The organism is Psychrobacillus sp. FSL H8-0483, assembly GCF_038637725.1.
In the GTDB taxonomy this organism is placed as follows: Bacteria; Bacillota; Bacilli; order Bacillales_A; family Planococcaceae; genus Psychrobacillus.
In genome coordinates this window covers 3355001-3470343 of the sequence record NZ_CP152052.1, presented here as the reverse complement: position 1 = coordinate 3470343, position 115343 = coordinate 3355001, and the positions used below count along the sequence as shown (strand labels likewise).

The window sequence follows — 115343 nt, the reverse complement described above, 5'->3', positions numbered from 1 at the left end:
GGGCGGGATAACGTATTTTTTCTTGAATAAGAATTAATAACTCAGCACCAGGCTCATTGCGAGGTAGTTGCTTGGTTGGAGTTCGAATAAATATGGAAGAGCGAATTCCCATTCAATCTGGAATTCGCTCTTCTTGTAAAAACATATCTTTTGTATAGGCACTGTTAAATTTTACTCTTATACATTTAGTACTTGCTGCAGTGCGCTAAGTTGTTCATCGTTTAAAGGAACCATAGGTAAGCGGACACCACCGACAGGGACGCCTTTTAAATTTAAAGCTGCTTTTACAGGCGTTGGATTTGGAGCAGCAAATAGTGCTTTCATTATTGGTAGTAGTCTACGATGTTCCTTAGCTGCCTCTTGGATATTACCAATTTTGAAATTTTTAATCATCGCTTGCATTTCATTCCCTATGACATGGGACGCTACTGAGATGACACCTGTTCCGCCTATTGATAACACTGGAATCGTTAAACCATCATCCCCGCTGTACAATGAAAAATCTTCCGGTGTATGATCAATAATTTCGGCCATTATATCTAAATTACCGCTTGCTTCTTTAATGGATACAATATTTGGTATTTTGGAAAGACGAATGACTGTTTCAACTGACATGTTGACAACACTGCGTCCGGGAATATTATATAGCATAATCGGTAAAGATGTGACCTCCGCAATTGTCCTAAAGTGTTGATATAATCCTTCTTGTGATGGTTTGCTATAGTATGGGGCAACGAGCATAATGCCATCGACACCTGCATCTTCCGCAAGTTTTGTTAATTTCATTGATTCTTTTGTGTTGTACGATCCAGTACCAGCAATTACCGGAATTCTTCCATTTACTACTTCCACTGTAAATTTGAATAACTCGACCTTTTCTTCTTCTGTTAGCGTTGGAGACTCTCCTGTTGTACCAGAAACCACTAAACCTTCTGTTCCATTAGCGATTAAATAATTGATTAAGTTTCTTGTAGCTTGGAAATCAATCTCCTCATGTTCATCAAAAGGAGTCACCATAGCAGTTAAAATTTGTCCGAAATTCATTACTTCTCCACATCCTATATTTTTTTATTAAAAACAGAGGGAGAAGGGCAGTTAGTAAATTAACGCAAAAAAGCAACAACGAGGGCTCGTTGTTGCATTAGAAACAATAAATTATTTCTTTGCGTAAGATAGCCCTCCATACAGTTTCCTATATGACAATTAAGTGTTTATTCAACAACAGAACCAGCTTCAAGAAAAATGAGATTCTTTCCGCTTCGGCAAATTCCCCTTTCGACAATTGTCCTAGGATCTCATTATCCTCCATTTGTGTACTGATGGTCTTTGCGCCTCTATCCTTACTTCAAAAGTTCTTGAAATAAGTGATTATTTAATTATAGAAATAGTACCTGTTTTCTTATGGAATTGCAATAGTTGACCTGTTAATATCTAAAATTAATTTATTTTAGGATTAAAATTTAGATTTTTAATCAATTGATTTGCTTGCTACTCTTAACTTTGTCCATTGATTAAGTATAAAGCAACAGTTACTATCAATAAGTTTGACATATAAAAGCCATACTACTTTTGAGGTGAAGATGATGTATAAATTATTGTCTCATAATGATTTAGATGGGGTAGGATGTGGCATTTTAGCAAAACTTGCTTTCGGTAAGCAAGTGAAGGTGCGATATAATTCGGTATCGTCTCTTAATCGAGAGATTGAATTCTTTTTGGAACATGATCCTCCAGATACGTTTTTATTTATTACTGATTTGTCTCCGAATGAAGAAAATGAAAAAAGGCTCAACGATTTTTATCATGCAAAAGGGAAAATCCAACTACTTGATCACCACAAAACTGCTTTACATTTGAATGATTATGAGTGGGGATATGTTTTAGTGGAAGATAATGAAGGTAAATTAACGTCTGCTACCTCATTATTATATGAATATTTGGTTACACATGAACTGTTGGAACCATTAGATGCTATAACAGAATTTGTAGAGTTAGTTAGGCAGTATGATACATGGGAATGGGAGAAGAACGAGAACCACCAAGCTCATTCACTTAACGCACTCTTCTTTTTAGTATCGATGGAAGAATTTGAAGAAAAGATGATGGAAAGACTTCGTTCAAGTGAACATTTTGATTTTGATGAATTCGAAAAGAAAATACTGAACATGGAAGAAGACAAGATTGAACGATATATTCGTCGGAAAAAAAGAGAGATTGTACAAGCAGAAGTAGGGGACCATATCGTTGGAATCGTGCATGCAGAATCGTATCATTCAGAGCTAGGAAATGAGCTAGGGAAAGAATATCCACATCTGGACTACATCGCAATATTAATAATGGGTGGAAAAAGAATCTCATTTCGTACCATTCATGATCATATCGATGTTTCTGAAATTGCAGGACATTTCGGTGGTGGGGGACATCAGAAAGCATCAGGTTGTTCTTTAACAAAAGACGCTTACCAGCAGTTTATAGTGGAAACATTCCATTTGGAGCCAATACAGGAAGATGCGAAAAGGAATCGATATAATTTAAAACATTCTTCATTCGGTTCTCTGTATAAAAATAAAAGTGAAAACGTTTTTCTTCTTTATCAAAAGAACAATCAGGACTGGATGATTGAAAAAAATAAAACCGAAATGGAACAAACCTTTCCAAGTTTTGATGAAGGCGAACGATTTATTAAAAGAACTTATGAAGCATGGTTGGTGAGGGATGATTTGTTTGTAGAGTATTTAATGAATGAGGTGAAAAAAGATAGTCAGCATGACTAGTGTTGATCTATGTTACTTACACACTCTGTGAAACAATAGCATGGTTGGAGTAAGGGGCTGTCCCTAAAGTCATATAGTGACTGAGAGATGGTCCCTTTACCAATGTATTATTTCTACACCTGCTTCAATTTATGGGTACTGGACTGCACTTTTTTTTGCTTTATTTAAACACAAATCCGCACCTAACTCCTGCACAATAGCTTATCCATTGTATAGGAGTAAAGGAGCAAGAGCATCCTCTGAAAGAAGGCAGTCATTGCTGAACTGCCCTACTTTTTCCAGTTTTAAATTAGCTAAATACTATCAGATATTTATCGATCACTACCAGTTTCGAGGTTTTAATTCTGGACCAAGAATGTGCGCAACGTCCTCTCCACTTGTTTCATCATGTCTGAAATGTGCTGCATACCAAACCACTATATCCTGTCCGTTAATATTCTCCTTATTAATGAATTTGTCTAAATTAGCTCTTGCTTTATTTAAATCTGTTGTGAAACCCTGTCCATCATCTAACTCAGTACTACGGTAGCGAAGAAGCCATACATCCCCAACTCCAAAACTATCTGCTGAACCATCGTTCTTACCTGGGATCAAAGTATATCCTTCACCCGTTGATTTGTTAGAAATTAGCCATTGTCTATTATGAAAAGAATCACGGGACCTTCTAATTTCGTAATTCATAGTTCGGAAAATCGAAGTTCCAGTACTTGGCCGTTCGTTAATCTCTTGTACAAAGTTGTTACCCGCAGTCCGAATATCAAAATCAAATCTCCAATATACGTGGTGAGTATGAGGGTTGCATGTACACGAATTGGCTATTGCACTAAATCCAAATCGTGGGCGAATCGTACCATTTTTGTGGAGACGCCATTCACTAATATATCGATACCAGCCGGCTTCCAATTCACTAACTAATACTATTTCTTCCCCATCCACATAGATAGCTACACCGAAAAAGTTACCAGTATCAGAGCCAGTATCAAGTATGGTTCGTGCAGGAGTGGAGCACATACGGAATCCGGGCGCAATATCTGTTCCAATAGCTTCAAACCTACCTTCCTTCCACTGCCAATCACGGTAAGGGCCGCAAACATCATTATCGTAGCGAACATTAAGGATTGGTACATGAGCACGGGATAATACTTTTTTTCCACGATACAGCACATCTCGAAGTTCGATACCTGAACCAACTATACCTGAAGAAGCAGCCGGTCTCACTGCAAGGAAACTCCATACCTCAGTATCACCTTGCAACACTCTTACTTGGTATTGGCCCAAAGTTCCTCTTCTTGCCGTAGGTTGATTGGCATCAGGCGGGGGCTCACAGATTTGATCACTTGCTGTTGAAAACGGCGGTGCACCAGTTTCATATATGATTACTTCACGTCTAATCATATTAACTCCGACAATTTGATGTGAAAGTTCTCCGTCATTCTGTGTTCTATCCTCTGAATCTTCCTCAACAGGGAGAAGTCCAACCGCAAGGGTCCTTTCAATACGGCCGTCTGGAAGCTCTGTATCGATTAGTGCTGGCATTGCACTGTAAGGAAGCACAAGATTTTCTCGAATTAAGCAGCCGAGCTCAGGGTGATCTCGAACAATATTTACAGCTAACTCAAACTCCTCAGTACTTGGCAACGGCTGCGAGTCTAACTGGGAGGCACTGATACATCCAGGATCATGAATGGGTCCAGTGGCTATTACTGTACGATTGTTGGTGTAGTCATAGTATGTGGCTAAAAAATTACTTGGAGGTGTAGGTTTAGAACTTTTCGGGGGAGTTATGGATTTGTTTCCTGGAATATCCTCAAGATCAAGCAATTCAAACGATAGCAACAGATGCCTGGTTCCACATAAAAATGGTTGGATAGAAGGATGATTGTCACAGATACTTCTTAATTGATTTATTGTTTCTTGGTCAGGTCCAAATGGAACTACTTCCACAATAAGTTTCGATCTTCCCGCCATTGAATCACTCTCCAATAATATTTATTGAGTAGATAACAACCACTCACCCTAACATCTTATGTTTAAGAATAGTCAAATGAAACCGATTGTTTACCTATTTTTTATAGATCCTATCAAATTTGTGTTAATCACTATGAAACGGAGGTTCTTTATCCAAAAAATAATCAGGACTGGAGGATTGAAAAAAATAAAAAGAAAATAGGCTTGGTTCTATTGAAACAGAATCAAGCCTAATTATTCAATATTCTTTGACTTTCTTTTTCCTTGCTTGTACTTCCAATTCACTATTTAGTCCTTTTAGTAAGGAGTAACACATGAAGATCATAATAATGGCAAATGGAAAGGCAGCTGCAATAGATGCTGTTTGCAATACGGTTAATCCACCAGATAAGAGTAAGACTGCTGCAACTGCAGATTGAATAATGCCCCATGTCATTTTGATTTTATTGGAAGGATTTAATGTTCCCCCTTCACTCAACATACCTAATACAAAGGTAGATGTATCTGCAACAGTTACGTAATAAATAGCTACGAGAGCAAATCCCATTAGACTTAATATAGAACTTAGTGGAAGATAATCAAAGAATGTAAAAATAGCCAATGAGACGTTATCTGCAATATATTTTGCCAATTCATGGTTTTCTGAGTTGATAACAAGATCAAGCGCGGAGCCACCGAAGATAGACATCCATAAACATGTTCCAAGTGTCGGAACTATCAACACGCCTATAATAAACTCTTTTACCGTTCTTCCCCTCGATATTCGGGCTATAAACATACCTACAAACGGTGCCCAAGCAATCCACCATGCCCAATAAAATAATGTCCATGATGCAATCCATTCTCCTTGACCAAATGGTCTCATCCTTAAACTCATATGGATAAAATCATTGATATAGAGCCCAGTCGTATTAAAAAAAATTTTAATAATCGTCAAAGTTGGTCCGACCATTAATATTAGCAACAAAATTGCAACCGATATGATCATTGCAGCGTTAGATAAGTATTGAATTCCTTTCTCCAAGCCAGTGTTAATCGAAATGAGGAAAATTACTGTAGCCACAACAATAACAATCAGTTGAACAATTAGCGTATTGGGAACACCGAATATAGAATGCATCCCGGCAGTAACTTGTAAGGCTCCAAGACCAAGAGATGTTGCAATGCCAAAGACAGTTGCAAATACAGACAGAATGTCAATCGTTTTACCAATAGGTCCATAAATTTTATCCTTCAGCAACGGATAGAAAACAGAACTTATGGCTGCAGGTAGTTTTTTGTTATATTGACAGAGGGCAAGAGCTAATCCGATAACGGTATAAATCGCCCATGGATGTAGGCCCCAATGAAAAAAGGTATATTGCATGGCGACATTAGCTGCATCAGTGGTATAGGCTTCTCCATATGGGGGTTTCGTGTAGTGAGTGACTGGTTCAGCAACACTCCAATAAACAATCCCAATTCCCATCCCTGCCCCAAACAACATTGCTAGCCAGGATGCGGTATTGAAATCAGGTCGGTCTGTAGTTTTACCTAACCGAATATGACCATACTTAGAAAACAGTAAGTAGATGGAGAAAATTACAAAGAAAAGGGTGGCACCAATATATACCCATCCAAGGTAATCAATTGATGTGGTATAAATGGCGTTCGTAACTTTTGTAAGAAGGTCTGTGAAAAAGACCCCCCATGCAATAAAGATAAGGGTCAGTATAAGTGAGATGATAAAGACACTGTTTTCTTTTAGCTTGTTAGCATTCATGGAAACCTCCAACAGGATATGTGTGAATAATTGAGAAGACTAATAATGTAAAAATTTCCAAATGTGAAGGCGAAATCAGAAATCATTTATCAAGAAGATTATAAAGAAACTCCCATTTTTCAGTGTTCATTAAATCTTCATCCGGTAACTCTAATCCGCCTCCTAGAAATATCATATTGTTTTTTATGCCGACTACCATTGCTTCCATTAAATCATCCTGGTCATTTTTTCTATACACGTCGCCTATTGTTGGTAGCATGTCATTATTAACATCTGATTGTTCTTTTAAGTTGCTTTCATCAATGTTTTGAATATCTCGATATTCAATGGGGTTACTGTGTTCATGGCGACCAGGAACCATCAATAAATACTCATGATGCCTAATTCCGTTAGATTTATTTGTGATAACCCCTTTGTTTTCAACTGTGGCAACTACTTCAATTTCATTTAATGAATAATGATCGAGGTAATCGGGATTTGGGTTTGTAATTAAAATGAAATCCCCTTCCTCAGCTTTTCTATCTTTGCTCAGGGTATACACATTTTTATTGAAAATAAAGCTATCTAGTTCCTTTGGGTGGTATTTTTCTACTTCCGCCGCACTACTTAAATGCTGTGTTAAATCCCTCAGCCTCATAAGATGAACAGATTGTCTATACATCGCTTTTACTGAATAAACCCTGTGTAATTCATTCTTATAATATACAAATTGCCCTTTTCTTACTTGAAACAGTTTCACAGAAAACTCACCCTCCAAATAATTGCACATGTAATCATTTCTAGTTTTTTATAAACCATATTAATTTTAAAGGTTACTAAATTTCTGTTTCGTAGTTTTAGTATGCTACCGATCAAATAAAATTAATCAATAACATTGCTTAAATAAAAAACCGCCAGCACCTCATCTAATACAGGTGACCTAAGGAACGGTTTTCCGTTCTCTCTTTTGTTAGTATAAAGTAATAGGTCGACTCATAGAGTTGTACAAAAACGACATAGTGCTTTCATTTGGTATATAGGAATTTAGGGAATGAAAGAAGAATAGATTGTTATCTAGTATAATTAATTGACAGAGGATATATAGGGAAAAATTTAGTAGATGAAAACAAACATAAAGTGAAGGTGAATTATCGTATGAACAAGGAGTTAATCATTAATCCCGATGCACGCTATCGGATAGCTGAGCAGAAGGCTACTAATTATTATAAATCACTTTATGAGCAGGTCATGCAAAAGACGTATGTCCCAACCCTAATTGAAGATATAAATATGTGGAAACATAACCATATTCGTCATCACTCGTTCTTATCCTTTTTTTCGCGCGGAAAGGGAAAACCTGGTTCCAGGGGATACCACAGTTATATCCAATGGCTAAATTACACTGGTAAACTAGATAATTACCTGGATCGAAGCATCTCCTATATTTTTATGCGAGATCTAGGTAAAGCCCTTAATTCACCTGATACACAGAACAGGATTCAGCGTGTAGTAGATAGTTTGAAAACGCACCTAACACATGCTAACGCAACAGATCGAGGAGACAATGATGGAATGTTTAGCATGGCCAGGTTGTTCCGGATTGCCCAGAAGGAAGGCGTTGAATCGGCCATGATCTGGGTGGTAAACAAACTAAAGACTGTATCCTCCAATTTTCCAAAGGGGATGGATGCTGAGCAAGCTCAGCGAAAACTTATTAAAATCATTGCTGGGGTAATCATGCAAGAGATTGAAGAAATGGACGATGACGTATCTTCGGAAGAACGTACTCTAAAACTTGATAAAGCTATTAGGCTTGGCTATTCCTATGGTCTGACTTATCCATTTATTGATGATCTTCTCGATGCGAAAATTTTATCCGATAAAGAGGAAAAACAATATTCTGATATGATACGTACTACGCTTATCACAGGATCTGTGCCGGCATTTGGCGAATGGACTGGTGAAAACTTAGAGCTAATGCGGTATGTTCATTCGGAGCTCCGAGAAGCGTTTGAGTATATTAAGGAACATCAGCGAAGAGAGACAAAACAAAATTTTTTCGAGCAATCTTATGTGTTTTTTAATTCGCAGGAAGTGGACCGTGTAAAGGATCTATCGAATGCAAATTACAGCAATGAAGAGCTTTATATACCGATCATTTTAAAATCCTCTTCTTCCCGATTGATTGTCCGTTCAGTAATAGGTGCTCCTGAGGATACGGATTATGACAACCGAACCTTTTTTTATGGCATATACAATCAGCTGGCTGATGATTTTGCAGATATGTTTGATGACATGAAGGATGGGGCGGTAACACCCTATACCTACTATATGAAATATCACGATACACGTAAGGATCTAATAAACCCCTTTGAATTGTACTGGACGGTTATTTCCAATTTGATACATAATGTGTATGACTCAGACAGTAAGACTCGTGAGGTGATTTTGGACCGGGCTATAAACGGATTGAAACGATTTAAAGAACGAATGGGTCCTGAAAAATACAATGAAGTTATGGGCCTATTTGCTTCAGGCAGCCCTAAATTCAATAGACTTCTCCAAGACATGGTTCGAAAAGCAGATGATGTGGATTTCTTTGATAAACTGCTTCGGGACCATATGATTACCACTTTGAAAAATGAACGGAAAGAGCAGGAAGACTTTATCAATACGAGCAAAACCTTACGCAATCAGATCAACCATATCTTAAATATCCCTAAAATGGAGAATATGTCTTTGATGGAAGATACAATAATGGATGCTGCAAACTACAGTTTAGAAGGTGATGGAAAGCGTCTGAGGCCGATAGTGACCTGGTTCATGGGCGTAAACGCATATGGATTGAAAAGTTCTGCAATCGAGCCACTTCTGAGATCATTGGAATATATGCATACTGCGTCTCTTATATTTGATGATCTGCCATCCCAGGATAATGCATCCACCCGTAGGGGGCGTCCAACTCTCCATGAGATGCATAACATTGCCGTATCAGAATTAACGGGTCTTTTTCTGACCCAGAAGGCTATTGAAGAACAAACATCACTAGATCAGTTTGATTCGAAGACTGTACTTAAACTAGTTCAATATTCAGCTCAAGTAACAGCGGATATGTGTAGAGGGCAAGCGATGGACTTGGATTCCAAAGGGAAGCAATTGACTCGGGAACAATTAAATATGATGTGCTTTTATAAAACTGGTTTAGGATTCGAAGCTTCTCTCATCATGCCTGCAATTCTTGCCCATGCAAAGGAATTAGAAATGGAAGCTTTGAAAAAATTTGCCCGCCATGCAGGAATTGCATTTCAGATTAAGGATGACTTGCTTGATGTTGAAGGAGATACAACCTTACTAGGAAAACCCATTGGCAAGGATGCGGAAAACAATAGTACAACTTTTGTTTCAATATTGGGTCAGGAAGGTGCCAAAAAAGAGATGTGGGAAAATTACTGTATTGCCATGGAGGTATTACAAGATGTGCCACGCAATACCACTTTCTTGAAGCATTTTTTAAATTACATTATAAATCGAGACCATTAAGAAGTGGTTGTTACACATCGTGAACCTGTGCTTAGTTAGATTTGATATAGAGTAACAATACACACTTTTGATGTAACGGGTTCGAATATTGGGGAGAAAACATTAAATAACAACCTAATCGGGGACGCAATTCACATATGAATTGGTGTCTCCCTTTTTGTGGTTATATCAATGCTTTAGTCGTTTTACAAACTAATTAGTACATCAGTAGGTGACAAAAAGATTGTCTAAATTAAAGCAATTGGCTCCAAAGAATATGAAGAAAATTGGGAATTTTATGTTAAAATAAATATAAAGATTATGAAAAATTATACTTAAACAACGCAGCAGGGTAGTTCAATAATATTTATAGGGAGGGATTTTATGATTAAGCCTTTAAAGGAGCAATTTATCTTATCTATATTTGTTGCTATTGGCTTTGTTTATGTTAATTTTTCTAGTATAGAGTTTATTGCTGACAAGAGGGATCCAACCGTTCGGGTAATATTTTTCTTCATCATGATTTTATCGGTGTTTAATGCGGGAGTATTGATGGAAAAATACATTCAAACAAGAAAGAAGAAATAACTCTTATTCAACTACCGAGTGCTTTACTTGAAGATCATTGAGCTGCTTAGATGGCTCTTTTTTCTTGCTCAACTAAAGGGGTAGGTTAGTGAAAGAATCTAGAAAGAAATTTTATAAATGCTAAAATACCTGCAACAAGTAGTATTCATCGAATTTATATCAGGAAAACCATATATAAAGCAGTAAACAAAACTTGAGGAGGTATTGTAGTGAACCAACACAAAATGATAATTACTCAGTATAACCCCAAATACGCTGAACAAACAGTGGATATGTGGCGAGATAGTAAGGAACAGGCTATTGGTCAGAAAGAAATTCACAGCTTTGAAAATCACGTTTATTTTTTAAATCATATATTACCTGAACAGTTTCAAATAGACTTAGCGTTAATTGATGAAAAAGTAGCTGGAATGATTGCCTATAATGAAAGGGAAATAGGCCAACAATATATTCATATAGATTATCAAGGAATCGGTATAGGTCATACATTACTAGATAAAGTAAAAGCACAATCAAGTGGGAGATTAACATTATACACATTTGAAGTAAATGAAAATGCACAACGATTTTATGAAAAACATGGATTTGAAATCATAGGTAGAGGACATGAAAATGAAGAAAATTTACCTGATATTCAATATGAATGGATATCCAAATAAATGTTGTAATCGGGTACTTTTGTGATAAAAAAGCTAGAGTTCTTCTTCAACTACCATGAAAATAAATTTCTTCAAGAATAGAAAAATGACAACACTTAAGAAGACCCTGCTCAATCGTTAAAAAAAAGAGGCGTGTTTAGATGAAGAAGTCTATGCGGTGTACAACTAGTATTGACTCCTCTTAACCATTTCCATTCTCTGTGGTGTGCAATATTTTGTGCTGCATGGATGGCTAACGGGGGTTTTAGTTAGAGAACGTGGGGTTGTTTAGGCAGCTCTTTCTTCTTATTGTAGAGGACTATTTAATTTACCTGTCGAAATATAGAAATATAGATGGAAAGTAAAAAACGAATATATGAAGTGCTAGTGTACGGAGAAAGGGGAGAAGATAAAAATGGTTTATTTAGTGTTAATACATATTATTTCGGCAATTATTTTTGTTGGTAATATTATCACGGCTGCTTTTTGGAAACTAAAGGCGGAATTTTCTGGAGATGAAGCACATATCAACAAAACAGCAAAGAATATTATGGTTGCTGATTATGTGTTTACTTTACCCAGTATTATCTCTTTACTAATTTCTGGATTTTTATTAGCAATAAAAAGTAATTATTCCCTTGATGAAATAAACTGGTTAACAATTTCTTTAGCTTTATTTACAATTACAGGAGTGATATGGATTACTCTTTTGTTACCCCTGCAAAGAAAAATGATTAAATATAGCGGGGAAGAATTCAATAAAATTAATTATAAAAAAGTCTCTAGAACTTGGGATGTTATTGGGACAATATCAACGATAATTCCTATTCTTATTCTTTATTTAATGGTTGCCAAACCTTTTTAAAAATTTCACTCGGGTGCTTTACTTCAAGAAGGGAGTAAAGCCTTTTTCCTTACTGAGCTAACGCAGCAGGTTAGTTAAAAAAAGGTATCTTTTGAAGGTGACAGATTATCAGTGGGAGGTATAAAAAAATGGAAGAAAAAAAGTATGATATTTTAATGTTATTCCAAATAATTTTTGTAATCCTTGTTATATCAATTGGTATTTACGGTAAGGTTACGGAAAACTACAACTTACTACCATTGATGTTAATACTTTTGAGTGTAGCGTTACTTATAATGGGATTACGAGAATATAAAAGAACTCAGAGTTTATTGTGGGGTATCTTCTATTTATGCATTTCGTTATTAATTTTATTCTCTGTGGTTGAAGGCATTATGTTTAATTAAATAGAAGTAATATTAAACTAACTTGGTGCTTTACTTCAAGAAGGAGGTTTTCTAAAATAATATTAGTAATTTTTATAATACTAGCACTTGCAATTGTTTGTTTATCATTATCCTTAACTACAAGGAATAAGAAAAATAGAATAATAACTGGATTTGTCATGATATTATCGGTTTTAACCTATCCGTTATCTTTACCTTTGTTACACGAAACTAAGGTGCTTCAAGGATTAGACGGAACAGCAACTTTAATGCTTTTTTATTTTATAATATTGTTAGGTGGAATTATCACGATCATTGCGTCTTTTCACAAAAATGAAATTAAGTGAAAGTGATAAATAAAACTCTTAATAAACTAACGGAGTGCTTTAGTTGAACAAGACCATCTTTTGATGGTCTATTTTTATGCCCAAAATGTTGTACTTCTTAAACCAGATATTATGTACTCTTAATTTGTATGAGCGTATATCATTTATTTTGTTATGGCCAGCCCTAGTTCTAAGGAATGAAAAGTTCAAATATAAATTAAAGGGAGGCGATGAAAGGTGACAACGACAGAAACGGTATTTTTTAATGTCCCAGCAAATTTGTTTAAAGGGATTGAGGCAGTTGGTGGTAAGTTAAAGATAACAGAGGTTGAGCTTATTTTTACTCCACATAAAGTGAATATACAAAGTGCACCCGTGACAATCAACATTGGCGAGGTTATCAAAGTCCAAAAACGAAATACTATACTTTTTGTTCCTAACGGTATGTCCGTCACTGTAAAGGGTGGAAAAGAATATAAGTTTGTCGTGAACAAGCGGGGTAAATTGATCGATCATTTAAATCAAACAATAGGTGAAAAAAGGATGCAGCACCTATTGTTTTAGGTCAGAACGGCCATTTATGGCCATCCTCCGAGGGCAGCCTCTCGGCTTGTGTGCTATCTCAATAGAGACAAAGGGTTGAGGAATTTAGAATGACTACATCATTTCTGGTTTCTTTCTCAGAAATGGTTTATGGTTAGCTATCGGATTTATTTATGCGCTCATTACAACAAAAGGATTTAAAAAATCTCCACCAAGTTTTAAAGAGATATAGTTTGAATAAAATGATAAAAGTAAAAAAGCTCCAGAATCAGTTATTGTACCCGTTCAGTATTCTTTTAAAAATCGAAATTAAACACATAAAAAGAGCCCAAATTCGCATATGAATTGGGCTCTTTTAAATACCTACAAATCAAGATTCTTCAATGATTAACATCTACTTTTGTCATTGTTTTAACAGATGGCTAACGGGAGCTCAGTTGAATATAACTACTCAAATAAATGAAAATGTTCAACTTCTGGATTGGGTGTTTTTGTGCATCCATGGTAGTTGAAGAAATTTGTTGTCTATCATTCTTGAGTTTCTTCATCACTTTTGTATTCTAAAATATCTCCTGGCTGACATTCTAAAGCCTTACAAATTGACTCTAAAGTTGATAATCGAATCGCTTTTGCCTTTCCATTTTTCAATATAGAAAGGTTAGCCATTGTTATTCCAACCCTCTCCGAAAGTTCTGTTACGCTCATTTTCCTTTTAGCCAGCATCACATCAATATTGATTATTATCGCCATGTTATTCACCTCAGACCGTTAAATCATTTTCTGATTTTATATCAATTGCCTCTTTTAAAAGCTTTTGGAGAACGGCAGCAAAGACTGCAATTACAAGTGAAGCAAAGATGAGAACCATTCCGATTACTATAATACCTGGGGCGTCGTCCATCTCCGCTATGAGATAGAAGAGTGGCATGCCTAATACATACAAGATACTGATTGTGATTGCACAATATTTAATCGTCTTTAAAGCCCTTACGGATAAATCCGAGAAAGCTTTACTCTTGTCTATATAGCTTAATAGTTTAAAAGCTTGATACAGAGCAAAGTAAAAAGGTATCGACGCCGCATAAAAATCGATGAAAACGAGATATTTAATATAAGTAATATCTGGATACAATTCTGCTGCAAAATTTGCAATCTCAGGCACCAAAAATATACACAAAGCAAGAACGGGAATACCAATAAGAATAACAGCTATCTTTAAAAAAAGTGTTGTTCCTCGTTTCAAAAAAAGCACCTCACTTATTTATTGTTAATTTGACTTTAACACATATTTTATCGTTTTAAAATAAAATGTTATTGTATTTTATTGTATTATTATTGTTATATTTTTATCCTTTTCATTTTTAAAAAAGATAAAGAGCATTCATCATTACAAAGAAATGCTCTTTAACTTTAAACTATTCAATTTATAACTTGTTCATCTAACCTGCGCGTTAGCCATCCATGAAGCCCTGCTTCAACACAGAATGTGGAAGAAAATTACGTTCTTCCTTGGGAGTTAAGAATTTAAACAAAAATAGAGAAAATCCTTGTTGGGTTAATGCCCTGGATAAATGAAGATCATCGCGCAATGCAAGGCTAACTTTAGCATCTTACATGCTTGCGTTTAAAACCAATCCTTCCTTTATCGACTTCTTTTTGAATACTTTCGTAAGCATTTAGGAAACTGCTTTTTTTCTGGTCCCGTTTGACTTCGACTATTCCTATTGTCTTTGCAGTCTCGATTGCCTTTTCATGGAGCGGCAAATAGGAAGTCCCCACCGTGTATACAAAATTATTCATAGCGGATTTCGCTCGTTCTGGAGAATCATGAATCGCATTTTTCACCATATCAAGCATATCGGAAATATTACTTTCTGAAAATTCAACGTCTTTTCGATTCCCTAAAAGCCAACAGTAGCAACTCCAGCCCGCTGACATTCTCAGCTCTTCACCGCTTGCAATCCATTTATCAGCAACTTCTTGTGCAATGTCTGACTCTGATAAAGTGACGGCCACTACATAATCGGAAAGCATATAAAAATACGCTGCATCCATCCAGCGATCATAATCCGACTCCGTCATAGCTTTTGGGTCTGCAATAATGCCTGCAAAGTACATCGCATCGTAGTTCCCTGTGGCATACAGCTCTTCAGCTAATGGCTGATTTATTTTTATTTTTTTTACGATTGGTTTCATAGCACCTGTTGCTACACCAAAAAGCGGCTCATGTGCCCCATTGGACATGTACATTTTTTTAGATCGTTCCTTGCCAAGCACTTCAAGCTCCTGCATAACTATTTCTAAATTCATCGTTTAGCACATCCTTTTTTTGGAGTTTTTCCCCTAATATTTTGTCCGTCAAATATATCACCATTATCCTATAACAAACACCATTTGTCAGCAAAACTATTGTCTAAGTGCATGGGTGTTATGCAGGAATCAACTTAATGCATGTTGGCACTTTGGAGTGAGACAGATAAGCCATCACAAACGATGCGTGAGCTGTGGTGATGGCTTACCGCTCACCCCGCAGAAAGCGTCCGCCTATAGCGGAAATCAACTATACTTATTCCGTGTAAAATAAATATATATACCTTTAGTATTGTTCGTGTTTTTTCATGTAAATTGGAAATATGAAATTGATTCATTTAATAGATTTAAAAATAATATTGAGAATATAAATACAGGCCATCGAATAGTATCTCTTATATAAGTAAATAGATTTCTAGAGAGAATATTATCTACAAGGTGGAATGTAAATGAAAATATTACTCATATACCTATTAAGTGCTGTTTATTTCTTTTTATCATTTTCCTTGCAAACTATGCGAGCTATTGGTATTTATCTAATCATTTCAGTAGGTTTATTCTTCTGGGCTAATATGGAGTGGAAGCGTTCATTTGATAAAAGAAACGATGAAATTAGAAGGATAAGTGAAGAATGGTTGGAAGAAATTCCACATACTCAATTTATCTTATCCCCCAATTGTTTAAACTCCTTACTAATCAACGAAGTAACAAATATTCTTTATTTGGCTAAGAGAGAATCCCTGGAAGTAGAATTTGATATAGAAGACATTCCGTTCCAAAAAATACTAGAAGTTGCCATTGTAGAAGAGGAAAGTATTTTATCTTTATATCCCAAGGGTGGATTACTAGGAGATTCGTTAAAAGATAGGGATCTTGAGTATGAAGGTGATTCAGAAGAAGAGTTTGGCGAGGGAGAGGATGAAGATGAAGAGGACGATGAGGAAGAGGATGAAACTATAACAAAACTCAGTTTGAAAATACTAGTCGATGATTTAACAAATCCCATTATAGAATATGTTTTTATAGAAAACGAAGATTCCCTCGCTATAGACTCTGATGAATATATGGAAGCAATTAAACTATGTAATGATTGGTATCAAAAGTTAAGTATAATTATTAAAAGGTATGAACATGACAAAGTGCTAGTTAGAAAATGGCAATAAGTTGTTTTTGGTTAGAATTTCATCAAAGAGTCTCCTTACAGTATTTAATAAAGAATGACACTGTTAAAGGTCTCGTTTGGCTCAGAGGTGTCTGCGAGGATTCTACCACAAATTATATGCTGAAAAGACAACAGAAAATATAACAGTCCAAAAGAAAAAGGTTGTGGCATAAAAATTTGAATCAAAAATTGAAGAAATAGGAAATTTGTGCGAAACTATATTTTAAATGATAGGAGGAAATAATATGCAAAGTAATTATAAAAACTGTCAAAGTTGTGGAATGCCATTAAAGAGGGATGAAAAAGGGGCAGGAACTGAAGCTAATGGAAAGAATAGCATTATGTATTGTAGCCATTGTTATGAAAATGGGGAATTTACTTTGCCAAATTTTACAGTAGATGAGATGAAAGAAAGAGTAATGGATAAAATGACAGAGATGAAATTTCCTAAGTTTTTAGCGAAAATGTTTACAAGAAATATGCATAAACTAGAGAGATGGAAAGACTCATGATTTATTAGATCCAGGTTCTTAAAAAATTCTGTATTCAATGAGAACCTGGAATCCAACACAATACTACATACATATAATTTTTATTAGCAAAATAATTAGAGAACGAGAAGGAAGCCCATGCTTAGAGCTCATGAGCTTCTCCGGTTAGGCGAAATTAATGGAAGGAGTCTTCCTCTTTCTTTTCAAATGTTTTACAATCTGTTTCTTCACTAGTTGAGGCCTCTTTATTCATACGACTTGTTACTACATAAATTGCTGTTGCATCACATTTGTTTCCAGAGGCCCAATAAGAACAGTTGTTAACCTCACAAAGAACATCAGTAGCCATAAAATATCACACCTCCTTTTTACTAATGTGGACAATTCAGAGAAGATTGATACTAACAGTTTAGGAATTAGTATCATTTCTACATTAAGACAATGACTTTTTGGTTAATTCCTCTTGAAATTATGGATATATAAAACCCTCAGTTCCAATTCGTATACTACGTACGAATGTCTCGATTAGATTTCAATTATGATAGGAAGGATCATTGGTTTTTTCTTCGTTTGTTTAAATAAATATTGTCCCACTTCTTTTTTAATTGCTCTTTTCATGGCAAGAATATTTACTTCTTTAAAATTGTTAACGGTTGTTTTAGCTACGCTATTCAAGTTTCTTATGAGTTCCTGAGAATCCTTTGCATAGACGAACCCACGTGAAATAGTATCAGGTTCCGAAAACATTGTTCCATCTGTCTTACTAATCGTTAAGACAATCACCAGCATTCCATCTTCAGAAAGCTGTTTCCGGTCGCGTAACACAATTTCTCCAACTTCGTCACTACCCAAACCATCCACGTAAGTATCACCAGCCGGTATCTTTCTAGTTTGACGAGCTACCGCATTTTGAATATCAAGGACATCACCATTTTTAAGAATGAATGTGTTTTCTTTTGTTACGCCGACAGATTCTGCTAACAAACGGTGCTGATGAAGCATTCTATACTCCCCGTGGATAGGGATAAAATATTTCGGTTTCATTAATGTAAGCATGAGTTTTAAATCCTCTTGATACCCATGACCCGATACATGCATACCTGTTATGCTGGAAGATCCATAGATCACATTTGCATCCAATTGAAACAAGTTGTCTACGATACGTGAAACATCCTTCTCATTACCAGGTATCGGTGATGCTGCTAAAATAACTGTGTCTTCAGGTAAAATCTTTACATCCCGATTGTTCCCGCTCGACAAGCGAGAAAGTGCGGCTAAGGGTTCCCCTTGACTCCCTGTACATAAAATAACCACTCTTTCAGGAGGATATTGATTGACATCACGTGCATCGATCAGCATCCAATGTGGAACGTTTAAATACCCACGTTCTACAGCAACAGATACGACATTCACCATACTACGTCCAAGCAATGCAACCTTCCGATTTGTGATTAATGCTGCATCGACTACTTGTTGAACACGATTGATGTTAGAAGCAAAAGTTGAGATAAAGATTTTGCGCTTAGCCTTCTTGAACGCATCTTCAATATGCCCACCTACAAGTTGTTCTGATGGGGTAGAACCAGGGCGTTCGGCATTCGTACTTTCTGATATTAGCGCCAACACCCCCTGTGTACCAATTTCGGCCATTTTATGGATATCAGAATATTGATCGTTCACAGGTGTTAAATCGAATTTAAAGTCCCCAGTATGAACGACATTTCCTTCTGGTGTCTGAAATACTATCCCTAGACAATCGGGTATACTATGGCTAGTTTTGAAAAAGCTTACACCGATTTCACCAAAGTCCAAATTTGAATCAGAGTTGATTTCTACCAACTCTGTTTCCCTAAGAAGTTTATGCTCTTTTAATTTCAATTCAATTAATCCGAGTGTAAAACGAGTCGCATAAATAGGGACGTTCAATTTTTTCAAGAGATAGGGAATCCCTCCAATATGGTCTTCGTGTCCATGTGTAACAACTAGTCCTTTGATTTTTTCCTTATTTTCCTGTAAATAAGTAATGTCAGGGATAATCAAATCAATTCCTAATAAATCTTTATCTGCAAATTTAGCGCCGCAATCGATGATTACGATTTCGTTTGAATATTGAATGATATACATGTTTTTGCCGATTTCATTTATTCCACCTAAAGCAGAAATGGACAAATTATTCTCTTTCATGCTCAAAATTAATTCCTCCTATTTTCAATTCCTCATTTTTCTATTGCTGCTGAAATTGTTGAATATACTTTTTCCTCATTTGTTTCAACACTCACTAGTATAGCTACAAGCTTTTCACCCTATACAGAAACGCATTGATAATAAAAATGGTATGCGTTTATGTATAATCTAAGTGAGATGTTTTATTATGTAGGTAGAAATGAAGGATATAAATGACCGAAATAACCGTCAAACCTTATGTGGATCGTTCAACAGATCCAAATAGAAAAAAGTATTCAACGACAAAAAAGTTTAATAAAGGAGAAATCATGACAGAAAACAAAATCACTTTTACATCTATTGATGAATATATATCAACCTTTCCTCCTGAGGTACAGGAAATACTAAAAACGCTAAGAGCGGTTATTAAAGAGTCAGCACCAGATGCAGAAGAAAAGATAAGTTATCAGATGCCCGCTTTTGCTTTACATGGAAATCTGGTTTGTTTTGCTGGCTATAAAAATCATATAGGATTTTATCCAGGTGCTAATGGAATTGCTGTATATAAAGATAAATTAACTGGATATAAAGGAGCAAAAGGTTCAGTGCAGTTTCCTATAGGAAAGCCAATGCCTTATGAATTAATAAGCGAGATCGTTAAATTTAGAGTGGCTGAGAATATAAAGAAAGCAGAAGACAAAAAGAAAAAGAAGAAATGATTCTACTATAACTGTATATAATGATGTTTTGAAAAATCCGAGGGAAGTGACTGATTCACTTTCCTCGGGATTCTCATTTAGCATTTCGGATTACTTTTTAACTATATGGAACAATAAAAATCCTCTTTATTACAAATACAGAGGATTTTAAAATATACTTAAAATAGGAACGAAGAATGCTTGAACTTAATAATACATTGGAGGCGAAAAAAATGACTGATACAACATTTGTTTATGTTACTTACATCGCAACGACACCGGAAAAGCTGTGGGATGCTTTGACAAACAGCGATTTTACTGAAAAATACTTTTTCGGAAGTACAATTCAATCTGATTGGCAAGAAGGCTCAAGCATTACCTACTCGAGAAATGGACAAGTTACCGACCACGGAATAATAATCAAGTATGAGCCGCATCATTTACTTTCTTTCACCTGGAATATGTTTGGAGATGAAACGTCGAGAGAGCAGTCGTCGCGGGTCACTTTCCAATTAAAACCAATAGATTCGGCTGTGAAATTAATACTTAATCATGAATATTTGTCCCCAACCGACCTAGTGGATAAGGACGATACTTTTGTGGGATTTAATAATGGATGGCCAGCCATTCTTAGTAACTTGAAAACCTTGCTCGAAACTGGCAACACTTTACCGTCAATTGCAATAAACCAATTACAGGGGAGTTGATTTAGTATGAACAATCTTACAAAATTCAAAATATTAACGCCAGCTAGTGAAGTCTTTGAAGCATTCATAGACCCTTCGAAAATCGGGAACTTTTGGTTTTCATCCAGTTCTGAAAGATGGGAACAAGGAAAGACGATTACATTGAAATACGACGAATACAATGCAGTGGTGGATATAAAAGTAACTGAAATCGAAGTAAATGAGAAAATTATGTTCATATGGGGGTCATCTGAGGAAGAACATGTTGTAACAATTTCGATGAAAGAACTAGATGATAAGAGTACCATTGTAGAAGTGAAAGAAGAAGGGTTTAAAGAAAACGATGATGAGTTATTAAATATATTGGTAGACAATAAAGAAGGCTGGGTTTATATGTTGACCTGTTTAAAAGGTTATTTGGAATTTGGTATAACTACTCTGAGAGCAGGGATAGTGAAGTAACTTCATATTAATATTGGTTCCAGATTCTAATATAATTCCGATTTCCATGAGAACCTGGAACCAAACACTTTGTACCTACCACTTTCTAAAAGAGTTACATGTGAAAGTTGTTTGTACCTTCATATAATTATAGAGTAGACGAGCGTGTCTTCCTTTTTGTGTATATCTATTTATTTTGGGACGTAGTTGGCGGAGAAATTCACGATCACATTCACATAGATTTCTGCCTCTACTATAGCACTCGTCATGTGCTTTGCAGGCTGCATCTACATCATTTATAGGAGCACCAGGTCCACTACAACCAGGCCCGCACCAGTTATATCCTGGGAATATACAAAAGCGATTCCTACCATTTCGTCTCTGTTGCAAATTAAAAACCTCCCTTCCATCTATTAAAAGTTTCTATTATAAGTTATTCAGTAGTCCGAGATAATGTATAAACAGTTACCTATGAGTTTCTAATAAAGATTTCAAAGCAACTAATATAGTTTAGAAAAAAAGTTGAAGCTTCACAAAACTTAAAAATAGAAAAAGTAGTTGAACCGACCAAGACATTGGTTCCTCCAACTACTTCTTTTTGCATTAAACAAAAACAGAGGGATTTTGTAAAACGAGCACGAATAATAATAGAAGATGTGAATGTTGGAAAAGGGAGGGTGAGAAGGTGGAACCGTTGTTCGAGATGTTTTCAATGACACATTTCAGTACAATATTGGTGCTAGTCTGTTTAATCTTTTTGCTATATATGACACGAAAGAAATGGTCGATACAAATGGAGAAAATGCTGCTCATTGAACGCCTTTTTGCCCTGTCCTTATTATTGATGGAAGTCCTTTATCACGTTTGGCTTTTTCAAACTGATAGGTGGAATTGGGGCAATTCTCTACCACTAGAATTATGCAGTATTAGTTTAGTAATGACGATTGTCCTTTTGTATACGGGGAATAAGCATGTATATGATTTTGTCTTTTATGCAGGCATTGGAGGAGCCCTTCAAGCAGTAGCAACGCCAGTTTTAGATCTCAGCTTTCCTCATTTCAGGTACTTCCATTTTTTTTATACGCATTTCGGAATAATAATGACGGCCCTTTATTTTACGTGGATGAAAGGGTACCGTCCCACCTTTAAAGGAATCATTAAAACAATGGTTGCATTGAATGTACTGCTTCCGATTATTTATGGAGTAAATATTTTTTTTCAAGGGAATTATATGTTTTTACGTTCAAAACCGATAAATGGCAGTCTTCTTGATTTTTTAGGTCCATATCCATGGTACGTCCTATCTCTAGAAATCGTCGCATTCTTCATTTTCGTTTGTTTGTGGCTTCTTTTTAGAAAAAGGTAACGTTAGTATCTGGAATAGTTCTGTGCACGTTTGGATTTATCTGATACATAAAATAAGTTATAACCATAAGAACTGATATATTTATAAGAAGATTTAAATAAAGGGGAAAGTATAAATGAGAATTGAAAAGTTGAAACAGGATAGAGTTAATGAATTTCTTTCGTACTGCAAGAAGCATAAAATGGAACTGGATGATTCATTCTTGTATGAGGAAGATTTACAAAATTTTGAGCCGAATGATGAAAATCCTACTCATATTCTTACTAATCAGCAAGGAATTATTGTAGGAGCAGTATCGCTCATGATAGATGATTATAGTAAACGAGGAAAAAAGGCGCGTTTTAGAATATTCCATTCAGAAATGGATAATATCGAGTGCTATACAAGGATGATGGAAGCAATTTTAAAACATACAGAAGGACTTGAAAAAGTTTACTTGTTTGTTCCGTTTACAAATATAAAATTAGTAGAATTCATGGAAGGGTTAAAGTTCGAGGTGGAGAGATACTCCTTCGTGCTTGTCAGAGAGGAATTGGAGGTTCCTGCGTTCCGTTTACCGCCGGGCTATGATATTAGGCCTTTCCATTCGGGAAGCGATGAAGAAACTTGGTGCGAAGTAAGAAACGCTGGCTTTGCAAAACTTCAAGGAAGTGAAACGCCAATCACACCCGAAATGGTGCAAAAGATGATGACAAGTGAGGATCACATAGAAGGTGGTTCAATGATCTTGTATCATCAAAATCGTGCTGTGGGAGTCATAAGAGGTAGCGACGATGAGTACGAGAATTCACCAATCATGAATATAGGTCCAATTGCAATATTACCTGAATACCAAGGTCAAGGATTAGGAAGAAGTTTACTTAGAGCTTCCTTACAGTTTGCTAAGGAAAAATCTTATTCAAAGACGATACTTTGTGTAAACGCTGATAATGAGCGTGCAAAAGCGTTATATATACAAGAAGGATTTGAACAGGTTGAGGCGGTCACCTGTTATAAATATGAATTAAGTGAAGAATAGATTGCTAGCATCTACCTTTCATAAAGGCTGAGGTTATCATTATTACTCCATAAATGACTTTTCACTTGAAAGCTAAGGGAATAAGTATGAATCAGAGACCTATCTCTGGTTCTTTTTTTGTGTAAACTAGTATAATAGGTTTATTAGTCTGAAAAGTTAATCTATATAATAAGGAGGTGTTTCAAATGGCAATCGAATTAGTACGAGATTATTTTGCAAAGTTTGATATGGAAGGTAAGATTCAAGAATTTGAAGAATCAAGTGCAACTGTGGAACTTGCTGCACAAGCACTAAACGTGGAGCCGGCTCGCATTGCGAAAACGTTGTCCTTTAAAAAAGAAGATAGTTGCATTTTAGTTGTAGCTGCAGGCGATACAAAAATTGATAATGCAAAGTTTAAAAGCATATTCGGAGTGAAAGCAAAAATGCTCTCTCCAGATGAGGTACTGAATCAAGTAGGACATGCAGTCGGTGGTGTGTGCCCTTTTGGCATCCCACAAGATGTATTAGTGTACCTAGATGAATCATTGAAACGATTTGATACTATTTTTCCAGCATGTGGGAGCAGTAATAGTGCTATTGAACTCACTTGCGAAGAACTGTATACATATGCAAATGGCCAGCAATGGGTGGATGTTTGTAAAGGGAAGGATTGAGAATAATATGGATATCACATTTAAAACACCAGAAGGAAGATTTAACTATCGTGTAGCGGGATTACTTATTCATGAAGACAAGCTACTTATTATGCAAGACGAAAACCAACCATACTATTATGTTCCGGGAGGTCGAGTCATGCTGCATGAAAAAAGCGAAGATGCGATAAAACGCGAAATCAGAGAAGAGCTTTCAATAGATGTAAATGTTAAACGCATGCTGTGGGCGAATGAAAACTTTTTTGTGGAAGATACCTTGAAAGAAAAATTCCATGAAATATGCTTCTTCTATTTATTAGAATTAAAAGACGAAGAAATCGTCGTAGATCATGGCGAAGAATTTGTTGTAAATGAAAATGGAAAAATACACACCTATTACTGGAAACGCTTAGAAGAATTAAAGGATATTAATGTATATCCTCCATTTTTGAAAGAAAAAATAAAAGAGTTACCTTTGCATGTGGAGCATATTATAGAAACATAAAAAGTAAATCTCGAATCCAGGTAACTGTGATTCGGGATTTATTTTTCTATCTAATAAAGTAATTTAATTTCATAAATAATTGGAAATATGAAATTGATTAAAGTAGAATTTTAAAAATGAATATTCAGAATTTTGATTGACGAAGAATTAAAAAAATAATACTATTATGTAACACGATATATCGTATTACATAATGAATGGAGGCTTTGCTATGGCATATACTGGTGCTCCTATGACCGAAGCAATGTACTATGTATTATTAGCGCTTGTGAATCCAAATCATGGGTATAGTCTTATGAATACAATAACGGAGATTTCTCGTGGGAGAGTAGAGATGGGACCAGGTACACTTTATGGTGTTCTTTCTCGTATTCAAAAAGAAGGACTTATTACTCTATCAGAGGATGATGGTAGAAGAAAAACTTATACAATTACAGCGGATGGAAAAGAAGCTCTCCGTAATGAATATAACCGATTGGTAGCGTTAGTTGATGATGGAATATTTCTGAAAGAAGGTGATGAGAATGGAAAAGGTAATTCTAAAACTGAAACCAAGTAATTATTGGCGTATTGGTGAGCATGAGAGTTGGTTTTCAGATATGGCAAGTGAAGGGTTGCATCTTAGGAAGCTTGGCTGGTTGTTTGTACATTTTCTTAAAGAGGAGCCTCGAAAAACGAGATACAGGATAGATGCATTGCAAAACAAAACAATTACATCGGAGCAACAGGAATTGTATGCGGACAGTGGATGGTCTTATGTTACTAGCTACGGAATGTTTTCTGTGTTTTCATCCCCTGTTGAGTTGAATGCCCCTGAACTACATACAGATCCTGAGGAACAGTCCTATACGTTGAAGGCTCTTGATAAAAAGGTTGCTAGTAGTGCTTTATTGGTAGCAATCATTACTTTACTATTTATAGGCTTAATCTACTTTGCATTATTTGCTAACTCCACCCCTACCCTCGCCCTGATAGAGGGGAAAACCATTCCACCTATGACTTTATTTATAATTATTTATTCCGCATATTATGCTATACAGGCTACAATTGCAGTACGTTCATTGAGAAAAAAACTAAAAGAAGGTAAGCCAATTAATCACTATGCACCATGGAGAAAGATGCGTAATGTGGATTTAATGATATCAAATGTCCTTATTGTTTTTGCACTAGTTATTGCAATTCTTCCTTTTGTGCAAATTGCAAAGGTTGGAATTAAAGAAATGCCAATAGAAAATACTGATTTACCTATTATAAGACTTGCAGATGTGGAGCAGAATGCTGAAATGGTTCGATATAAAACCCACATGCAAGATCCTATTGATAGAGCTAACAGATATCTGCGTGAATGGAGTATATTGGCTCCAATTCAATATGAGGCAGATGAGCGTGGTCTCATTTCTGGACAAGAATGGAGAGATGGTAGCGGATTATATTCTCCAAGTATTCATAATCGGGTTTATAAACTCACTTTTTCTACCATGAGTGAAGATTTAATAGACGATTTGATAAAAAGATATAGTAGTTGGGATAAAGAGAAAGAATATGTACAGATGGAACATAGTAGTTTTGATCTTTTGATTGTTCACGAGGGTGAAGAAATAAAAGAAGTATTTGCAGCGAAAGGGAAAGGTGTTATCTATGTTAGATATTACGGCTATGCAGACATAGATGGACTTATTACAAACACTGCTCAGCAGATAAGTTTAATTGCTGATTAATCCTGTTGTTTGCATTTATCAAGAATAGACGGCAAGATGCCTAACTAACACAGTAACCCCCAAATTCAACTATGCATTTCGGGGGTTACTTATTCTACTAATAAGTCGTTATTTTTAAAAATTGCTGTAGAGTGTAAATCCATCGCTGCCACCATGTATGGCTATTTTGAAACTCTTCTAAATCTACTGTATACAAAGCGTCTTCATTGTTCCAAATACGCTCGAAATAGTCTTCCATTTCCGTAACAAGTTTACTATCATTTGGAGCAATTACTCGTAAATTGTTTTCTAAATTATAATCATCGAGTGTACGCTCGGTATAGTTTGCAGAACCACTTGAAATCACTGTGTGCTTGTCTGTTTGAATCCAAATGGCTTTCGTATGATATTGACCGATAACCGTGTTATACCAACGTACTTTCAACTTTCCATCTGTATCCACCACCATTTCTTGGGCAACTGGACGATTTGGTAAACCTGATTTTTCATGCCCAAAAGAGTTTTTATTTGGATCAAGGATAAGGTTTACATCAACACCACGATTTGCAGCGTCGATCAGTGCATTTACAATATCTCGCTTTGCCAAGAAGAACATTCCAAGCCAAATTTTATCTCCATTTCTCGTCTCGACCAAATCAGCCAGTAACGCGTCCAGTATCTTTTTCTCTGTTAAATACTGTATTTTATATTTTCCTTCAATATCCTCCAGGTTCACACGAGGGAGTTTAGGTCCTCCTGAAAACAAAGAAACAGCTTCTTCCGCTTCTAAAATGTCATTAATAATTGGCCCAGTTACTTTGAGAGCTATATTACCGTGAAATCCACTCGCGTCATGAGGGTTGGAGGATGTTATGATAGCTTCTTTCTCAGTTATTACTGCTTTACGATGATTTGCCTTTACATTTAGAAGTGACGTATAAGAAGCAATGGTCATCTTTGGTGCATCACTCGCCATTGCATTTGCAATCCATCCATTTCCATTAAAATCCCACCATTGTAAAAGGGTTCGATAAATACCAGAATAAATAGGAGTTGAGTCACGCAGTGAATCTAAATCGGTATATATAATTTCTACACCAGCTGTTCGCAATTTTTTTAACCATCTACTTTCATAGGAGCCATACCCACGATTTATTGGGTCTGTAATAAATACGACAGGCATATTTGGATTATCTTTCTTTTTATTTGCCAATGTAGTTGATAAAGTGTCTGCAATGTTTGGAAAATCCATATCGCCATCGTAGTATCCATCAAACAAGAAAAAATCGACAACAACAAACTGATTAGCCTGTTCAATTGTTTTATATACTTCTTCAAATATATTATTTTCATGTACTGTGTTGGTGCCTTGTTGATCTTGTGCATAGGATAAATCACTGATAAATTTAACTTTATCAGTTAAATGTAATTTTCCTGCATATGAAACACCAGTTGGAAGAGGCTTAAGTGTATTCCACAAAATAACGACAAAATAAACTAAAGCGTATACTCCGATTGAACCCATAATTATCTTCTTTCGGCTACTCCACTGCTTGCTTTGCTTTCTAGCCATGTTTATTATCCCCCAATAAAAACGAGTTTTTATAGTAGTATTCCCTAGGAGTATACAATGCAAACCAACACAGTTGGAGGGCAAAAAATATTAAAATTTGATAAACTAGTTAAGTGAGATGATAAAAGAATATTCGGAGGATTATAATAATGAAATTAGTAGATATAGCAAAGGAAAACTGGTTAACTACAGTTTTTTTAACGACCAATCAAAATGGGCGTGCCACGATTACAGAGAGGTTTGTTGCGTCCAATGCATTATCGATTGTACAGTCGATGTTTGAAACGGGTTGGATTATTAAAGGAATTCAAGTAAATGATCAGTTAGTAGGTTTTACGATGTATGGATACTCTGAGGATAACTCGCAATATGAAATATGCCGATTTATGATAGATGCAGTCTATCAAGGAAGAGGTTATGGGAAAGCTGCTATCCCACTCATCATGGATGAATTGAAAAAGATGGATAACTGTAATGCGATTTATTTATCAACGGAGCCAGAAAATGATAAAGCGAGAAAACTATATGAGAGTTTTGGTTTTCAGGAGACTGGTAATATAGTTGAGGGTGAAGTGGAATATTATTTGATGATAAAAAAGTAAACATTCTCTAACTGAATAATTATTAATGGAACGGACTCCTAATCTTACAGTGGAGTCCGTTTTATTGGATGTATTCAACATTTCAATCTCTTTGTTTTCTCTAAAATAGGTGGCTTTGATCTAGAAAAGGGAAACATGCGCTCAATAAATAGTGAACCAATGTAGTGAAAACGAAGTAAAAAAAGTCATTTTCATCACCCAAAATAGAAGTAACGGGGCTAAATAAGCACATAAATTGAAGCAGGTGTAGAAAAACGAGTCTTTTTCTACACCTGTTTTTTGTAGGCAATTGATTGTAGTGGAAGACGGCGACTCCAGCGGGAATAGCAGATGTTTTCTGCACCGAAAGCGAAGCGGCAGGTGCATGAGCTGAAGGCCCCGCAGGAGCGAACAAAGGAACGAAGGCTAAGAACGCCACCTCGTGTGGCAACGCCTTCGTGACCAACTTCGTGTTGGCCTGAGGAGACTGAAGCCATGCCCGCGGAAAGCGTCCGTCTGGAACGGAATTAATACATCGGAAAAGAGACCATCTCTCTGTCACTATATGACTTTAGGGACAGCCCCGTTACTTTTTTTTATCGTACTTTTGAGGATACTACTAAAAATCGGACAGGTTGATCCGTTAAGTTATACCAATAGTGTATTTTATTCGCATCGAACATGATGGATTGTTGTTCCACTAAAATTTCTTTTTTCTCATCTACAACTACAGTTAATGTTCCTTCAATGACAAATAGAAATTCATGTCCAGCATGTGAAAAAGCGTTTCCTTCATTTTCCCCTGGTTGTAGTGTAACTAGAATAGGTAAGTAAGACGCATCTCGATTTCCATTAGATAAGTCTTGGTAATAGAACTGTTGTCTTCTCTCTTCTAAGTTATCTGACTGCGAATTCTCGGGAAAGAATACCGTAGGATTTACTTTTAATGCATCTGCTATTTTCTTTAAAGATTCTAATGTGACACTAGATTTACCACGCTCAACTTGAGAGAGGAAACTAATAGAGACATCCGTTTGTTCTGCTAACTCTTTTAAGGTCAGTTTACGTTCTTTTCTTAATGTTTTTAGGATGTTACCAATCGAATTAGAAGACATATATAATTCTCCTTATTATTTATTCTATTAGTTAATCATACAGTACTTGAAAGAAAACACTCAAACTTAATATTTTTTACATAGGATTGACAGAAAATTTAAAACTATTTACAATAAATATGGGAGATAATTAAAGTGTCACTTCAATTTTGAAAAAGGGGAGATGTAAAAATGGATTCAAAACAAATGAGAAAAGTTTGGATTGCCAGTTTAGTAGGAAGTTCCATTGAGTGGTTTGATTATTTCTTATATGGAACGGTTGCTGCTCTTGTATTCAATCAATTGTTCTTTGTGACGGAAGATCCGTCCGTAGGTTTATTACTTGCTTATGCATCATTTGCTTTAGCATTCTTTATCCGCCCATTTGGTGGAATTATTTTTAGTCATATTGGAGATCGAATTGGACGTAAAAAAACACTTGTAATCACGTTAAGTTTAATGGGAGTTGCAACCTTTGGTATGGGGTTACTTCCAACTTATCAGGCCATTGGTGTGTGGGCACCTATTCTTTTAATTACTCTTCGCTTAGTTCAAGGATTGGGTATTGGAGGAGAATGGGGTGGTGCGCTTCTATTAGCGGTTGAATATGCACCGAAAGAAAAACGTGGTTTATATGGAGCTATTCCTCAAATGGGTGTTACAATCGGGATGGTTTTAGGAACCGTTGCACTATCACTTATGACGTTATTACCAGAAGGGTCATTTATGACTTGGGGATGGCGTATTCCGTTTATCTTCAGTGCATTGTTAGTTGTTTTTGGTTTATGGATTCGAAAAGGTATTGCAGAAACACCTTCTTTTAAAAAGGTACAAGAGTCAGGAGAAATTCCTAAACTGCCAATCGTAGATACATTAAAATATCATTGGCGTGAAGTGATTATCGCAGTAGGTGCAAAAGTAGTAGAAACCGCACCATTCTATATTTTCGGTACATTTGTCGTTTCTTATGCGACAACAAACTTAGGTTTCTCTCGTACAACAATTTTAAATACAGTAATGGTAGCTACAATTGTTACAACTATACTCATTCCAATTATGGGAAGCTTATCGGATAAGATTGGTCGTAAAAAGGTGTATGTAGCTGGGACAATTGGTATGATCGTTTTTGCTTTTCCATACTTCTGGATGTTGCAACAACAATCCGTAGTATTATTAGTAATCGCAACTGTAATTGGATTAGGTATTATTTGGGCTCCAATCACAGCAGTACTTGGGACAATGTTCTCCGAAATCTTTGATGCAAAGGTACGATATACAGGGATTACACTAGGCTATCAAATTGGAGCTGCCTTAGCTGGAGGAACTGCTCCGTTAGTTGCAGCGAGCCTAATGCTGAAATTTAACGGTTCATATGTTCCAGTTGCCTTCTACATTATCTTCACGGCGGTTATTTCACTACTTGCAATTTGGGCAGTAAAAGATCGCAGTCAAGAGAATTTAGATGATGTTGTAAAAGTGGAAACAGCCGATGCAAAATCGAACACTAAAAATACTAAAGGGCTATCTCAAGCTTAATAGCTGCAAGTAAAATTGCTCGTCTTTCGTAAGAATAGGAAAGACGAGCTTTTCTAAAAAACGGAGGTATAGCATGTTAGTTATAAATGAACAAGAAATTATACGTTCATATGGAATGAAGGAAGCAATACAAGACATAACAGATGTATTAAAAGCAAAAGAAGCGGAGAAGATTGCCAACCCACATCGGACAGTGATAGAATTTCCACAACATGAAGCTTCCGCACTATATATGCCAAGTGCCGATTTAGTCGATGAAGTAACAGCGGTTAAAGTTGTTACCATTTTCCCTAACAATCCATCTAACGGAAAACCTACTACACAAGGAGTAGTTTTACTATCGGATGCTCAAAATGGCGAACATCTTGCCATGTTAAATGCTTCTTATTTAACAAGACTTCGTACAGGAGCATTAAGTGGAATCGCAACAGATTATTTAGCGAAAAAAGATGCAAAGGTTGTTACCGTGATTGGAACAGGAGCAATGGCTTTTGAACAAGTGCTTGCTGTTCTTGCAGTTCGTAACATTGAACGTATTTTATTAGTTAATCGGACAGCTGCAAAGGCGAAAAATTTTGGGGAAAAACTAAAAGATTTTGGTGTAGAAATTCCTTATGAAGTATTAGAAGACGTATCTTCAGCTGTTCGTCAGGCAGATATCATTTGTTGTGCCACACGTTCGAACGAACCAGTTTTTAATGGAGAAGATTTACAACCAGGTACTCATATAAATGGAGTAGGATCATATTTACCTCATATGCTGGAAGTCGATTTAGTGACTATTACACGTGCATCTAAAATTGTCGTAGATGACTTTGCTGGTGTGAAGGACGAAGCAGGAGAACTAATGCATGCAGAAAAAATCGGAAAGTGGTCTTTCGAGGATGTACATGGGGAAATTGGGAAGCTTGTAATCGGAGAAATAAAAGCCCGTGAGAATGCAGAAGAAATTACATTTTTCAAATCAGTGGGTGCTGCTTATTTTGATTTAGCTGTAGCAAAAGGTGTCTATGTGAAAGCAAAGGAACAAGGTATAGGAACAGAAATAGATGTGTAAGGTAATCATATAATAAATAAAGGACCGACTTCTACTAAAAAAGTCGGTATTTTTATTGTTGGCGCTGTTAATTAGAAAATACCTCTCAGTAGTACTTGAATCTATTGGGAAGGTATTTTTCTTTTTTTTATGGGATAACTAGTATAAGCTTCTCCTTCTTGAGAGGATTTATTTTTTCATTTGATTGACAAGGAATTTTATACATGATAAAATTATCTCGAATTAAAGATAATTAAATTAAGAATAAAATATAAATTATGTTGGAGGAATATAAGATGAACCATTTAAAAGGTATTCACCATGTAACAGCAATAACTAGTAGTGCAGAAGAGAATTATAAGTTTTTTACGTATGTGTTAGGTATGCGTTTAGTTAAGAAAACAGTAAACCAAGATGACATTCAAACGTATCACTTATTTTTTGCGGATGATGTTGGAGGAGCGGGGACAGATATGACATTCTTTGATTTCCCTGGAATTCCAAAAGGTACACATGGAACAAACGAAATTTATAGAACTGGTTTCCGTGTCCCAACTGATGAAGCGTTACAATACTGGGTAAAACGCTTTGATCGCTTAGAAGTGAAGCATACAGGAATCCAAGATCAATTTGGTACGAAAGTACTTTCTTTTGTTGATTTTGATGACCAACAATATCAATTAGTTTCAGATGAGAATAACAAAGGTGTTGCAGCAGGAATACCATGGCAAAAAGGACCAATTCCTTTAGAGTATGCTATTACAGGACTAGGGCCAATCCATATTCGAATTGCTCAATTTGATTATATGAAAGAAATATTGGAAAAGGTTTTATTATTTAAAGAAATTGCACAAGATGGATTATTCCATTTGTTTGAAGTGGGAGAAGGCGGAAATGGTGCTCAAGTAATTGTAGAGAAAAACGTTATTCTTCCTCCAGGCCAACAAGGGTTTGGAACAGTTCACCATGCAGCATTCCGAGTAGAGGACCGCTCTGTATTAGATGAATGGACAACGCGTATGGAAAGCTTTGGCTTCCAAACTTCAGGTTTTGTAGATCGCTTTTTCTTCCAGTCGTTGTATGCAAGAGTTGCAAACGGTATTTTATTCGAGTTTGCAACGGATGGACCAGGATTCATGGGAGACGAGCCATACGAAACACTTGGAGAGAAACTATCACTACCTCCATTCTTAGAGCCTAAGCGTGAGCAAATTGAAGGACTTGTTCGTCCGATTGATACAGTTAGAAGCACAATAGACTTTGTGAAAGAATAAAAACTTTATTACTGAGTCCTTTCCTCTTAGGGAAAGGGCTCGTTTTTTGTTTAAATGTATCTAATTGGTATATAAGTAAAAAGTTCCATAACTGAAAAAAATATAGTATTTAATTACCACTCAAATGTTAAAGATAATAAAAATTTAGTCGATAATATTTTGTGTAGTAAAAAATGCATATATATAATTTCTGTAATGTACTGGTAATAGTTAAAATCGAGGAGGATTAGCAAGTGAAAATTCGTACAAAATTATTCATTATTTCATTATGTCTACTATTAATTCCAAGTTTAATAATAGGGGTAAGCAGTTACATGTCTGCTAAAAACAATTTTGATGAATTAGGAGAAAAAACACTTAAAAATGCTGTGGAGATGGCACTGTTGTTAATAGACTCAAAGAATAAGTCTGTTGAAAACGGGGAGATGACTTTAGAGGAAGCGCAAGAGCAAGTAAAGCAATACTTACTTGGTGAATTACAAAGTGATGGAAAACGTACATTAACGTCTAAAGTGGATTTGGGCGAAAATGGATATTTTAGCATCTATGGTAAGGATGGGGAACAAATAGCTCATCCATCCTCAGAAGGGGAAAATGGATGGGAAGATAAAGATGTTGATGGGAAATATGTCTTACAAGATATTATAAAAACTGCGGAAGCAGGCGGTGGTTTTTCGTATTATAAATGGGATTTACCAAATCAGCCTGGCACTGAAGCGACAAAAATTACTTATAATAAAATAGATCCAAACTGGGGATGGGTTGTAAGTGCAGGAACTTACATGGAATCCTTTAACAAAGGAACTAATTCTATCCTAATAACAATCGCAATAACATTAGCAGTAGGTACATTGATAGGTATAGTTGTTATTATCTTGTTTTCTAGACATATAGGTAATCCAATTCAACTAATTGCACAAAATCTGAAAAAGATTGCAAATCAAGACTTATCTATTCAGAACATCAAGATTAAAAATAAAGATGAGTTGGGTGATCTTGCAAATGGGCTAAATTCAATGACTACCAATTTAAAAGAGGTTCTAAATTTGGTTTCAAGTTCGGCTGAGCAAGTAGCTGCAACTTCTGAGCAGTTAACTGCGAGTAGTGAGGAAACTAGTAAAGCTTCAGAAGAAATTACGGATTCTATTCAACAAATTTCATCTGGTCAAGAAAGTCAATTGTATGGAGTGCAGGAAGCAAAAAATTCTGTTTCCCAAATTTCTGCAAGCATTACGGAAATTACTGCGAATATTAAAGAATTGAATGAGCTTTCCGTTGCAACATCGAAAGTTTCTCTTGCGGGAAATGAAGTAATTGCACAAACGGTGGAACAAATGAACCAAATCAATAACCAAAGTACTCTAACTACAGAATCGATGCTAATATTAGAACGTAAATCGAACGAGATTGGTGAAATCATTAATGTAATTACAGGAATAGCAGAGCAAACAAACCTACTTGCTTTAAACGCAGCAATTGAAGCTGCACGCGCAGGCGAGCATGGAAAAGGATTTGCAGTAGTAGCGGATGAGGTACGAAAATTAGCGGAGGAATCAGGTAATGCTGCTAAAAACATTTCTACTTTAATTGGTGAAATTCAAATGAATACAAAAGATACTGTTCATACTGTGAATGAAGGGAAAATTGTCATCGAGACTGGTATGAATTATGTTACAAATGCTGGGGAAACATTTGAGACAATTGCAGCTGATGTAAACTTGATAAACAATAAACTATCATTTATTACATCAGAAATCCAAGAAATTAGTAGTAATACAGAAGTTCTTGTTAATGAAGTAGAAAAGACAAAAGACGTTACAGAAGAGTCAACTAGCTATACACAAAATGTAGTAGCAGCGGCAGAAGAACAATATGCTTCCATGATTGAAATGACGTCTGCTTCTCGTGCATTAGCAGAAATGTCCGAAAAACTTCAAGATATTGTTTCCGATTTCAAATTAAATTAAGTATCATCCTAACAAAAAAGTACCAACTTCGGATAATTAGAAGTTGGTACTTTTTCTACGATTAGATTAATGATTTAAAGTTTAATCGTTTATTTAAAGCACTCATAAGAGGAATGCCGACTGCTAATACAACGAATTCACCAACTGCTACCGTTAACCATGTGTAGAAGAAAGGTAAATCAAACGCTAAGTTTAATTCGAATGCAATGATAAACGTCATAAACGTAAACACTATCGTATTAAATACCATTTGCTTAACTTGCCCTTTAATGAATTTCGCTGCAAATATGGTAATTAATAACGAAATAACAGTATGTGCTACCCCAAAAATAAGGTCATAAGCAGCCATTGGGGAAAACATATTAGTTATAATCACACCGAGTACAATCCCAAAAAAGAATTTCTTATTGAATACCACAAGGTGATTAAACATTTCGGCTATACGAAATTGTACTGCACCAAATGCAAATGGCGCAATTAATAAGGAAACTGCAACATATAAAGCAGCAATAATCCCGCTTGTTGCAATAGTTTTGATTTTCATTATTCATTTCTCCTTAGTTTTTTTACGTGGGAGGTTCTCGAACCACGCTATATTCACAATTGATAATTCTATGACAGGGACGAGAAACTGTCAAGGGAATTAGAAATCTACTAGCAAATAACTATGTTAAAATAAGAGCGGTAACCAAAAAGGAAGGTTTTAAATGAAGTATATATTATCCTCCATCATTACAATGATGATTTTTATGACATTCGGTTGCGCGATAGAAACGCAAACAGAAAACCAAGAGTCGAAAGTGGAGACATCTTCAACTAAAGTAAATGTTGGGAAAGAAATGAGTGTCCATTTTATTGACGTTGGACAAGGAGATTCTATACTTATTCAATCTCCGGAAGGCAAAAACATGCTCATCGATGGTGGGAAGAAGGACGCTGGTAAGCAGGTCGTTTCCTATTTACAAAGTCAAGGAGTAGACGAACTAGATTACGTTATTGCTACTCACCCGGATTCCGATCATATTGGTGGATTACTTGATGTGTTGAACTCCATTTCTGTTAAAAACTTTGTGGATTCAGGAAGAGTACATACTTCACAGACATATGAGGAAATGCTAGAGCTAATAGGTGATAAGAAAGTTCCTTTTATAGTGCCAGTGAAAGGGGATACGATTCCTTTAGATTCTACTATGGAGATCAACGTGTTGAATGCTGGGGAGAATTCCAATGACAATAATGAAGCTTCAATCGTCTTGAAAGTGCAATATGGAAAGATCTCATTTCTTTTAACGGGAGACGCGGATATTGGAGTAGAAAATAGTATGCTAAATCAGTATTACTTGGAATCTACTTTTTTGAAAGCCGGTCATCATGGCTCAGATACCAGTACTTCGGAAGCTTTTATTCGTGCTGTTAAACCTAAAGTTACAATCTTGAGTTATGGTAAAGATAACTCCTATGGTCATCCACAGAAAGAAGTGGTAAATCGAATAAAAAATATAAAGTCCCAGGTCTATGCGACGGCAGAGGTAGGAAATATTATAGTTAAAACTAATGGCGTAGATTATACTATTTCCACGCAAAATAGTCCTGATGAACAAATAGAAAAGACAGCTGTAACCATCACACCAGTAGTGATTTCAAGTAAAGACGTACAGGAAGAAATCGTAGGTATAACAAATGCAGGAAACAAAGCGGTGAATTTAAAAGACTGGAAACTTGTTTCAATCGAAGGTAATCAAGTATATACATTTCCAAATATCAATTTAAGTGCTGGTAAAACAATTTTTATCACGAGTGGTCAGCATGCAAAAGAGGGACAAGGTTATATTAAATGGAACAAAGGACAAATGTGGAGAAATGATGGAGACCCAGCGAGATTAGTAAACGAGAAAGGTGAGATCGTTAGTGAAGTGGAATAAATACACACTAGATCGATTTGAAGGTGACTCAGCAGTATTCCTAAAATATCCAAATGAAACAGAAAACCTACTTATTCATTGCTCGAAGCTAACTGAAAACTTAAAAGAAGGGGACATCGTGCGCATCTCTGGATGGAATGATACATATAAAGTCGAGCTACTCGAAGATGAAACGATGGACCAAAAAGATAAAGTGCGACGATTGCTTGAACAATTGAAAAAAGATTAATGTAGAAAATAGATTCTCTATAAAAGTAAAAAGAAGTGATTCACATGATAGTGAATCACGTTTTTTGTTACAGGAGTATTTCTGGTGCCAGGCACCAGAAATACTCCTGTAACAATTGGTTAAAGGGATGTGTCACGTAGGAAGTTTTGGACGATGTGATGTTCTGGTGTGTATGTTTTGAGCGAATAGCCTTCTTTTTGTAACCACTCGATTATTTGTGGAAGAGCTTTTGTTGTTTGGCTTCGATCATGCAATAGGACGATGATGTCTCTGTCTCCTGATTTGTATGCTTTTTCTACTCCAACTTTCACGTTTTTGACGATCTGGTCAGCTTGTTTGTCGGTGTATTTCCAATCGTTTGAATCAACGTCCCAATCCCATAGTTTATAGCCATTTTTGATCAGCTCATTCTTCATAGCGGATGTAATATGTGGTATGCTTCCATATGGAGTTCGGACGAGTTTTGCATCATTACCAGTCATTTCTTTAACAAGTTTCGTTCCTTCATTTATCTCATTAATGAAGGATTTGGATGATAAGTAAATTTTATTTTTGTCATGTGTCATACTATGTGTACCAATGTAGTGTCCATCATTAACGACTGAATTGATTATAGATGAGTTGTTTTTCATATTATTTCCTAGAAAGAAGAAAGTTGCTAGGGTGTTATATTTTTTTAATGTGGAGTTGTTTATAGCAGTAAATTTATTTGGTCCGTCGTCAAACGTTAAGTAAATAGTTGCTTTTGATTGTCCTTCTGGTTCTGCCGGTTGTGCTGATGTTTGTTTAGCATTCAAGATCTTGTTTATATAAGTTTCGTATTCTTCATGAGACATATGCTCGTAGTCATCTCTGTAAATACGCTGTGTTTTCTGTTTCTGAAAGTATTCTACTTGGAAACCCATTTCACGTGCGATGTATTTAACACTAATAAAAAGTTTACCGTCCACTTTAACAATAGGGGACCAATTGAGTGGATTGTCGTCTTTAGACGTTATATTCGAGACTTCATCATAACTAATTACCATTCCACGTTTCCGAAGGTATGTGATTCCATTTTCTGTTTCAATAGGGATATATAAAAACTTGGAGATTTCTTCAAGCGGAACCTTCGTATCTCTATCTATGACTCTGACATCACTAAAATCTAGCAAACGATCATGGAGTCCAACATGATGAGCTACTGAAATTGTTGCTGCTTGACTAGTAGTTGTACTAATAATAGACATAAATAAAGCAGAGCATATGATGATAAACAATTTTCTAATGACAATAACCACCCGTCTATTATTTTAAACTTCTCATCATAGAAACATATGAATTTTGTAATCCTAGTATGCTTTTATTAAAATAGGCAGTATGAACGTCATTCATATTGTAGAACTTATCATAGGACTCTAAATTGCATGTGAAACCAAAAAAACGTGAATGTTTTAACTCCTAAAGAGGTTACTTTATCTAATTAAAATTAAAGATAGTGGATATCTATAAGATAAGGCAAGGACCACCACGAAGACTCCTGTGGGAACAGCTTGAGCAGAAGACCCCGCAGGAACGAAGTGACGAGGAGGCTGAAGCCAAGCCCACGGAAAGCGAAGTGGTGGTCCTTGCCGAATTTAATATACAACTCTATGCACCAAAAATGAGTTTGTCTACAGTCTGACGTGAATGTTTTAACATTCACGTTTTTCACGTTTGTTTTGGTGCCAGGCACCTGTAATATGTATGTAAAGCTCCAAAGCAGTTATCTAAAATACTAAATAGTATAATGAATTTAAACGATATAGATTTATAGAACGATTGGAGGAGCAATTAGAATGAAACAACCAAAATCATTAGATACTATTCCTTTGTCGGTATTAGATTTATCTGCTGTAGCGGAAGGCTCGACTGTCCGTGATGCGTTTCAAAATAGTATGAGTCTCGCTCAACATGCAGAAAAGTTAGGATATAAACGATACTGGGTAGCCGAACATCATAATATGCCAGGTGTTGCAAGTTCAGCTACTTCTGTTTTAATTGGATATTTAGCGAGTGGAACGAGTACGATACGCATTGGAGCAGGAGGCGTGATGCTTCCAAACCATTCCCCTTTAGTAATCGCGGAACAGTTTGGTACATTGGAATCCATTTATCCAGGGAGAATTGATCTTGGGTTAGGAAGAGCGCCTGGAACAGATATGCTGACTGCTCGTGCTTTACGTAGAGATTTTAGTGCAGCGGATAATTTCCCAGAACTTGTGCAGGAATTGCAATCATATTTTGAGTCTATTGAAGAGAACTCTAGTCGACCAATTATTGCTGTACCAGGACAAGGATTAGAAGTACCAATTTGGTTACTTGGTTCAAGTAATTTTAGTGCGAAGCTAGCCGGTATGATGGGTTTACCATACTCCTTTGCAAGTCACTTTTCACCAGATTACTTAGAGGAAGCATTGCATCTCTATCGTTCATATTTCAAGCCATCTAAGCATTTACAGGAGCCTTATGTGATTGCAAGTTTGAATATAATTGCTGCAGAAACAGATGAAAAAGCTGAATTTCTTGCTACCTCGTTATTGCAACAGTTTTTAGGAATCATTCGAGGGAAGAGAGGAAAAATTCAACCTCCAGCAAATATGGGAGAACTCTGGACAGCGCAAGAAGAGATGATGGTAAACAAGTCTTTAAGAGCACGAATTGTAGGTTCTCCAGAAACTGTGAAATCCAAGCTAGAAGATTTCCTTGCTACTACACAAGTAAATGAAATAATGATTAACTCACCATTATATAACCATCAAGAAAGATTAAAATCATTTGAGTTAATATTTAAGGCGGCTAAACAATAGTGGAAACGGAACAACTTAAAATATTCGATAGAGAGAAAAATCCTATAGGTGTTGCTTCAAGAGAAGAAGTGCATAGATTGGGACATTGGCATGAAACGTTTCACTGTTGGTTTATTAGTAGTGAAGGGGGAAGAGATTTTGTTTATCTTCAGATGCGTAGTGATTCCAAAAAAGACTATCCTGGGTTGTTAGATATTACCGCTGCCGGTCATTTATTGGCTAAAGAAACTGTGCACGATGGTGTAAGAGAAATAGAAGAGGAGTTAGGGGTTAAAGTTGCTTTTCATGACCTATCCTCACTTGGTGTTATTGATTATTCTGTTTATAATGGAGAGCTTATTGATAAAGAGTTTGCACATGTTTTCTTATATGATTGTTCTCTACATTTCAATGATTTTAAACTTCAAGCAGAGGAAGTTTCAGGAATCGTCCGTACAGAATATAAACAATTTGCTTCGCTTTGGATAGGTGAAACGGATGAAATAGAAGTCGAAGGATTTTATGTAGATAATGTAGGGAATAAAAAGAATATGACTAGAATGGTGACAAAGAATCACTTTGTTCCGCACAAAAGCTCTTACTACGAAGCTATAATTCATGGAATACGTACGAATATGAAAAAAAACCAACTTCCGCTATAGAAAGTTGGTTTTTGTTCTATTCCAATATTTTTATCGTTACGTTTTTTCTTCCCCATTTGTAGGCCTCACTTGTAGAGGAGAAAAATACGTCGATTTTATTGCCTTTAATTGCTCCTCCCGTATCACCTGCAATTGCATAGCCATAACCTTCCACATACACTTTCGTTCCAAGTTTAATAACACTTGGGTCAACAGCAATTACTTTGAGATCTGGATTACTTTTTAAGTGAATACCGGTACTAGTGATACCAGAGCAGCCATTACAGTTTGCAGTAAATGCACTTGCAGATACAATAAATTCTTTTACCACTTTATCTTTTGAATCCGATCGAGAAGGATTTTTAGATTTCGCTTTCTTAGTAGAGGCAATCGTTAATTTTTGCTTTGGTTTAATCAGGTTACTATTTAGTTTGTTCCATGATTTTAAGTTATTGATTGATACATTATACGTTTTAGCAATTGAATACAATGTTTCCCCTTTTTGAACAGTGTGTATAGGACTTGCGGCCACACTTTCATTTACTCCACTGACCAATAGTACTATTGAAATGATGAGTGTTCCAAGAATTTTCTTCAAATACACTATCCCCTTGCTATTTAGTCTAATCATATAGTAGCAGTTTTTTATTACAGGAATATTACGACGATTTTCCAATAGCGTTACAAATAAAGATGGTAGATTCTAAATATATGTTTGAATAGATTAGAATATACTAAAGCCTTCCAATTTAATAATGTTGGAAGGCTTTCAGATTTAAAGTATTAAGTTAATCTTTCCATTCTAATAAATATATAATTTACATGGAATAAAGTATAGTTGATTTCCGCTATAGGCGGACGCTTTCCGCGGGGTGAGCGATAAGCCATCACCGCCGCTCACGCGTCGTTTGTGATGTCTTATCTGTCTCACTCATCCCGCTGGAGTCGCCGCCTGCCGCTTCAATCAACAAAGTGACAGTTTCCTTTAGAATTGTTCGTGCTTGTTCATGTAAATTGGAATTATGAAATTGATTCTATAATACCATCAAATACTTTTGTGGCAGGACCTGTCATATAAACACTATCATCTGTATATCGGATAATAAGGTCTCCACCTCGGAGTTTCACTACTATATCCGTGTCTTTATCACAATGCCCGTTTAGAACAGCTGCGACAACAGCTGCGCAGGCTCCTGTTCCACAAGCTAATGTCTCTCCACTGCCTCGTTCCCACACGCGCATGTGTAAAGTATTTCGATTCTCTATTTGAATAAACTCTGTATTCACACTCTCCGGAAACATTGGATGATGTTCAAATTTAGGGCCGGTAATAGGAAGGTTGATAGACTCTATGTCGTCACTGAATATGACACAATGTGGATTTCCCATTGATACAGTTGTTATAGAATATGAAGTATCCTCTATTAAAAGGGAATAATTAATAAGCACCTCTTGATCTTCTACAAGCACTGGAATTGTAGAAGGATCTAAAATAGGACTCCCCATGTCAACGGTAGCTGATACCATCTTCCCGTTTTCTACATGTAGTTCAATAATTTTAATGCCACTTAATGTATCAATTTCTAGCGTTTCCTTCGTAGCAATATTGTGATCATAGACATACTTTGCAACACAGCGAATGGCATTTCCGCACATTTTTCCTTCGCTACCGTCAATATTGAACATGCGCATTTTGGCATCAGCAACATCAGAAGGGCATATTAAAACAATACCGTCTCCACCAATGCCAAAATGACGATCTGAAATAACTCTGCTTAGTTGTTCGGGATGGTCAATGGGGTGTTCAAAGCAATTTATGTAAATATAATCATTACCACAACCATGCATTTTTGTGAAAGGTATACTCATTCTGTCTTTGCCCTCTTCCATTTATAGGTACAATATGTTCTATTATAAATATACGTAAGTAAAAGGGTCAATGGAAACAAATGTGAAACAAATAGAATATTTGAATTATAATGGAATGAAAAGGAGTGTTTGTTATGCTAATAAAACCAAAAATGCTTCAAGCTGGAGATAAAGTGGCTACGATTAGTTTGTCGTGGGGTGGGGCGGGCGAGCCGGATATAAAGTGGAGATATGAACAGGGTGTTGAAAGACTAGAAAAAGTGTTTCAATTAGAAGTTGTTTCTATGCCTAATAGCTTAAAGGGATCTGACTATCTATATGAAAATCCAAAGGCACGTGCAGAGGATTTAATGAATGCTTTTAAGGATCCGACGATAAAAGGAATCATTTCTAATATTGGGGGAAGTGATAGTATTCGACTTCTACCATATATTGATTTTGATGTCATTCGAGATAATCCAAAGGTCTTTATCGGGTATTCGGATTCTACTGTGACGCACTTATTTTGCCATAAAGCAGGGATATCATCATTTTATGGTCCTTCTGTGTTAATGGACTTTGCTGAAAATGTGGAGATGTATCCATATACGGTGGAAGCTTTGAAAAAAACTTTATTCTCCACTGAAGTAATTGGAGAAGTAGAACCAGCGCTTGAGTGGACGAGTGAACGTTTACTATGGGTTATTGAAAATAAAGACAAACAGAGACAAATGACTTCGAATAGGGGCTATGAGGTACTGCAAGGCTCTGGAGTAGTGCAAGGGAAATTAATCGGAGGATGTATTGAAGTGTTAGAATTTGCTAAAGGGACATCGCTTTGGCCAGAAAAATCTTATTGGAAAGATAGCATCTTATTCTTTGAAACATCGGAAGATATGCCGGAACCAACTTTTATTGAGTATTGGTTGCGGAATTACGGTTCCCAAGGAATTTTACAACAAGCAAAAGGAATTATTTTTGGTAAGCCTCAAAATGAGAAATATTATGAGGAATATAAAGAGTCTATTTTAAGAATTATGAAGGAGTTTGATTTAAACGAGTTACCGATTCTTTATAATTTGAACTTTGGACATACGGAACCGAAATTCGTTCTTCCTTATGGAGCGCTGGCAGAAATAAATTGTGATCATGTAACGTTTTCTATTTTAGATAGTGGAGTTGAGTAATAAATGTCTTCTTATATTGTTGTAGGTGGTGGGATTTTAGGTGCTTCCACTGCCTATCATCTTGCTAAGTATAATGTCAAAGTAACACTAATCGATCGTATGGATCGTGGACAGGCATCTGCAGCTGCTGCGGGAATTATATGCCCATGGATATCACAGCGAAGAAATAAAAAATGGTATGAACTTGTGAAAAATGGTGCGAAATATTACAAGGAACTTGTCGAAGAGCTTGGAGCTTTAGGGGAAACATCCACTGGTTACAAAAAAGTAGGAGCAATTGCGCTTCACACGGATGAGAAAAAGCTACTAAAAATGTTAGAGCGAGCTTTGGTAAAGCGAACGGATGCACCGGAGATAGGGGAATTAAAAATACTAACACCTGCTGAGACGAAAGAGCTTTTTCCACTTATATCAGAAGACTTTTCTTCCCTCTATGTAGAAGGAGCAGCACGAGTAGACGGTCGAGAAATGCGTGATGCTTTAATTCGAGGGGCAAAAAAGCTAGGAGCAGAAATAATTTACGGAAATGCGGAGTTTTCAAATGGTGTTTTATTAGTAGACGGAATCCCTTTAGAAGCGGAAGGGATTATCTTAACTGCTGGGGCTTGGGGGAACGAACTGCCTTCCAAACTAGGATTCCAAATGAACGTAAGTTCTCAGAAGGCTCAAATTATGCATTTTAAAATAGAAAATGATGCGACAGGGGATTGGCCAGTGGTTTTGCCACCGACAAATCAGTACTTGCTTACATTCGATCATGGAAAAGTAGTGGCGGGTTCTACGTATGAGGAGAATACTGAATTTAATACCGATGTAACAGAAGAAGGAGAAAAAGAGTTGCTTTATAGTGCGAAAAGTATTGCTAATTCTCTAAAAAATGTAAAAATAGAAGAAGTAAGAGTTGGGTTTCGACCATATACACCAGAATTTCTGCCAGTGATTGAAAAGCTATCTGGATTCGAGAATATTTATTTTGCCAATGGATTAGGTGCATCGGGGTTAACTGCTGGTCCTTTCGTAGGATCAGAACTTGCTCGGCTTGTGTTAGGGAAAGAGACTGTACTTGATTTGTCCGATTATGCATCAATTGAAACTATTTAGGGGGTAGGGGAAATGAATTATTCACAAGTAGAAGAAGTAAATGATATGACGGTGGTAGAGGCACTGGAGAAAAATTTAGCGATTATTCGTTTTGACAAGAACCGACGAGTGGCTTATGTAAATGATAATTTTGCTATCGAGCTAGGGTATAAAGCAAGTGAAGTGATGGGCATGCATCACAAAGAGTTTTGTTTTCCTCAGTTCGTTAGTAGTATGGAGTATGAAAAGTTTTGGAAAGATTTATTTGCAGGAAAGTCATTTTTCAATAAAGTAGAAAGAAAAGATAAACAAGGAAATAGTGTTATGTTTGAAGCGTCCTATATGCCGATTTTTAGCGGGAGTGGCCAAGTATTAGGCGTAACAAAAGTAGCAACCAATGTAACGGAGCGTCATCAAATTTTGCAAGGTTTGACAGAAGAGCTAAAAGAAATGTCAGAGGGTTTAAGTACTCGAGCAGAAGCGGGAATAAAAAGAAATGAAGAACTTCTACAAAGAATTGATGAAATTGCTAACGGTTCTAAAGAAAATACTGCTACTTTAGAAAGTTTAAAAGTACAAGCTGATTCTATTCGGGGAATTGTGCAAACGATAAGAGAAATTGCAGCACAAACGAATTTACTAGCTTTAAATGCAGCAATTGAAGCAGCTCGCGCTGGTGAACATGGACGTGGATTCAATGTTGTTGCTCAAGAAGTTCGCAAGCTTGCAGGGAGAGTAGAAGCATCTATAGTAGAGGTCCGTGAAAATATTGAAGGCATTACAAAACAAGTAGACAAAGTGACGACAAGTAATAGTAACTCCCAGGCTAGTATTGAGAAAAGCCAAGAGGAAATTCGCATAGCGTTAGAAGAATTTAAAGATATTTCGAGAGCGTCGGAAAAACTAGAAGCACAAACCGCCGATTTTAGTAAACTTATTTAAAAATTGGCTATGTTAACGATCATGTTGTTATCTGCCGAAAACCCGCTCGTTCTCCGCGGAAGAACTGCCAAGCATCCTCGGGGCAACAGAAAGTTGGTCACGAATCCATTTCCACATAGATGTGGCGAATTTAGGATTTGTTCCTATAAACCCGCTTGGGGGTATTGGCAGCCCGTTTTTCCTAGGAGTCTCACCGATTTTCGTCACAAATTATATGCTTCTAAAACAACCGCCTAGTTTAACAGAGCCTGAAAATTAGTTTCTATTGCTAGTATCTAAAAGGTTCACGTTAGGTTGCATCATTGGGATTGAGCATAATAGGTATAATTTCAGCAAGGTCGTCGATGATGTAATCAGCCTTTACATCATTCCACTGATCATCTTTTTTCCAGATAGTTTGTAAACCGACTTTTTTGGCAGCTTCTATATCATTTATTGGGTGATCTCCAACGAAAATGGTTTCGTTAGCCCGGACATCTAATTGTTGCAAAGCCTTTTGGAAAATGGAAGGATCGGGTTTTTTTATTCCTTCCCATTCCGAAATAAGAATAGTATCGAAGTATGATTGGATACCTAAAGCAACTATATTATCCATTTGAAATTGTCCTTTTCCATTGGTGATCATTCCAATTAAAATGGATGATTTTTTTAATGTTTCAAGCATTGAAATTAGATTTGGAAACGGCACACAATAAAGATGAAAGCATTCTATATAGTCTTCTAAAAGATCACTTGTTGAAATTCCTTTAATATGAAAATGCTTTATCAAACTTTCATAAACTAAATCTTTCCACACATAGCCTCTACAATCTAGCTCGATAAACCTCTCGCAAAATTGCTCTTTTGGAATATGGGAAAGGTGCATATAAAACCGATCATATTGCGCTGTAATAAACTGTTTTACTGATTCATCCCTATTTAATAATGTCCCGTCTAAATCGAATATTATTGCCTTCACTAAATATCCCCCCTGTTCATTCTGAATAGATCTTATAGAAACATGTTACACTAGACAATGGTATAGGAGGTGCATTTTTTTGAGCGAATATTTCATTATTTATATTGAAATTGAACGAAAGATAGATTTTTATTATCAAATGCAGCATATTGAAACACAATTTGAACTCCGAATGACTATGGACGAAATAATTTCAGAACGTAATCAGTTTAAACTTCAACATGTTTATGATATTTCACATAAGCCCTTTTCTTTTGGTGGCGGCATCTTATATTTACATACAAATCAAGGCGTCTTTTCTTATAAAATTCAAGATAATCCTGCAACCTTTATCCATGCATTCAAGTCGTTGAAGACAGAAAATTAGAAAGCCAAAAGAGAAAATGAAACGGGGCTGTCCAATAAGCCCATAAATTGAAGCAGGTGAAGAAAAACGAGTCTTTTTCTACACCTGTTTTTTTGTAGGCAATTGATTGTAGTGGAAGACGGCGACTCCTGTGGGAATAGCAGATGTTTTCTACACCGAAAGCGTCCGTCTGGAACGGAAATCAATACATTGGAAAAGGGACCATCTCTCTCTTTAGGGACAGCCCCTTTGTTTCGTCACACGTGTTGATTAACCAAAAGTACCCAGTAAATTGCTTATTAAAATGGTGATAACACATTAGGCACTCTATGTATAGGTGCTTTTGGAGTGCTTAGAACTGATCGAGTTCTACACCATAATCGAGAATTCTTGATGCGAAAGGGATGCGACAAAGTCGCATCCCTTTCGCATTTTTTCGATAATCGTGTGGCATTCGTTCGTCCGTCAATCTCCATAGCTACTAGTAATAGAAGTGCCAAAGCTTTTGGAACTGAAAGAATAGCTACTTTCCTATTTATGATAGTAAGAAGCCAAAGATGCAATACGGGATGATCGAAAATAGTAACGCAGTCACTTCCTCCTACACTTAGCCCTCGGTAATGATGTAGTGATTTTTTCGTCCAAAGCGACCAAAAACGTACAAGTGCAACATGGGATCCTTGCGCATTTCTTGTGAAATTTTAATGGGGCAAATTGGATAATCAACAACCGTGATTTTTTGTGTTTGTTTGGGTGCCAGTCACCAGTGGTTCGGACTGAATTTTATGAATCATTAAATATATTTTGAGGTCATTGTAATTGAAAATCGTCATGCTATAATGAAAACTATTCTAATAGCATTTACTCATATAATCGCAGGAATATGGCCTGCAAGTTTCTACCGGCTTACCGTTAATAAGCTGACTATGAGTGGCGATGAGATAATAGGATTGTGGCATCTTTGCCATGATTTCTTTTATTTCCATTCGATTTTACAAGCTCGAATGGCATTCAACCACTCAAAGTATGAGAGTGGTTGAATGTCGTTTGAGCTTTTTTGTTTATCAAAAATTATGATGGTGAAGGGATTGGCAATTATGAAATTATTGAAGGATAAAATTATCCAAGAAGGAAAAGTGTTATCAGAAAATGTGTTGAAAGTAGATTCTTTTCTAAATCATCAAATTGATCCTGTTTTAATGAAAGCGATAGGAGAGGAATTTGCTAATCGCTATAAAGATGCAGGAATTACAAAAGTATTAACGATTGAAACTTCTGGTATCGCCCCTTCCATGTTTGCTGCTTTAACATTTGGAGTTCCAGTTGTTTTCGCTAAAAAATCCAAATCGTTGACTCTATCAGATAACTTATATACTTCCAAAGTGCATTCCTTTACAAAGGGTGTAACAAATGACATTTCCATTTCGAAAGATTTCCTAGAAAGCGATGATGTCGTGTTAATCATTGATGACTTCTTAGCGAATGGACAAGCGGTACTTGGGTTACTTGATATCCTTGAACAAGCAAATGCAAAAACTGCTGGAGTAGGAATTGTCATTGAAAAAGGATTCCAAACAGGTGGTAGCATTATTCGCGAACGTGGAATTCGAGTAGATTCACTTGCGAATATTAAATCGTTAGCAAATGGAAAAGTGGAATTTTTTGAGGAGAGTTCCGCTAAATGAACAACACCTTGAGAAATACGACACTTGGTATTCAACATCTCCTTGCCATGTATGCAGGAGCGGTAATGATTCCTTTAATTGTTGGTGGATCGTTAGGTCTTCCACCCGAACAATTAACCTATCTAGTTGCTATTGATATTTTAATGTGCGGTATTGCAACAATATTGCAAGTAATGAGTAATCGCTTTTTTGGTATCGGACTTCCTGTTGTATTAGGATGTACATTTACTGCTGTAGGGCCGATGATCGGCATTGGACAACAATATGGCATTTCCTCTATTTATGGTGCAATTATTGTTTCTGGGATTATTGTTGTACTTATAAGTGGATTTTTTGGTCAACTGGTGAAGTTCTTTCCACCTGTCGTAACTGGTTCAGTTGTTACCATTATTGGGATTACCCTTATTCCTGTTGCGATTAATAATATGGCTGGAGGCCAAGGAGAAAGTGATTTTGGATCGGCTTCAAATGTTACATTAGCGTTTGTTACATTACTTTTTATTGTGTTATTGTATCGTTTTTCTACAGGATTTATTAAATCTATTTCTATTTTACTAGGACTAGTTGCTGGAACGATTTTAGCGATCTTTATGGGAAAAGTAGATTTCACGGCAGTGAAAGAGGCTGACTTTTTCCATATGGTGTACCCTTTTTACTTTGGAACACCAACTTTTGACTGGTCACCAATTATAACAATGACTCTAGTAGCGCTAGTTTCATTAGTAGAATCAACAGGTGTTTATTTTGCACTTGGAGATATAGTAGATAAGAAGATAACCAAGAAAGATTTGTCAAAGGGATATCGTGCAGAAGGTATTGCTGTATTACTAGGTGGTATTTTCAATTCATTCCCATATACAACTTTTTCTCAAAACGTAGGACTCTTGCAAATGTCAGGAGTTAAGTCGAAAAACGTTATTTATATTACAGGTGGTATGCTAATCGCACTTGGGTTCATTCCTAAAATTGCAGCTATTACTACGATTATCCCGTCATCCGTATTAGGTGGAGCAATGCTAGCAATGTTTGGAATGGTAGTTGCACAAGGTATTAAAATGCTTAGTAAAATTGTGGCGGACTCCCAAGATAATTCTATGATTATTGCTTGTTCAATCGGTATGGGGCTAGGGGTATCCGTAGTTCCAGATTTATTTGTATCTCTTCCAGCAGGAATTCAAATTTTGACAAGCAATGGGATTGTTGCAGGAAGTATGACTGCTATCATATTGAATATATTATTCAATATGCTACCTTCTAAGAAAGTAAATAAGTTTAATTAGTACGAGCACGAAGGTTCATACGCCTTCGTGTTTTTTTGTGCCTAGATTCTAAAGTTCTATTAGTGGGTGTGACAAAAGTCACTGTATTAATATGGAAAATTTGCTAGCATAATAATTAGGGGTGGCTTTATTGCTAATAGAATATGCTTTAAAGAAAAGGGGAATGTTATGTTTACAAAAAAAGGGTCAAAAGTTATTCCTGTGAAAAATTTGGGAAGTTTTGTATCAAAGCTAGAAGTGACAAATGAAGAGAGCTTGAAGCAATTAGGATTAATAAATTTACTAAAGGACGATCTTTTATTGTTGAAACAAATGGAGCAACTAATGATAGTGCATACTCCTATAGCAGTGCACTCCTTTTATGATTCCATAATGGGAAATGAAAAATTAGTTGAAATAATAAATAAACATAGCTCTCGCATGCGTTTAGAACAGACATTAACACGTCATATTAGTGAATGGTTTCATGGAATAATCGACGATGAATACATCGATAGAAGAGTAAAAATAGCTAAAATGCATGTACATATTGGGTTGGAAACTAAATGGTATTTAGCAGCGTGTCATAATTTGCAAAGCAGCTTTATAAAGCGTATTTTGGAAATGGAACTACCTAAGGAACAAGAAATTGCTTTCGTAGATTCTATTAGCAAAATAATGAATTATGAACAACAGTTAGTAGTGGAGGCATATGACATCTACTGCGCAGAGCAAGCGAAGGGAAAAGAAGAAAATATTAAACGAATAATTAAAGAAACATTAGGCGGTATAGTAACTACTTTAGAAGTGCAATCATTAGAAACCAGTACTGCTGTTGAAGAGCTAATAGCAACGTCTCAAGAATTAATGGATGAGGTTTCAAACGGAATTGAAGCTTCTATCCGAACTATTTCAACTTCTGAACAGGGTAAAGAAACCGTACAGATTCTAACTGATAATACAAAGGAAATATATAATAGAACATCCTCTATGTCTGGTATGATAAAAAAATTAAATCAATCATCCGATGAAATATTAAATGTAGTTAATATTGTGAAAGATATTGCTATAAAAACAAACTTGCTTGCACTAAACTCTGCGATTGAAGCCGCAAGAGCAGGTGAATACGGAAAAGGTTTTGCCGTCGTAGCTGATGAAGTGCGTAAACTAGCAGTACAAACAAAAAGCTCCGTTGAACAAATAGATCAACTAGTTGGAGAATCTAATGAAGCACAAAAAGAAGTTGTAGGAGCAATTCATATTGTGCAGGAATTGGCCAATCTTGGTTTAATAGAAAGTGAACAGACTGCACAAGCCTTTTCCAATATTTCTACCATGATACAAGAAATAGCTACTGATTCAAAAGTTGTGGGAACAGAAATAAATGACTTAACTGTTGCAATGAAGTCAATCGGAGAAGCATCTCTGCATGTTTTAGAATCCGCTAAGTTATTAGATGATACCATCAAGGAGATATAACAAGACTGCCATTACAAATCCTAATTGTTTAATTAAATGAAACCGAAAAGTCGTAAACCTAGTTAAGGTGTTCGACTTTTTTTATTTTTCTCGATTGTGTAGGAAATGTTCTCAGTTATTGAAAAGCGGTCGCGATAATAAGCAAATTTAGTCTCTTTGATCCATATATTTAAAATGAAAAGGCAATATTCCCAGTAAAATGTTTGTAAATTTTTAAATATTCTATTTCGTATAACGAATTAATATGGTAGGATAGTTGAATCTAGAGATGTGAGGACAAGCTTATGAGAATTAGAGATTGGGATCGAAGTTTAAAGGTCCGCTTATTTGGAGAGTTTTTTAGTAATTTAAGTTTTTGGATGGTGTTTCCTTTTCTCGCAATATATTTTGCGGATGAATTTGGAACGAGTATGGCCGGGATATTACTAGTTATATCACAGGTGTTCTCGGTTGGCGCTAACTTAATTGGAGGATATTGTGCAGATAGATTTGGCCGTCGAACAATGCTATTCTTTTCGGCGACTGCTGAAGGGTTAGCGTTTGTTTTATTCGCTTTTGCTAATTCCCCATGGTTGGATTCGCCGATGTTAAGTTTTGTGGCGTTTACGATAGCCGGCATGTGCGGATCATTTTATCATCCAGCAAGTCAAGCGATTGTAGCGGATGTAGTTCCAGAGAATGAAAGAAGTACCGTGTTTTCGGTATTTTACACATCTATCAATATTTCGGTTGTGATTGGTCCGATTGTTGGAGCAGTTTTATTCTTCAATCATCGCTTCCTACTTTTATTAGTTTCTGGTATTATTTTCTGTTTGGTTGGGCTAGCCATCCGATTGATGACCGAAGAAACATTACCAGAAGATGTGAAGAAGCAGCTTGCTAATAATGGAACGAATAATTGGATGCAAGTAGTTGTGAAGCAAGTAAAAGCATACGGCTTAATAGTAAAGGATAAGGTGTTTTTTCTATTTGTCATTGCCGGGATATTACTTGCCCAAACGTATATGCAGTTGGATATGTTAATACCTGTCTATATGAAAGATGTAATTGATCGTCAGGTTTTAGGAGAATTATTTAATCGGGAATGGGCAGTTACGGGGGAAGGCTCATTTGGTATTTTATTATCAGAGAATGGTTTGTTAGTCGTATTGTTTACTGTTTTTGTTACAAGATGGATGTCCAAGTATCCAGAGAAATGGGTGTTTTTCTTCTCCTCGTTTTTATATGCGATTGCGATGCTTATTTTTCCAATGACCGCAAACTTTTGGGTTTTCCTTATTGCCATGGTGGTATTTACATTTGGAGAATTAGCGACGGTTGGTTTACAAGAAAGTTTTGTTTCTAAATTAGCGCCGGAGGATATGAGAGGACAGTATTTTGCTGCAGCCAGCTTGCGTTATACAATTGGACGCACAATAGCTCCACTCGTGTTCCCGCTTGTCACGTGGATTGGTTTTACTTGGACCTTTGTAATTTTGGCTGTGTTAGCGTTAATAAGTGGATTTATTTATTTACTAACGTTTAAAGAATATAATAAAAGACAAAAAGAACTAACCACTTAAATTGGACAAGGGGTGATCTCATAACGAGATCACCCCTTGATTTTTTTATATGGTAACGCATAAGTTTTGAAGTCAAATATCATTCCGAAAAAATCGGAGAATAATTATCCATGAAAGACTCATCTTTCAATGCCGCGGTAAATTGTTCCACTGGTTGCCTTCTAACCTAAGCAACGTAAACCCTACCTTCTTTTACGTCCTTGCGACCCTGTAGTCGCTCCAGTGTGAATAAGTATGTTCAAAAACACATAAAGCAGAATGCCAAAATTCTTAATTTATGCACTACCAAAATTGTTAACATCCTTTATCTTCTCATATTATTAAGGTATTGTCAATAATTTTATGATATACTAACTCAACCAAAATGAAATAAAGAGGGTGAGAGAATGGAAGTTTGGGATATTTTTAATGAAAATCGAGAAAAGACAGGGAAGACTCATATTAGGGGAGAGGATATGCTACAAGGTGATTTTCATCAAGTTGTGCATGTTTGGATTATGAATGAAGAAGGGCAATTATTAATCCAGCAACGACAGCCTTGGAAGAAAGGGTGGCCTAATATGTGGGATTGTGCTGCTGCAGGTTCTACCCTTACAGGGGAAACAACTGAAATGGCAGCAATACGAGAGACGAAAGAAGAGCTTGGCATCGATTTGCAGATGGAAAAAGCGGAAATATTATTTACAGTCAAGTTTTCAAGAGGGTTTGATGATAATTTCCTTGTGAAACAAAACGTAGATGCTTCTGAATGGAAGCTTCAATATGAAGAAGTTGCTGATGCTAAATGGGCGACAATGGATGAAATTAGAGCGCTAGTTCAAAGTGGAGAATTTATTCCGTATCATATACTGGACACACTGTTTGAAATTATACAGTCAAAAATCTCATTGAAAAAAGCAACGACGCAAGATGCAGAAGAATTATATGCACTTCAGAAAAAAGTGTTCATGCCGCTTTATGAAAAATACGAGGACCATGAAACAAGTCCTGTATTACAATCGTTTGAAAGGTTTACCGAACGATTGCAAACTGGGGATTTCTTTAAAATATATGAGGGAGATTCTTTAGCTGGAAGTGTCCATGTATATCGTAAATCGTCTGGATTCATGCGATTACATATGATAAATATTTTAGATGAGTTTCAAGGGAAAGGTATTGCCCAAAAGGTGATGAGCCGACTTGAAATTATGTACCCTGAAGCGAATAGTTGGGAATTGGACACCATATTACAGGAAGAAAAGAACTGTTATATATATGAAAAAATGGGCTATGTTCAAATGAACGACCCAAAGAAAATAAATAATAAAATGTCCATTGTTCACTACATTAAAAAAACTAATTTGAATCAATTGAAAGCATTGTAAACAGATTACGACGGAAAAGGAAGAAGAATGTATATTATAGAAAAGCACTGGAGCTCCCGAAATTGTATCTTCGGGAGCTACTAAATGAGTATTTTCAGTCCAAAACCCTTCGGAAACAAATAAGAACAAGGTGTTTTAATAATTGCACTTATGCGTTTTCTATTATCTCACTGTAGCAGGTGCAAAAAATTCGTTATAAAGCTCTCGCAATATTTTATTTTCACTACTTTTATGAACACCAAAAGCTAAGCTTGCTTCCGAGGAACCTTGGTTGATCATTTCTATGTTTGCACCAGTTCTAGAAATTGCTGTCGCTGCACGAGCAGCAAGTCCTGTGTTATTATTCATCCCTTCCCCTACTAAAACAATCATTGAAAAATCATGACGGAAATGAACATCCTCTGCATGTAATTCTTCTATCACGCGAGTTAAAATTCTTTGTTCTTTTTCTGGGTTAAGCTGATGACTTCTAAAAATAACGGAAATATCATCTAATCCTGAAGGTGTGTGCTCATAGGAAATGTGTTCTTCTTCTAAAATTTGTAGTAGCTTTCTGCCAAACCCAATTTCTCGGTTCATCAAATATTTACTCACATAAAGAATAGAGAAACCACTATCAGCAGCTATTCCGGTAATAGGTCGGTGTTTCCCTTTTCTTTCTGCGACAATTCTAGTCCCAGGTGAAGAAGGGTTATTTGTGTTTTTAATACAAACTGGAATTCCTTTTTTGTAAACAGGCATTAGTGCTTCATCGTGAAAAACAGTGAATCCCGCATAGGAAAGCTCTCGCATTTCGCGATAAGTTATTTCTTCAATTTCTAATGGACTGTTTACAACTTTAGGATTTGCAGAAAAAACAGAGTCTACATCTGTGAAGTTTTCATATAGATCAGCTTGAACGGACGCTGCTAAAATAGAGCCAGTGATGTCTGATCCACCTCTATCAAATGTACGAAGCAAACCATCCTTTGTATATCCAAAAAATCCTGGAAAAACGACAATTTCAGAAGTTTTCTTTAAGTTACTAAGGTTTTCATATGCTTCGGGTAATGCCATTGCTCGTTCTGGATAGTCATTTACTACGAGTCCGGCAGCCTGTGGACTAACATACTGAGCGGATAATCCAATGCTTGTAAAATATGTAGAGATAAGCTTCGCGTTATTATCTTCGCCACTTGCTTTAATAGAATCAATAAATAATTCCATGTTTGACTGATCTTTTGAAATACGCACTCGTAAGTCTTCCTCAATTACGTCACTGATCGTTTGATCTAAATTAAGTCCTGCTGCAATCTCCTTGTACCGATTTAATACATGATCTAGCTTTGATTCAACTTCTTTCTCATTTAGTACCGCATCAGCAAGGTCGATTAATAAATCCGTCACTTTTTTATCTGAGTCAAATCGTTTACCTGGGGCAGAAACAACAACAAACTTTCTAGTTGGATCCGCTTGGATAATTGCAGCTACCTTTTTTATTTGTTCTGCATTTGCCACCGATGTTCCACCAAATTTACTCACTTTCATCTCATCATATCCTTACTTTTAGATTGTTGATGTATTCCTGGGAAAAACAAATGATTTTATACAGTGTACAAATTATAAAGGTTGACGTCAATATTTTTTCATAAATAGTTAAAAGATATTTGCAGTTATTATGGATGATTTTTTTAAAAAATAGATTAAAGTTCGTGAATTACTACTCGTTTATAAATATTATCTATTTAATTATTCGAAATTACAATAAAAACACGAATGATATTTTTAAAAAAATAAATATAATTAACCGAAACTGCGTAATATCAGGCTTTTTTTTGATTCTAAAATAATGATAGCGTTTTCAAGTTTTTTAACTATATTGACAATTAAAAAGACAGTGCGTATGATGAATTTAATCAAATAAAACTTAAACAATTTTGACGGAGATAGGCTTACATTTTGAAATCTAAAGAGAGCTGATGGATGGTGCAAATCAGTGATTTTACATGTGAAGTAGCACTCTTGAATTGGTGAGCTGAATAACTAAGTAGGTTCATTCGTAAATGCGCGTTAAGCATATGAAATAAGAAGCTGCAGATTATTTGCAGTAAATTTGGGTGGTACCGCGTGAGTTTTTTACAAGCTCTTCGCCCCTTACATTTATGTAGGGAGCGAAGGGCTTTTTTTGTTTTTCCAAAATAAGGATGAACAAGTTGGGGTTGTCTAGAAAATGAAATAGGCAAAGTATCAATAGTAAAACAACAACAGAAGGAGAGAATAATAATGGCATATAATATTTTAATCAGCGATCCACTAAGTGAAGATGGTATTTTCCCTTTAAGACAAGCAGAAGGTTTTAACATTGTTGTAGATACAAACTTAACACCAGAGGAACTTGCAGAAAAAATTGGTGAATTTGATGCTTTACTAGTACGTAGTCAAACACAAGTAACTCGTGAAATTATTGAAAAAGGAACGAACTTAAAAATCATTGGTCGGGCAGGAGTAGGGGTAGATAATATTGATATACCTGCTGCCACTGAACGTGGAATTATTGTTGTAAATGCACCAGACGGTAACACTAACTCTGCTGCAGAACATACAATTGCGATGCTGATGTCCCTTGCTCGTAATATCCCTCAAGCTTTCCATGCATTGAAACATAAAATATGGGACCGTAAAACATTTATTGGGGTAGAAGTGAAGAACAAAACATTAGGTGTTGTTGGTTTTGGTAGAATTGGACAGGAAGTAGCTGCTCGTGCAAAAGGTCAACGTATGAATGTTATTGCTTACGACCCATTCTTAACAGCAGAGAAAGCAGAAAAATTAGGTGTTCAATTCGGTACGGTGGAAGACGTAATCAAAGCAGCAGATTTTATCACTGTGCATACACCACTTTTAAAAGAAACTCGTCATTTAATTAATAAAGAAGCATTTGAAAAAATGAAAGACGGCGTTCAAATTATCAACTGTGCCCGTGGTGGGATTATCGATGAGGATGCACTATACGATGCGATTGTTTCTGGTAAAGTTGCTGGAGCAGCACTTGATGTATTTGAAGAAGAGCCATTTGTTGAGCATAAGTTACTGGAATTGCCACAAGTGATTGCTACACCTCACTTAGGTGCAAGTACTGTAGAAGCACAAGAAATAGTTGCAATCGATGTTTCTTATGATGTAGTTAGCTTCCTACAAAATGGAGTCGTAAAAAATCCAGTTAACCTTTCATCTGTGCCAAAAGATGTTTTAGCTAAAATTGAACCTTTCTTTAATTTAGGAGAACAGTTAGGTTCATTTTTAAGCGATTTAGCGGACGGAGTACCAGAAGAAGTAAACATTACCTATTCTGGAGAGCTAGCAAATTTAGATACACGTCCATTGTCACGTAATGCAGTAAAAGGCCTTCTGAAAAGTAAGCTAGGGGAATCTGTAAACGATGTAAATGCTAAATTCCTTGCAGACCGCCTTGGTATTACAGTAAATGAACTGAAAACACCGAAATCAAAAGGATTTACTAGTTTAATAACAGTGGAAGTGAAAACTTCAACAGGAACAAGAAAAGTGTCTGGTACGTTATTAAATGGACTAGGAGGTCGAATTGTACGTGTTGATAACTTTATCGTAGACGTTGTACCTACTGGATATTTATTATTCATCCGACATAAAGATCAACCAGGGGCAATCGGACGCGTAGGAACACTTCTTGCGGAAGAAGGAATCAATATCGCAGCGATGCAAGTGGGACGTTCTGAAGTAGGTGGAGATGCAATTATGATGCTTTCTATTGATAAGCATGTAGAAGATACTGGCATCGAAAAGTTAAAAGGATTAGCTGATATCTATGATGCAACGCCGATAGCTCTATAAAAGGCTCTGTTTTCTTGTACTGTTTTTTAGCAGATAATTTGCGGTAGATTCCTGCGGGAAGTTAGTGGATTCTACTAAATAACTATATTTAGTTTAACAGTGTCATAATAAAGGAGGGGCTGTCCCTAAAGTCATTTAGTGACTGAGAGATGGTCCCTTTACCAATGTATTGATTTCCGTTCCAGACGGACGCTTTCCGCGGGCATGGCTTCAGTCTCCTCGTCGCTTTCGCTCCTGCGGGGCCATCAGCTCATGCTATTCCCGCTGGAGTCGCCGTCTTTCACTACAATCAATTGCCTACAAAAAATAGTAGTATAAATAAAAAGTATACAAAAGTCAGGTGTAGAAAAAGACTCGTTTTTCTACACCTGCTTCAATTTATGGGCTTATTGGACAGCCCCTTCTTTTTTATAGCTCTGTTAAATTAGGCAATTGCTTTCTAGAAGAAGATATTTTGTGACGAAAATCCGCGTTTTGGAATAACCCAAAAGGAACCAGGAACATACCATTCAGAGAGTTTTTTTTCGTCCGTAATCGCATCCCAAACGGTTTCTAAGTCTTCATTTATTAACACTGTGTTAGTCACTAGTTTCCACCTTACTTAAGTAGGATTGGCAGCAATTCTCTTAAATTTTCAATTGTATAAGTAGGAATAACTTCTTCAATCACAGGTTTCTCTTCTCGGTTGATCCAAATAGATTGAATGCCTACTTTTGAAGAACCAAGAATGTCTGTCATTAAGTTATCTCCAACCATTAATACTTCTTCTGCATCCAATCCGACTATGTCTAATGCATGCTCGAAAATAGAAGGGTCTGGTTTTCCTTTACCAAATGTCCCTGAAATAATAATATGATCGAAATAGGGAGTAATCTCTGGTGTAATTTCCAGTTTGATATTTTGTAGGCTTGGTGATCCATTAGTCATTAAGAGTAGTGTATATTTCCCTTTTAATTGATCTAGCACTTCAAATGTTTCTTCATATACAAATGGGCTTTCTTTTCGCATTTGTGGGAAGTACAGTGCAAGCTCACTTCCTAAAACCGTATCATCAATGCCTAGGTTTTTTAGTCCTCTTATCCATGCTTCTCGTTGGTACTCCGAAATAATTGCTTTCATCTTCTGAAAACCTTCACCTGGATCATCAAAAGTTCCCCATAGTCCTTCAAAAGGGTTAATCCCAATCATTTGTGTAAATGGACGTGTTTCATATGTATCATACAATGCACTAGCTTCTGCACGTACGGCTTGTTCCAACTCATTTGGATCAATAGTTGCTTTTGTTGCTGCATATGCACATGTTTTTTGAAAAGCAGCCTCAACACTTTTTTTGTCCCATAATAATGTATCATCTAAATCAAAAAAAATAGCCTTCATTTTTATATGCTCCCTTCACTAACTTAACTATTACTTTACCTCAGTGAAGGGAGGCTGTCACTAGAGTTAACAGATCTCAATTAAAAAAATAGTAAATGTACTATTATACAAGTTTACTTACCTTGGTTTGATACGAGTGTCTCTTCAAACATGTCAATAATATGAATAAACCTTTCTGCTTCTCTAAAAACATGGTCGGCAAGAAGAGGATGAATATTACTTTTAATCCGACAAGCTTCTATTAGATCTCTTGCTGCTTTTTTAAAGTCTCGAAGGGATACAACGGATACTCGGTTTTGATCAAGAAATTGATCCAAAATTGGTACAGTTTCAGATTGTGGGCTCATAGAATCTAAATCGATTGCTTGAAAAACAAGCTGGTCAAAGTCTTGACTGAATTCACGAGCTTGATCGACAAGTTTTCTTTCGGAAGGGTCTAATAGGTGACCGATAAATTTTGAATGGTCTGCCATAATTCTAAGAAAGAAGACATTTTCTTTAATAATGTCGTCAGCTTCTGGTTCTAACTTTCCTGCATTTAACTCTTTTAATCGGTTTACAAAATAAGCAGCTTCTCTACTTGTATGATCTACTAATAAGGCATAGTTATTTGATTGAATTTCACACCGTAAAATTAGTCCTAGCACTTTTCTTTTATAGGCCCATATCGCCGTAGCAGCTTGATATACTTGAACATTAAATCTTTTTATTTCCTCGGGATCTGATTGAAGGGAATAAGTACTTAATTTTTCTTCAATTTTCTCAAATAAAGTAACAAAACCTAGTGCTTCTTGAATGAGTTTTTTGTCATCGAAACTAAAACCAAGACTTAAAAACAATGCATGTTCTTTCATAATCCTGGACCAAAAACGAATCTCATCCAATGACCTTGCCACAAATAGATTGACTGAAATCACTCCTTTATTCTACAGTATTCGACTAGGAGAGTATAAATGATAAAGAATAAATTTTATTTACTAAAAGGATCTGCCCGAGGAGACTTGGCAGTTCGTTCGCGGAAAGCGAGCGGATTTTCGTACATAACAACTTGATCGTTTAACAGAACCTACTAAAAAGGAAGCATCTTTTTTAGAGGCCCGTCCTGTCGAATGATATGCTCGATGTCTTTAATCGCAATCGGAAAATAAGGGAATCCATATACATAAGGAGTCCATTCATATAATTGAAAATAAATAATGAGGCTATGATCCGCAATGTAAAAATCTTGGTCTGGACGTATACCGGTAAACTCTATTAATAGGGGGACATCCCACTCTACTATTTTCTTAGAAATAATTTTAGACAAGACATCAACGTAGTTACTACTTGGTTTAAATAAATCTTTTAAGGCATATTGCTTTCCGGTAGTTACATCAAATGTTAAAGATTGAATGATTGTTAAACCATGAGCCCCCCCACTAAAAGAATAGACGGTTAATGTTAAACTTAATATTCCTCTTTCATTTGTCTTCACTTCATAGTTTCCTATTATCTCCACTAAGTTCTCATTGTAGAGGCCTTGTTCTATTAGCATTTTATTTAGATGTGTAATAATATCTCCATTAATCTTTTTTTCTATTGCCGGATAAGGTAAGTTAGTTACTATAGGATAAAGAACATTTAATTTAGGTGAGGATTTTTGGATTCGCTTTGTTTCCAATCGAACGGGGAGATCCATGGTTCACAACCTTTCATAGTCAATAGTAGATAGTATGAGTGGGGGGGGATTCATATGTTTTTGAAAAAAATAACGCTTTTAAGAAACGAGTCGGATATAGAGGACGAGTATCCTTTTACAATACCGACAATTAATAAATTAACTGAGCTTGAATTAACCAATCGTGTCACGTTCTTAGTAGGAGAAAATGGGACAGGCAAGTCAACCTTATTAGAAGGAATTGCAGATAATTGTGAGTTCAATACAGCAGGTGGAAGTAGAAACAATTTATATGAAGTAGATGCTTCCGAAAGTGCACTTGGAAAACATCTTCGTTTATCCTGGATGCCAAAGGTGACAAATGGTTTCTTTTTACGAGCAGAAACATTTTATCAATTTGCATCACATGTTGATGATAGTGAGAGCACCCGACATTATGGTGGAAAATCGCTTCATGAACAATCGCACGGGGAATCCTTTTTATCCTTATTTTTAAATCGCTTTAATGGGCGGGCTATCTATTTACTCGATGAGCCAGAAGCTGCACTTTCTCCTCAAAGGCAACTATCTTTTCTGCGCATTATGCATGATTTAGTAAAAGAAGAGGATTGCCAGTTTATAATTGCAACACACTCACCAATTATTTTAGGCTACCCCAATGCGACAATCCTTAGTTTTGACAATGGCGAAATTGAGGAATTGGAGTATGAAATGACCGGTCATTATCAAATTACAAAGTATTTTCTTGATCATCGAGAAAAATTCTTACAAGAATTATTGGAAGGTGAATAAATGCATGTAATTATCAACTATTTGGATGACATGTTCTTTTTTATTTGTCTAGCACTTCCGATCCTTATTATTTGGCGTCTAATCCGTTGGAAAAAGAGAGGGTTTCAGCTGAAAGAAGGCTTGCATGAGTTAGGCATACTTATTCTAATATCTATATTCATCGGATTATTTTCTCAAACTATTATTCCTAAACCTGGTGCTGCTAAAGTGTTTGGAACGGGTTTAAATTTAGAGTTATTCCGAGTTGTAAAAGAAACGTATAATGCAATTGTTTATTTAGGGTTTTGGCAGCCTTTTTATATTAACTTTCTTGGTAATATCCTGCTTTTTATACCAATAGGTTTCTTATTGCCGTTGCTCTTTAAAAGAATGGAGTTTTTTCCGAATACCGTAATCATTGGATTAGGTACTTCATTCTTCATTGAAATTGTTCAGCTTCCTCAAAATAGAAGTAGTGATGTGGATGATCTTTGGTTAAATACACTTGGTGCTTTGGTGGGGTATTTATTGTATTTATTCATTCGAAAACGTTTTCCTGGTTTCTGCATGGCTTTTAAAAAAGTAGAAAAGTCTAGTTTATAATTTCCGACATTGGGTAAACATATAGTGGAATAACAATGTAAGGAGACAGCTAGAATGATGATATACAAAGATTCGAAAACGGAACAAAGACGAGATGATATGATAGAAGACCTTGTAAATAAAGGTGTATTTAAAATTGATGGAAGACAATTATATGAACTAAATTTTTATGAATTAATGAAGGAATATACAACTGAAGAAAAACAAACAAACTAGTGCCTTTTGTTTAAGGTACTTTTTTTAGTATTTTCTATCAATTTTGTATATGTAATGGTCGATAAGAAAAATGTGGTACACTTGACTCAAACACAGATGAGGTGGAAAATAACTTGACTTTTATACAAAATTTAAATGAAACACTACAAGAGAAATGGGCGAAAGCAAATTTTGCTTTTGAAATGCCAATTCAATCTAAATTAATCCCACATATGCTAGATGGTTCAGATATAGTAGCAGAATCACCAACTGGAACAGGAAAAACACTTGCTTATGTTCTACCATTGTTGCAGAAAGTTGACCCTACTAAAAAGCAAACACAAGCATTAGTTATTGTTCCTTCGCAAGAACTTGGGATGCAAATCGTAGAAGTATTTCGGGATTGGGTATCAGGTACTGATATTACCGTTGCACAGTTAATTGGTGGAGCAAATATTAACAGACAAATAGAAGTGCTGAAAAAGAAACCTACAATTGTTGTGGGAACTCCAGGGCGATTACAAGAGCTTGTAAAAGTTAAAAAAATTAAAATGCACGAGATTAACATAGTTGTTTTAGATGAAGGAGATCAGCTGTTAAGCAGAGAACATCGTACGACTGTAAAAGGATTAATCGACGCTACTGTTGAAAGACAGCTTGTTGTTGTATCTGCTACGATTACGGAGGAAATTGAGTTAGTTGCTGAAAGAATGATGAAAAATCCTGTGCGTATTCAAGTATCGGCCGAAGATATTCCTATGAAAGGTAAAGTTATTCATAGTTTTGTGAAAACTGAACCACGGGATAAAACGGAGCTCTTAAGAAGACTTTCCCATCTGGAAGGAATGAAAGGGCTAGCTTTTGTAAATAGTCTGGATCAGCTATTAATGAAGGATTCGAAACTTGCTTATCGAAATGCTCCAATTGTATCTCTTCATTCTGAAATGAAGAAAGAAGAGCGTAAACAGGCATTAGACGATTTCAAAAATGGAAAAGTGAGTATACTAATTGCTACAGATGTTGCTGCAAGAGGACTAGATATTTCGGGTTTAACACATGTCATCCATGTAGACGTACCTCATTCCATTGAGCCATATTTACACCGTTCTGGGCGAACAGGTCGTGCTGGAAAAGATGGTGAAGTATTAACGTTATTAACCTATTCAGATGAAAAAACATATAAAAAATGGACGAAAGAGCTTCCAAGTAAGCCAGTTCAGAAAGTTTGGTATCGAGGAGAATTGATCGAAGGATCTTCGAAAACGATTGATAAAAAGGGGAAATAAAGCATGGATTTTCAACAAAAGCTAGAGGAATATGCAGAATTAATTGTGAAGGTTGGCTTAAATATACAAAAGAATCAACCACTCTTAATTAATACAACAACGGATACAATTGACTTTACAAGACTTATTGTAAAGAAAGCGTACGAAGCAGGGGCAAAACGAGTGGATGTAAATTATACAGATGAAGTAAACGCTCGTTTGTTTTACGACTTAGCTCCAGATGAAGCGTTTCATGAATTTCCAAAATGGTCTGCTGTACAACGTGACGAGCTAATTGAAAATAAGGGTGCTTTATTATGGATTGATGCGGACAATCCAGATTTACTAGAGGGAGTTGCAATCGACCGCATTTCTAACTTTCAAAAAGCAAGTGGTAAAGCATTGGAAGGGTATCGCAAAGCAGTGATGAATGATGTTATTACATGGTCAATTGTTGCAATGCCTTCAGAGAAATGGGCAGCAAAGGTATTCCCTCATTTAGAAGGTGAATATCAAATGCAAGCACTGTGGGACCTCATTTTCCAAGTAGTAAGAATTGGAGAAGGTACAGCAGTTCAAAAATGGAAAGAGCATATTGATCATTTAGAAAGTCGAGCTGCTCTTTTAAATGCTAAACGATTTAAAAAGCTACACTATACAGCAGAGGGTACGGATATTCAAGTAGAGTTGCCTAAAGAACATATATGGCTTTCTGGAGCTAGTAAAAATGCTCAATCTGTTCCTTTCGTAGCAAATATGCCAACAGAAGAGGTATATACTGCACCACTTAAATCAGGGGTAAATGGCTATGTAAAGAATACAAAGCCATTAGTATATCAAGGAAATGTGATTGACGACTTTACCTTAACATTTGAAGATGGTGCGATAACTAAAGTACAAGCTGCTACTGGTGAGAAACTGCTACAAGAATTGATTCAAACAGACGATGGAGCAAAATATTTAGGGGAAATTGCATTAGTTCCTCATGAATCACCGATTTCTGCATCCAACGTATTATTCTTTAACACGTTATTTGATGAAAATGCATCTAACCATTTTGCTATAGGTGAAGCTTATCCTACATGTGTAGAAGGTGCTCGTGGTTTATCTCATACAGAACTTGAACAACTAGGTATCAATACATCGATTGTACATGAAGATTTTATGATTGGTAGTGCTCTCATGGATATAATGGGTGAATTAGAAGACGGAACAATAGAGCCTATATTTTGTAAAGGTGCATGGGCATTTTAAGGAGTTGATCTGCATGAAGAAGTGGATTGTCTTACTGGTTATCTCGTTGCTGCCATTTACAACTATGTCAGCAGAAGCAAAAGGGAAGGAAGTATATATTGCGCTTGGAGATTCATTAGCAGCAGGGCAAACGCCTTATCGTGCGATTGATGCTGGTTATACGGATTTAATTGCGCAAGAATTGACTCGCTCTAATCAGCTTGCTCTCTATTCGAAAGCATTAGCATTTCCCGGTTATACAACTGCAGATGTGCTATCAACTGTTCGGACGAAAGAAGCGAAAGAATTATTGAAAAATGCAACGCTTGTAACCATTTCTGTTGGTGCCAATGATTTACTTCGACTTGTACAAGTGAATCCATCAAACGGTTCAGTTGCCTATCAAAAAGTTCCTGTAGATTTTGCATTGAATAGCGCTAGAAAAAATGTAGAAGAAATCATTAAGGAAGTAAAAGTAATAGCACCGAAAGCCAAAGTCTATGTAATGGGCTATTATTTTGCTTATCCACATGTTCACGAGTCCCAACAGGAAGGCGTGCGTAAAGAGTTAGACACATTGCATACTATTTTAAAAGCGGAAGCAGAAGCAAATGGTGCGACTTTTATATCCGTTGCAGAGATATTTGAAGCTCAAGCAAAAGAATTGTTACCAAATGCTGCTGATGTTCATCCTTCATTGGAAGGTTACCGTCTGATGGCAAATGCATTCTTTTCACAATACAATAAAGGCTTACAAGTCTATCCATATGAATTACCAGCTCCAAATCCTTTAACATTTGAGCAACTAATAAACAAAGAAAAAAAGGACTCTAAATCTCCAGTTTCGAAGATTGAAGGCCTTGATCACTATTTATCATTAACCGAATTAAAAGCATATATCTAAGCAAAAAAGCTGTCTTCAATAAACCGAAGACAGCTTTTTTATTGATTGAATAAGAACTCCAATGGATTACATTGGAAGCAGAGTATTAGTCTGTTAGGACCTTTCGGTAATGAAGTGGAAGAGTCTGCACTAAGCATTCCCGAAACCATTAGAACAAGTTGCTCCGAAAAACCCTCTAATAAGTTGATAACTGAGTTAATTTTATAAATAGTACTTTGTCATTCAATTACGAACATTTATTACTTTGTTGATTGAAGCGGCAGGCGGCGACTCCAGCGGGATGAGTGAGACAGATAAGACATCACAAACGACGCATAGCGGCGGTGATGGCTTATCGCTCACCCCGCGGAAAGCGTCCGCCTATAGCGGAAATCAACTATACTTTATTCCGTGTAAGATACATATTGATTAGCGCTTTTTTATTTTACCGTTTTTTTAGATTTTAATACTTTACGAACGATCGGATACACAATTGGTGCCCATTTAATCGCAATTTTAACTAAGTTTTTTACTTTCATTGCTATCGCTCCTCGTTTAAATCTCTATATTATTTTATTCCCTCAATTACATATGAATAAACATTATCGTAACACTTTAATGCCTTGAATAATGTTCCATATGAGAATGATTATATAAACAATCATATACAAGAAAATAAATAATATCGGTGCGGATACTGTCCATAATGAAGGTTCTTCATACGGTAGAGCATTAAATAATGGGAAAAAGTTTGCAAATATACTTATAAATAAAATAATAAGGAGAATAACTGGGACAACATGTGAGATTAATGACTTTTTCGCATGATACTTTACTTCTTTTTCTTGTGTAATAAAATAAACAATGATGGGAAGTATAAATGGCGCAAATAGTACACTAAAATAAGATAGTGCGCTTAGTAATTTGTTGTTATTCATTCAAATAAATCTCCTTTCTAGCTTGTGATTTACTATATATACGGGCATTGATAGTTTCATGCTAACGCAAAAGAAACTAAGATGTTCTTATATTTTTCCACTGAAGAAATAGACACATATTCATTTTCTCCATGCCAATCTGCTCCGCTTGGTCCAAACTCAATTGCACCAGCACCTTGCTCTGCATAGAAACGAGTATCCGCTGAACCATGCTGCCCAAATAGATTAGTAGGTCTGTCCATAATTTTAGAAGTAATGCCTTGTAGCTTTTCTACATAGCTATTATTATCCTCTGTCGTTACTGCAGGAGCAGTAGAATGAATAACCACTTCACTTTCAAAAAAATGATTAGCAGCATTTTGTATCTCATCAATAATAGCATCTTGATTTTGTCCTGGAACATAGCGAATGTCATAGCTTAGTACACATTTATCTGGAACAACATTATAACGGTCTCCTGCATGTATTTTTGCCAAATTTAGTGAGGGATAATCATAAAACGCACTACTTGCCGTTAAAAAGGATAGTTTTCGCATTTCTTGATCAAATGCAAATGCTTTTTCAATTGCATTGACCCCTTCCCAAGGACGACTTCCATGACTGGATTTTCCTTTAAGCACGATATCTAATTGTATAATCCCTTTTGCTTGAAGTCCGATATGTAAATGCGTAGGCTCTCCGCAAATAACAAAATTACCGTTATAACCTTTGCTTACTAGATAGTGAGAAGTATTTCCGCCTGTTTCTTCATCTGTTACTAGATGAAGTTGAATTTTTTTGGATAACTTCAGAGGATTTTTGGAGAGCTCATAAAATGCATCCATCATAGCAGCTACCCCAGCTTTCATATCTGCAGAGCCACGTCCATATAAATAATCTCCCTCTACATATGGTTGAAATTGTGTTGGATTTCCAGGGACTACATCCACATGACCATTCCAAACGATACATTCGTCACCGCTTCCTATCTCCGCAATAAGCATAAGCTGAGATTCATGCTCATATATTATTGGAACGATTTCTCTTTCCTCGAGCCATGCTTTACAAAATAATAGTGCTTCGTTTGCTCCTTGTACGTCGTCACTCTTTATGCGAATTAGATTTTTCAATAAGTTAATCATTCCAAACACCCCTTATATTAAATTCCCAATATTATTACAATGATAACATAAGGGGTTGCATTGCTTACTTCATTCAGCTACAATGAACTCGAACTAAATAATTCATAACCACAAGGGGCGTCGCTTAAGCGGCTGAGATAGTACCCTTAGAACCTGTAAGTTCATGCTTGCGTAGGGATGTGGATGGAAACTGACAATCGCGCGATGTCTGGGTCTATCCCGGTGTCGTTTTTTTGTGGTCAAAAAAGGAGATTACAATGAAAAATCAACGTGTATTGTTATTGGTGGAAATAGCTATTTTTGCAGCACTTGGATATGTATTAGATATGTTAGGATTTGGAATGCCACAAGGTGGGACTGTTACCTTTGTACTTGTTCCAGTTATATTAATAGCTTTTCGTCGTGGAATAGTAGCTGGCCTTATTACTGGTTTTTTAATTGGATTACTACAAGTAGTTACAGGGCGTTTTTATGCTGCACCGTTGTCATTTGAAATCGTTATTATACAAGTAGCAATTGACTACTTTATTGCATTTATGGTAGCAGGATTTGCTGGATTATTAAGACCTGCATTTATGAAAGCGTTTGAACAGAAGGATAAGATGAAGATGGCTACTGCTGTAATTACTGGGGCATTCATTGCAGCATTTCTTCGTTACCTTGCACATGTACTTTCTGGAATACTGTTCTTTGGAGAATTTGCTGGTGATCAAAATGTAATTTTATATTCGCTAATATATAATTCTACCTATATGATTCCAGTATTTTTACTGGCGGCATTTATCTGTGTGATTTTGTTTGTAAAAGCTCCACGCCTTGTACTGCCGAATAAAGCATAAATATGATATGATTATTGTACAGTTAAGTGAAGAAGGGATCTTATAAGATGATTGTACAAACAAATGAAGAGTTAGAGGCGTTAAAAAAAATAGGGCGTATTGTTGCGGAAGTTCGAGACGTAATGAAAGCTGCAACTAAACCTGGTATCACAACTAAAGAAATCGATGAAATCGGTGGCAAGCTCTTCAAAGAAAATGGCGCGATTTCAGGACCTATGGGAGAATATGATTTCCCAGGATATACTTGTATTAGTGTGAACGAAGAAGTGGCACATGGTATTCCAGGTTCACGTGTTATTAAAGAAGGCGATATGGTTAATATTGATGTATCAGGTTCTTTGGATGGGTATTTTGCAGATACAGGTATTTCTTTTGTCGTTGGAGAAGGTTATCCGGAAAAAGAAAAATTATGTGCAGTAGCAGAGAGTGCATTTAATCGTGCGATGTTAAAAGTAAAAGCAGGTGCCCGTTTAAATCAAATCGGGAAAGCTGTTGCAAGAGAAGCGAAGGATAATGGTTTGCATGTAATCATGAATCTAACTGGTCATGGAATTGGGAAATCCCTACATGAAGCACCTCAGCATGTTTTGAATTACTACGATGCTTGGGATCCGACGATTTTAAAAGAGGGCATGGTACTTGCAGTAGAGCCTTTTATCTCTGAAAAAGCAGAGCATATTGTCGAATCGGGAGATGGCTGGACATTTGTAACACCAGATAAATCATTAGTTGCGCAAATTGAGCACACGATTATCGTTACAAAAGAAGCTCCGATTTTATTAACAAAATTAGATTAAATAGAAAAACGCCTTCGAACTTTAACGTTTCGAAGGCGTTTTTTTGATAACTAATATTCCTACTAGGAGTACACTACTTAAGAATAAAGAAGCCGATGTAATTAATAAATCATCAAATTTGTGACGAGCAGCAATTCCAATAAAAGCCCAGATGAAAACGAGGACAATAGCCCGATCATTGTAATGATAGCGGAAATGAAGAGCGATGGCTGTAGCTATGGTCATGAAAATAACAACCCATAGTGATGTCGTCATTCCAAATCCACCAAACTCATAATAGGTTAAAACAAAGTCAAGATTGGTAATTGTAGCAACAAAAGTCCAACCTAAGTAAATAGAAATAGGTACTCTACTCTTCCAGTTTTCTTCTTCTGTAGAATAAGTCATATAAAGAATAAAAAAAGTCCAAAGTAAGGCAATGATCGTAATGAGAGAATAACTAAATAGTTCATAATGCCAGAAAAAGATCCACGCAATATTAAAAATACAACTAGCAACGAATAATAACACGCGATTCCATGGAATTTTGGACGTAATTCTATACTCACGAATGACATTCCATAACCAAAATGCTAATAAGATATAGATAAGAATCAAAATGGAAAATGCATAATTAGCTGGCGTGAATAATGCAGGTATTCTATTTGATATAGCCTCAGAGGTTTGATTGTTTATAGGAAGTGTGTCTGCGAGTATATTCACAGTAACAGTAGAGATAAAACTGAAAATCAAAAGTATGATCTTTACCATGGATTCCCCTCCTTCTATTTAATAAGTATACCTTTGAAATATCCCTACTACAAATGACAATTATGAATGTTATGTGACTAAAAACAGAATAATTCTAATTATACAAAACATGATATAATAGACTTCTAAACTATCTTTATAGGAGGAATATCCACATGCTTGAACAAGCTTATCCACTAGTATGGGACTTAGACCGTTTTTTCAAAGGAGGGAGTAGTTCACCTGCCCTTCGCACACATTTAGATGAAGTGAAAGCTAAATTGACTGCTTTCGAAAGTATACTACAAGAACTCTCTGTACCAACTTCCGTAAAAGATGTACACCAAATTGAAAATATAATAAACGAAGTGAAGGATATTGCGTTGAATTTGTCTGAAGGAGGAGCAGTAATTGGCTGTTTCTTGGCTCAAGATACAACGGATAAAAAAGCTGCATTACTGCAAGGAGAAGTTGGTTCCATGTATGCAAAATTTTCTTCCCAAATGCTTGTTATTCAACAAGTCTTTAGTAAGACGGAAGAAACAATATGGCAAGAATTACTGCAAACAGAAGAACTCTCGGCATTTGCTTTTGTATTAAATGAATGGAGAGAAGAAGCAAAGAAAATGCTTTCAGAAAAAGAAGAAGATATGATTACTACACTTGGTGTGGATGGCTATCACGCTTGGGGTCAACTATATGATTTACTTGTTGGTGATATTCGTATCAAATTAACGATTGATGGAGAAAAGAAAGAGCTTTCTGTTGGTCAAGCAAATAACTTAAGCTCTCATGAAGATGCAACAATTCGCCAGGAATCTTTCGAAGCGTTAGAAGCTGCATGGACTGAAAAAGAGGAGTTCTTTGCAAAAACGCTAAATCACTTAGCCGGTTTCCGATTAGCTATTTATGAAAAAAGAGGTTGGGATTCTGTCTTACAAGAACCACTTCAAATAAACCGTATGAAACAAGAAACACTGGATGCAATGTGGGGAGCTATTTCCAAAAATAAAGGACCATTTGTCGAATATTTAAATAAAAAATCGGCTATGCTAGGCGAGGATGGTATGCATTGGTATGACTTAGATGCGCCAGTGAGTGCGTCAACAGAGAAGATGGACTTCCAACAAGGAGCAGCGTTTATTTTAAAGCATTTTAAAGAATTTGGTCCTAAGCTAGAAGCGTTCTCAAGAAATGCATTTGAACAAGGCTGGATAGAAGCTGAAGATCGTCCGAATAAACGTCCAGGAGGATTTTGTACGGATATGCCGGCATCAGAAGAGTCACGTATCTTCATGACGTATAGTGGATCTATGTCCAATGTTTCTACACTAGCTCATGAATTAGGACATGCTTTCCATTCATATGCTTTAAGACCGGTACACTGGATGAACCGTCAGTACGCTATGGGTGTTGCCGAAACAGCTTCTACATTTGCTGAGATGATTGTAGCTGACGCAGCAGTAAAAGAAGCGAAGTCAAATGATGAGAAAATTGCTCTTCTAGAAGATAAAATTCAGCGAAGTGTTGCGTTTTTCATGAACATCCATGCACGTTTTCTATTTGAAACTAGATTTTACGAAGAACGTAAGAATGGAATAGTTTCTGCAGCGAGATTAAATGAATTAATGGAAACTGCTCAAAAAGAGGCATATGGTGATGCTTTAATAACAACGCATCCTCATTTTTGGGCATCTAAATTGCACTTCTATATTACGGAAGTTCCTTTCTATAACTTCCCATATACATTTGGGTATTTATTCTCCTTAAGCATTTATGCGAAAGCAATCAATGAAGGAACTAATTTTGAAGAAAAATATATTGCTTTACTACAAGATACAGCAGTTATGACCGTAGAAGATTTGGCCATGAAGCATTTAGAAGAAGATATTACGAAAGAAGCGTTTTGGATAAAAGGAATTGACCTTTGCATTCAGGATGTGAATGAGTTTATGCAATTAACTAATGCAAAAGGGTGAAGGTGTTTGATTTATTTAGAAGGGGATACTTGTTATTTACGGACATTAAACATAAAAGATGCACCAAGCCTTGCAAATATTGTGTATCGAAATAAGATGTATTGGTCCATCTTTGAACCATTACATCGGGATGATTATTATACGACAACTGTTCAACGAGAAAAAATCAGAGAATCTCTTATGCTCATGGAAGAGAAAAGAGAGTTTAGCTTTGGTATCTTTGAGCATAAGACAGATCAAATAATCGGCAATATTTCTTTATATAGTTTAAAGCGAATGCCATTTTCCAGCGGTCTTATTGGATATTCAATGGATCAACAATTTGTAGGGAAAGGTATTGCATCAGAGGCGGTTCATCTAGTTAAAGCGTTTGGATTTGAACATGTCCATTTAAATCGAATAGAGGCGTATGTATCTCCACGAAATTTCGGTTCTATTAAAGTATTAGAGAAGAATAGCTTTCTACGTGAAGGTTTGCTTCGAAGTCTCTTATTTATTAACGGCAAATGGGAAGATCACTATATGTACGCTTCCATAAGTGAAGACCATTGAAAGGGTAAGAGTATTTATAAAAAAATAAAAAGTTGGTTATTCAGTGATGAATAGCCAACTTTTTGTCAATTTCCCGGGAAATACTTTACTTTTTGTCGATATTTCCATCTGTCACTAAGTCCAAACGACCCGTATTAGGGTCAATAATTAATCCATGAACATGAACATCTGGAATCATAAGTGGGTGATTTCGAATCATGTCTACGCTATGTAAAACGCTTTTTTCGACATCTGAAAAGCCTTCAAGCCATTCTTCGACGTTGACACCAGAATACTTCATAATATCAAAAATTCGAGGGTCTACACCTCGTGCAGTCATCTTCTCCAAGATTTTATCTGTTTGAATTGAACTCATACCACAATCATGATGTCCTATTACATAAATTTCATCGGCTTGAAGTTCATAGACCGCAACGATTAAACTACGCATAATACCTCCAAATGGATGATTAATAACAGCACCAGCACTTTTCACAATTTTTACATCGCCGTTTTTAAAATTCATCGATTTTGGAAGCATTTCAACAAGTCGAGTATCCATGCATGTGAGAATAACTATACGCTTATCAGGAAACTTGGTAGTTAAATAAGGAGCATAAAGTTTATTTTTTACAAATGATTCATTGTAAGATAATATTTCATTTAAATTAGGCAAAGAAATTCCCCTTTCATTTTCTATATATTATTTTATATGAAATAAAAGAGGATTTCCTCTTTTAAATAATGTGTTAAGTAAAATTGATTATTCACTCTTTTTCATTACTTAGTTATTTTTTGCTTACGTCCAGTAATAAATTGTGACTTACCAGTTCCAATTGCAACAGATTGTAAAGGTTCAGGTGCAAGATGAACAGGTACCTCAATAACATTCGTAAGCCACACTTCAAAATCTTTCAAAAGTGCTCCGCCACCTGTTAAGACAACTCCATGATCTACAATATCTCCAGAAAGCTCCGGGGGACATATTTCAAGTGTTGCACGAATAGCTTCGAGAATAGTTTCTAGAGATTCTTTCAACACCACTTGAATTTGTGTAGAAGAAAGACTAATCGTTTTAGGTAAGCCTGTCACAAGATCTCTTCCTCGGATCTCCATATGTTCTACTTCATGTGGTACCAAAGCATGACCTATCGTTTTCTTAATTAATTCTGCAGTAGGTTCGCCTATTATGACATTATACTCTTTGCGAACAAAATGAATAATGCCTTCATCCATTCGATCACCCGCAGCTTTTACAGTATTGGAAGCAACTACACCACCAAACGAGATAATCCCAACTTCCGTAGTACCACCGCCGATATCTATAATCATACTTGCCACTGGCTCATTAACTGGTAGTCCAGCACCAATTGCTGCCGCAACGGGCTCTTCCATTAGATATACTTCTTTTGCTCCACTTTGGCGAACAGCATCCTGAATTGCTCGACGTTCCACTGATGTTGCACCAGAAGGAGTACATACAACCACTGTTGGTTTTCGAAGTGCTGTACCGAGTTTTTTACTAGCTTTCTGCATGATTAGTTTCAATAGTTGTGTAGTAATATCAAAATCAGCAATTACCCCATCCTTTAAAGGGCGAATAACTTCGATTGAAGTAGGGGTTTTACCTATCATTTTTTTCGCTTCTTCACCGAAAGCAATAATTTCTCTTGTCTTGGTATTTACTGCTACTACTGTTGGTTCATCTATAAGTAATCCTTTGTTTTTAGTATAGACTAATGTATTTGCTGTTCCTAAATCTATTCCTATATGTGAGTTTGAAAACATTTTTGTCTTCCTCCATTCCAATGATACAAAGTAAGTATAATAGAAAAATCTCCACTTGCCATATGTAACATAATGGAACTTTACGTATGTTTCAGGCTAATACAGTTAAATATTCTCAAGAATAACTCGATAAATGATCCAATAGTACCTGCTCGTAATCTTTTTGAAATACTTTTGTTCCATAAATGAAAGGAAAAAGAGATGTCATGACAAATAACTGAAAATAAAAAAACAACCGCAAAATTTGCGGTTGCCTTGAATTAATATTTTTCAGATGGTTTTTGATCAATAATAATTGAATCATGTGTATTCATTGGTTTAGCAAAGTAATGCATAATGACATAACCAACAATACCCAAACATGCTGTAAAACCAAGAACTGTAACTAAAAATAAGCCCATTATCATACACCTCACTTGATATGCTACTGTTATTATAGCTTAATCTAAGTAGAAAAGTAAGTAGAAAAATTTAGAATCTCTTAAGTTAGAATTAAAATGCCCAGTTTCCATTACGGAAGACAGGTTCAGTGGTGCCATCTTCTTTAATTCCGTCAATATTCATTTTATCGGAACCAATCATAAAGTCGACATGTGTGATACTTTCGTTCAATCCATTTTCTGCTAGCTCTTCTCGACTCATCTTCTTACCACCCTCTAAGCAGAAAGCATATGCACTTCCAATAGCTAAGTGATTAGAAGCATTTTCATCGAACAAAGTGTTGTAAAATAACAAATTAGAATTAGAGATTGGTGAATCATGTGGTACAAGAGCAACTTCACCTAAGTAGTGTGAGCCTTCATCGGTAGCAACTAGATTTTCAAGTACTTCTTGACCTTGCTCTGCCTCCACTTTTACAATGCGACCATTTTCAAAAGTAATAGTGAAATTATCAATAATGTTACCACCATAGCTAAGCGGCTTACTACTAGCTACATAGCCATCTACACCTGTTTTTAGAGGAACAGTAAACACTTCTTCTGTTGGCATATTTGCCATGAAGTCTTCGCCTTTTTCATTCACACTGCTAGCACCACACCATAAATGTCCTACAGGGAGTTCAATTGTTAAGTCCGTGCCAGGAGCAGTATAGTGCAATTTTTTGTAGTTTTTATCATTTAAATAATCTACTTTTGTATGTAGAAGGGAATCATGCTCTTTCCAAGCAGCAACCGGATCTTCTAAGTCAGCACGAACTGCTTTGAAAATAGCCTCCCAAAGTGCAGGTACTTGTTCTTCTTCTGATAGATTAGGGAACACTTTTTGTGCCCAATTTTTGGAAGGAGATGCAATAACCGTCCAACTAATTTTATCAGATTGTACATATTGACGATATTTACTCAAAGCTTGACCAGTTGCTTTTTGGAATGCTGCAATTTTTGATGGATCCATTCCTTTTAAAAGGTCTGGACTTTGACTCATGATACTCATAAATGCAGCACCTTGTTCTGCTAAAAGCTCTCTTTCTTGCACTTTCCATGAAGGGAAAAAGTCAAAGGATTCTTTTGGTGCTAAATCATAACGTAAACGAGTTATTTCATCATCAGAAAAGTCTACAAATACTTGGTTAGCTCCTACTTCATAAGCTTTTTTTGTAACTAAACGCACAAGTTCCACACTATCGATAGTGGCAGCAATATATAAATTTTGTCCAGGTTGAATGTTCACCCCTACTTGTACAGCCAATGCAGCATATTTTTCTAATTTCATATTAAAAGATGACATATTCATACTTCCTTTCTGTAATTAATTTAATAATATCAGTTTTCAGGCTATTTAATCAATGTTCTTATGTAAAGAAATATGTCAAATATTGTCCTTTATTAGTGAATTTATATTATAGGAGATAAAGTTTTATATTAAGAAATAATTTTTTTAGCCGAAATAAAATACAGAAATAGAATGTGGGGGTAAGTGAATGGATAAGTCTACAGTAATCGGTCTAATAGTAGGGTTTGTTGCTTTATTATCTGGGATAGTTATGAAAGGAGTAACACTAAGTGTTCTGTTAAATCCAGCTGCTATATTAATTATCGTTTTCGGGACAATCGCTACAATTGTTATCGGATTCCCAATGAATGAGTTAAAAAGAGTACCAAAGCTTTTCGGAGTAATTTTCAAAGAGACTAAGCTAGTGCCTGATCATGAAGTTATTAAACTGTTCTCGAACTGGGCGGATTTGGCTCGGAGAGAAGGATTACTTGCTTTGGAAAGTAAGACATCTGAAGTGAATGATCCATTTTTAAAAAATGGTTTAACATTAGCAATTGATGGTCAAAATGCCGATTACATTAGAGATGTATTAACAGAAGAGATAGACGCATTAGAAGAGAGACATGCAGGTGGAGCACATATTTTCTCACAAGCTGGTACATATGCTCCAACCCTAGGGGTACTTGGAGCTGTAGTTGGTCTAATTGCTGCTTTAGGTGACATGAATGATATTGATAAATTAGGACATGCCATTTCTGCAGCATTTGTTGCTACATTACTTGGGATTTTTACTGGATATGTACTTTGGCATCCATTTGCAAATAAATTAAAACGTAAGTCTAAACAAGAAATTCGTCAAAAAACGATGATGTTAGAGGGTATCCTATCTGTTTTAGAAGGAGATGCACCACGTGTCATTGAACAAAAGCTTGCTTCCTATCTATCAATGGCGGAACGCAAAAAAGTATTAAACGAAAGCGGGGAGGCTGGCCTTGGCAAAGAAGCATAAAAAACATAAGGAAGAAGAGGAAATGAGTGAATCATGGCTACTTCCTTATGCAGACATACTAACTTTATTATTAGCACTGTTTATTGTTCTTTTTGCATCTAGTACGGTAGATCAAGCGAAATTAGAACAAATGTCTCAAGTATTTAATCAAATATTTGATAGTGGATCAGGTTTATTGGAGCAGCCTTCACCGGTAAATGTACCAGTTACACCAAATGATTCTACTGAGGATAGTGAAAGTTCAGCTTATGTAGAGGATCAGCAAGCCTTGTCGAAGATTCAAGACAGTGTCGATGAATATATTGCGGTGAATGCTTTAGAGAAGCAATTTGCAACTAAGCTAACAGATGAGGGATTACTTGTAACGATTCGAGATAGTATTTTATTTGATACTGGAAAAGCAGAAGTGAATCCAGAATATAGACAAATTGCAGAAGATATATCGGATCTATTAGTATTTGATCCACCTAGAAATGTTGTCATAACTGGACATACGGATAATATACCGATAGCTAGTAGTGAATTTGCATCTAACTGGGAGCTCAGTGTGATGCGTTCTGTCAATTTTTTGAAAATACTTGTAAGAGATAATTCAATAGACCCGCTTTATTTTAGTGCAAAGGGTTATGGAGAATTTAAGCCTGTTGCTTCTAATGATACGGTAGAAGGTCGTGCTAAAAATAGACGTGTAGAAGTTTTAATCCAACCACGAGTACTAGAAGATGGCACTTTAAACGACGCTCCACAATAACTCGTACTTAAGCTGACAACTATAAAAAAAATAGTTGTCAGTTTTTCTTTTGACTTTTTGAAACAAAAGTTTATAATTAAAACAAAAGTTCATTCAAGAGAGGAGGGAATTAGATTGGACTCAAAGGAAATGAAAATCTTAAAGTACCTTAGAAAAAATCCTTACGCATCTCAATTAGAAATTGCGAATGATCTGCAAATGTCTAGACCAGCTGTAGCTAATATTATTTCTCAGCTCATTAAGACTGGAAAAATAACGGGGAGAGCTTATATTTTACCCGAGAAAAAAGAAATTATTTGTATTGGTGGAGCAAATGTAGATAGAAAATACATTGTAAAAAATAAATTGCAAATGGGTACTTCTAATCCGACTACTAGCTTACAAAGCATTGGTGGAGTTGCAAGGAATATCGCCGAAAATTTAGGGAGATTAGGTCATACAGTTCGATTACTATCTGTAGTAGGTAATGATATGGAGTATGAGTCTATTGAAAAAGCCTCTAGCCACTGGATGAATTTATTTTCTGTTGAAAAAATACCGAACCATTCGACGGGAACTTATTCTGCCATATTAGATTCTCAAGGGGAAATGCTGTTTGCATTAGCAAACATGGATATTTACGATCAATTTACAGTGGACTATCTGAAAAAACAAGAAGCTCATTTAACAAATGCACAGCTGTTAATCATTGATATGAACTGCCCTAAAGATGTCATTGAACATATACAAGCACTTTCTAGCGGTCATAAAATACCATTAGCTATTATTCCTGTATCGTCACCGAAGATGGAAAGGATGCCTCAATCCTTAGAAGGAATTGAGTGGTTAATTGCTAATAAGGATGAAGCAGAAACTTATTTTGAAATGAAAATAGAGGATGAAGCCTCTTGGAAAAAGGCTGCCGAACTATTTGTTCAAAAAGGTATTAACCATGTAGTTATTACAAACGGTAGTAAAGGAGTAGTTTTGGCAGGACGAGATATGGAGACGGCTTTTGCTCCTGCTATAGTGGTGGATGATGTAATAGATGTAACAGGAGCAGGAGATGCATTTGTATCAGCCACACTCCACGCGTGGTTAGAAGGTGCCGAGATTCATCAAGCAGTAAGTACTGGTATGGTGAACGCAAGTAAAACTTTACAATCAGCGGAAACAGTTCGAACAGAGCTTTCTAAAGTAAGTTTAATTAATGAATTGGAGGAATATACAAGATGAAAAAATATATAACATACTCACAAGAGGTAGAACAAGGATTGGCAGCAGGAAAGGCGATCGTTGCTTTAGAATCAACTATTATCTCACACGGAATGCCTTACCCACAAAACGTAGAAATGGCAAGAAAAGTGGAGCAGATTATTCGTGACAACGGTGCTGTTCCAGCAACTATTGCGATAATGGACGGAAAGATTAAAATTGGTCTGTCAGAGGAAGAACTGGAGACGCTAGGTACAAGTAAAAATGCAAGAAAAACTTCAAGAAGAGATCTTCCATATGTAGTTGCCTCTAAAGAAATTGGAGCTACAACAGTTGCAACAACAATGATCTGTGCAGAGCTTGCTGGTATTAAAATGTTCGTAACTGGTGGTATTGGTGGTGTGCATAGAGGTGCTGAAACGACGATGGATATTTCAGCTGACTTAGAAGAGCTTGCTTCTACAAATGTAGCAGTAGTTTGTGCAGGAGCAAAATCTATCTTGGATATTGGCTTAACTTTAGAGTATTTAGAAACAAAAGGTGTGCCAGTAGTTGGTTTCCAAACGGATTCATTCCCAGCATTTTATACATCAACAAGCGCATTCGATGCTAACTTCCGTTTGGACGAGCCAAAAGAAGTTGCAGAAATGCTTAAAACAAAATGGGAATTAGGGTTAAACGGAGGAGCTATTATTGCAAATCCAATTCCAGCAGAATTCTCATTAGATGAAGCTTATATCAATGACATCATTCATACTGCTTTAAAAGAAGCAGAAGAAAACGACATTAAAGGAAAGGATGTTACGCCATTCTTACTTGGAAAAGTAAAAGAATTAACAGAAGGTAAATCATTAGATTCCAATATTGAACTTGTATACAACAATGCAAGAGTTGGAGCTAAAATCGCTGTAGAATTAAATAATCTATAATAAAAATCCTTCCCTAGTTTAGTTGGGGAAGGATTTTCTTTTTCTATTTTCTCAAGTTTCCTAGCTCAGCTGCAATTGCTTGCATTTCGCTTGGACTGAATGTATCTCTTTTTTTCACCATTTCATATAAATAAACTAGATCATCGTATTCAGTTGCATTAAAATTTTCTGGCTTCATGGCATCAACGTTCACCATACGAAGCTTTTCTTTTATTGTTTCAATCATATACGTTACATTTTCAACAGAAGGTTCTGATAAATTCATCGTTTTGTACCTGCCTTTCAACTTTAGAGCCTCAACTAACAATCAGTGGTGTCACTGATTGAAGTTTCACTTTATCATTTCATGCTCCGTATAGATTGTCAATTACTAAATAGATTTTGCTGCTTTGGCTGCTTCTTTTTCTTCTTTCAATTTTTCTTGAATTCGTTTTGTTTCATAAATTACTACTCCAGAAAGACCAAGAAGTCCTATTAAGTTTGGAATAGCCATTAATCCATTTGCAATATCAGAGAAAGTCCAGATTAGATCTAGAGAAACTACTGAACCGATATATACCATGATGACAAACGCAATACGGTAAACGATTAATAAAGAAGGGTTTTTAAATAAGTATTGGAAACATTTTTCTCCGTAATATGCCCATCCGAATATTGTAGAAGTAGCAAAGAAGATTAATCCAATTGCTACAACGATTGGTCCCCAATCCCCTAGGAAGTGACCAAATGATGCTGAAGTTAACTCATTTGCTGCAAGGCTAGTGTTTTTATACATACCTGACATTACAATAGTAACACCGGTAATAGAGCATATTAGGAATGTATCTAAAAATACTTGTGTCATCGAAACAAGTGCCTGACGCCCTGGCAGATCCGTTTTTGCGGCAGCAGCGGCAATAGGAGCAGATCCAAGACCAGCTTCGTTGGAGAATACGCCTCGAGCGATACCATAACGGATTGCTGCACCGATTGCACCACCAGCAGCAGCCTCACCTGAAAATGCCATTTTAAAAATGGTAGCAAATGCGTCAGGTACAGCAGTTATGTTCGTAACCATAACGATTAATCCTGCTAGTAAATAAAATATGGCCATAACTGGTACGAATATAGCGGTAACATTACCTATTGATTTAATACCACCTAGAATAACTAGTGCAGTAAATACTGTTAGTACAACACCAGTAATCCAAGTATCTAGTCCAAATGTTGACTTTACTACACCAGCAACAGAGTTAGATTGAGTCCCATTTCCAATACCAAATGCAGCAATTGCACCAAAGATTGCAAATAAAACAGCCAACCATTTTTGCTTTAAACCATGTTCAAGATAGTACATAGGACCACCAGCCATTTGTCCTTTAGCATCTTTTACACGATATCTAACTGCTAGAATAGCTTCACTATATTTAGTCACCATTCCGAAGAAAGCAGAAAACCACATCCAAAATATTGCACCTGGCCCACCAAGTACAACAGCTGTAGCCACCCCTACAATATTTCCTGTTCCCACTGTTGCAGCGAGTGCAGTAGTTAGTGCTTGGAATTGAGAAATATCCCCTTCTGCAGATTTATCATGCTTTTTAGAGAATACTAGTCTTAAAGCAACGGGTAAAAGCCTAACTTGTAAAAAACCGACACGAACTGTTAAATATATACCTGTACCAACGATTAAGATTAGGAGAGGAATTCCCCAAAGAACACTTGAAATACTACCTAAGATCTCATTCAATTTTTCCATTTTAATTTACCCCCATTTCAATTTTACTCCTACTATTTAAATCCTCTTATTACAATATTCATAAAATTCAGTCTGGTAGTCAAGGTAATTTTTAAAAATATAAATAATTAGTTTGATTCTTTTTGGTGGAGGGTATAATGGAATCATGTATATGTTAAATTTGGAGGTAATTTTATGAGTGAAAATAAATTTGTTAAAGGTATTATTTTTGGAGCTATAATTGGTGGAGCATTAACCATGTTTGATAGAAAGACAAGAGATTCTGTAATGAATAAAACTAGGTACGTAAGAAATGAAATTCAGTATTACAGTAAAAATAAAGAAGAGTTAAAAACTACTATTGAAGAACAAATAACAAAGTGGAAATCGGTATATGAACAATTAGCTTCGGATGTAAATTATATATCGCAGAAAGTTAATGAAGCGAAGGAAATCACGCCTCAAGTGAAAAACTTAGTAACAGAAACGAAAGATACATTTGCCCATTCAAAAGAAGAGTACAAGTCAATTGTTGTTACCGAACAAGATGAAATGAGTATCTTTGAACACCAAAAGCAAAACTAGAAAAGAAAGGAGAGGAAGAGGTGGTGGGTCAAAGAGATGAAAAAGATAATACCCAAAAAAAAAAAAGCTTCATCCTCTACTAGTTGGTTTGAAAAGTTAAAATTATTTAGTATCAAAAAGAAAGAAATAGTAACGGAAGAATCTCATGATTTAACGACATGGATGGGATATTTCAAACAACTATTATTTAATATACAAAAAACGGATATAACGGGATTTGGAGCGCAGTTAGCATACTTTTTCTTGCTCTCCTTATTCCCGTTACTTATTTTTATCGTTACGTTATTACCTTATTTAAATTTGGACGAAGCACAAGTTTTTCGACTTATAGAAAACTATGTTCCAATTGACGTTTTTATTCTTATAGAAAAAACGATTTCTGATGTATTAGTCACTCGAAATGGTGGGCTATTATCCTTAGGGCTTATAGGTACAATTTGGTCTGCTTCTACCGGTATGAATGCTATCGTTAAATCATTAAATAGATCGTATAATTTGGTGGAATCTAGACCATCTTTTATCGTTAGAGGAATGTCGGTTATTTTCACCTTATTACTGATCATGTTGTTAATAATTGCGTTAGTATTACCTGTGTTTGGTCAACAAATCGGTACCATATTATTTTCATATTTTGGATTTGAAAAGAGTTTTGTGGAATTTTGGAATAATTTAAGATGGACATTTAGTCCTCTCATCATGTTTATTGTGTTAGTTGCACTATATTGGATTGTTCCAAATAAAAAACTCTTTTTAAGAAGTGTCATTCCAGGAGCGGCTTTTGCCGCAATTGGCTGGATTGTAGTTTCTCTCTTATTCTCCTACTATGTAAGTAATTTCAAGAGCTACTCTGCTACTTACGGAAGTATTGGGGGAATCATCGTCCTTATGTTATGGTTGTATTTTTCAGGAATTATTTTATTAGTTGGCGGACAAATAAATGCAGTTATGCACGAAAGAAGAATTGCTTTAAAACAAAAAAAGGGGCTGTCCAATAAGCCCATAATTTGAAGCAGGTGTAGAAAAACGAGTCTTTTTCTACACCTGTTTTTTGTATACTTTTTATTAAAACTACTATTTTTTGTAGGCAATTGATTGTAGTGAAGGACGGCGACTCCAGCGGGAATAGCAGGTGTTTTCTGCACCGTTAGCGAAGCGGCAGGTGCATGAGCTGAAGGCCCCGCAGGAGCGAAAGCGACGAGGAGACTGAAGCCATGCCCGCGGAAAGCGTCCGTCTGGAACGGAAATCAATACATTGGAAAAGGGACCATCTCTCAGTCAGTGTATGACTTTAGGGTCAGAGCCTTTATATATTTCTATTTAACATTCTTAAACCATTTAGAATAACTAAGATTGTACTTCCTTCATGGCCAATAACACCTAGTGGTAAGTCGACGACTTGTAGGAAGTTGGAAATGATTAAGACGGCTATAATAGAAATAGAGAATACGATATTTTGTTTTACTATACGCTGCATTTTACGTGACATTTTCACTGCATACGCAATTTTCGATAAATCGTTCTTCATTAATACGACATCTGCAGTTTCTAGTGCTACATCGGTTCCTTCTCCCATTGCAAATCCTGTCGTAGCGGTCGCAAGTGCAGGAGCATCATTAATACCATCTCCGACCATACCTACAAATTTATGCTCCTCCAACAGTTCTTTCATATGCTTCACTTTTGTTTCAGGAAGACATTCTGCAATGTATTGATCAATACCCGCTTCTTTTGCAATTACTTTGGCTGTTTTTTCATTGTCACCAGTAAGCATAACGGTTTTAATTCCTAACGATTGCAAGAGTTTAATCGCATCTTTAGCTTCTTCACGCACTGTATCTTTTAAGGCTGCGGCAGCTGCAATTCCTTTTTCATCTCGCATAAAGATAACCGTTTTTCCTTCATCAGCAAGAGCTGCTGCAATTCCATCATAGAACGAGAAAGCATCCTCTTTATTTACAAATTCAGGTTTACCGACTAAAATCGTTTGTTCATCAATTATTGCTTGTAAACCAAATCCTGGTTTATCTTCTATATGAATAAGTGCTAATTGATCAATACCTTCCGACTTAGCATAGGAAGTGATTGCTTGTGCAAGTGGGTGATTAGATTGTGCTTCTATGGTAGCTAACGTTGTTAATGTAGTTAAGTAATCCAAATCTTCCCGTACAAAGAAATCGGTTACGATTGGTTTTCCTCGTGTTAAAGTACCTGTTTTATCAAATGCAATTGCTTTCATTTCACTTACGTTTTCTAAATGCATACCACCTTTAAACAAAATACCACTTTTTGCACCATTTGAAATGGCTGCTAGCGTCGCTGGCATAATAGCTGCGACAAGTGCACAAGGCGAAGCAACAACTAATAAAACCATTGCTCGATAGAAAGTTGTATTCCAGTCCCATCCTAGCAAATAATGCGGTAGGAACATCATCAAACCAACTGTAACTAAGACTAGTTTTACATACCTACCTTCAAATCTTTCGATGAATTGCTGTGCTGGTGATTTTTCATCTTGTGCGCTTTGCACAAGATTAATGATCTTTTGGAAAAGCGTGTCTTCATTTGCTTTTGTCATTTCCATTGTAATGGCACCGCTAATGTTTACAGTACCAGCGAATAACTCGTCAGTTGATTGTTTAGAAACTGGGATTGACTCTCCGCTAATTGCGGATTCATCAATTGCTGTAGTGCCACTAATAATTTTTCCGTCCGCAGGAATTCTTTCTCCAGGTCTCACAACTAATTGATCACCTATAAAAAGGTCGCTTACTGAAACACGAGTTGAGGAACCATCACTATTTAATCTCCACGCCTCTTCGGGTTGAAGCTTCATCAGTGATGAAATTTCTTTTCTGCTCTTATTCATTGTATACGTCTCTAATGCACCGCTTAAAGCAAAGATAAAGATTAATATAGCACCTTCAGTCCAGTATCCTATAATGGATGAACCAATAGCGGCTAATATCATAAGCATTTCTACGTTTAACTCTTTTTCTTGTATAGTTGCCTCCAAACCTTCTTTTGCCTTAGCAAATCCACCAATAACAAATGCTAACAAATAAAAAATGGTAGAGGCTGTTTCATAATCGGATCTCCCAAGCCCCCATGCTACTAAAATTAATACACCAGAAAAAAGTGCAGCGAATAATTCAATATGGGGAAGCAGCGATTTAAAAAATGATTGTTTCTCATCTTCGTGTATTTGAATAGTTGACATGTAATTTCCTCCTTGATAATGATATTCACTATTAATACTCGGTAAAATAGACTAAAACTGGATTTCTACAAGAGAAGATCCAGTTTTTATAGTTAATATTAATTTATAATTATTATAATCTAGAGGAGTTGTTACGTCAACAAATTAAAATTAATTAAATACACGTTCTTTGTAAGCAGATAATTTTTCTAACGAAGATTTATCTACATCAGCATGTAAGCTGTTACCATGAGAGTCCATCGTTACAACTGCAGTAAATTTCTCCACTCGTAAATGCCACATTGCTTCTGGAATACCAAATTCCATTAAATCAACGCCTTCTACACCTTTAATGCAGTCTGCATAGTACTGAGCTGCGCCGCCGATTGCATTTAAGTAAACACCACCATGTTCAGAAAGTGCCGCAAGTGTTTTTGGTCCCATACCACCTTTACCAATAACCGCACGGATACCGAATTTCTTCATAATATCTCCTTGATATGGTTCCTCACGAATAGAAGTAGTTGGACCAGCAGCGCGTACATGCCAATTGCCTTCATCATCTTTTTGCATAACTGGACCACAGTGATAGATAATTTGTCCGTTTAAATCAACTGGTGCATCATGGCTCATTAAATGGTGATGAATAGCATCACGGCCAGTATACATGCGACCTGTGATCGACACAACATCTCCAACTTGTAGCGCACGAATTTGTTCTTCGGTAATAGGAGCTTGAAGTTCTACCACTTTTTTAGGTGCTTCTTCTTTTGAGTCTTCTTTAAACTCAATTTTTTCTCCGTCTTGGTAATGCCATTCCATAATTTCACCAGTAGTTGGATTGATATTGATCGCCATACGACGGTATGCCCAACAGTTGTATGCTACTGACACATAGAAGCTTGCTGGAATACGGTGCATAACGCCAATCTTACAACCTAGTAAAGTTGCTTCTCCGCCGAATCCCATCGTACCTATTCCTAGTGTGTTTGCTTTTTCTACAATATACTCTTCTAGTTTTGCAAGTTCTACATTTGGATTAATATCCTCAACTGATCGGAATAATTGCTCTTTCGCTAAATCATATCCAGAAGAACGATCTCCACCAATACCTACTCCGATGAACCCAGCAGAACAACCTTGCCCTTGCGCTTGGTAGACAGAGTGTAAAATACATTTACGAATCCCGTCCAAGTCACGACCTGCACGACCTAAGCCTTCCAGTTCAGTTGGTAAGCTATATTGAATATTTTTGTTTTCACAACCGCCACCCTTTAAAATAAGCTTCATTTCAATATAGTCGTTTTCCCATTGCTCAAATTTCATTACTGGGACACCTTCACCTAGGTTATCGCCACTGTTTGCTCCAGTTAATGAGTCAACAGAGTTCGGACGAAGCTTCGCATCCTTAGTAGCAGCGACAATTGCACGTTTAATCGCAGCTTTTATTTCAAGCTGATTGACGCCAATTGGTGTTTTAATCTTGAAAGTAGGTAGGCCAGTATCTTGGCAAATTGGAGAGACATTATCGTCTGCCATTTGTATATTATTTGTGATCGTATCTAAACTCATCGCTGCGCGAGTTCCAGCGTTTTCTGCAGCTTTTGCTTTCTTAATTGCACGTCGAACGTCTTTTGGTAAGTTCGTTGATGTTTCAGTCACTAATTCATAAATACTTTTTTCTAATTGGTCCAATTGCATTATATGTGTGCTCCTTTAGCTTTGTAAGTAATAACTCTATTAGTATACTCTTTTCTATAAATGAAAAAAAGAGTGGCTCTTAAGCCACTCTAGGATTTCTTCTCAAACTGGTCACAAAATTATAAACACTTTTAAACGATCTGAGATCTATTCTTTTGAATTTTTAAATTGATCCATTTTAAGTTCTAAATCATCCATCATTTGAATAAGGCGGTCTATATCTTCTAATTCAGTCGTTTCAGGTTCAATTGTATCTAATACTTCTAAAAACATTTGTAATCGATCTTTTAAATAAGATACTTGTTGTTCTGGATTTGAAATTTGTTTACCCACAGAAAAACACCTCACTTTATATGTTAAGGATAAAGGAAAATAAACAGAAAAGATAGGTCCAAAGAGTTATTTTACTTATTCGTGTATTTAGAATATTTACATTATTCTATTTATATGGTAAAGTTACTTTAACGCATACATAGAAAGGAGGCCGTAGTGAATAGTCGAAACCATTCAACCAGTAGAAGGAGGGGGTTCAGACATTTCACCGGCAAGACAGCCGCAAATGCAATTATGAGTACTCACAAGGAGATTAGTTATATTTAAAGGTTCAGTCCTATCTTATACAGATATCGACTGAGCCTTTTGTTGTGTCAATTTATATATTAAATGCGCCTGTTAAATTAGGTTGTCGTTTTAGTGACGAAAATCTGTTAGACACCTTCGGAAAAATGGGTTGCAAAGACCCTGTAACGAGCTTAGGAACAATTCCTAAATCCTCCATATCCATGTTGCAACGGATTTGCTTCTCTTGGCACCGCGATTCTATGCAGAAGGGGATGTGACCAACATTCTGTTTCCCGGAGTAGGCTTGGCTATTGGTTAGCGGAAAAGCGAGCGGTTTTTCGGCAGGTTACATCATAATCGTTTAACAGAGCCTATTAAATAAGAAGAACCTTTGATAAACTAAAGAATATCAATAATTTTGAATACAACAGAAGAGGTAGCTACCATGCAGCAGTTTACAAAAGTTGAACGAAATCGTTTTAGAATTTTAGTTATGATTGTATCAATATCTGGATTTTCACAGGGTATGCTTTTACCGCTCATCTCTGTCATCTTTGAGCAAGACGGAGTAAGTGCGACAATTAATGGGCTAAGCGCGACTGGTTTATACATAGGTACATTATTAATTTCACCATTTATAGAACGTCCTCTACGAAAATTTGGCTATAAGCCCATTATCATTATAGGGGGACTAACTGTTATTGTATCCTTAATGCTTTTCCCTCTTTGGAAAAGTGTTGCGTTCTGGTTTATATTACGTTTATTAATCGGAATCGGTGACCATGCGTTGCATTTTTCTACACAAACATGGATAACGAGCTTTTCTCCTCAGAATCGATTAGGGCGAAATATAGCTATTTATGGATTATCATTTGGAGTTGGGTTTGCGGTCGGACCTTTATTTGTTCAACTCGTCGAGATTTTTGAAGGGTTACCTTTTATTATATCCAGTATTCTTTGTTTATGCGCTTGGATACTTGTATTTTTTATTAAAAATGAAAAACCGGAAATCATAAAAGGGAACACGGCTTATTCAGGAGCGTGGAAACGATTTGGTGCAGCTTTTACTGTAGCTTGGGTCGCTTTTATTCCACCATTTAGTTATGGCTTTTTAGAGTCATCTTTAAACGCTATTTATCCGGTATATGCATTGCGCAATGCAATAGAAATCACCGATTTGTCCTATATACTAGCAGCCTTTTCGATAGGAGGGGTTGTTTCTCAACTACCTCTTGGCATATTGAGTGACCAAATTGGGAGAAGAAAAGTTCTTATCATCATGTTAGGACTAGGGGCAGTAACATTTGGAGCAGCAAGTTTCTTTGAGACATCTGCATTAGCAATCGGTATTTTATTTTTTATTGCGGGTACATTTGTTGGTTCCACTTTTTCTCTTGGAATTTCGTATATGGCAGACTTAACACCGAAAGAACTTCTTCCAACAGGTAATTTAATTTGTGGTATCTTTTTTAGTATGGGTAGTCTTTCAGGACCATTTTTAGGCGGTCTTTTTATACAGTTTTTTGAAGGAATAAGTTTTTTAGTACTGATCGCAATCCTTCTCGGTATACTAGCGATTATTATTTTTATTGCCAATCCTCATAAAAATAGACGTTTAATCTGAAGTTACCGCACGGTGCATATAACTGTAATAATATAATTTAAAAGAGAGTGAGTCCTTCATTGGGGTTCGCTCTCTTTTAATGATATCGGTAAACAAAACTGCACTCTATGGATTACTGAATTTTGAATCAATTATATACCACCTAACATATTATGGTTATAATGATATAAAAATGTAAAAAATGGAGGGGAGTTAAAATGGATTCAAAGTACTCGAAATTTGTATGGAGAATACTATGGCTTGTCGGTTTATTTGTATTTTTATATATTAGTAGCCAAATTGAAATGCGAGCAAGGAATATTTCAGCCACCACTTTTACCATACTACCCGTTATTTGGATTCGATCCATCGCTCCTTTTGTATTTGGCATTTACCTAGCATTACTCTTTGTCAAAGGATGGTCGATTAAGTGGAATCCGGCAATCATTCTATGCATCACAGTTCCAAGTCTCATCATGACATTTTATTTTCCTGTTCTTTTCACAATCATTCAATATACTACTATTAATCCGAATTCTTTTTCCGTAGCAATTCCATTTTGGATGAATTCTTCTTTTGATGTAATTGTTCCAATTGTAGCAGGGTTAACTTTAATGGTTGGTTTATTGGATAAAAAAGAGCTAGTGAATAAATAAACACTCAGAGGGCCTATTGCATTACTATTTACAAAAGATTGAAGTGGATATAAAAAGGCGGGCTAAAATAGTTGAGGATAGGTTACAGTATTTTAAGAGAAATTAAGGAGAAAGAGTTCAGCCCATGTGTCCGCTATAGGCGGACGCTTTCCGCGGGGTGAGCGATAAGCCATCACCGCCACTACGCGTCGTTTGTGATGTCTTATCTTTCTCACTCATCCCGCTGGAGTCGCCGCCTGCCGCTTCAATCAACAAAGTGATAAATGTTTGTAGTGCTCTCATTTAATAGAGCCATTATTTTTTGTAGCTCCAGCCGCCATCATCGTTATAAATCATTAGTTTGGACAGGCCTCCATCAATAGTTATTGTTTCACCATTAATGAAATCATTGTTTGGATCACATAAGAAAATGGCAGCTCTTGCGATGTCAGTTGGATTCCCAATTCGCTTGGAAGGATGTTGTAGGTGATCTTCTGCAGAAGGTGTATAGGTTTCTTTATTTTCATGATAAGCACTCGTGTCAATCCAACCAGGGCTAATAGCGTTTACTCTGACTTTTCCTGCTAAGCTAACTGAAAGTGCATGGGTTAGCGAAGATATGCCTCCCTTTGCTGCACTGTAACTTTCTGTATCTGCCTGAGACATAAATGCTCTCGTAGACGTCATATTGATGATAGCTGCATGTTTGTTAAAGTGAGATTGGAACAGCTTTGTTAGCATATAGGGAGCAGTTATTCCAACTTGCAATATTTCATTAAAATCTTCATAGCTACAATCGCTTAATATTCCTTTATTACTGAAACCCGCATTATTTATTAAGAAATCGATAGAGCCGTATTGTTGTATCACTTGATTTGCAAATAATTCGATATCTTCTTTTTTAGCAATATCTCCAGGGAAAAATAAATGATTGCCAGATAAGGAAGCGTGTACTTTTTGCCCAGTGGCCTCATCTTTATCTACAAAAGCAATGGTGCCTCCAAGCTTAGAAAACTCTTCAACAAGACATCTGCCAATCCCGTTAGCTCCACCAGTTATGACAAAAACTTTTCCTTGAAACATGACATCACCATTCTCTCTTATTTGAATATTAGCTGATCAATATATAATAACGCACAAAAACGAGAGAATCGAGGATAAAGGTAAAGCGCCTTAAGTATATTATTTCTACATTTCGAGGTGAAAAAATGGAAACATTTAAAGTGAGAAGAATAGATACCTTAGTTACAAAAGATCTATTCCATTTAATAAAAGAAAGTAAGAAGGAGGGGTTTCGCTTTCTGGAAAGACTAGTGAATGATTATGAAGATGGTACAAATACTTTCCATAGGCCTGGGGAATCTTTATTTGGTGTTTATACAAAGCAAGGAGTACTTATAGCTATAGGTGGACTTAATTTGGACCCTTTTTCTGAGGATCAAAAAGTTGGAAGACTGAGAAGGTTTTATGTATCAAAAGAATTTCGTAGAAGGGCTGTAGGGACATTATTGTTAAATGAAATAATTACGGAAGCAGTGAAATATTTTAACGTATTAGTGTTACATACAGATACAGTGCAAGCTGCTGCGTTTTATCATCATTTTGGATTTTTGGATGTAAATAATTACCCAAATTCTACCCATTATTTGAATTTGCAAAGTTAATAGGATTAATAATAAAAGAGACCCCCTAAATTCAATTTCTGATTTTAGGGGGGACTTTATTATTTTAATTCCAACAAGGTAACGGCTTCAACATGAGCTGTTTGAGGAAACATATCTACTGGTTGAATGTATTTTATTTCATAAACTTTTGATAAGGCTTCTAAATCTTTTGCAAGTGTCGAAGGGTTGCAAGATGTGTAAACAAAACGTTTTGGCTTGATATCTAAGATTGTTTTTAATAATTCATCATCTAGACCAGCACGTGGTGGATCTACTGTTAATACATCTGGAACAAAGCCTTCGTTTTTCCACTTTTGTAGCCATTGCTTAGCAGTACCGTGCACATATTTTGTATTGCTGAATCCATTACGTTTTGCATTTCTTTTTGCATCTTTAATAGATTCTTCCACAATATCCATACCCCGAACTTCTTTTGCATTTTTTGCAAGCCAAAGTCCAATGGTACCAACTCCACAATAAGCATCTACTACTGTTTCTTGTCCTGTAAGTGCTGCAGCTTTTTCGATTTCGCTATATAGATGCCCGGTTTGCTCGGGATTCAACTGGAAAAATGCTCGAGCCGATAAGTCAAAAGCAAGCTCTCCAAGTTTTTCATGAATTGTTTCTTTCCCATGCAAGTTAAATGTAGTGTCACCAAAAATAAGTGATGTATCTTCCGCATTTATATTCTGACTGATGGACACAATATTAGGGTCTATCGCGCGTATTTTTTGCACTAGTTCTTCTTTATGTGGCATTTTCTTTTGTGTAGTTACTAATGTAACCTGTATTTGCCCCGTTTTCATACCTGTTCGAACGACAATCGTGCGCACAATACCTTTAGAATTTCTTCCGTCATAAATGGAGATATTTAATTCTTGTAAGTGTTTTTTTATTTCATTTGTAATATGTGTTGTGACAGGATGTTGTACGGAACATTCGTTAATGTCGATTAACATGTTCGATTCTTCTGCATACAATCCTGCGATCACTTTGTCACCTAGTTCTCTTACTTGGAATTGACTTTTGTTTCGATAATGCCAAGGATTGTCCATGCCAATTGTTTGTCTCACTTCAATTGTTGGAGCCAAATCTTTCACATAACGTTCCAGTGCTTGAATAACCAAATCTCTCTTTTCAATAAGTTGTCTTTCGTATGTCATATGTTGAAGTTGACAACCACCACAAGCTTCATAAATAGAGCATGGAGGATTTACTCGGTGTGGAGAAGCTTGTCGGATTTTTTTGATCGTTGCTTCTGCGTATTTTGGTTTTGCTGCCGTTACCTCTGCAGTAATTATCTCCCCAGGTAATGCACCTTTTACAAATACAGCACTGCGCTTGAAAAAGCCAACGCCTTCTCCATTAATTCCTAGTCTTTTAATCGTTAAAGGGAATTGTTGTCCCACTTGAATTGCTTCTTGTTCTTTCATTCCTTCACGTCCTTTACAATCATCTTTCTATTATAAAGGACATTACCGAGGAAGAAAAGAAAGCGGAATATCCAGTTTATTTATGTTTAAATCATCTAGTGTTCCAAATGTATATCCCATTTTTCTTGCATCTTTTATAAATGAAGGTAGACCTTCTGCATTATCAGGTGAAACAGTATGCATTAAAATAATAGCTCCAGGGTGAATTTGTGACATTAATTGATCATAGGCGTATTTCCCACCTTTTTTCTGATCTCTATGCCAATCAATAAAAGCAATTGACCAAAAAAAGTGTTGGTGCCCAATTTCATTTGCCGCCTCTAGCACTTGCTCATTAAAAATACCTTCAGGTGGTCGAGTGACGGTTGTTCTTTCTAATGAGGTAAGCTCCTTTAAGCGATTATCAAATTTCTGCAGTTCTTTTTTAATTTCATCTTTAGAAAGTCTCGCTAAATTGGGATGCCCATATGAATGGTTGCCAATTTGGTGCCCATCCTCTATCATCCGTTTGACAAGCGGAGTTGCACTTTCTAAATAATGACCTGTTAAAAAGAATGTAGCTCTAATCTTCTCGGCCTTTAATGTATCTAGAATGCTTTCCGTATAACCGTTTTCGTATCCATTATCAAACGTTAAGTAGAGTACTTTTTTATCCGCAGGTCCTTTGTAAATAGCTCCATGTTTTTCGAGTAAAGCATCGAGCTCTGCACCAGCTTCTGCTTGTTTTTCATTCGTAGCCCTTTTTAATCCCCAATGAATTTCTTTTCCTTGAGCTGAGAACGGCTGATACGAGAAACCAATACTTATTATTAATGCAGCTAAAACGATACCCACAATATGGTGTTTCCACATAAAAACGCAACCTTTCTTTTTTTAGTAGGTTGCGCCATTAAGGCTTGTTTATTCATGTATAAATATCAGTTAAAGCACTAGTTAGGTCAGGAAATTTAAATGTAAATCCTTTTTCTTTTAACACTTCTGGAATGACATGCTGGCCCTCTAGTACGAGTTGACTTTTCTCGCCGAGTGCAAACTTTAAGGCGAAAGAAGGAACAGGGAAGTAATGCGGGCGTTTTAAAACTTTAGCTAATGATTTACCAAAATCACTCATTTTTTTTGCATTGGGAGCAGCCACATTAAAAGCGCCATGTATATCGTGTTCAATTGCAAAAAGAAGTGCATTCGCTACATCTTCCACATGAACCCACGACATCCAGTTTTGACCGGAACCCACTGGACCTCCAAAAAACATTTTATATGGAAGAGCCATAAGAGGCAGTGCGCCTTCGCTTTTTCCAAGAATGATTCCAAGTCTACCAAAAGCTACGCGGATGCCTAATTGCTCTGCTAGTTTTGCTTTTTGTTCCCAATCATCTACGGTTTTTGCTAGAAAGTCTGTTCCAATAATCGTAGATTGTTCTGTATATATTCTCTCGTTGGAGGCTGGATAAATGCCAATTGCGCTTGCGTTCACTAGAACTTTCGGTTTATGGTGTAAAGCTTTTACTATTCGAAGAATCTCATCTGTTGCTTGCATACGACTCTCATAAATTTTCTTTTTTTGCGCTTCTGTCCATCTACCATTATTTATAGATTCTCCTGCTAAATTCACAATGGCGTCTATACCTTCTAACTTTTTTTCAGGGTGAGCATCATTTGTTAGCCAGTTAATAATAGCTACGTTGTCTGTATTTTTATTAGCTGACCGAGATAAAATAAAAACGTCGTGTCCTCTTTGCTTCAATAGTTCCGTTAATGCTCTTCCTACAAAACCAGTTCCTCCTGTAATTGCTATTTTCATTTTTTCCAACCTCCCCTTTTATCAATATAATAGCAGTCCAATCATTTATCACCTACGAAGATATACGTTATAATTGAAGAAAGATGAATGGAGATGTCTAAATGCCGATTATTACAAGAATAGGTCGTCAAAAAAACAATAATGAACGGTATAATATATATTTAGATGAAAAGTATGCGTTTAGTGTGGATGAAGCAGTATTAATAAAATATCAGCTTACAAAAGGAAAAGTAATAGAGGCTTTCACACTAGATGAAATCGTTTTTGATGATGAAGTGAGAAAGGCTTATAATAAAGCGATTAACTTTTTGAGTTACCGTATGAGAAGTGAACATGAAGTGAAACAAAAACTATTAATGAGTGAATATGGAGAAGCCGTCATTCTAGAGGCAATTCGAAAATTATATGAGCATGGTTTTTTAAATGACGAAAACTTTTCAAAAGCATTAATAGAAACTCAAAAGAAAAATAGCAAAAAAGGTCCCGGAGCAATTCGACAAGAACTAAAGAAAAAAGGGATTGAAAAGGATTTGACCGAAGAAGTATTGGCTTCTTATTCGGAGGAAGAACAGCTAACTATTGCTCGAACCCTAACAGAAAAAATTATTAATCAATATCAGAGTAAGACTCCTAGACAAATAAAACAAAAAGTACAAGATACTTTACAAAGAAAAGGATATAACTTTACGATAATTTCCCAAGCAATTGACTCATTTGAACTGGAAAAAGAAGAGGAAGAATGGGAAGCAATCATTGCAATACAAGGCGATAAAATATGGAGAAAGTATGCTTCCAAATATAGCAGTTATGATCTGAGAAGGCGTGTGAAACAAGCACTATATCTAAAAGGATTTCCTGCTGAGCATATCGATCTTTATATAGAAAAGAAGGAGCTGGAACAACAGGATGAATGAAAAAAAATATAGTCAGATGACTGAGCAAGAGCTTAGAACAGAAATTGCTAATTTAAAAGAGAAAGCACGAAAAGCGGAACAGCTAGGCATTGTAAATGAATATGCTGTATATGAACGGAAAGCAACGATGGCACAAGCGTTTTTAATAGATCCTACATCTATTAAGCCAGGAGAAATGTATAGAATTACCGGCGATCCAGGTATGTTTTTTCAGGTAGAATATCTAAAAGGTCAATTTGCATGGGGATACCGTCTAGGTGGAGACAAGTTTGAGGAAGCATTACCTATTTCATTATTAGAGACAATTAAGGAAGGAAAATAACATGCAGCATAAAATAGACGCTTTAACAAAACAATTACTTGAAAAAAATGAGCAACTTTCAGCATCAAAGGCTAGAGCATGGATTGAATTACTTTGGTCCGATTTTGAATCGTCTTATGCGCGTGCAGGTTACGATTACAAAGGAGCAGCAGTGACCGAAATGGTAATTAAAAAATGGATTGATGGTTATGGCGGGCAGCTCCATGAATTTGCTAGTACAAATGAAAAGTATAAACATCTCCTTGAAGTGGATGATTTTCTTCAGTAAAAAAGCTAGGACATTTTTTTGTCCTAGCATTTCTATATTTTAATTGGATAGAAAATCTAATTTTTTTCGAAGCTTGTCCTCGCTAAAAATCCAACCTGTATAAGAGTTAAGGATTTCAAGTTCTTCATTTAAATGGACAACTGCAACGAAGGGGTAATAATCATTATTTCGATATCGTAAATCAATTAATCGAACTTCATGTATATGCTCAAATTTCGTAATTTCCCATCTGAAAATGGGGGAAAAGGATGTAAAAGCGCTTAAGTTTCTATCTTTTAATGCCGCTTTTACTAGAGCGGTCTCTGGTAAGGGAACTCGATCAAATTTATCATAAATTGTTATTGATCGTCCGTATGCCCTTCCGACATAATGATGTTTGTCTGAAATAGCTGCAACTCTCCATTGGAAAAACTTCATGGTTGGAGCTACAATAATTTCCTCTGCATCCGGAAGTGTATGTTTTACAGAATTTTTTACAGCACTTTGAACGGCAAATCGGGAAATGTAATAGACGACTATTACGACGTACATAATAAGCAAGGTCGTAACGGGATTAGAACCAAACATCCACAATAATAAACCTATTACATGAATACCGAAAATAATCGGATCAAAGGTATTAATAACGCCAAGCGCAACCCATTTTTTAGAAAATGGCCGTAAAGCTTGTGTTCCATACGAGTTAAAAATGTCTACAAAAACATGTAAAAATACAGCTAAAAATGTCCAAAGCCATAAGTGTAAAAAGTTTGCTTCAGGTATGATGAGCCATAAAACACCCGAAATAAGCAATGGCCATAAAAGTACAGCTGGGATAGAATGTGTAATACCACGATGATGTCGAATATAAACTGCATTGTTACGTAACTTTAAAACGGTATCTATGTCAGGTGCTTGAGAACCAATGATTGTGCCAGCAATAACTGCAGTAGTAGTAAGGGAACTACTTGCTACGACAGGGTCTGCTAACGCTAATCCTCCAAGCGCAATACCCATAACGATATGTGTACCTGTATCCATGCTACATCAGCTCCTTTTTGGACAACAAGTTATCTTCATCATAAAATAAAATGGATAGATAACAAAGTACTTATTATTATATACCACGTATTTGTTAACAATAATCGTGAGGAAGGTTCTTAAATTGAACGAATTATACAAAAAACAAGTTAGAAGTGCCCTAGTTTCCTGGTTTCTAGAAGAAAAACGTGATTTACCTTGGAGAAAAACAAAAGATCCATATAAAATTTGGGTTTCTGAAGTAATGCTCCAGCAAACAAAAGTGGATACCGTTATTCCTTATTATGAAAGATTTATCGCAAAATATCCTTCCCTTGAGTCACTTGCTACTGCAAAAGAAGGTGAGCTTTTAAAAGAATGGGAAGGTTTAGGGTATTATTCACGAGCACGCAACTTACAAGCAGGCGTAAAAGAAGTTGTCGAAGCTTACGGAAGTGTCGTTCCATCGACTCGGAAAGAAATTTCGAAGCTTAAAGGCGTCGGACCCTATACAGCAGGTGCTGTTCTTAGTATTGCATATGGAGTTCCAGAGCATGCAGTAGATGGCAATGTAATGCGAGTACTCTCTCGTCTTTTATTCATAAAAGAAGATATCGCGAAGCCAAAAACGAAGAAAATATTTGAAGAAGCAGTAATGGAGTTAATAGACGAAAATAATCCTTCTGCATTCAATCAAGGATTAATGGAGCTGGGAGCGGTAATATGTACCCCAACCAAGCCGAAATGTTTACTCTGTCCAGTAAGAGAATACTGCACAGCCTTTTTTGAAGGCAAGCAAGAAGAGTTACCAATTAAAACAATAAATAAAAAAACGAAATTACATAAAATGAAGGCTGTTGTTATAGAAAGAGATAACGGACAAATTTTATTGGAGAAACGCCCATCCAAGGGATTGCTTGCAAATATGTGGCAATTCCCTATGGTAGAGCTTCCTACCGCTACTCACACAGTAGAAGAAGTAGTGGAGCACGATTATGGAATAGCGATAAAAAAAGAGAATGAATTAATAGCGTTTAAACATATATTTTCTCATTTAGTATGGGAAGTGGAGAGTTTTGAAGGAGAATTAGTAACAGAGAAAGAACTGCCAGCTCCATGTAAATGGTTCACAAAAGAAGAAGTAAGTAATCAACCAATGCCTGTTCCAGTAATAAAGATTTGGAATGCATGGAAAGAAAGGAACAATATATGATGTCAACAAACAAAGTAGCATTAGTCACTGGAAGTAGCCGAGGATTAGGCAAAGCACTTGCCATTGAGCTTGCAAAAAACGGATACGATATTGTTGTTAATTATGCTCGAAGTAAAACAGCAGCACTTGAAACAGTACAAGAAATAGAAGCGTTAGGAAGAAAAGCACTTCTTCTCCGAGCAAATGTTGGGGATGTAGAAAAACTTCGTGCCATGTTCCAAACAATCAAAGAAGAATTTGGTCGTTTAGATATCTTCGTTAGCAATGCGGCTTCAGGCGTATTGCGTCCGGTTATGGGGTTAGAAGAGTCACATTGGGATTGGACAATGAATATTAACGCAAAAGCAATGCTTTTTGGAGCGCAAGAAGCTGCTAAGCTGATGCCTGATGGTGGGAAAATATTAGGAATCAGTTCTCTAGGATCCATTCGTTATTTAGAAAATTATACAACGGTCGGTGTATCAAAGGCTGCAATTGAATCCATTACACGCTACTTAGCTGTAGAGCTTGCTGAAAAAGGAATTGCTGTTAACACCGTTTCTGGTGGAGCACTCGATACAGATGCATTAAAGCATTTTCCAAATCGTGAACAATTATTAGAAGATGCACGAGTAAATACTCCGGCAGGAAGAATGGTCGAAATAGAGGATATGGTGAAAACCGCTATGTTTTTATTGTCGGATGACGCCTCCATGATCAGAGGTCAAACAATTATAGTTGATGGTGGACGATCGATAAAAATGTAAAAAAAAAATGAATAATATTTCTTAAAGTACACATGATATATGTGTGCGGAGGTGAAATCCATGAAAAAGAATTTTGGTAAAGGACCAAACTCTACATCCAAAAATGCTGAGTTTGCATCTGAAACAAATCTTCAAGAGGTAAGAGAACAAAATCGCCAATCTCAGTTAGGTAAATCCCAAAAGCAATCCCTAAACACTGAGTTTGCATCTGAAACTGATGTTACAGAAGTGAGACAACAGAACCGTCAAGCTGAAATGAAAAAACAACAACAAGCTAACGGGGCAAATAGTTCTTCTAACCAATCGAAATAATTACATGGATTCACCAAAAGTCAGCGAAGGCAAAATGCCTTCGCTGATTTTTTTACTACAGTTTTTTCCTATGGATTGCTATAATAAGTAAATAAGTATAAAATTCAATCTTGCGCTTGATAAAAAGGTGGCTAAGTCATGGCGATTCCAACAGAAGGAGAAATTATTCAAATTCACAGCTATAAGCATAATGGCCGTATCCACCGTGTCTGGCAGGAGACGATGGTTTTAAAGGGCACCAAAAATATTGTTATAGGTGCAAACGAACGTACACTTGTAATAGAGGCAGATGGTAGAACCTGGATTACAAGAGAGCCTTCTATTTGTTACTTTCATGCAGAACATTGGTTTAATATTATTTGTATGTTACGTGAAGATGGTGTGTATTACTACATCAACATAAGCTCACCATTTGTCTATAATAATCAAAGGCTAAAATACATTGATTATGATTTAGACGTGAAGGTTTTTCCAGATATGACCTACACGATTTTGGATGAGGACGAATATGAACAACATAAAAAAGAGATGAAATATCCAGATGAAATGGACGGTATTCTAGAGCGGAATATTGAAAAACTGCTTTCTTGGATAAAACAAAGAAGAGGCCCGTTCGCGCCTGACTTTATAGACGCATGGACAAGTCGTTATCATTTCTATAAAAAGCTGAATGAGTAGACGAAAAACCTGTTGAATACATACAACAGGTTTTTCCAGTGTTAGAAAGGAAGAAAATGTATGAGCTCGATGAAGCGATATATGCAATTTGTTAAACCATATAACTTACAAATATTTTTAACAATTGTCATAGGTATCATAAAATTTGCAATACCTTTATTTATACCGCTCCTTATTAAAATCGTGATTGACGATATTATTGGGGCAGAAGCGTTAACTGATGCAGAAAAGATACAGCAATTAGTGTATTGGTTAGGAGGTACGGCGTTAGTCTTTCTAATCGTTCGTCCACCTATTGAGTATTATCGACAATATTTGGCACAATTAGTGAGTAATAAAATACTGTACGATATTCGTCAAAAAATGTACATTCATCTGCAAAAATTAAGTTTAAAATATTATTCTAATACTCGCGCAGGGGAAGTTATTTCAAGGGTAATCAATGATGTAGAGCAAACCAAGAACTTTGTAATGATTGGGTTAATGAATGTGTGGCTAGATTTAGCAACCATTCTTATTGCAATTGGAATCATGTTAACCATGAATGTGAAGTTAACAATCGTTACGCTAATTGCTTTTCCATTTTACGCATTCAGTGTAAAGTACTTTTTTGGGAGACTTCGCGATTTAACGAAAAAAAGATCACAAGCATTAGCGGGTGTTCAGAGTTATTTACATGAACGTGTGCAGGGAATGAGCATTATTAAAACGTTCACATTAGAGAAGCATGAACAAAAACTATTTAATGAAGCGAACGGTGAGTTTTTAGATAAAGCAGTCGATCAGACTATTTGGAATGCGAAGGCCTTTGCAGTTGTCAATACGATTACGGATATCGCGCCACTACTCGTTATAGCGTATGCAGGATATGAAGCGATAAATGGAAGATTATCGGTCGGAACGATGGCTGCATTTATTGCATATATTGAACGTTTATATAGTCCTTTAAGACGTTTGGTTAATTCTTCTACAACGTTAGTACAATCATTTGCATCAATGGATCGTGTTTTTGAATTAATGGATGAAGAATACGACATTGTCGATAAAAACGGAGCATTTACATTAAAAAATGTAACAGGAGAAGTTACGTTTTCAAATGTATCATTCCAGTATGAAAAAGACGGACATACCATTCTAAAAGATATGAATTTCCGTGTGAAAGCTGGCGAAACAGTAGCGTTTGTCGGCATGAGTGGCGGAGGTAAATCAACGATAATTAGTCTGATTCCACGGTTTTATGATGCTACTAATGGTAGCGTTCGAATAGATGGGAAAGATGTACGTGATGTTACAATTGAGTCATTAAGAAGACAAATAGGTATTGTATTACAAGATAATATATTATTCAGTGACTCCGTGAAGTCGAATATATTAATGGGGAAACCTGATGCGACAGACGAAGAAGTTATCGAAGCTGCGACAGCTGCTAATGCCCATGATTTTATTATGGATTTACCAGAAGGATATGAAACAAAGGTCGGGGAACGGGGAGTAAAACTTTCCGGAGGACAAAAGCAGCGTGTAGCAATTGCACGAGTCTTTTTAAAAAATCCTACTATTTTAGTTCTAGATGAGGCTACTTCAGCATTAGATTTAGAGAGTGAATCTTTAATTCAAGATTCATTAGAGCGATTGGCAAAAAATCGTACGACTATTATAGTAGCTCATAGACTTTCTACTATTACCCATGCAGACAAAATATTTGTTATTGAAAATGGGGAGCTAGCCGAAGAAGGAAATCACCACGAATTAATGAACAGTAAAGGTGTATATTATAATCTTTTTCAAATTCAACAATTAGATCCTGAAAACTGAAAGAAGCACCCTATAAGTTGTCGACACACTTATAGGGTGTTTTTTTAGTGGAATAATATCTGAATTTTTAATTAATTAATTGTATAAAAATACTTAAATAAGGATATTCAATAAGAAAAAAGACTTATGAGGTTTTAAGAAAGTATTGCATATAGGATTTTTTTGTGTAGAATATCAATATACACTAAAAAGTTAGAAAATTTTAATTATTGAAAATGAAATGAGGGAGCATCATGACAGAACGTGAAATAATTTTAGAAGTGAAAGACCTTCAAACTTCCTTTTTCACAGATGATGGTGTTATTCCATCCGTAGATTACATTGACTTTCACATTAGAGAAGGAGAAATACTCGGGATCGTTGGAGAATCAGGCTGTGGTAAAAGTGTGACTTCCCTTTCTATAATGGGCTTAGTTCCTAGTCCTCCAGGTAAAATTACGAATGGACAGATATTGTTTAGAGGAAAAGACTTAACAAAATTATCCGAACGGGAAATGAGAAGCATTCGAGGAAATGAAGTGGCAATGATTTTCCAAGAGCCTATGACATCATTAAATCCTTTATTTACAATTGGTAATCAACTAATAGAAGCAATAACACTCCATAAAAAAGACTGGAGTAAAAAACAAGTGAAAGCAAGAGCTATAGAAATGTTGAAGTTGGTTGGATTGCCTAGAGCAGAAGAATTGATGAAGGATTATCCTCACCAACTTTCAGGGGGAATGAGACAGCGAGTCATGATTGCAATGGCGCTTGTATGCGATCCTCAAGTTTTAATAGCTGATGAGCCAACAACAGCATTAGATGTAACAATTCAAGCTCAAATACTCAAGCTTATGCGAGATCTGAATGAACGATTAAATACAGCAGTTATTTTAATTACGCATGATTTAGGGGTTGTCGCAGAAACTTGTGAACGAGTTGTCGTGATGTATGCGGGAAAAGTAGTAGAAGAGGGATCAGTGGAAACGATATTCAATAATCCGCAGCATCCATATACAAAAGGTTTAATTGCTTCTGTACCGGATATGCGCTTTAAAAAACAGCGATTGTATTCCATTCCTGGAAATGTCCCAAAGCCAGGTATGATAAAACAGGGATGTCGCTTTGCAGCTCGTTGTGACTTTATGTTTGGACGTTGTACAGAAGAAAGCCCGCCGCTATATGAAACCTCTAAAGGTCATCAAACGAGATGCTTCTTATACGATGAGAAGGAGGTTGTAGTTAATGACAAAACCGCTGCTACAAGTTGAAGGATTAAAAAAGTACTTTCCCATCCATTCAGGGGTGTTAGGAAAACAATCTGGTTATGTAAAAGCAGTGGACGATGTGTCCTTTTATGTCAATGAAGGAGAGACACTTGGGATTGTGGGCGAGTCTGGTTGTGGCAAATCTACTACTGGCCGAATGCTTATGAGGTTGCTAGAGCCAACAGAAGGTAAAGTAACTTTTGATGGAAAAGAGCTTACAAGTGTTTCTAATACAGCTATGCGGAAAGCTAGAAGAGAAATTCAGATGGTATTTCAAGATCCGTATGCTTCACTTAATCCAAGACATACAGTAGAGAAAATATTAATGGAGCCACTCATTGTTCATAATATTGGAGATAAAGAGAGTCGTAAAAAGAAAGTATATGATTTTCTAGAAATTGTAGGACTTAGTAGTTATCATGCGAAACGTTATCCACATCAGTTTAGTGGAGGGCAGAGACAACGTATTGGAATTGCTAGAGCACTAATGACGAATCCGAAACTAATTATTGCGGATGAGCCAGTTTCTGCGCTCGATGTTTCGATACAAGCGCAAGTACTAAATTTGATGCAAGACTTACAAAAAGAACTAAAGCTAACGTATATCTTTATCGCGCATGATTTAGGGGTGGTGCGCCATATAAGTGACCGCGTTGGCGTTATGTATTTAGGTAGAATGGCTGAATTAGCTACGAGTGAATCTCTTTATGCAGAGCCACTTCATCCGTACACGAAAGCATTGCTTTCAGCAGTTCCAGTTCCCGATCCAGAATTTAAAAGGGAGCAGATTATTTTAGAAGGCGATATTCCTAGTCCTTCAAATCCGCCAACTGGTTGTACTTTTCATACGAGATGTCCATTTAGAATGGAAGTTTGTACAACGGTTGTACCGAAGTTAGAAGAAGTGAAACCTAGTCATTTTGTTGCCTGCCATTTATATAGTGAAGCAGTGCAGCATTGATAATATATTTTACGGAGGGGTAAATATGGGGACGAAGAAAATATGGTCATTTATGCTTTTGATGTTATTAGCTTTAATTGTTGCACTTGCTGCATGTTCATCTGAAAAAGAAACAGGTGGAGACAAAGAAACAAGCACAGATAAAGAGAACGAGGGCACTACAACTGAAGGGGCAACAGAAGAAACTGGAGAAAAAGTACTTATCTTCGGTCGCGGTGGGGATTCTGTATTCTTAGATCCTATTGCTGCAACAGATGGCGAGTCTTTCAAAGTTACGCAAAACGTTTTTGAAACATTACTAAACTTTGGTGATGAAGATACAACGATCAACCCTGGTTTAGCAAAAGAGTGGGAAGCGTCTGAAGATGGACTTACTTACACATTTAAACTTCAAGAAGGAGTTAAATTTCACGACGATACTGATTTCAATGCAGAGGCTGTTGTGAAAAACTTCGAACGTTGGGCAAATGGATCTGAAGATAAATTCCCATACTATGCTTCTATGTTTGGTGGATTTAAAGCTGATGAAGGTCATGTAATCGAATCTGTTACTGCAGATGGAGATTACACAGTTGTATTCAAATTAAAACGTGCACAAGCACCTTTCTTAAAAAATATCGCTATGAGTCCATTCGGAATTGCAAGCCCAACTGCATTTGAAGCAGCTGGCGATAAATTTGGAGATAATCCAGTAGGTACTGGACCATTCAAATTTGTAGAGTGGAAACGTAATGATTCAATCACTATCGAAAAATTTGACGGTTATTGGGTTGATGGTCTTCCAAAACTTGATAAAGTAGTTTTCCGTGCAATTCCAGATAATTCAGCTCGTTTAAATGAATTACTTGCTGGTGGAATTGATTTAGCAGACGGTGTAAACCCTGCTGATGGTGTAACAGTAGAAGGAGATTCAAACTTACAATTATTTGAACGTCCATCTATGAACGTTGGATACCTTGGTTTAACAACTACTCGCCCTCCGTTTGACAATGTAAAAGTACGTCAAGCAATGAACTATGCAATTGACAAACAAGCGATTATAGATGCATTCTTCGAGGGTCGTGCACAGATTGCGAAAAACCCAATGCCACCTTCTATTAGTGGATACAATGATGATATTCCAGGGTATGAATACGATCCTGCAAAAGCAAAAGCACTTTTAGCGGAAGCAGGATTTGCAGATGGCTTTGAAATGGAATTATGGGCAATGCCTGTTCCAAGACCATATATGCCAGATGGAGCAAAAGTTGCAGAAGTTATTCAAAAAAACCTAGAGGATATAGGAGTAAAAGCAAAAATTGTTTCTTACGAGTGGGCGACATATTTAGAAAAAGCACGCAACGGAGAAGCTGATGCATTCATGTTAGGTTGGACTGGTGATAACGGTGATGCTGATAACTTTATCTATGTATTATTAGATCAAGACAATATTGGAAGCAATAACTACACTTACTATAGCAACGATGAACTTCACAAAATCTTAATTGAAGCACAAACAGAAGTGGACGAAGAAAAACGTAATGATTTGTATAAGCAAGCTCAAGAAATCATTTTTGAAGATGCACCTTGGGTTCCACTTGCACACTCAACTCCATTACTTGCTGGAAAAGCGAATATAACTGGCTTCATACCACATCCGACTGGATCTGATAAATTAACGAACGTAGACTTTAAGTAAAAAGCTTGAAGGGGAGAGGTCTTCGAGATTTCTCCCCTTTCTTAATTTCATAATGGAGAGGTGAAGACAATGCTTCACTATATTGGAAAAAGATTATTACAACTTATCCCTGTTTTACTTGGTATGACATTTCTTGTTTTTATGATTATACGTGCTATTCCTGGTAACCCAGCTCAAGTTATATTAGGGCAGCTAGCATCGGAAGAAGCGATAAAAGCTCTAGAAATTAAGCTGGGATTAAACAATCCTTGGTATACGCAATACATTGATTATTTAATTGGCCTTTTTAAAGGAGATCTAGGGGAATCGATGCGAACGGTTCAACCTGTATCGAAAGAGATTTGGCCGTATTTAGCAGCTACTTTCGAGTTGGCATTTTTCGCCATTCTGATAGCAGTCATTATTGGGGTTAATGCAGGTATTATATCTGCTTGGTTCCAAAATTCCTGGTTTGACTATTTAGCGATGGTGTTAGCTTTAATAGGTGTGTCTATGCCAATTTTTTGGTTAGGTTTAATGGAGCAGTGGATTTTTGGGATAGAACTACAATGGTTACCGACGAGTGGTCGAGAAGATGTGAGAAATCCTATTTCATCGGTCACGAATTTATATGTACTTGATACGATTATAAACGGTAGGTTTGACCAACTCGGTCAAGTGTTAAAACATTTAGTGTTACCTGGGATTGCCCTTGCTACCATTCCAATGGCCATTATTGCACGAATGACGAGATCCAGTATGTTAGAAGTAATGAGAGCAGATTACATTCGTACTGCAAGAGCAAAGGGCCAAAAAATGTTTTGGGTTGTTTATAAGCATGCTTTAAAAAATGCCATTATTCCTGTATTAACAGTTATCGGGCTTCAAATGGGTCTGTTATTAGGTGGAGCGATCTTAACAGAGACAATATTTAGTTGGCCAGGCATTGGTAGATATATTTATGATGCCATTCAATTTCGAGACTATCCAGTCATTCAATCAGGAATATTAATCGTAGCGTTTATTTTTGTCATGATTAATTTATTCGTTGATATTTTATATGGTTTAATCGATCCTAGGATTAAATACGACTAAAAGGAGGAATAGATATGTCCGGAATAGTTCCGAATTTGATAAATGAAACAATTGCAGTAAAAGATCAGTCGACCGGTCCTTGGCGAGATGCATGGCGAAGCTTCCGTAAAAATAAATTAGCGCTTGTAGGAGCAGTGATTGTTCTTTTCTTCATCCTTTTAGCTATTTTTGGTCCACTATTTGCACCGCAAGGAATAAATGATCAGCTTTTAAAGGATCGATTGAAGCCTCCATCAAGTCAATATTGGTTTGGAACAGATGACTTAGGGCGAGATGTTTTTTCACGTATTATTCATGGGGCGCGGATATCTCTTTGGGTAGGTACTTCCTCTGTACTTGGGTCAGTGGTAGTTGGTAGTATTTTAGGTATTATTGCAGGCTATTATGGGAAGTGGATAGATACGATTATATCTAGAATTTTTGATATCATGTTAGCTTTTCCAAGTATTTTATTGGCAATTGCTGTTGTCTCAGTTTTAGGACCTTCCTTACAAAATGCTTTAATTGCTATTGCTATTATCAACATTCCTAACTTTGGTCGTCTCATTCGTTCAAAGGTATTGAGTATTAAAGAAGAGGAATACATAACTTCTGCGAAAGCAATTGGAATGAGAGATATTCGAATATTATTTTCTCATATTCTACCGAACTCAATGGCTCCTGTGATTGTTGCGGGTACTTTAGCAATCGCTTCTGCTATTATTGAAGCTGCTGCTTTAGGGTTTCTTGGACTTGGGGCAGAAGCACCTGCACCAGAGTGGGGTAAAATGTTAGCAGATGCTCGTCTGTTTTTACGGAATGCACCGTGGGCGATGATTTTTCCAGGGCTTGCAATTATGCTTACGGTTTTAGGGTTTAACTTAATGGGAGACGGATTACGAGATGCATTGGATCCACGAATGAAAAACTAAAAAACGTGCCGCCTAGTTATCTAGGTAGCACGTTTTTTTAGTAAGGAGATTCTTCTATTTTTACAGTTAGTTCTTTGCTGTGGAAGTTTTGGTAGGAAGTAATTAGAGTATCCACATGTTCTAATTGTTCTTCGTATTTCAGTATGGATGATAAAAAGTGAAGCAAGTGATAGGTTGAAAACTCTTCTTCTTCTTGAGTTAATGCTATTTGTTGCACAAATATGTTCATTACTTCTTGTCTCTGAAGAAAGGCATCTGAACCGTCCCATTCCATATGTTCGGGTTTTAATTTTCCAAGGAATTTTAAATGTAACTGTTCGTGATACGTTAAAAGAGCATCCAAACGTTCTTTTATCATCATTCGAAAATGCTCTGGTAGCTCCATCAGCTCATTTTCATGAAGGTTGAGCCTTTTAAGTACGTCTAAGCTTTTATAAGAAGTAGAAATTAGTTCCCGGTAAACAACTATTTTTCTTCCCTTTGTATGCATTGATTTCTTGGTATAACCACGTTCTTCTTTAAAAAACAAATAAATTTGATCTATTCGACTAAGGCGGTCTTTTAATTGATTAATAGCTTGTTTTGTTGATTGATGATCCGAAGCACTTCTAACGGCAATTCGAATCCAACGGATAATTTCATCTTGTGTATAGTGAATAGCATTAAATAGTTTTGTTTCAAATTTAGGTGGTAAAAACACTAAGTTAACGAGGAATGCGGATAAAACTCCAACAAGAATAGTTAAGAAACGAATTAATGCGAACATTAAAAAGTCATCACTTTGAATTTCCATAATCGCAATAACGGTTACAAGTGCTAAAGAAATCGTTTTTTCCAGTTTAAACTTAAGCATAAGTGAAATGGCTACAATTGCAGCGAATCCTACAGTAATATAATGATTGCCGAAAGCTAAAGCGAATAGCACTGCAATTGCTGCGCCAATTAAATTGGATTGCACTTGCTCGATAACTGTCAAATAGGATCTATAAATCGAAGGCTGAATGGCAAAAATTGCGGCTATTCCTGCAAATACAGGACTAGGTAGCTGAAGTAAGTCAGCCATAAATAATGAAAATACTATAGCTACTCCAGTTTTAAATATTCGTGCTCCCAATTTCATTTAATCCTATCCTTTCCTCATCGGAGATATACATGTTTTTAATAATAGGCTCTGTTAAACGATCATGTTCTAAAAAACTACAGCCTAATTTAACGGAGTCTAATAATAAGAAAGGATAACTATTCTACATAGTAACTCGTTCTTATTTAAGCTGAGCAAAAGCTTTATTGACAGCTGTAATTGTTTCTATAATATCATTTTCTGTATGCGCAGTTGTAATAAACCAAGCTTCATATTTGGAAGGAGCAAGATTAATACCTTGTTGCAGCATTAGTTTGAAAAATTTAGCGAACATTTGACCGTCACTTTCTTCTGCTTGCTCATAGTTCTCTACTTTTACATCGGTAAAATACACAGAAAGTGCACCTTTAATACGGTTGATTGTAATCGTTATGTTGTTGTTCTTCGCTGCTTCTAAAATTCCTGCTTCTAATAAAGCTCCAAGTCTATCCAGTTCTTCATATAAGCCAGGGGATTGTAAAACCTCTAAACAAGCAATACCAGCCTGCATAGATGCTGGATTACCAGCCATAGTTCCCGCTTGGTAAGCCGGACCTAGTGGCGCAACTTGTTCCATTATTTCTTTTTTGCCACCATATGCACCGATTGGGAGACCGCCACCAATGATTTTACCCAGAGCTGTTAAATCTGGTGTTTCATCTAACATAGTAGATGCTGCACCATAATGGAAGCGGAATGCTGTAATCACTTCATCATAAATGACTAGTGCACCTTTGTCTTTTGCCATTTTATGAACAAGTGGTAAGAATCCTTCATTTGGCTCTACCATACCGAAATTTCCAACGATTGGTTCTACAAGTATACAAGCTAGTTCATGTCCCCATTTTTCCATCGCTTCTTGATAAGCTTTTGGATCATTAAATGGAATTGTTATCACTTCTTTTGCAATCGATTGTGGAACTCCTGCTGAATCTGGTATTCCAAGTGTAGCCGGACCTGAACCAGCCGCAACTAATACTAAGTCAGAGTGTCCATGATAACATCCAGCAAATTTCATTACCTTTGTTCTTCCTGTATAGGCACGAGCAACTCGAATTGTAGTCATGACAGCTTCTGTTCCAGAGTTTACAAAACGCACTTTATCCATAGAAGGGATTGCATCTTTTAACATTTTTGCAAAAGTAACTTCATGTTTTGTAGGAGTACCGTACAATAAGCCTGTTTGCGCTGCTTTTGTAATTGCCTCAGTAATATGGGGATGCGCATGACCAGTAATGATCGGGCCGTATGCAGCTAAATAATCGATATATTTATTTCCATCCACGTCATAAAAGTATGCACCTTCCGCTCTTTCCATGACGATTGGTGCACCGCCACCGACAGCTTTATAAGATCTCGATGGGCTATTCACTCCACCTACAATATGTTCTAGTGCTTCTACTTGTATTTGTTCCGATAATGTTTGTTTCAATTGTATTACCTCCGTGTAGTATTTCTTTATGTAAGGATAAGAAAGTATAACTTTTCTATATAGTACTGTCTAGTTTCGCCCTGCACTTTTCTTATTTTAGACAATATTTATGAAAAAGGCTAAAGAAAATTGAACATACACATAAAGTTCGTTACGATAGATGTAAATAGAGGAGGGATTTTGATGCAAATATTGGAAGGAATGGTTGCGCCAAAGTTTTCATTGAAAAATGAAAAAGGAGAGTTTGTATCATTAGAGGATTTTGCAGGTAAGCGATATGTGGTTTTATTTTTTTATCCAAAAGACTCAACTCCAAGTTGTACGACAGAAGCCTGTGATTTTCGAAATGCTTATACCGACTTCGCTAATTTAAATGCAGTTATACTTGGTGTCAGTGCAGATGACGAAAAAGCACATACGAAATTTATTGAAAAACACGGTCTTCCATTTTCATTATTAATTGATAATATGCATGAAGTGTCAGAAGCATATGGAGTATGGAAGTTGAAAAAGAACTTTGGAAAAGAATATATGGGTATTGAACGAACTACGTTTTTAATTGATCCTACGGGTACAGTCGTAAAAGAATGGCGAAATGTGAGAGTAAAAGGCCATGTAGAAGAAGCATTACATACATTAAAATCAATAGCAAATAACGGAGAATAAAAGATGAATATATTATTTTCTTTTTTACCTAAAGAAGAGCAGCAAGCTAATTTAAGAAATGATTTTCCAAAAGCGGTATTTACCTTTCAAAAAGGCTTAGATAAAGAAGCGTTAAAAACAGCTGATATTTTTGTTACGTATGGTGAAGACTTACATGCCAATGATATCGAAACAGCTGAAGAGTTGAAGTGGATTATGGTTGCATCGGCTGGAATGGAAAAAATGCCTTTAATGGAAATAGCTAACCGTCAAATTGTTGTAACGAATGTCAGAGGGATTCACAAAACTCCTATGGCAGAGTCAATACTGGCACATATTCTCTCTATAAAAAAATCACTTCCACTGGTTGCAGAGAATCAACGTAAAGGTGAATGGTCTAAGCGGGTGCCTTCTTCTGAATTATTAGGCTCAAAAGCATTAATTTTAGGGCCTGGTGCAATAGGTGGTGAGGTAGGAAGGATACTGCAAGCTTTTGGAGTTCAGACGATTGGGTGCAATCGTAGTGGACAAGCAGCACCATACATGGATGAAATGACTTCTTTTGAAAATCTTACTGAGGCCTTACCATTTGCAGATTTTGTGATTTCCATATTACCAAGTACAGAATTAACTAAAGGATTGTTGACGTATGAGCATTTTCAGTCTATGAAGCCTACTACTCTATTTATGAATTTTGGTAGAGGAGATGTTGTCAAGGAAGACGTGCTACTCCGTGCAATAAGAGAGGAATGTATCGCTTTTGTAGTCTTAGATGTTTTTGAAAAAGAGCCGCTATACGAAGGTCATCCATTTTGGGAAATGAATAATGTTATTGTATCGCCTCATATTTCTAGTCACTCCTCTCAATATGTTGTGCGGGCTCTTGAGATTTTTTCAAGAAATTTAACAGAATGGATGCTCGGTAGTAACCATTTGGAAAATTTAATTGATATGGAAAGAGGTTATTAAGGCTATTTCTTCATTTCATCTCTCTTAATAAATTTGACAGCCATGCCTTTTCTTATTTATACTTATTATAAATTAACTTATAATAAACATGAAGAGAGGTGCATGCGATGACGGAAGTACATTTAAGAGATGCTTTAGATACATTAAAATCAACTGGTGTACGTATTACACCTCAGCGCCATGCGATATTGGAATTCATTATACAATCCATGTCACATCCCACTGCGGACGATATATATAAAGCACTTGAAACAAAATTTCCAAGCATGAGCGTTGCGACTGTATATAATAACTTACGTGTATTTAGAGAAGCTGGCTTAGTAAAAGAATTAACGTATGGTGATTCATCTAGTAGATTCGACTTTATCACGAATGATCATTATCATATGATTTGCAATGCATGCGGTAAAATAGTGGACTTCCACTATCCAGGATTAGATGAGGTAGAACATTTAGCTTCTCATTTAACTGGTTTTGATGTAAGTTCTCATCGTATGGAGATTTACGGAACTTGTCCTACATGTAAAGAGCATGGAACAAAAGTTCAATAAGAAAACCGAGCGTAGAAGTTTACGCTCGGTTTTTTATATGCTCTTTTAAAAATTTTATTAGCGAATAAGTTCGTCTGGTAATCAGATGATTTTCGCTAGAATTTAAAACCGTATTAATAGGAAGTCAATTATTATTTATATCTAGTCTCTCAATCAATGCTAGAAATAACACAAAATTGACCTCCTTTATTTTCTCAATATTTTTGTATACTATGTTAGTATAAAAAAGCAAAGTGCAAAATTATTTCTTTCTATTTAAATTGGCATCGAACTCTTGTCCTTCAAGAGATGGATCAAGCGTTAAAGGTTCTTTACAATACATACACATATCTACTCTACCTAAAACTTTAGTGTGTTTCCCACAATTTGGGCAGACTACTTGTACAGCTTTAGTGGATAATAAACCTATCCAACCGTATACAGCAGTACTTCCGATAATGGAAAGTAATCCTAGAGTCATAAAGATAGTTACTAATATAGCATTTTCTCTAAAAAATATGGCTCCATACATTATAATAAATCCAAAGAATATTAGGCCTAATGCAAAGGAACGTATTCGATTTATTTTATTTTTATAGGGTTTCATTTTTTAACCTCCTAATTTCTAAATACACTATATCATATTTTGGTATAAAGAAATATTTTGAAGTTTATATAGAAGGAAATATTGAATAGTTGTCGAAAATCTATACTGTAGGAAACAAAGGAGGCTCCATTTTGGAAGCGTTATTGAGACCGATTTATCAAGAAAGAGCAAGTGATCCAAATACATTGGGAATTATATTAGTGGAAAAGCGAGAAGAAGTCAGCCCTATGACAGATACGTTTGATTCCATCTTATTTATAATAACGAGCGAGTCAAACCAGCCTGTTTATACAAAGCATTACACGTATAACGATAAAAAAGCGGCTCTCCATATTTTTACACAGAAGCAATTAAGAAAATGGCTAATACTTGGTACAAACCCTAAAATGGTTGATTGGCTTATCAATGGGAGAGTTGTTTTTGACCGTAATGAATATTTAGAAGGCTTAAAACAAGAGTTATATGAATTTCCGATAAACGGGAGAAAAGCAAGAATGGGAATTGAATTCGCTAAGCTTTCTAGAAGATATTTAGAAGGTAAACTATTTTTCGAACAGTTGAATTTCCTTGATGCATACAATCATATAATAGATTCTCTTCACCACTTAGCCCGTTTAGCTGTATTCGAGAATGGGATGCATCCGGAAATTATGGTCTGGAAACAAGTAAAACAATTAGATCCTTCAATTTATAAGTTATATGATGAACTTATTTCTAGTGAGGAATCATTAGAGAAAAGATTAGAGTTATTATTTTTAGCTAGTGATTTCTTAATTCATTCAAGAACTAAAGATGGAGCCCAACACATATTAGAGGTTTTATCTTTAAAAGAATTTTGGACTATCCAAGAAATACATGAACAAGAAGAACTAAAGAATTATTCTGTAGATCTAGAGGTTTTTATTGAGTTTTTAGTAGATAAAGGATTTATTTTAATCGAAAAACAACCAACAAAAAGTAATGAAATCATGCATAGATACTAC

At 36.2% G+C, this 115343-nt stretch carries 116 protein-coding genes, 1 pseudogene, 4 riboswitches and 1 other annotated feature (1 of these 122 cut by a window edge); of the genes and pseudogenes, 74 read left to right on the top strand and 43 right to left on the bottom strand.

Annotation, left to right across the window (positions count from 1 at the left end; all coding sequences use genetic code 11):
- Window positions 1–177 precede the first annotated feature (177 nt).
- Window positions 178–1044 carry a 4-hydroxy-tetrahydrodipicolinate synthase gene (gene dapA / locus MHB48_RS16950; RefSeq protein ID WP_342599072.1) on the bottom strand — a complete coding sequence of 289 codons (867 nt, stop codon included), beginning with the start codon at window positions 1042–1044 and terminating at the stop codon, window positions 178–180.
- Window positions 1045–1165: 121 nt separating this feature from the next.
- Window positions 1166–1345: riboswitch (Lysine riboswitch) on the bottom strand.
- Window positions 1346–1583: 238 nt separating this feature from the next.
- Between dapA and MHB48_RS16945 the strand changes: the two genes are divergently transcribed.
- Window positions 1584–2774 (top strand): oligoribonuclease, encoded by a 1191-nt coding sequence (locus tag MHB48_RS16945; RefSeq protein WP_342601413.1) that lies wholly within the window; start codon window positions 1584–1586, stop codon window positions 2772–2774.
- Between the two features lie 321 nt (window positions 2775–3095).
- Here MHB48_RS16945 and MHB48_RS16940 read toward each other — a convergent pair whose 3' ends face one another.
- The 3 genes from MHB48_RS16940 to MHB48_RS16930 all read right to left on the bottom strand — a co-directional run bounded on the left by MHB48_RS16940 (window position 3096) and on the right by MHB48_RS16930 (window position 7243).
- Window positions 3096–4742, bottom strand: a complete 1647-nt coding sequence (locus MHB48_RS16940; protein ID WP_342599071.1) for a hypothetical protein — start codon at window positions 4740–4742, stop codon at window positions 3096–3098.
- 238 nt (window positions 4743–4980) lie between these two features.
- The gene (locus MHB48_RS16935) at window positions 4981–6504 is read right to left on the bottom strand and encodes a BCCT family transporter (RefSeq protein ID WP_342599070.1); all 1524 of its coding nucleotides are present in this window, start codon (window positions 6502–6504) and stop codon (window positions 4981–4983) included.
- 82 nt (window positions 6505–6586) lie between these two features.
- Window positions 6587–7243 carry a hypothetical protein gene (locus tag MHB48_RS16930; protein WP_342599069.1) on the bottom strand — a complete coding sequence of 219 codons (657 nt, stop codon included), beginning with the start codon at window positions 7241–7243 and terminating at the stop codon, window positions 6587–6589.
- A gap of 395 nt (window positions 7244–7638) precedes the next feature.
- Between MHB48_RS16930 and MHB48_RS16925 the strand changes: the two genes are divergently transcribed.
- The 6 genes from MHB48_RS16925 (at window position 7639) to MHB48_RS16900 (ending at window position 13348) form a co-directional block, all read left to right on the top strand.
- Complete coding sequence (locus MHB48_RS16925) at window positions 7639–10023, top strand: polyprenyl synthetase family protein (RefSeq protein ID WP_342599068.1); 2385 nt, start codon at window positions 7639–7641, stop codon at window positions 10021–10023.
- A gap of 363 nt (window positions 10024–10386) precedes the next feature.
- On the top strand, window positions 10387–10590 hold the full coding sequence (locus MHB48_RS16920; protein ID WP_342599067.1) for a hypothetical protein: 204 nt from the start codon (window positions 10387–10389) through the stop codon (window positions 10588–10590).
- Between the two features lie 209 nt (window positions 10591–10799).
- Complete coding sequence (locus MHB48_RS16915; RefSeq protein ID WP_342599066.1) at window positions 10800–11249, top strand: GNAT family N-acetyltransferase; 450 nt, start codon at window positions 10800–10802, stop codon at window positions 11247–11249.
- Between the two features lie 394 nt (window positions 11250–11643).
- Window positions 11644–12093, top strand: coding sequence for a DUF2269 family protein (locus tag MHB48_RS16910; protein ID WP_342599065.1), 450 nt, complete (start codon window positions 11644–11646; stop codon window positions 12091–12093).
- 128 nt (window positions 12094–12221) lie between these two features.
- A complete protein-coding gene (locus MHB48_RS16905) occupies window positions 12222–12479 on the top strand; it encodes a hypothetical protein (RefSeq protein ID WP_342599064.1) in 258 nt (85 codons plus the stop codon).
- 542 nt (window positions 12480–13021) lie between these two features.
- Complete coding sequence (locus MHB48_RS16900; protein WP_342599063.1) at window positions 13022–13348, top strand: hypothetical protein; 327 nt, start codon at window positions 13022–13024, stop codon at window positions 13346–13348.
- Between the two features lie 507 nt (window positions 13349–13855).
- On the opposite strand, the gene MHB48_RS16895 is transcribed toward MHB48_RS16900, so the two are convergent.
- From MHB48_RS16895 to MHB48_RS16885, 3 genes are all read right to left on the bottom strand, one after another.
- Window positions 13856–14077 carry a helix-turn-helix transcriptional regulator gene (locus MHB48_RS16895; protein WP_342599062.1) on the bottom strand — a complete coding sequence of 74 codons (222 nt, stop codon included), beginning with the start codon at window positions 14075–14077 and terminating at the stop codon, window positions 13856–13858.
- Between the two features lie 10 nt (window positions 14078–14087).
- Window positions 14088–14570 (bottom strand): DUF2975 domain-containing protein, encoded by a 483-nt coding sequence (locus MHB48_RS16890; RefSeq protein ID WP_342599061.1) that lies wholly within the window; start codon window positions 14568–14570, stop codon window positions 14088–14090.
- 359 nt (window positions 14571–14929) lie between these two features.
- Window positions 14930–15637 (bottom strand): DNA alkylation repair protein, encoded by a 708-nt coding sequence (locus MHB48_RS16885; RefSeq protein WP_342599060.1) that lies wholly within the window; start codon window positions 15635–15637, stop codon window positions 14930–14932.
- Window positions 15638–16086: 449 nt separating this feature from the next.
- Between MHB48_RS16885 and MHB48_RS16880 the strand changes: the two genes are divergently transcribed.
- Together MHB48_RS16880 and MHB48_RS16875 are read left to right on the top strand one after the other, a co-directional pair.
- Window positions 16087–16800: a hypothetical protein gene (locus MHB48_RS16880; protein WP_342599059.1), complete on the top strand. Its 714-nt coding sequence runs from the start codon at window positions 16087–16089 to the stop codon at window positions 16798–16800.
- A gap of 244 nt (window positions 16801–17044) precedes the next feature.
- Complete coding sequence (locus MHB48_RS16875) at window positions 17045–17311, top strand: zinc ribbon domain-containing protein (RefSeq protein ID WP_342599058.1); 267 nt, start codon at window positions 17045–17047, stop codon at window positions 17309–17311.
- Between the two features lie 154 nt (window positions 17312–17465).
- On the opposite strand, the gene MHB48_RS16870 is transcribed toward MHB48_RS16875, so the two are convergent.
- Both MHB48_RS16870 and MHB48_RS16865 read right to left on the bottom strand, forming a co-directional pair.
- A complete protein-coding gene (locus tag MHB48_RS16870) occupies window positions 17466–17639 on the bottom strand; it encodes a DUF1540 domain-containing protein (RefSeq protein WP_342599057.1) in 174 nt (57 codons plus the stop codon).
- A gap of 176 nt (window positions 17640–17815) precedes the next feature.
- Complete coding sequence (locus MHB48_RS16865; RefSeq protein WP_342599056.1) at window positions 17816–19480, bottom strand: ribonuclease J; 1665 nt, start codon at window positions 19478–19480, stop codon at window positions 17816–17818.
- A gap of 302 nt (window positions 19481–19782) precedes the next feature.
- Here MHB48_RS16865 and MHB48_RS16860 point away from each other — a divergent pair, with 302 nt between their 5' ends.
- From MHB48_RS16860 to MHB48_RS16850, 3 genes are all read left to right on the top strand, one after another.
- On the top strand, window positions 19783–20172 hold the full coding sequence (locus MHB48_RS16860; RefSeq protein WP_342599055.1) for a DUF1801 domain-containing protein: 390 nt from the start codon (window positions 19783–19785) through the stop codon (window positions 20170–20172).
- A gap of 212 nt (window positions 20173–20384) precedes the next feature.
- Window positions 20385–20858, top strand: a complete 474-nt coding sequence (locus tag MHB48_RS16855) for an SRPBCC family protein (protein ID WP_342599054.1) — start codon at window positions 20385–20387, stop codon at window positions 20856–20858.
- 6 nt (window positions 20859–20864) lie between these two features.
- Complete coding sequence (locus MHB48_RS16850) at window positions 20865–21299, top strand: SRPBCC family protein (RefSeq protein ID WP_342599053.1); 435 nt, start codon at window positions 20865–20867, stop codon at window positions 21297–21299.
- 75 nt (window positions 21300–21374) lie between these two features.
- Here the strand turns inward: MHB48_RS16850 and MHB48_RS16845 are convergent, their stop codons facing one another.
- Complete coding sequence (locus MHB48_RS16845) at window positions 21375–21668, bottom strand: phospholipase (protein WP_342599052.1); 294 nt, start codon at window positions 21666–21668, stop codon at window positions 21375–21377.
- 295 nt (window positions 21669–21963) lie between these two features.
- Here MHB48_RS16845 and MHB48_RS16840 point away from each other — a divergent pair, with 295 nt between their 5' ends.
- From MHB48_RS16840 to MHB48_RS16815, 6 genes are all read left to right on the top strand, one after another.
- A complete protein-coding gene (locus tag MHB48_RS16840) occupies window positions 21964–22644 on the top strand; it encodes a TIGR02206 family membrane protein (protein WP_342599051.1) in 681 nt (226 codons plus the stop codon).
- 115 nt (window positions 22645–22759) lie between these two features.
- The gene (locus MHB48_RS16835; RefSeq protein WP_342599050.1) at window positions 22760–23662 is read left to right on the top strand and encodes a GNAT family N-acetyltransferase; all 903 of its coding nucleotides are present in this window, start codon (window positions 22760–22762) and stop codon (window positions 23660–23662) included.
- Window positions 23663–23847: 185 nt separating this feature from the next.
- Window positions 23848–24318 carry a YbaK/EbsC family protein gene (locus MHB48_RS16830; protein ID WP_342599049.1) on the top strand — a complete coding sequence of 157 codons (471 nt, stop codon included), beginning with the start codon at window positions 23848–23850 and terminating at the stop codon, window positions 24316–24318.
- Between the two features lie 7 nt (window positions 24319–24325).
- Window positions 24326–24802, top strand: coding sequence for an NUDIX domain-containing protein (locus tag MHB48_RS16825; protein WP_342599048.1), 477 nt, complete (start codon window positions 24326–24328; stop codon window positions 24800–24802).
- 211 nt (window positions 24803–25013) lie between these two features.
- Window positions 25014–25361 (top strand): PadR family transcriptional regulator, encoded by a 348-nt coding sequence (locus MHB48_RS16820; protein ID WP_342599047.1) that lies wholly within the window; start codon window positions 25014–25016, stop codon window positions 25359–25361.
- Window positions 25327–26520: a DUF2812 domain-containing protein gene (locus MHB48_RS16815; RefSeq protein ID WP_342599046.1), complete on the top strand. Its 1194-nt coding sequence runs from the start codon at window positions 25327–25329 to the stop codon at window positions 26518–26520. Before MHB48_RS16820 ends, MHB48_RS16815 begins: the two co-directional genes overlap by 35 nt.
- Window positions 26521–26617: 97 nt before the next feature.
- Here the strand turns inward: MHB48_RS16815 and MHB48_RS16810 are convergent, their stop codons facing one another.
- Window positions 26618–28072, bottom strand: coding sequence for a phospholipase D family protein (locus tag MHB48_RS16810; RefSeq protein WP_342599045.1), 1455 nt, complete (start codon window positions 28070–28072; stop codon window positions 26618–26620).
- Between the two features lie 149 nt (window positions 28073–28221).
- Between MHB48_RS16810 and MHB48_RS16805 the strand changes: the two genes are divergently transcribed.
- Window positions 28222–28674 (top strand): GNAT family N-acetyltransferase, encoded by a 453-nt coding sequence (locus MHB48_RS16805; protein WP_342599044.1) that lies wholly within the window; start codon window positions 28222–28224, stop codon window positions 28672–28674.
- 575 nt (window positions 28675–29249) lie between these two features.
- On the opposite strand, the gene MHB48_RS16800 is transcribed toward MHB48_RS16805, so the two are convergent.
- Window positions 29250–29768, bottom strand: coding sequence for an XRE family transcriptional regulator (locus MHB48_RS16800; RefSeq protein WP_342599043.1), 519 nt, complete (start codon window positions 29766–29768; stop codon window positions 29250–29252).
- Between the two features lie 171 nt (window positions 29769–29939).
- Between MHB48_RS16800 and MHB48_RS16795 the strand changes: the two genes are divergently transcribed.
- From MHB48_RS16795 to MHB48_RS16780, 4 genes are all read left to right on the top strand, one after another.
- Window positions 29940–31283 (top strand): MFS transporter, encoded by a 1344-nt coding sequence (locus MHB48_RS16795; protein ID WP_342599042.1) that lies wholly within the window; start codon window positions 29940–29942, stop codon window positions 31281–31283.
- A gap of 73 nt (window positions 31284–31356) precedes the next feature.
- Window positions 31357–32340, top strand: a complete 984-nt coding sequence (locus tag MHB48_RS16790) for an ornithine cyclodeaminase family protein (protein WP_342599041.1) — start codon at window positions 31357–31359, stop codon at window positions 32338–32340.
- Between the two features lie 275 nt (window positions 32341–32615).
- The gene (locus tag MHB48_RS16785; RefSeq protein ID WP_342599040.1) at window positions 32616–33593 is read left to right on the top strand and encodes a ring-cleaving dioxygenase; all 978 of its coding nucleotides are present in this window, start codon (window positions 32616–32618) and stop codon (window positions 33591–33593) included.
- A 233-nt stretch (window positions 33594–33826) separates the two neighbouring features.
- Window positions 33827–35560: a methyl-accepting chemotaxis protein gene (locus MHB48_RS16780; protein WP_342599039.1), complete on the top strand. Its 1734-nt coding sequence runs from the start codon at window positions 33827–33829 to the stop codon at window positions 35558–35560.
- A gap of 61 nt (window positions 35561–35621) precedes the next feature.
- On the opposite strand, the gene MHB48_RS16775 is transcribed toward MHB48_RS16780, so the two are convergent.
- Complete coding sequence (locus MHB48_RS16775) at window positions 35622–36104, bottom strand: QueT transporter family protein (RefSeq protein ID WP_342599038.1); 483 nt, start codon at window positions 36102–36104, stop codon at window positions 35622–35624.
- A gap of 7 nt (window positions 36105–36111) precedes the next feature.
- A riboswitch (PreQ1 riboswitch) is annotated at window positions 36112–36156 on the bottom strand.
- A gap of 111 nt (window positions 36157–36267) precedes the next feature.
- On the opposite strand from MHB48_RS16775, the gene MHB48_RS16770 reads away from it, so the two are divergent.
- Complete coding sequence (locus MHB48_RS16770; protein ID WP_342599037.1) at window positions 36268–37482, top strand: MBL fold metallo-hydrolase; 1215 nt, start codon at window positions 36268–36270, stop codon at window positions 37480–37482.
- Complete coding sequence (locus tag MHB48_RS16765) at window positions 37469–37711, top strand: DUF3006 domain-containing protein (RefSeq protein ID WP_342599036.1); 243 nt, start codon at window positions 37469–37471, stop codon at window positions 37709–37711. Before MHB48_RS16770 ends, MHB48_RS16765 begins: the two co-directional genes overlap by 14 nt.
- A gap of 119 nt (window positions 37712–37830) precedes the next feature.
- On the opposite strand, the gene MHB48_RS16760 is transcribed toward MHB48_RS16765, so the two are convergent.
- On the bottom strand, window positions 37831–38991 hold the full coding sequence (locus tag MHB48_RS16760; RefSeq protein ID WP_342599035.1) for a polysaccharide deacetylase family protein: 1161 nt from the start codon (window positions 38989–38991) through the stop codon (window positions 37831–37833).
- A gap of 537 nt (window positions 38992–39528) precedes the next feature.
- Between MHB48_RS16760 and MHB48_RS16755 the strand changes: the two genes are divergently transcribed.
- Together MHB48_RS16755 and MHB48_RS16750 are read left to right on the top strand one after the other, a co-directional pair.
- The gene (locus MHB48_RS16755) at window positions 39529–40539 is read left to right on the top strand and encodes an LLM class flavin-dependent oxidoreductase (RefSeq protein WP_342599034.1); all 1011 of its coding nucleotides are present in this window, start codon (window positions 39529–39531) and stop codon (window positions 40537–40539) included.
- A complete protein-coding gene (locus tag MHB48_RS16750) occupies window positions 40539–41180 on the top strand; it encodes an NUDIX domain-containing protein (RefSeq protein ID WP_342599033.1) in 642 nt (213 codons plus the stop codon). The genes MHB48_RS16755 and MHB48_RS16750 overlap by 1 nt, the downstream gene beginning before the upstream one ends.
- 16 nt (window positions 41181–41196) lie before the next feature.
- Here MHB48_RS16750 and MHB48_RS16745 read toward each other — a convergent pair whose 3' ends face one another.
- Both MHB48_RS16745 and dapF read right to left on the bottom strand, forming a co-directional pair.
- Window positions 41197–41757 carry a 3D domain-containing protein gene (locus tag MHB48_RS16745; RefSeq protein WP_342599032.1) on the bottom strand — a complete coding sequence of 187 codons (561 nt, stop codon included), beginning with the start codon at window positions 41755–41757 and terminating at the stop codon, window positions 41197–41199.
- 422 nt (window positions 41758–42179) lie between these two features.
- A complete protein-coding gene (gene dapF / locus MHB48_RS16740) occupies window positions 42180–43028 on the bottom strand; it encodes a diaminopimelate epimerase (protein ID WP_342599031.1) in 849 nt (282 codons plus the stop codon).
- Window positions 43029–43162: 134 nt separating this feature from the next.
- On the opposite strand from dapF, the gene MHB48_RS16735 reads away from it, so the two are divergent.
- Genes MHB48_RS16735 through MHB48_RS16725 form a run of 3 tightly spaced genes read left to right on the top strand, consistent with a single transcriptional unit; the run spans window position 43163 to window position 46216 of the window.
- Window positions 43163–44194, top strand: coding sequence for a S66 peptidase family protein (locus MHB48_RS16735; RefSeq protein WP_342599030.1), 1032 nt, complete (start codon window positions 43163–43165; stop codon window positions 44192–44194).
- 3 nt (window positions 44195–44197) lie between these two features.
- Entirely contained in the window at window positions 44198–45295 is a 1098-nt protein-coding gene (locus MHB48_RS16730) for an FAD-binding oxidoreductase (protein WP_342599029.1), read from the top strand.
- 12 nt (window positions 45296–45307) lie between these two features.
- Window positions 45308–46216: a methyl-accepting chemotaxis protein gene (locus MHB48_RS16725; RefSeq protein ID WP_342599028.1), complete on the top strand. Its 909-nt coding sequence runs from the start codon at window positions 45308–45310 to the stop codon at window positions 46214–46216.
- Window positions 46217–46505: 289 nt separating this feature from the next.
- Here the strand turns inward: MHB48_RS16725 and MHB48_RS16720 are convergent, their stop codons facing one another.
- Window positions 46506–47174: an HAD family hydrolase gene (locus MHB48_RS16720; RefSeq protein WP_342599027.1), complete on the bottom strand. Its 669-nt coding sequence runs from the start codon at window positions 47172–47174 to the stop codon at window positions 46506–46508.
- A gap of 79 nt (window positions 47175–47253) precedes the next feature.
- Here MHB48_RS16720 and MHB48_RS16715 point away from each other — a divergent pair, with 79 nt between their 5' ends.
- The 7 genes and pseudogenes from MHB48_RS16715 to MHB48_RS16685 all read left to right on the top strand — a co-directional run bounded on the left by MHB48_RS16715 (window position 47254) and on the right by MHB48_RS16685 (window position 54869).
- Entirely contained in the window at window positions 47254–47541 is a 288-nt protein-coding gene (locus MHB48_RS16715) for a hypothetical protein (RefSeq protein ID WP_342599026.1), read from the top strand.
- A gap of 824 nt (window positions 47542–48365) precedes the next feature.
- A riboswitch (purine riboswitch) is annotated at window positions 48366–48467 on the top strand.
- A 150-nt stretch (window positions 48468–48617) separates the two neighbouring features.
- On the top strand, window positions 48618–49205 hold the full coding sequence (locus MHB48_RS16710) for a xanthine phosphoribosyltransferase (protein ID WP_342601412.1): 588 nt from the start codon (window positions 48618–48620) through the stop codon (window positions 49203–49205).
- Complete coding sequence (locus tag MHB48_RS16705; protein WP_342599025.1) at window positions 49202–50485, top strand: nucleobase:cation symporter-2 family protein; 1284 nt, start codon at window positions 49202–49204, stop codon at window positions 50483–50485. The genes MHB48_RS16710 and MHB48_RS16705 overlap by 4 nt, the downstream gene beginning before the upstream one ends.
- 168 nt (window positions 50486–50653) lie before the next feature.
- On the top strand, window positions 50654–51943 hold the full coding sequence (locus MHB48_RS16700; RefSeq protein WP_342599024.1) for a globin-coupled sensor protein: 1290 nt from the start codon (window positions 50654–50656) through the stop codon (window positions 51941–51943).
- Window positions 51944–52227: 284 nt separating this feature from the next.
- A complete protein-coding gene (locus tag MHB48_RS16695) occupies window positions 52228–53505 on the top strand; it encodes an MFS transporter (protein ID WP_342599023.1) in 1278 nt (425 codons plus the stop codon).
- A 386-nt stretch (window positions 53506–53891) separates the two neighbouring features.
- Window positions 53892–54368 (top strand): annotated as a pseudogene (locus MHB48_RS16690) (NUDIX domain-containing protein); the annotation flags it as partial.
- A gap of 84 nt (window positions 54369–54452) precedes the next feature.
- The gene (locus MHB48_RS16685) at window positions 54453–54869 is read left to right on the top strand and encodes a GNAT family N-acetyltransferase (protein WP_342601411.1); all 417 of its coding nucleotides are present in this window, start codon (window positions 54453–54455) and stop codon (window positions 54867–54869) included.
- A gap of 162 nt (window positions 54870–55031) precedes the next feature.
- Here the strand turns inward: MHB48_RS16685 and MHB48_RS16680 are convergent, their stop codons facing one another.
- Window positions 55032–56396, bottom strand: coding sequence for an aspartate kinase (locus MHB48_RS16680; RefSeq protein ID WP_342599022.1), 1365 nt, complete (start codon window positions 56394–56396; stop codon window positions 55032–55034).
- Between the two features lie 380 nt (window positions 56397–56776).
- Window positions 56777–57006: a binding site (T-box leader), on the top strand.
- 125 nt (window positions 57007–57131) lie between these two features.
- Between MHB48_RS16680 and serA the strand changes: the two genes are divergently transcribed.
- The gene (gene serA / locus MHB48_RS16675; RefSeq protein ID WP_340923368.1) at window positions 57132–58718 is read left to right on the top strand and encodes a phosphoglycerate dehydrogenase; all 1587 of its coding nucleotides are present in this window, start codon (window positions 57132–57134) and stop codon (window positions 58716–58718) included.
- A 439-nt stretch (window positions 58719–59157) separates the two neighbouring features.
- Here the strand turns inward: serA and MHB48_RS16670 are convergent, their stop codons facing one another.
- From MHB48_RS16670 to MHB48_RS16655, 4 genes are all read right to left on the bottom strand, one after another.
- Window positions 59158–59304, bottom strand: a complete 147-nt coding sequence (locus tag MHB48_RS16670; protein WP_342599021.1) for a hypothetical protein — start codon at window positions 59302–59304, stop codon at window positions 59158–59160.
- Window positions 59305–59315: 11 nt separating this feature from the next.
- The gene (locus tag MHB48_RS16665; RefSeq protein WP_342599020.1) at window positions 59316–60095 is read right to left on the bottom strand and encodes an HAD family hydrolase; all 780 of its coding nucleotides are present in this window, start codon (window positions 60093–60095) and stop codon (window positions 59316–59318) included.
- Between the two features lie 113 nt (window positions 60096–60208).
- Window positions 60209–61012: a DUF2935 domain-containing protein gene (locus MHB48_RS16660; RefSeq protein WP_342599019.1), complete on the bottom strand. Its 804-nt coding sequence runs from the start codon at window positions 61010–61012 to the stop codon at window positions 60209–60211.
- Window positions 61013–61164: 152 nt separating this feature from the next.
- Window positions 61165–61773 carry a DUF3298 and DUF4163 domain-containing protein gene (locus MHB48_RS16655; protein WP_342599018.1) on the bottom strand — a complete coding sequence of 203 codons (609 nt, stop codon included), beginning with the start codon at window positions 61771–61773 and terminating at the stop codon, window positions 61165–61167.
- A gap of 54 nt (window positions 61774–61827) precedes the next feature.
- On the opposite strand from MHB48_RS16655, the gene MHB48_RS16650 reads away from it, so the two are divergent.
- From MHB48_RS16650 to MHB48_RS16625, 6 genes are all read left to right on the top strand, one after another.
- Window positions 61828–62544, top strand: coding sequence for an AAA family ATPase (locus MHB48_RS16650; protein ID WP_342599017.1), 717 nt, complete (start codon window positions 61828–61830; stop codon window positions 62542–62544).
- Window positions 62545–63126: a VanZ family protein gene (locus MHB48_RS16645; RefSeq protein ID WP_342599016.1), complete on the top strand. Its 582-nt coding sequence runs from the start codon at window positions 62545–62547 to the stop codon at window positions 63124–63126. It begins immediately after the preceding gene.
- A gap of 54 nt (window positions 63127–63180) precedes the next feature.
- On the top strand, window positions 63181–63342 hold the full coding sequence (locus tag MHB48_RS16640) for a Fur-regulated basic protein FbpA (protein ID WP_340923351.1): 162 nt from the start codon (window positions 63181–63183) through the stop codon (window positions 63340–63342).
- Between the two features lie 113 nt (window positions 63343–63455).
- Window positions 63456–64607, top strand: a complete 1152-nt coding sequence (locus MHB48_RS16635; protein WP_342599015.1) for a DEAD/DEAH box helicase — start codon at window positions 63456–63458, stop codon at window positions 64605–64607.
- Window positions 64608–64610: 3 nt separating this feature from the next.
- Window positions 64611–65840: an aminopeptidase gene (locus MHB48_RS16630; protein ID WP_342599014.1), complete on the top strand. Its 1230-nt coding sequence runs from the start codon at window positions 64611–64613 to the stop codon at window positions 65838–65840.
- A 13-nt stretch (window positions 65841–65853) separates the two neighbouring features.
- Window positions 65854–66723, top strand: a complete 870-nt coding sequence (locus tag MHB48_RS16625; RefSeq protein WP_342599013.1) for an SGNH/GDSL hydrolase family protein — start codon at window positions 65854–65856, stop codon at window positions 66721–66723.
- A 419-nt stretch (window positions 66724–67142) separates the two neighbouring features.
- Here MHB48_RS16625 and MHB48_RS16620 read toward each other — a convergent pair whose 3' ends face one another.
- From MHB48_RS16620 to MHB48_RS16610, 3 genes are all read right to left on the bottom strand, one after another.
- Window positions 67143–67241: a hypothetical protein gene (locus tag MHB48_RS16620; protein ID WP_340923340.1), complete on the bottom strand. Its 99-nt coding sequence runs from the start codon at window positions 67239–67241 to the stop codon at window positions 67143–67145.
- A gap of 63 nt (window positions 67242–67304) precedes the next feature.
- A complete protein-coding gene (locus MHB48_RS16615) occupies window positions 67305–67640 on the bottom strand; it encodes a DUF4870 domain-containing protein (RefSeq protein ID WP_340923336.1) in 336 nt (111 codons plus the stop codon).
- 56 nt (window positions 67641–67696) lie between these two features.
- Window positions 67697–68761 (bottom strand): M20/M25/M40 family metallo-hydrolase, encoded by a 1065-nt coding sequence (locus MHB48_RS16610; RefSeq protein WP_342599012.1) that lies wholly within the window; start codon window positions 68759–68761, stop codon window positions 67697–67699.
- A 103-nt stretch (window positions 68762–68864) separates the two neighbouring features.
- A riboswitch (TPP riboswitch) is annotated at window positions 68865–68956 on the top strand.
- A 62-nt stretch (window positions 68957–69018) separates the two neighbouring features.
- Here MHB48_RS16610 and thiT point away from each other — a divergent pair.
- On the top strand, window positions 69019–69600 hold the full coding sequence (gene thiT / locus MHB48_RS16605) for an energy-coupled thiamine transporter ThiT (RefSeq protein ID WP_342599011.1): 582 nt from the start codon (window positions 69019–69021) through the stop codon (window positions 69598–69600).
- A 47-nt stretch (window positions 69601–69647) separates the two neighbouring features.
- The gene (gene map / locus MHB48_RS16600) at window positions 69648–70397 is read left to right on the top strand and encodes a type I methionyl aminopeptidase (protein ID WP_342599010.1); all 750 of its coding nucleotides are present in this window, start codon (window positions 69648–69650) and stop codon (window positions 70395–70397) included.
- A gap of 21 nt (window positions 70398–70418) precedes the next feature.
- On the opposite strand, the gene MHB48_RS16595 is transcribed toward map, so the two are convergent.
- The gene (locus tag MHB48_RS16595) at window positions 70419–71147 is read right to left on the bottom strand and encodes a tryptophan-rich sensory protein (RefSeq protein ID WP_342599009.1); all 729 of its coding nucleotides are present in this window, start codon (window positions 71145–71147) and stop codon (window positions 70419–70421) included.
- A gap of 155 nt (window positions 71148–71302) precedes the next feature.
- On the opposite strand from MHB48_RS16595, the gene MHB48_RS16590 reads away from it, so the two are divergent.
- Window positions 71303–73105, top strand: coding sequence for a M3 family oligoendopeptidase (locus MHB48_RS16590; protein WP_342599008.1), 1803 nt, complete (start codon window positions 71303–71305; stop codon window positions 73103–73105).
- A 6-nt stretch (window positions 73106–73111) separates the two neighbouring features.
- Complete coding sequence (locus MHB48_RS16585; protein ID WP_342599007.1) at window positions 73112–73657, top strand: GNAT family protein; 546 nt, start codon at window positions 73112–73114, stop codon at window positions 73655–73657.
- An 85-nt stretch (window positions 73658–73742) separates the two neighbouring features.
- Here the strand turns inward: MHB48_RS16585 and MHB48_RS16580 are convergent, their stop codons facing one another.
- The 4 genes from MHB48_RS16580 to MHB48_RS16565 all read right to left on the bottom strand — a co-directional run bounded on the left by MHB48_RS16580 (window position 73743) and on the right by MHB48_RS16565 (window position 77149).
- The gene (locus MHB48_RS16580) at window positions 73743–74312 is read right to left on the bottom strand and encodes a carbonic anhydrase (RefSeq protein ID WP_340923316.1); all 570 of its coding nucleotides are present in this window, start codon (window positions 74310–74312) and stop codon (window positions 73743–73745) included.
- Window positions 74313–74416: 104 nt separating this feature from the next.
- Window positions 74417–75424 carry a rod-share determining protein MreBH gene (gene mreBH, locus MHB48_RS16575; RefSeq protein ID WP_342599006.1) on the bottom strand — a complete coding sequence of 336 codons (1008 nt, stop codon included), beginning with the start codon at window positions 75422–75424 and terminating at the stop codon, window positions 74417–74419.
- Between the two features lie 260 nt (window positions 75425–75684).
- A complete protein-coding gene (locus tag MHB48_RS16570) occupies window positions 75685–75825 on the bottom strand; it encodes a hypothetical protein (RefSeq protein ID WP_342599005.1) in 141 nt (46 codons plus the stop codon).
- A gap of 91 nt (window positions 75826–75916) precedes the next feature.
- A complete protein-coding gene (locus tag MHB48_RS16565) occupies window positions 75917–77149 on the bottom strand; it encodes an aminopeptidase (protein ID WP_340923308.1) in 1233 nt (410 codons plus the stop codon).
- A gap of 193 nt (window positions 77150–77342) precedes the next feature.
- Here MHB48_RS16565 and motA point away from each other — a divergent pair, with 193 nt between their 5' ends.
- The 4 genes from motA to MHB48_RS16545 all read left to right on the top strand — a co-directional run bounded on the left by motA (window position 77343) and on the right by MHB48_RS16545 (window position 81020).
- A complete protein-coding gene (motA, locus tag MHB48_RS16560) occupies window positions 77343–78146 on the top strand; it encodes a flagellar motor stator protein MotA (protein ID WP_342599004.1) in 804 nt (267 codons plus the stop codon).
- Window positions 78130–78897: a flagellar motor protein MotB gene (motB, locus tag MHB48_RS16555; RefSeq protein WP_342599003.1), complete on the top strand. Its 768-nt coding sequence runs from the start codon at window positions 78130–78132 to the stop codon at window positions 78895–78897. The genes motA and motB overlap by 17 nt, the downstream gene beginning before the upstream one ends.
- Window positions 78898–79011: 114 nt before the next feature.
- Window positions 79012–80112 carry a PfkB family carbohydrate kinase gene (locus MHB48_RS16550; RefSeq protein WP_342599002.1) on the top strand — a complete coding sequence of 367 codons (1101 nt, stop codon included), beginning with the start codon at window positions 79012–79014 and terminating at the stop codon, window positions 80110–80112.
- Window positions 80109–81020, top strand: a complete 912-nt coding sequence (locus MHB48_RS16545; RefSeq protein WP_342599001.1) for a pseudouridine-5'-phosphate glycosidase — start codon at window positions 80109–80111, stop codon at window positions 81018–81020. Before MHB48_RS16550 ends, MHB48_RS16545 begins: the two co-directional genes overlap by 4 nt.
- A gap of 43 nt (window positions 81021–81063) precedes the next feature.
- Here MHB48_RS16545 and MHB48_RS16540 read toward each other — a convergent pair whose 3' ends face one another.
- Complete coding sequence (locus tag MHB48_RS16540; RefSeq protein ID WP_340923292.1) at window positions 81064–81285, bottom strand: DUF1128 domain-containing protein; 222 nt, start codon at window positions 81283–81285, stop codon at window positions 81064–81066.
- A gap of 105 nt (window positions 81286–81390) precedes the next feature.
- Window positions 81391–82758, bottom strand: coding sequence for a sodium:alanine symporter family protein (locus MHB48_RS16535; protein WP_342599000.1), 1368 nt, complete (start codon window positions 82756–82758; stop codon window positions 81391–81393).
- 174 nt (window positions 82759–82932) lie between these two features.
- On the opposite strand from MHB48_RS16535, the gene MHB48_RS16530 reads away from it, so the two are divergent.
- Window positions 82933–83322, top strand: coding sequence for a YtxH domain-containing protein (locus MHB48_RS16530; RefSeq protein ID WP_342598999.1), 390 nt, complete (start codon window positions 82933–82935; stop codon window positions 83320–83322).
- Between the two features lie 36 nt (window positions 83323–83358).
- Window positions 83359–84330, top strand: a complete 972-nt coding sequence (locus MHB48_RS16525) for a YihY/virulence factor BrkB family protein (protein ID WP_342598998.1) — start codon at window positions 83359–83361, stop codon at window positions 84328–84330.
- 295 nt (window positions 84331–84625) lie between these two features.
- Here MHB48_RS16525 and MHB48_RS16520 read toward each other — a convergent pair whose 3' ends face one another.
- From MHB48_RS16520 to MHB48_RS16510, 3 genes are all read right to left on the bottom strand, one after another.
- Window positions 84626–86539 (bottom strand): heavy metal translocating P-type ATPase, encoded by a 1914-nt coding sequence (locus MHB48_RS16520; protein ID WP_342598997.1) that lies wholly within the window; start codon window positions 86537–86539, stop codon window positions 84626–84628.
- 150 nt (window positions 86540–86689) lie between these two features.
- The gene (locus MHB48_RS16515) at window positions 86690–88219 is read right to left on the bottom strand and encodes a fumarate hydratase (protein ID WP_342598996.1); all 1530 of its coding nucleotides are present in this window, start codon (window positions 88217–88219) and stop codon (window positions 86690–86692) included.
- A gap of 147 nt (window positions 88220–88366) precedes the next feature.
- Window positions 88367–88552, bottom strand: a complete 186-nt coding sequence (locus MHB48_RS16510) for an SE1561 family protein (protein ID WP_340923276.1) — start codon at window positions 88550–88552, stop codon at window positions 88367–88369.
- A gap of 673 nt (window positions 88553–89225) precedes the next feature.
- On the opposite strand from MHB48_RS16510, the gene MHB48_RS16505 reads away from it, so the two are divergent.
- Together MHB48_RS16505 and MHB48_RS16500 are read left to right on the top strand one after the other, a co-directional pair.
- Window positions 89226–90404: an MFS transporter gene (locus MHB48_RS16505; protein ID WP_342598995.1), complete on the top strand. Its 1179-nt coding sequence runs from the start codon at window positions 89226–89228 to the stop codon at window positions 90402–90404.
- A gap of 197 nt (window positions 90405–90601) precedes the next feature.
- Complete coding sequence (locus MHB48_RS16500) at window positions 90602–91039, top strand: hypothetical protein (RefSeq protein ID WP_342598994.1); 438 nt, start codon at window positions 90602–90604, stop codon at window positions 91037–91039.
- 294 nt (window positions 91040–91333) lie between these two features.
- Here MHB48_RS16500 and MHB48_RS16495 read toward each other — a convergent pair whose 3' ends face one another.
- A complete protein-coding gene (locus MHB48_RS16495) occupies window positions 91334–92101 on the bottom strand; it encodes an SDR family oxidoreductase (protein ID WP_342598993.1) in 768 nt (255 codons plus the stop codon).
- A gap of 125 nt (window positions 92102–92226) precedes the next feature.
- Between MHB48_RS16495 and MHB48_RS16490 the strand changes: the two genes are divergently transcribed.
- The gene (locus MHB48_RS16490; protein WP_342598992.1) at window positions 92227–92682 is read left to right on the top strand and encodes a GNAT family N-acetyltransferase; all 456 of its coding nucleotides are present in this window, start codon (window positions 92227–92229) and stop codon (window positions 92680–92682) included.
- 59 nt (window positions 92683–92741) lie between these two features.
- Here the strand turns inward: MHB48_RS16490 and rlmD are convergent, their stop codons facing one another.
- Genes rlmD through MHB48_RS16475 form a run of 3 tightly spaced genes read right to left on the bottom strand, consistent with a single transcriptional unit; the run spans window position 92742 to window position 95916 of the window.
- On the bottom strand, window positions 92742–94115 hold the full coding sequence (gene rlmD, locus MHB48_RS16485; protein ID WP_342598991.1) for a 23S rRNA (uracil(1939)-C(5))-methyltransferase RlmD: 1374 nt from the start codon (window positions 94113–94115) through the stop codon (window positions 92742–92744).
- A gap of 42 nt (window positions 94116–94157) precedes the next feature.
- Complete coding sequence (locus tag MHB48_RS16480; protein WP_342598990.1) at window positions 94158–94967, bottom strand: polysaccharide deacetylase family protein; 810 nt, start codon at window positions 94965–94967, stop codon at window positions 94158–94160.
- A gap of 52 nt (window positions 94968–95019) precedes the next feature.
- On the bottom strand, window positions 95020–95916 hold the full coding sequence (locus tag MHB48_RS16475) for a TIGR01777 family oxidoreductase (protein ID WP_342598989.1): 897 nt from the start codon (window positions 95914–95916) through the stop codon (window positions 95020–95022).
- A 101-nt stretch (window positions 95917–96017) separates the two neighbouring features.
- Here MHB48_RS16475 and recX point away from each other — a divergent pair, with 101 nt between their 5' ends.
- From recX to MHB48_RS16460, 3 genes are read left to right on the top strand one after another with little or no spacing between them, the layout of a single operon-like run.
- The gene (gene recX / locus MHB48_RS16470) at window positions 96018–96830 is read left to right on the top strand and encodes a recombination regulator RecX (protein ID WP_342598988.1); all 813 of its coding nucleotides are present in this window, start codon (window positions 96018–96020) and stop codon (window positions 96828–96830) included.
- Window positions 96823–97152, top strand: coding sequence for a YfhH family protein (locus MHB48_RS16465; protein ID WP_342598987.1), 330 nt, complete (start codon window positions 96823–96825; stop codon window positions 97150–97152). Before recX ends, MHB48_RS16465 begins: the two co-directional genes overlap by 8 nt.
- 1 nt (window position 97153) lies before the next feature.
- Window positions 97154–97420: a YfhJ family protein gene (locus tag MHB48_RS16460; RefSeq protein WP_342598986.1), complete on the top strand. Its 267-nt coding sequence runs from the start codon at window positions 97154–97156 to the stop codon at window positions 97418–97420.
- Between the two features lie 39 nt (window positions 97421–97459).
- Here MHB48_RS16460 and MHB48_RS16455 read toward each other — a convergent pair whose 3' ends face one another.
- The gene (locus MHB48_RS16455) at window positions 97460–98440 is read right to left on the bottom strand and encodes a metal-dependent hydrolase (protein ID WP_342598985.1); all 981 of its coding nucleotides are present in this window, start codon (window positions 98438–98440) and stop codon (window positions 97460–97462) included.
- Between the two features lie 124 nt (window positions 98441–98564).
- Between MHB48_RS16455 and mutY the strand changes: the two genes are divergently transcribed.
- The 10 genes from mutY (at window position 98565) to MHB48_RS16405 (ending at window position 109057) form a co-directional block, all read left to right on the top strand.
- A complete protein-coding gene (mutY, locus tag MHB48_RS16450) occupies window positions 98565–99632 on the top strand; it encodes an A/G-specific adenine glycosylase (RefSeq protein WP_342598984.1) in 1068 nt (355 codons plus the stop codon).
- Window positions 99632–100378: an enoyl-[acyl-carrier-protein] reductase FabL gene (gene fabL, locus MHB48_RS16445; RefSeq protein WP_342601410.1), complete on the top strand. Its 747-nt coding sequence runs from the start codon at window positions 99632–99634 to the stop codon at window positions 100376–100378. The genes mutY and fabL overlap by 1 nt, the downstream gene beginning before the upstream one ends.
- Before the next feature lie 60 nt (window positions 100379–100438).
- Window positions 100439–100690 (top strand): gamma-type small acid-soluble spore protein, encoded by a 252-nt coding sequence (locus MHB48_RS16440; RefSeq protein WP_342598983.1) that lies wholly within the window; start codon window positions 100439–100441, stop codon window positions 100688–100690.
- A gap of 138 nt (window positions 100691–100828) precedes the next feature.
- Window positions 100829–101368 (top strand): DUF402 domain-containing protein, encoded by a 540-nt coding sequence (locus MHB48_RS16435; protein ID WP_340923237.1) that lies wholly within the window; start codon window positions 100829–100831, stop codon window positions 101366–101368.
- Between the two features lie 60 nt (window positions 101369–101428).
- Entirely contained in the window at window positions 101429–103183 is a 1755-nt protein-coding gene (locus tag MHB48_RS16430) for an ABC transporter ATP-binding protein (RefSeq protein WP_342598982.1), read from the top strand.
- 233 nt (window positions 103184–103416) lie between these two features.
- Window positions 103417–104436, top strand: a complete 1020-nt coding sequence (locus MHB48_RS16425) for an ABC transporter ATP-binding protein (protein ID WP_340923229.1) — start codon at window positions 103417–103419, stop codon at window positions 104434–104436.
- On the top strand, window positions 104411–105394 hold the full coding sequence (locus MHB48_RS16420; RefSeq protein WP_342598981.1) for a dipeptide ABC transporter ATP-binding protein: 984 nt from the start codon (window positions 104411–104413) through the stop codon (window positions 105392–105394). Before MHB48_RS16425 ends, MHB48_RS16420 begins: the two co-directional genes overlap by 26 nt.
- Window positions 105395–105419: 25 nt before the next feature.
- On the top strand, window positions 105420–107072 hold the full coding sequence (locus MHB48_RS16415) for an ABC transporter substrate-binding protein (RefSeq protein WP_342598980.1): 1653 nt from the start codon (window positions 105420–105422) through the stop codon (window positions 107070–107072).
- Between the two features lie 69 nt (window positions 107073–107141).
- Window positions 107142–108146 carry an ABC transporter permease gene (locus MHB48_RS16410; protein WP_342598979.1) on the top strand — a complete coding sequence of 335 codons (1005 nt, stop codon included), beginning with the start codon at window positions 107142–107144 and terminating at the stop codon, window positions 108144–108146.
- A gap of 14 nt (window positions 108147–108160) precedes the next feature.
- A complete protein-coding gene (locus MHB48_RS16405; RefSeq protein ID WP_342598978.1) occupies window positions 108161–109057 on the top strand; it encodes an ABC transporter permease in 897 nt (298 codons plus the stop codon).
- Window positions 109058–109094: 37 nt separating this feature from the next.
- Here the strand turns inward: MHB48_RS16405 and MHB48_RS16400 are convergent, their stop codons facing one another.
- Window positions 109095–110177 carry an aromatic acid exporter family protein gene (locus tag MHB48_RS16400; RefSeq protein ID WP_342598977.1) on the bottom strand — a complete coding sequence of 361 codons (1083 nt, stop codon included), beginning with the start codon at window positions 110175–110177 and terminating at the stop codon, window positions 109095–109097.
- A 142-nt stretch (window positions 110178–110319) separates the two neighbouring features.
- The gene (locus MHB48_RS16395) at window positions 110320–111609 is read right to left on the bottom strand and encodes a glutamate-1-semialdehyde 2,1-aminomutase (RefSeq protein ID WP_342598976.1); all 1290 of its coding nucleotides are present in this window, start codon (window positions 111607–111609) and stop codon (window positions 110320–110322) included.
- A gap of 183 nt (window positions 111610–111792) precedes the next feature.
- Here MHB48_RS16395 and bcp point away from each other — a divergent pair, with 183 nt between their 5' ends.
- From bcp to perR, 3 genes are all read left to right on the top strand, one after another.
- Window positions 111793–112275: a thioredoxin-dependent thiol peroxidase gene (gene bcp, locus MHB48_RS16390; RefSeq protein ID WP_342598975.1), complete on the top strand. Its 483-nt coding sequence runs from the start codon at window positions 111793–111795 to the stop codon at window positions 112273–112275.
- Between the two features lie 3 nt (window positions 112276–112278).
- On the top strand, window positions 112279–113223 hold the full coding sequence (locus MHB48_RS16385; RefSeq protein WP_342598974.1) for a D-2-hydroxyacid dehydrogenase: 945 nt from the start codon (window positions 112279–112281) through the stop codon (window positions 113221–113223).
- A gap of 107 nt (window positions 113224–113330) precedes the next feature.
- Window positions 113331–113774 carry a peroxide-responsive transcriptional repressor PerR gene (gene perR, locus MHB48_RS16380; RefSeq protein WP_342598973.1) on the top strand — a complete coding sequence of 148 codons (444 nt, stop codon included), beginning with the start codon at window positions 113331–113333 and terminating at the stop codon, window positions 113772–113774.
- A 241-nt stretch (window positions 113775–114015) separates the two neighbouring features.
- Here the strand turns inward: perR and MHB48_RS16375 are convergent, their stop codons facing one another.
- A complete protein-coding gene (locus MHB48_RS16375) occupies window positions 114016–114360 on the bottom strand; it encodes a YgzB family protein (RefSeq protein WP_340923202.1) in 345 nt (114 codons plus the stop codon).
- A gap of 131 nt (window positions 114361–114491) precedes the next feature.
- Here MHB48_RS16375 and MHB48_RS16370 point away from each other — a divergent pair, with 131 nt between their 5' ends.
- On the top strand, window positions 114492–115343 hold the 5' portion of the coding sequence (locus tag MHB48_RS16370) for a nucleotidyltransferase-like protein (protein ID WP_342598972.1). It continues 15 nt past the right edge of the window; the window shows 852 of its 867 coding nt (coding positions 1–852); it begins with the start codon at window positions 114492–114494; its stop codon lies off the right edge, out of view.

What these genes read in the sequence shown, in the direction of transcription:
- MHB48_RS16850 (WP_342599053.1), top strand. Translation starts at nt 20,865, where the DNA reads ATGAACAATCTTACAAAATTCAAAATATTAACGCCAGCTAGTGAAGTC.
- MHB48_RS16805 (WP_342599044.1), top strand. Translation starts at nt 28,222, where the DNA reads ATGAAATTAGTAGATATAGCAAAGGAAAACTGGTTAACTACAGTTTTT.
- MHB48_RS16480 (WP_342598990.1), bottom strand. Translation starts at nt 94,967, where the DNA reads ATGTGGAAACACCATATTGTGGGTATCGTTTTAGCTGCATTAATAATA.
- MHB48_RS16820 (WP_342599047.1), top strand. Translation starts at nt 25,014, where the DNA reads ATGGCATATACTGGTGCTCCTATGACCGAAGCAATGTACTATGTATTA.
- MHB48_RS16405 (WP_342598978.1), top strand. Translation starts at nt 108,161, where the DNA reads ATGTCCGGAATAGTTCCGAATTTGATAAATGAAACAATTGCAGTAAAA.
- MHB48_RS16810 (WP_342599045.1), bottom strand. Translation starts at nt 28,072, where the DNA reads ATGGCTAGAAAGCAAAGCAAGCAGTGGAGTAGCCGAAAGAAGATAATT.
- MHB48_RS16920 (WP_342599067.1), top strand. Translation starts at nt 10,387, where the DNA reads ATGATTAAGCCTTTAAAGGAGCAATTTATCTTATCTATATTTGTTGCT.
- MHB48_RS16790 (WP_342599041.1), top strand. Translation starts at nt 31,357, where the DNA reads ATGTTAGTTATAAATGAACAAGAAATTATACGTTCATATGGAATGAAG.
- MHB48_RS16620 (WP_340923340.1), bottom strand. Translation starts at nt 67,241, where the DNA reads ATGAAAGTAAAAAACTTAGTTAAAATTGCGATTAAATGGGCACCAATT.
- MHB48_RS16875 (WP_342599058.1), top strand. Translation starts at nt 17,045, where the DNA reads ATGCAAAGTAATTATAAAAACTGTCAAAGTTGTGGAATGCCATTAAAG.
- MHB48_RS16835 (WP_342599050.1), top strand. Translation starts at nt 22,760, where the DNA reads ATGAGAATTGAAAAGTTGAAACAGGATAGAGTTAATGAATTTCTTTCG.
- MHB48_RS16770 (WP_342599037.1), top strand. Translation starts at nt 36,268, where the DNA reads ATGAAGTATATATTATCCTCCATCATTACAATGATGATTTTTATGACA.
- MHB48_RS16730 (WP_342599029.1), top strand. Translation starts at nt 44,198, where the DNA reads ATGTCTTCTTATATTGTTGTAGGTGGTGGGATTTTAGGTGCTTCCACT.
- MHB48_RS16945 (WP_342601413.1), top strand. Translation starts at nt 1,584, where the DNA reads ATGTATAAATTATTGTCTCATAATGATTTAGATGGGGTAGGATGTGGC.
- MHB48_RS16910 (WP_342599065.1), top strand. Translation starts at nt 11,644, where the DNA reads ATGGTTTATTTAGTGTTAATACATATTATTTCGGCAATTATTTTTGTT.
- MHB48_RS16520 (WP_342598997.1), bottom strand. Translation starts at nt 86,539, where the DNA reads ATGTCAACTATTCAAATACACGAAGATGAGAAACAATCATTTTTTAAA.
- MHB48_RS16785 (WP_342599040.1), top strand. Translation starts at nt 32,616, where the DNA reads ATGAACCATTTAAAAGGTATTCACCATGTAACAGCAATAACTAGTAGT.
- rlmD (WP_342598991.1), bottom strand. Translation starts at nt 94,115, where the DNA reads ATGAAAGAACAAGAAGCAATTCAAGTGGGACAACAATTCCCTTTAACG.
- map (WP_342599010.1), top strand. Translation starts at nt 69,648, where the DNA reads ATGATTGTACAAACAAATGAAGAGTTAGAGGCGTTAAAAAAAATAGGG.
- MHB48_RS16680 (WP_342599022.1), bottom strand. Translation starts at nt 56,396, where the DNA reads ATGAAAGTGAGTAAATTTGGTGGAACATCGGTGGCAAATGCAGAACAA.
- MHB48_RS16655 (WP_342599018.1), bottom strand. Translation starts at nt 61,773, where the DNA reads ATGGATCTCCCCGTTCGATTGGAAACAAAGCGAATCCAAAAATCCTCA.
- MHB48_RS16460 (WP_342598986.1), top strand. Translation starts at nt 97,154, where the DNA reads ATGCAGCATAAAATAGACGCTTTAACAAAACAATTACTTGAAAAAAAT.
- MHB48_RS16420 (WP_342598981.1), top strand. Translation starts at nt 104,411, where the DNA reads ATGACAAAACCGCTGCTACAAGTTGAAGGATTAAAAAAGTACTTTCCC.
- MHB48_RS16665 (WP_342599020.1), bottom strand. Translation starts at nt 60,095, where the DNA reads ATGAAGGCTATTTTTTTTGATTTAGATGATACATTATTATGGGACAAA.
- MHB48_RS16625 (WP_342599013.1), top strand. Translation starts at nt 65,854, where the DNA reads ATGAAGAAGTGGATTGTCTTACTGGTTATCTCGTTGCTGCCATTTACA.
- MHB48_RS16530 (WP_342598999.1), top strand. Translation starts at nt 82,933, where the DNA reads ATGAGTGAAAATAAATTTGTTAAAGGTATTATTTTTGGAGCTATAATT.
- MHB48_RS16465 (WP_342598987.1), top strand. Translation starts at nt 96,823, where the DNA reads ATGAATGAAAAAAAATATAGTCAGATGACTGAGCAAGAGCTTAGAACA.
- MHB48_RS16795 (WP_342599042.1), top strand. Translation starts at nt 29,940, where the DNA reads ATGGATTCAAAACAAATGAGAAAAGTTTGGATTGCCAGTTTAGTAGGA.
- MHB48_RS16500 (WP_342598994.1), top strand. Translation starts at nt 90,602, where the DNA reads ATGGATTCAAAGTACTCGAAATTTGTATGGAGAATACTATGGCTTGTC.
- MHB48_RS16885 (WP_342599060.1), bottom strand. Translation starts at nt 15,637, where the DNA reads ATGAATTTAGAAATAGTTATGCAGGAGCTTGAAGTGCTTGGCAAGGAA.
- MHB48_RS16710 (WP_342601412.1), top strand. Translation starts at nt 48,618, where the DNA reads ATGAAATTATTGAAGGATAAAATTATCCAAGAAGGAAAAGTGTTATCA.
- MHB48_RS16700 (WP_342599024.1), top strand. Translation starts at nt 50,654, where the DNA reads ATGTTTACAAAAAAAGGGTCAAAAGTTATTCCTGTGAAAAATTTGGGA.
- MHB48_RS16815 (WP_342599046.1), top strand. Translation starts at nt 25,327, where the DNA reads ATGGAAAAGGTAATTCTAAAACTGAAACCAAGTAATTATTGGCGTATT.
- MHB48_RS16860 (WP_342599055.1), top strand. Translation starts at nt 19,783, where the DNA reads ATGACAGAAAACAAAATCACTTTTACATCTATTGATGAATATATATCA.
- MHB48_RS16515 (WP_342598996.1), bottom strand. Translation starts at nt 88,219, where the DNA reads ATGCAATTGGACCAATTAGAAAAAAGTATTTATGAATTAGTGACTGAA.
- MHB48_RS16490 (WP_342598992.1), top strand. Translation starts at nt 92,227, where the DNA reads ATGGAAACATTTAAAGTGAGAAGAATAGATACCTTAGTTACAAAAGAT.
- MHB48_RS16895 (WP_342599062.1), bottom strand. Translation starts at nt 14,077, where the DNA reads ATGGCGATAATAATCAATATTGATGTGATGCTGGCTAAAAGGAAAATG.
- MHB48_RS16440 (WP_342598983.1), top strand. Translation starts at nt 100,439, where the DNA reads ATGAAAAAGAATTTTGGTAAAGGACCAAACTCTACATCCAAAAATGCT.
- MHB48_RS16375 (WP_340923202.1), bottom strand. Translation starts at nt 114,360, where the DNA reads ATGAAACCCTATAAAAATAAAATAAATCGAATACGTTCCTTTGCATTA.
- serA (WP_340923368.1), top strand. Translation starts at nt 57,132, where the DNA reads ATGGCATATAATATTTTAATCAGCGATCCACTAAGTGAAGATGGTATT.
- MHB48_RS16935 (WP_342599070.1), bottom strand. Translation starts at nt 6,504, where the DNA reads ATGAATGCTAACAAGCTAAAAGAAAACAGTGTCTTTATCATCTCACTT.
- recX (WP_342598988.1), top strand. Translation starts at nt 96,018, where the DNA reads ATGCCGATTATTACAAGAATAGGTCGTCAAAAAAACAATAATGAACGG.
- MHB48_RS16570 (WP_342599005.1), bottom strand. Translation starts at nt 75,825, where the DNA reads ATGGGCTTATTTTTAGTTACAGTTCTTGGTTTTACAGCATGTTTGGGT.
- MHB48_RS16800 (WP_342599043.1), bottom strand. Translation starts at nt 29,768, where the DNA reads ATGTCTTCTAATTCGATTGGTAACATCCTAAAAACATTAAGAAAAGAA.
- MHB48_RS16540 (WP_340923292.1), bottom strand. Translation starts at nt 81,285, where the DNA reads ATGAATTTATCAGAACCTTCTGTTGAAAATGTAACGTATATGATTGAA.
- MHB48_RS16855 (WP_342599054.1), top strand. Translation starts at nt 20,385, where the DNA reads ATGACTGATACAACATTTGTTTATGTTACTTACATCGCAACGACACCG.
- MHB48_RS16645 (WP_342599016.1), top strand. Translation starts at nt 62,545, where the DNA reads ATGCATGTAATTATCAACTATTTGGATGACATGTTCTTTTTTATTTGT.
- MHB48_RS16825 (WP_342599048.1), top strand. Translation starts at nt 24,326, where the DNA reads ATGGATATCACATTTAAAACACCAGAAGGAAGATTTAACTATCGTGTA.
- thiT (WP_342599011.1), top strand. Translation starts at nt 69,019, where the DNA reads ATGAAAAATCAACGTGTATTGTTATTGGTGGAAATAGCTATTTTTGCA.
- MHB48_RS16425 (WP_340923229.1), top strand. Translation starts at nt 103,417, where the DNA reads ATGACAGAACGTGAAATAATTTTAGAAGTGAAAGACCTTCAAACTTCC.
- MHB48_RS16455 (WP_342598985.1), bottom strand. Translation starts at nt 98,440, where the DNA reads ATGGATACAGGTACACATATCGTTATGGGTATTGCGCTTGGAGGATTA.
- fabL (WP_342601410.1), top strand. Translation starts at nt 99,632, where the DNA reads ATGTCAACAAACAAAGTAGCATTAGTCACTGGAAGTAGCCGAGGATTA.
- MHB48_RS16590 (WP_342599008.1), top strand. Translation starts at nt 71,303, where the DNA reads ATGCTTGAACAAGCTTATCCACTAGTATGGGACTTAGACCGTTTTTTC.
- MHB48_RS16775 (WP_342599038.1), bottom strand. Translation starts at nt 36,104, where the DNA reads ATGAAAATCAAAACTATTGCAACAAGCGGGATTATTGCTGCTTTATAT.
- MHB48_RS16430 (WP_342598982.1), top strand. Translation starts at nt 101,429, where the DNA reads ATGAGCTCGATGAAGCGATATATGCAATTTGTTAAACCATATAACTTA.
- MHB48_RS16415 (WP_342598980.1), top strand. Translation starts at nt 105,420, where the DNA reads ATGGGGACGAAGAAAATATGGTCATTTATGCTTTTGATGTTATTAGCT.
- MHB48_RS16940 (WP_342599071.1), bottom strand. Translation starts at nt 4,742, where the DNA reads ATGGCGGGAAGATCGAAACTTATTGTGGAAGTAGTTCCATTTGGACCT.
- MHB48_RS16685 (WP_342601411.1), top strand. Translation starts at nt 54,453, where the DNA reads ATGCCGCTTTATGAAAAATACGAGGACCATGAAACAAGTCCTGTATTA.
- MHB48_RS16565 (WP_340923308.1), bottom strand. Translation starts at nt 77,149, where the DNA reads ATGTCATCTTTTAATATGAAATTAGAAAAATATGCTGCATTGGCTGTA.
- MHB48_RS16695 (WP_342599023.1), top strand. Translation starts at nt 52,228, where the DNA reads ATGAGAATTAGAGATTGGGATCGAAGTTTAAAGGTCCGCTTATTTGGA.
- MHB48_RS16385 (WP_342598974.1), top strand. Translation starts at nt 112,279, where the DNA reads ATGAATATATTATTTTCTTTTTTACCTAAAGAAGAGCAGCAAGCTAAT.
- MHB48_RS16880 (WP_342599059.1), top strand. Translation starts at nt 16,087, where the DNA reads ATGAAAATATTACTCATATACCTATTAAGTGCTGTTTATTTCTTTTTA.
- MHB48_RS16545 (WP_342599001.1), top strand. Translation starts at nt 80,109, where the DNA reads ATGAAAAAATATATAACATACTCACAAGAGGTAGAACAAGGATTGGCA.
- MHB48_RS16725 (WP_342599028.1), top strand. Translation starts at nt 45,308, where the DNA reads ATGAATTATTCACAAGTAGAAGAAGTAAATGATATGACGGTGGTAGAG.
- bcp (WP_342598975.1), top strand. Translation starts at nt 111,793, where the DNA reads ATGCAAATATTGGAAGGAATGGTTGCGCCAAAGTTTTCATTGAAAAAT.
- MHB48_RS16640 (WP_340923351.1), top strand. Translation starts at nt 63,181, where the DNA reads ATGATGATATACAAAGATTCGAAAACGGAACAAAGACGAGATGATATG.
- MHB48_RS16535 (WP_342599000.1), bottom strand. Translation starts at nt 82,758, where the DNA reads ATGGAAAAATTGAATGAGATCTTAGGTAGTATTTCAAGTGTTCTTTGG.
- mreBH (WP_342599006.1), bottom strand. Translation starts at nt 75,424, where the DNA reads ATGTTTTCAAACTCACATATAGGAATAGATTTAGGAACAGCAAATACA.
- MHB48_RS16435 (WP_340923237.1), top strand. Translation starts at nt 100,829, where the DNA reads ATGGCGATTCCAACAGAAGGAGAAATTATTCAAATTCACAGCTATAAG.
- MHB48_RS16610 (WP_342599012.1), bottom strand. Translation starts at nt 68,761, where the DNA reads ATGATTAACTTATTGAAAAATCTAATTCGCATAAAGAGTGACGACGTA.
- MHB48_RS16830 (WP_342599049.1), top strand. Translation starts at nt 23,848, where the DNA reads ATGGCAATCGAATTAGTACGAGATTATTTTGCAAAGTTTGATATGGAA.
- MHB48_RS16650 (WP_342599017.1), top strand. Translation starts at nt 61,828, where the DNA reads ATGTTTTTGAAAAAAATAACGCTTTTAAGAAACGAGTCGGATATAGAG.
- MHB48_RS16870 (WP_342599057.1), bottom strand. Translation starts at nt 17,639, where the DNA reads ATGGCTACTGATGTTCTTTGTGAGGTTAACAACTGTTCTTATTGGGCC.
- MHB48_RS16905 (WP_342599064.1), top strand. Translation starts at nt 12,222, where the DNA reads ATGGAAGAAAAAAAGTATGATATTTTAATGTTATTCCAAATAATTTTT.
- MHB48_RS16925 (WP_342599068.1), top strand. Translation starts at nt 7,639, where the DNA reads ATGAACAAGGAGTTAATCATTAATCCCGATGCACGCTATCGGATAGCT.
- MHB48_RS16735 (WP_342599030.1), top strand. Translation starts at nt 43,163, where the DNA reads ATGCTAATAAAACCAAAAATGCTTCAAGCTGGAGATAAAGTGGCTACG.
- MHB48_RS16410 (WP_342598979.1), top strand. Translation starts at nt 107,142, where the DNA reads ATGCTTCACTATATTGGAAAAAGATTATTACAACTTATCCCTGTTTTA.
- MHB48_RS16525 (WP_342598998.1), top strand. Translation starts at nt 83,359, where the DNA reads ATGAAAAAGATAATACCCAAAAAAAAAAAAGCTTCATCCTCTACTAGT.
- MHB48_RS16495 (WP_342598993.1), bottom strand. Translation starts at nt 92,101, where the DNA reads ATGTTTCAAGGAAAAGTTTTTGTCATAACTGGTGGAGCTAACGGGATT.
- dapA (WP_342599072.1), bottom strand. Translation starts at nt 1,044, where the DNA reads ATGAATTTCGGACAAATTTTAACTGCTATGGTGACTCCTTTTGATGAA.
- MHB48_RS16505 (WP_342598995.1), top strand. Translation starts at nt 89,226, where the DNA reads ATGCAGCAGTTTACAAAAGTTGAACGAAATCGTTTTAGAATTTTAGTT.
- perR (WP_342598973.1), top strand. Translation starts at nt 113,331, where the DNA reads ATGACGGAAGTACATTTAAGAGATGCTTTAGATACATTAAAATCAACT.
- MHB48_RS16630 (WP_342599014.1), top strand. Translation starts at nt 64,611, where the DNA reads ATGGATTTTCAACAAAAGCTAGAGGAATATGCAGAATTAATTGTGAAG.
- MHB48_RS16755 (WP_342599034.1), top strand. Translation starts at nt 39,529, where the DNA reads ATGAAACAACCAAAATCATTAGATACTATTCCTTTGTCGGTATTAGAT.
- dapF (WP_342599031.1), bottom strand. Translation starts at nt 43,028, where the DNA reads ATGAGTATACCTTTCACAAAAATGCATGGTTGTGGTAATGATTATATT.
- motA (WP_342599004.1), top strand. Translation starts at nt 77,343, where the DNA reads ATGGATAAGTCTACAGTAATCGGTCTAATAGTAGGGTTTGTTGCTTTA.
- MHB48_RS16400 (WP_342598977.1), bottom strand. Translation starts at nt 110,177, where the DNA reads ATGAAATTGGGAGCACGAATATTTAAAACTGGAGTAGCTATAGTATTT.
- MHB48_RS16615 (WP_340923336.1), bottom strand. Translation starts at nt 67,640, where the DNA reads ATGAATAACAACAAATTACTAAGCGCACTATCTTATTTTAGTGTACTA.
- MHB48_RS16475 (WP_342598989.1), bottom strand. Translation starts at nt 95,916, where the DNA reads ATGAAAATAGCAATTACAGGAGGAACTGGTTTTGTAGGAAGAGCATTA.
- MHB48_RS16595 (WP_342599009.1), bottom strand. Translation starts at nt 71,147, where the DNA reads ATGGTAAAGATCATACTTTTGATTTTCAGTTTTATCTCTACTGTTACT.
- MHB48_RS16705 (WP_342599025.1), top strand. Translation starts at nt 49,202, where the DNA reads ATGAACAACACCTTGAGAAATACGACACTTGGTATTCAACATCTCCTT.